Source organism: Mesorhizobium sp. WSM4898 (assembly GCF_029625845.1).
GTDB lineage: Bacteria > Pseudomonadota > Alphaproteobacteria > Rhizobiales > Rhizobiaceae > Mesorhizobium.
On record NZ_JARTVQ010000006.1, the window covers coordinates 55,001 to 167,372 of the forward strand.

The following is a 112,372-nucleotide window of genomic DNA, read 5'->3' on the forward strand; positions in this document are numbered from 1 at the left end:
CAAAGAACCGACACCGCAGACGCGATGTCCCGGCCCCTTTCGCTTGCCGCTTCGGGGCCCTTCGAGTGTCGCTCACGCGGCTCTCTTGAATTTCACAGAGGGCAGATTGAGAAGCGAACTTCTCGGCCGCCAGCGGCGCGCCGCCCTCGTTGGTGAGGCGTATATAGTCGGGGGTTACTCGAACCGTCAACACCGATTTCGAACTTTTTTGAATTTTTTGCGACAAATTTTTCGACGGCTATGTTTCGCCAGCCAACCGCCTCTGCGCCACGTCCGCAGCCGTCCGCACCAAGCCCTATTGCCGCCGCATTGAGGTCGGACACCGGACATACAAGCAAGGCGCCCGCGTACGCGTGAGCGCCTCGACCGCAGACGACAAGAGCCGCGTTTCTAAGAGACGTGTGATTGGGGATATCGGCCCCGGCTTGCCGCTTCGTTTGACTTCACTGGCTGCGACAGGCAAATGTCATGGCCGCAACGAACAACGACAAGCCGTTTCGCCCGGGGAAGAAGCAGCCTTTCTGGATGCCAGACACGGAAGATGTCATAGCCGAACTCGGCAACGAGCCGCCGCTGATCGCGGACGGCCGCAGCGGTCCGCCTGACCGCCGCGAGGTTTCGGCACGTTGGCTTTCGGGCACATTCCTGACCGGGGTGACCTCGAGCGTGCTGATGGGCGTGGCCTTGTTCGTGGCCCTTGACGGTCGCCAGCAGCTGGCGACGCCGCCTGAAATCGCCGAGCTCATCAACCTCGCCAGCGGCGGCGACGATTCCGGCGAGCAGGCCAAGACGACAAGGCTGGTCGCGCCGCGCCAGATCGCCAGGGCCAAGGACCGCCGGCGCATGGAAGTATCGATGGTCACCAAGGTCGGCGACCGCGACGTCATCCACACCATGCCGTTCGTGCAGATCAAGATGGCGCTCGCGGCCGGCCACACCACCAGCCGTCCTTACCCGCCATTCGACCCGATGCAGGTCTTTGGCGACGACGGCGACGACAACGCTCAGCCGGCTTCCGCCACGGCGGTCGCCGGCCAGATCTATGGCGCCAAGGTCGAAAGCGAGATGAGCCTGAAGACGGTCGACTTTCCGATCGAGACGGCATCTTTCGACGAAAGGAGCGACCTCTCCGCCGACGAGGTGGAAAAGGTGGTGCGCGAAGCCGGCAACGGCCTGAGCGACGGCGCCGTCCAGGTTGCGGCGCTTCATTATGTCGACCCGCAGCGCTTCGGCGACGCCTTCGCCGAGAGCATGGCGGGTTCCTACGACGTCAAGATCACGCCGGAGAACGTCTCGGTGGCGCCGCGCGCCACGCCGGACGACCAGACGCCGGCCTTCGCCGAGGAAATCATCCCTTTCACCGAGGACACCGACATCGCCGAGGCCTTCGCTGATTCGGGCTACACCGGCGATGACGCCACCGGCATGTCGGAAGCGATCGGCAAGCTCTTGAACGCGACGGCGCTCAAGGCCGGAACGGTGCTGCGCGTCGGTCTGGAGGTGCGCGGCGACGTCGCCAAGGTGGTCCGCACCAGCGTTTACGACCGCACCACGCATATCGTGACCATCGCGCTCGACGATCGCGGACAGTTCGTGCCGGCGCAGGAGCCGGAGCCTAATCCCGAATTGCTGACGGCGTTCGACGATTCGCAGCCGGTGGTGGTGCGCGGCAACCTGCCCAACGTCTATGACGGCATCTATCGAGCCGCCTATTCCTATGGCATGTCGAAATCGATGACCCAGAAGCTGATCAAGCTTCTTGCCTCGGACGTCGATTTCCAGTCGCGGCTTTCGCCGTCGGACCGTCTCGAGGTCCTGTTCTCTCAGCCCGACGATGATGACCAGACCTCCGACAATTCGGAGCTTCTCTACGTCTCAGCCACCTTCGGCGGCCAGACGCGCAATTTCTACCGCTTCCAGATGCAGGACGGCGGCACCGACTATTTCGACGAGAACGGGTCGAGCGCCGAGCAATTCCTGCTGCGCAATCCGCTGCCCGCCGGCAAGTTCCGCTCCGGTTTCGGCGCGCGCCGGCACCCGATTCTGGGATATGTGCGCATGCACACCGGCGTCGATTGGGCCGCGCCCATCGGCACGCCTATCATCGCCGCCGGCAACGGTGTTGTCGAAAAGGTCGGCTGGGCCGGCGGCTACGGCAAGCAGATCATCATCCGCCACGCCAATGGCTACGAGACCTCCTACAATCACCAGAGCGCTTTCGCCAAAGGGATCGAGCCGGGCGTGCGCGTGCGTCAGGGCCAGGTCATCGGCTATCTCGGCCAGACCGGCCTCGCCACCGGCCCGCACCTCCACTACGAGCTGATCGTCAACGGCACCAAGGTCGACCCGATGCGCGTCCGCCTGCCGGTCGGCAAGGTGCTGAAGGGCGACGATCTCGTTGCCTTCAAGCGCGAGCGCGAGCGTATCGACGACCTGCTCAAGCAGGAAGACGGAAATTCGCTGAAGGTCGCCAGCGCCAAGACCGATTCGCAGCTTCCCAACTAATCCGGCGAATCGCCCGTCTGCCGTGGCCAGGGCAGCGCCTGTCCGGGCACGGTGAGCCAGGCGAGGATCGACGATAGCAGGCAAAGCAGCGTCGTGACGGCGGCGACCGCGGCAAAGGCGGAATCGCTTGCCGCAATCCTCAACGCGTCGAGATTGGCCGCGAGCCCGGACGCCGGCGGTTCGCCGAAACCGGGCATGCCGGCAGGGCTGCCGGTCGTTCGCGCATAGACGAAAGCCGCGAGCGAGCCCATCGCCGCCACCGCGATCAGGCCGCCGACGCGCGAGACGGCATTGTTGATGCCGGATGCCGCGCCCGTGTCCTTGTCCTCGACGGAGGTCATGATCGCCGTCGACAGCGGCGACACGACGAGCGCCATGCCGAGCCCCATCACCGCCATCAGCGGAAAGGTCCCGGTCCAGAAATTGTGGATCCCGGCATGGGCGAGCAGGGCCATGCCGGCAAAGGCGATGGCGACGACCAAGCTGCCGGCGGCGATCGGCAGGCGCGGGCCGATCTTGTCGGACCACTGGCCGACCGGCCCCGACAGCAGCGCGATCAATGCCGACAGCGGCAGGAAGATGAAGCCGACCTCGGCCGAACTCAGTCCCCAGCCCGCGATCAGAACCATGGGCAGGTAGAACAGGTTCGCCGACAGCGCGAAATAGAGGAAGAAGGTCGCGAGATTGGCGCCGGCGAAGGCCCCGATGCGAAACAGGCCGAGATCGATCATCGGCTCGCGCTGCCAGCGCTCATAGAGAATGAAAATGAAAAGCAGGACGACGCCGCCGACGATCGCCGGCCCGGCCATTATCCCGCCGCCCTCGGCGTTCATCGCCGTCAGCCCATAGGCCAGCGCCCCGAAGGCGAGCGTGGCGAGCGCGGCGCCCCCGAGGTCGAGGCTGCGCTTTTCGGTCGGCTGGTCCGCCGGTATCTTGGCGAGCAGCAGATAGATCGAAACCAGTCCGAGCGGCAGGTTGACGGCAAAGATCGTGCGCCAGACGCCGTTGCCGAAAGTCGACAGCACGAAGCCGCCGAGCACCGGCCCGAGCGCCGTGGTCAGCGCCGAGGCCGCGGCCCAGATGCCGATCGCCCGGCCACGCTCCTTTTTGGGGTAGGCCTTGGCGATGATGGCGAGGCTGCCCGGCACCATGATGGCGGCGCCAATGCCCTGGATGGCGCGGAACGCGATCAGAATTGCCGGATTGGGCGCCAGCGCGCAGGCGAGCGATGCTGCGATGAAGAGCGCGATGCCGGTCACGAATGCGCGCCTGAGGCCGAATCGGTCGCCGGCGGCACCACCGGCCAGAATAAGCGCCGAAAGCGTCAGCGCATAGGCGTTGGAGATCCATTGCGCTTCCGCCAGGCTGGCGCCGAGATCGACGCGCAAGGCCGGCATGGCGATCGCCAGGATCGAACCGTCGATGAAGCCGAGCGCCGAGGCCAGGATTGCCGCGACCAGCACGAACTTGCGCTGCGTCTGCGGGCAAAAGGTGCCGTTCGCGCGCGTCGCGGTCGAAAGCGAATCGGCTGTGGCTTCACTCGAGGAAGGCATGAAAACCTGCTTAGCTCTCCGGCCTATCGGTAACAACGAGCCAGAAGATTGCAGTTCTGAAACCAGTTTGGTCTGACGGCATGGCCAGGAAGGTAGCCATCGTAAATGCAAACGAGCCGTCGCGTGGTAGGTTCCGGCCCGTCATTCCAGAAGGGGAAGAGCCAGCCTATGCCTCATCACCCGCTGCTCAGCGTGGGTTCACTGGCGATGCAGCGGATATGCAACCGCCCTGCGCGGCTCATTGCTGCGCAAAATCATCGACTGAAGACCCGCCGACGAACTCGACCGTCACGCCCGGCGACACCAGCTTGGCGAGCTCTCGCGCATCCCAGTTGGTCAGGCGCACGCAGCCGTGGCTTTCGGTCTTGCCGATCTTGGAAGGATCGGGCGTGCCGTGGATGCCGTAGGTCGGCTTGTCCAGCGCGATCCAGACCGAGCCGACCGGACCGTTCGGCCCCGGCGGGATGGTCAGGATCTTGTCGTTCTGGCCCTGCTTGAAATTGATGCTGGGATTATAGGTGTAATTGGGATCGAGCGCGATGCGCGACACGGTGTGGATGCCGGTGGGCGACGGTGTGTCGGCCGAACCGATGGTGGCCGGATAGGCCGCGACCAGCTTGCCGCCCGCGTCATAAGCGAAAACTTCCTTCTTGTCCTTATCGGCGACGATGCGGGCAACCGGCGTCGACACCAACTGGCCGAAATTGGCGACCTTGATGATGGTCCCGGGACGGTTGAAGTCGAGGCCTTTGTTGATCGACTTCAGATAGCCTTCGTCCATGTGGAAGCGCTCGGCGAGCGCCTCGGTGACCGAGGTGTAACCCATGCGGTCGAGCTTGGCCTTCTGGCTGTAATCTTCCGGGATCGAGGCGACATAGGGTCCGGCCACGTCCTCGGGCGTGATCGTGTAGGAGGCGAAGGCGTCGCCCCCCGACTGGGCGAGCGCCGCCTTAATGGCGGCCGAGTCGGTCGATTTCAGATTGCTGCCGGTGATCTGGTTGTAGGCGGCCAGGGCCTTGTCGACATTCGAGCCGAAGCGGCCGTCGATGACTCCCGGCGAGGCGCCGGCGCGGTCGAGCAGCACTTGGAGTTCGGCCACGTCCTGGCGCACGCCGAGCGAAAGCGACGGATCGACGGTCGCCTTGCCGCCCGTGTCCGGCGGCAGCGCGGCCTGGGTCTCCGGATTGAGTTGCAGCACGTCCCCCTGCCCAGGGTGCGGTTCGATCGATGCTTCGTTCAGCGGCTCGCGCTTGATGGTGTCCGACCTTGGCGCCTCCGGATAGGTTGTGGCATACCCTTCGTCGCTCGGCGCCGGCGGATAGGCCTCGACGGAATTGCCGCTGTTGGAATCGTAGTCGTCGACCGGCGGCGGGATATACCGGCCGTTCTCGTCCAGCTGCCTGCGGCGGAAGCGGGCCATGTCGTCGGGATCGTCGAGATAATAACGGTCGTCGTCCTCGACGGGCGCACGCCCGAGCTCCTGCATCCGCAGCTGACGGCGCAGCGCCCGGCGATCGAGCCGGGTCTGCGGCGGCTGGATGGCGATCACCTTTCCGGTATCGGCATCGACAAGCACCCGGTTGCCCCTGGCATCGTAGTAGATGTCGATATTGCCGTCCTGGGCGAGCAGGAGCGCGCCGTGCTGAGCGGACCGAACCGTCTTCTGCGCGCCTTCCAGACTCGGCGCTGCGAGCGCGCCGGAAGCCGCCAGCCCGGCCGCGAGTGCCGAAAGGGAAAAGATCGTGCGCAGCATGTGGGTCAGGCTCTCCGGTCGGCTCGGTCTTGCTGGGCGAACCCTTCGCCAGCAAACCAGTTACCAAAACTAAGGTTCCAATATGAACCGGGCATGAAGATGGCGGATTTCCGGCGTTTCACCATGGTCCCCAACCGAATGTCAGTGCAGCCCCAATTCGCTGCGCGCCAGTTTCGTCAGCTTCAGCACGACCAGGCGGTGGCTTTCGCGCAGGTAGTCCTTCAGCGCGGCATCATCCACGCTTTGGCTTGTCTGGCGCTGGATCCATTTCATGCCGCGCGACGCGAGATAGGGCGCGGGCCGACAGCCCGGCTGTTCCTTCAGCACGTCAAAGGCCATGTCGGAGCATTTGAAGGTAACGAAGACCTCGCCTTCCCGGTCATGGCCGCCGATCGCGAACACCTTGCCGCCGACCTTCCAGACGTGAGCCCCGCCCCATTGCACGACATGGGTCGTGGCGGGCAGCGTGGCGCAGAAGCCGTTATAGTCCTCGAGCTTCATTGGAATCGGCCTCCGGGAACCGCAATCAAGCCCGGTTCTGCAGCAGGGCGCTGTGGAAAAGCAAGAGCGCGCCGCCCCTGCCGGATGCGACGCGCTCCTCGTATCCTTGTTGCGCAATTCGGACGGAAAACCGCCAAGCGCTTTTCCTGGAATGGCTCCGGTCACATGCCCCGGCTCGACTCAGGCGGCGGCTTCAGCCGCCACCACCGTCGGCTTCGAACGGAAGTTCAGGCGATCGGAACCGGCGGTGACCTTGACGGTCGAGCCGTCGAGGATTTCGCCGAGCAGGATCTTCTCCGCCAGCGGATCCTGCAGTTCCTTCTGCATCACCCGCTTCAGCGGCCTGGCGCCATAGGCCGGATCGTAGCCCTTGCCGGCCAGCCACTCGATCGCATCGTGATCGAGCGACAGCGTGATCTTGCGATCGACAAGCAGGTTCTCCAGCCGCTTGAGCTGAATCTCGACGATGCGGTCCATATCCTGGCGGCGCAGCCGGTGGAACAGGATCACCTCGTCGACGCGGTTGAGGAACTCCGGACGGAACGAGGCTCTCACCACGCCCATCACCTCGTCGCGCACGGCATCGACGTCCTGGTCGTCGCGGAGATTGACCAGATATTCGGCGCCGAGATTCGACGTCATGATGATCAGCGTGTTGCGGAAGTCGACCGTGCGGCCCTGACCGTCGGTCAACCGGCCGTCGTCGAGCACCTGGAGCAGCACGTTGAACACGTCCGGATGCGCCTTCTCGATCTCGTCGAACAGCACGACCTGGTAGGGCCGGCGCCGCACCGCTTCGGTGAGCGCGCCGCCCTCCTCATAGCCGACATAGCCGGGAGGCGCGCCGATCAGCCGGGCGACCGAGTGCTTCTCCATGAACTCCGACATGTCGATGCGCACCATGGCGCTCTCGTCGTCAAACAGGAAGGCGGCGAGCGCCTTGGTGAGCTCCGTCTTGCCGACGCCGGTCGGACCCAGGAACATGAACGAGCCGATCGGCCGGTTCGGATCCTGCAGACCCGCACGGGCGCGCCGCACGGCCTTGGAGACCGCCTGCACCGCCTCGCCCTGGCCGACGACGCGCTTGCCGATCTCGTCCTCCATACGCAACAGCTTCTCGCGCTGTCCCTCAAGCATCTTGTCGACCGGAATGCCGGTCCAGCGTGACACGACATGGGCGACGTGGTCAGGCGTGACCACCTCTTCCACCATGCCGGCCTTACCGTCCTGGGCTTCGGCTTCCTTGAGCTTCTTCTCCAGCTCCGGGATCTTGCCGTAGGCAAGCTCGCCGGCGCGCTGGAACTCGCCCTTGCGCTGGGCAATCGCCAGCTCGTTGCGCATCTCGTCGAGCTGCTTCTTCAGGTCGGCGGCAAGGCCGAGCTTGTGCTTTTCGGCCTGCCACTTGGCGGTCAGCTCGGTCGACTGCTCCTCGAGGTCGGCCAGATCCTTCTCCAGCTTGGTCAGCCGGTCCTTAGAGGCGTCATCCTTCTCGACCTTCAGCGCCTCGCGTTCGATCTTGAGCTGCATGATGCGGCGGTCGATCTCATCCAGCGCCTCGGGCTTGGAATCGACCTGCATCCTCAACCGCGATGCGGCTTCGTCCACCAGGTCGATCGCCTTGTCCGGCAGGAAACGGTCAGCGATGTAGCGGTTGGAAAGCGTCGCGGCCGAAACCAGCGCCGAATCGGAGATGCGCACCTTGTGGTGCTGCTCGTATTTCTCCTTCAAGCCGCGCAGGATCGAGACAGTGTCCTCGACCGTCGGCTCGTCGACGAAAACGGGCTGGAAGCGGCGGGCGAGCGCCGCGTCCTTCTCGACATGCTTGCGGTATTCGTCGAGCGTAGTCGCACCGACGCAGTGCAGCTCGCCGCGCGCCAGCGCAGGCTTCAAAAGGTTCGAGGCGTCCATCGCGCCATCGGCCTTGCCGGCACCGACCAGTGTGTGCATCTCGTCGATGAACAGAATGATGCCGCCTGCGGCGGAAGTGACTTCCGACAGCACGGCCTTCAGCCGCTCCTCGAACTCGCCGCGATACTTGGCGCCGGCAATCAGCGCGCCCATGTCGAGCGCCATCAGCCGCTTGTCCTTCAGCGATTCCGGCACGTCGCCATTGACGATGCGCAGCGCCAGGCCTTCGGCGATCGCCGTCTTGCCGACGCCGGGCTCGCCGATCAGCACGGGATTGTTCTTGGTGCGGCGCGACAGCACCTGGATGGTGCGGCGGATCTCGTCGTCGCGGCCGATGACCGGGTCGAGCTTGCCCGCCCGCGCATCCGCGGTCAGGTCGCGGGCGTATTTCTTCAGCGCGTCGTAGCCCTGCTCGGCACTGGCCGAATCGGCGGTGCGGCCCTTGCGGACATCGTTGATAACCTGGTTCAGCGCCTGCGCGGTGACACCGGCCTTGGCCAGGATGTCGGCGGTCTTCGCCGACTTCTCCATGGCGAGCGCCTGCAGCAGCCGCTCCACGGTAACGAAGCTGTCGCCGGCCTTCTTGGCCAGTTCCTCTGCGGTCGAAAACACCTTGGCAAGCGGCTGGGCGAGATAGAGCTGGCCGTTGCCGCCTTCGACCTTGGGCATAGCCTCCAACGCCGCCTCGACGCCGAGCTTCACGTCGCGAATGCTGCCGCCGGCGCGCTCGATCAGAGACGCGGCAAGGCCCTCGTCATCATCGACGAGCACCTTGAGCATATGTTCGGGAGTGAATTGCTGGTGGTTGCGCGAGAGCGCCATGGTCTGCGCGGACTGGATGAAACCGCGCACGCGCTCGGAATATTTCTCCGTATTCATGTATGTCTCCTTCCATCACCGGCCCGCTTTGCGGCACCGGATCAGATTGCGGTGACGGACCCGCTCATTCGAGCCGAGTCCTGTTCAGCCGAGATATGGTGTATCAGCTCAGGTCTCTCAAGACGCCCTGATCTCGGTCAGCGCAGAATATTCTAGGGCCTGGTCGCCCGAAGCGCGCAGCGGTTTTGGGCGAATATTAGGCATTAAAACAAGGGCTTAAATGCTGCGGCTGCGTGACGCGCGACATCGACGGCTTCATGATCGTCCACCGCTCGCGCCCAGGGTGACGAGAAGCTCGTCCAGTTGCCCGAACGTCTCGCCCATCGCCTCCGCCGCACCGGTGCCGGCAGCGTCGAGAGCCTCCTTCGAGGGATAGAGCTCGTGCAGGACCAGCAGCGTCTTGCCACCTTTTTCCTCGAAGGTCACCGTCGTGACGGGTCCACCCTCACCGCCTTCCTCATTGGTCCAGACGAGGCGCGACTGCGGTGTCACTTCGATGTACCTGCCGAAGAACTCGTCAAGGTTTGAGCCATCGTGGCCGAACGCCAAACGGTACCTGCCCCCGACACGGACATCCATCTCGCAGGAACGCAGCACCATTCCCATCGACTTCGGCGCCCACCACTGCTTGAACAGCTCAGGCTTGGTCCACGCCTCGAACACGATGCGCGCCGGAGCGTTGAAGGTTCGCGTGACGACGAGCTCGCGGTCCGACGTCCGTTCCACAGTCGTGCGGTTCTGCATCGGTGTGGCCTCACTCGCTTTGCTTGCGTCCATCGACCTTCTCCTTTCGTTTCAGTTCCTCGACCACCTTGTCCAACCCGTCGAAGCGTGCGTCCCAGAGCTGGCTGTACCTCTCGATCCATGCCGCCTCTTGCTCCAGCCCGCGCAGGCCGAGCTTGCAGGTCCGCACACGCCCGACCTTTTCCGTGCTGACGAGCCCCGCTTGCTCCAAGACACCGACGTGCTTCTTCATGCCCGTAAGGGTCATGTGGAACTGCTCGGCCAGTTCCGTGATCGAAGCGTCCGCACGGCCGAGCTGCTCCAGCACGCCGCGTCGGGTCGCATCCGAGAGCGCGGCGAATGAAGCATCGAGGCGGGTCTTGATATACTGAACCATATGGTTCAGTATTAGCGCACAAATTACCGCCATGCAAGGAAACGAAAGCGCGTCGCGCTGAAACGGATTCAGGCGACGTGCTTTAGGCACGCACAACGAGAAACGGCGGAGAAACCTCTCCGCCGTTCGAATTGCCTGGAAATAGACCTGCGGTCAGCTATCTGCGTCGGCGACTGCCGGCTCGCCGGCACCGCCTGCCGGCTCACCGGCGCCGTTCTCGCTCGGCGCTGCATTTGCCTCTTTGGCGGCAGTCGCGCTGCCGCTGTCCGCGACGTTGCCGCCATCGGCGGCGCTGTCCGCCCGGCCGGCATTGCTTTCATCGCCATTGCCCTGCTCGGCGCTATGGCCCTGCTCGGCATTGCCGCGACCGCGACGTGGACGTCTCTGCCGACGCCCACCGCCATTGTCCGTGCCGGCTTCGTTGCGCTCGGCCTGGGCAGCAAGGCCCGCAGGCGAGAAGCTGTCGAACAGCGGAGCCTGCTCGGCCGCAACGCCGTCTTCGGCGGAGCCCTCCGGCTTGGCCTGCGCCTCATTGCGGCGGCTCTGATCGATCTGCTGGCCGCCATGTTCGCCGCGCTCTCGCTGACCATTGTCGCCGCGCTGACCATTCTGACCGTACTGGCCATAGCCGCCATTGCGGCGGTCGCGGTGCCTGTCGCGACCATTATTGTCGCGCCGGTTGTTGTCGCGGCCGTTTTCCTGGTTGTAGGCGAGTTCCGCCGGCGTGCCTTCGATCACCGGCTGCGGCCCGGAACCGTTCGCGGCGGCCTGCGACTCGCCGGCATTTGCGTTGCCGACCGTGTCGAACTCGTCGCGATCCTCATCGACGTCGTCATCGAAGTCGTCGCGGTTCTGCTGGGCGTTCTGGATGGGCATCTGCGCCTGCGCGGCCGCGATGATGCGATTGTAGTGCTCGGCGTGCTGGAGATAGTTCTCCGCCATCACCCGGTCGCCGGAGCTTTGCGCGTCACGGGCGAGTGCGGCATATTTTTCGGCGATCTGCTGAGCCGATCCGCGGATCTTCACGTCCGGACCGTTGCTCTCATAGTTGCGCGTCAGGGGATTGGGCCCCTTGCGGTTGTTGTTGCCACCGCCGCCATTGTTGTTGCGACCGCGCATGCGCCTGTTCTGCTGTTGTGGCCTCATTCGACTCTCTTCATGTGAATTTTCTAAAACTCGTCGCGAACGGTGGCGCTCATGCAGCCGACCGTTTCGTTTTTTCACCGGCGTTCGCCCGCATCGATTGCGTTGGCGCCACGTGCCATCCTGTTCCGGTTACATCACTTGCCGGACGATTCCCGCACGAAGCATGGGCGTCGTTTGCGCAAGGAGGCAGCTATTTCCAAGGAAAACCGAATCGCTAAGAGCACTGCCTGCTTCGTCTCATCCGGTTAAGCCGGAACCTAGCTGCATTCCCTAATATTGCCAAGCGTTTTTTCGCACTGCATCAGGGCTTTCAACGCTCAAACACCAGAACCCTGTCGTTTCCGCCAAGATCGCGTCGCGCCTCCGACAGCCTGTAGCCGGCTGCCGCGAAGATTGCGGTCACCTCGCTTTGCTGCGTATGGCCGATCTCGACCGCTACCTTGCCCTGCGCTTCCAGAAATCCTTCCGCCTCTCCGGCGATGATCCTATAGGGGATCAGCCCGTCCACACCGCCATCGAGGGCCTGGCGTGGATCGAAATCGCGGACCTCGTCCTGCAGATTTCCAATGTCTCGACTGGGTATATAGGGTGGATTCGCGGCAATTAAATGGTATCGGCCCGAAACTTTTTCGAACCAGTTGGAATGCAAGGCCTTGAAGCGCCCGCCGAGCCCCAGATCCGCGGCGTTTCGCGTAGCTGTCGCCAGCGCGCCGGGTGAAATATCGACGCCGGTCGCGGTCGCCGCCGGAATCGCGCTAAGCAGCGCCAGCGCGATTGCGCCGGTTCCGGTGCCGAGATCGAGGATACGGCACTGGCCAAGCCTTTCGGCCGTCGACTTGGCGAAGGGCAGGATCGCGTCGACCAGCGTCTCGGTATCGGGGCGCGGCTCCAGCGTGTCCGGCGACAGCGACAGCCGCAGCCCATAGAACTCGCGATAGCCGAGAATGCGATGCACCGGCTCACCTGCGACGCGACGCCTCAGGGCCGCCTCGATTGCCGCAAGAGCCGCAGAATCCACCGTTCGGCCCGGCTCCGCGATAGTCTGGGTGCGCGTGGTTTCGGAAAAATGCTCGACGATCAGCCTGGAATCGAGCGCCGGATCGGCAATGCCGGCGGCAGCGAGCCGCTCCCTCGCCGCGTGCAGCAGCGGTCGAAGTGCCGAGGGCAAAGGATCAGCCATCAATACCCATGTCGGCGAGCAGCTTCGACTGATGGTCGGCGATCAGCGCGTCGATCACCTCGTCGAGCTCGCCCATCATCACCCGGTCGAGCTTGTAAAGGGTGAGGTTGATGCGGTGGTCGGTGACGCGTCCCTGCGGGAAATTGTAGGTGCGGATGCGCTCCGAGCGATCGCCCGAGCCGACCTGCGATTTTCGCGACGACGAGCGCTCCTCGTCCGCGCGGCTGCGTTCCAGGTCATAGAGCCGCGCCCGTAAAATCTGCATGGCCCGCGCCCGGTTCTGGTGCTGCGACTTTTCCGCCTGCACCACCATGATGCCCGTCGGCAGATGCGTGATGCGCACCGCCGAATCGGTGGTGTTGACGTGCTGCCCGCCGGAGCCGGACGCGCGCATCGTGTCGATGCGGATGTCCTCTGCCCGGATATCGATATCGACCTCCTCGGCCTCGGGCAGTACGGCGACCGTCGCCGCCGAGGTATGGATCCGCCCGCCGGCCTCGGTTTCCGGCACGCGCTGCACGCGATGCACGCCGGATTCGAATTTCAGCTGCGCGAACACGCCCTTGCCCGACACCGAGGCGATGATTTCCTTGTAGCCGCCGACTTCGCCTTCGCTCGCCGAAACGACCTCGAAACGCCAGCCGCGCGAGGCGGCGTAGCGCTCATACATGCGAAACAGATCGCCGGCGAACAGGGCCGCCTCGTCGCCGCCGGTGCCGGCACGGATTTCGAGGATGGCGTTCCTGTCGTCGGCGGCATCCTTGGGCAGGAGCAGAATCTGGATATCCTTCTGCAGCACCTCGATGCGCTCCTTAACCTCCGGCAGGTCGGCCTCGGCCAGCGCCCGCATCTCGGCGTCGATGTTCTTGTCGGCGAGCATCGCTTCGAGGTCGGCCTGTTCCTGCTCGGCGGCGCGCAGCGCCCGGATCTTGCCCACCATCTCCTGGATATCGGCATATTCGGAAGCCATTTTGACGTAGGCATCGGCCGTCGGCCCTGCCGACATCTGCGCTTCGAGCATGTCGAAACGCTTGACGACTTGGTCCATGCGGTCGCGGGGCAGGTTGATCATGGGCTCGGGACTTCGATGGAATTCACGTCAGGACGAGTCGAAACTGGCGAATTTCGAGAACCGGAGCGGAATGTACATTTAGGTCCATGAGCACCGGAAGCGCAGAAAATCGACATTTGCAGACCGCCCTCACGTGAATCTAGAGCGGAATGGAGCGGTCGTCGGCAAAGGCTTGCAGCAGCGCCCGCATTGGCGTCCCTTGGACGGGGGCCATCAGATTGTCGCTGAAGAAGGCTTCCAGCTCCTGCAGCGGCAGTTCGGTCAGCATCGCCTTGACCGGGCCGATCGAGGCAGGCGACATCGAGATGGAGCGGAAGCCGACGCCGATCAGCGCCATCGCCGAGATCGGCTTGCCCGCCAACTCGCCGCACAGCGTCACCGGCGTATGGTTGCGCGCGCCGGCGTCGGCGATCTGCTTCAGCACGCGCAGGAACGGCGCCGACAGCGTGTCGAAACGGTCGGCAAGCTGCGTGTTGCCGCGGTCCACTGCCATGACGAACTGGAAGAGGTCGTTGGAACCGACCGAGACGAAGTCGACCGCCTTCATCAACTCGTCGAGCTGGAACAGCAGCGACGGCACCTCCAGCATCGCGCCGAGCTTGAGGCTCGTCGGCAAATGATGCGCAAAACGCGACAGGTGCCGGACTTCGCGGTCGATGATCTCGCGCGCCTGCGCGATTTCCGACAGTTCCGTCACCATTGGCAGCATCAGCTTCAGCTCACGCCCGCCGCAAGCCTTGAGCAGCGCGCGGATCTGTGTCCTGAGGAGGCCGGGGCGGTCGAGAGTGAGGCGGATCGCCCGCCAGCCGAGTGCCGGGTTTTCCTCCTGCACCGAGCCCTTGAAATAGGGCAGCACCTTGTCGCCGCCGATGTCGATGGTACGGAAGGTGACCGGCTTGCCGCGAGCCGCCTCCAGCACATCGCGATAGAGCCGCTCCTGCGCCTCGGCGCGCGGAAAAGTCGAGGCGACCATGAACTGCAATTCGGTGCGGAACAGGCCGATGCCGGCCGCTCCCGATTCTGAAAGCTGCGGCAGGTCGACCGCAAGGCCGGCATTCATCAGGAGATCGACCGGGACGCCGTCCTTGGTCAGCGACGGCTTCTTGCGCAGTTCGCGATAGATTTCCTGCCGCCGAGCTCGGAAGCGGACCTTTTCGGCATAGGCGGCCTCGAGGTCGGACTGCGGCCGCAGGTGAATGGTGCCTTCCTCGCCGTCGACGATGATGGCATCGCCGTTTTCCGCCATGGAGACGGCGCCCTTGACCTGGCCTGCGACCGGAATGCCCATCGCGCGCGCGACAATGACGACATGGCTGGTGGCCGCGCCGTCCTCCAGCACCAGGCCGCGCAGCTTGTCCCTGGGATAGTCGAGCAGTTCGGCCGCACCCATCGAGCGGGCGACGATGATGGCATCCTTTGGCAGCGAGGCCGCGACATCCTCCGGACCGCGCCCCATCAGCTGGCGCAAGAGCCGGTTGGCGAGATCGTCGAAATCGCTCATGCGCTCGCGCAGATAGGGGTCCGTCATGTGCAGCATGCGTGCGCGCATGTCGCTCTGCACCTTCTCGACGGCCGCTTCCGCAGTCAGGCCGTTGCGGATCGCCTCTTCCAGCCGGCGTACCCAGCCGCGGTCGTTGGCGAACATGCGATACGCCTCGAGCACCTCTCGATGCTCACCCTCGAAAGCGACGTCCCGGCGCTCGAGCATGTCGTCGATCGACAGCCTCAGCGAGCCGAGCGAGCGGTCGAGGCGACGCACCTCCTCCTCGCTGTCCTCGTTGAACAGATTGGTGACGACGATGCGCGGCTCGTGCAGCACGACATGGCCAAGCCCGACGCCTTCGTTGAAGGCAAGACCGGTGAAGCTTGCCGGACGGCGCAGGTCAAGTTCGAGGCCCGGCCGGGTGAGACGGGCAAGATCGCCGGTGGCGACCATCTCGGCGATCACCATCGCCGTCGTTTCCAGCGCCTCGACCTCGTCGTCGCGATAGTGGCGCATGGTCTTGTTCTGCACCACCAGGACGCCCAGTGTGCGCCCTGCCCGCAGCACCGGCACGCCGAGGAAGGAATTGTAGATCTCTTCGCCCGTCTCCGGCAGGTAGGCGAAGGCCGGATGCTCCTGCGCGTTGGAGAGATTGAGCGGCCGCGCGCTGGCGGCGATGGTGCCGACCAGGCCTTGCCCGAGCCTCAACTGCGCCAAATGGACGGCGGTGGGGTTCAGACCTTCGGTGGCGTAGAGCTCCAGCACCGAATCGGCGCGCAGCACATAGAGCGAGCACACCTCGGCGACCATGTTGGAGGCGATGTCGCGCACGATACGGTCGAGCCGCTCCTGCGGCTCCAGCGGCTCCTGCATGAGCTCGCGGAGCCGTCTCAGCAGAACGCGCGGGCCACCGGCCATGTCACGCATCGCGGCTTCTTCTCCAATGGGCACGTTGCCCGCCGTAGCTTCCGCCACGGCCGGCGCTCACGCAATAACGGACTCAGTTCTTGCTATTGCTTATCGAGCCCGTAGACGGAATGCAAAGTACGAACTGCAAGTTCCGTATAGGGACCGTCGATCAGTATCGAGATTTTGATCTCGGAGGTGGTGATCGCCCGGATATTGATCGCTTTATCGGCCAGCGCCTTGAAGGCGGTGGCCGCGACGCCGGCATGGCTTCGCATGCCGATACCGATGACCGAGACCTTCGACATGCCGGCTTCCGACTGCACGACGTCGTAGCCGACATCGGCCTTCAGCCGCTCGAGCACTGCCAGCGCCTTGTCGATGTCGCCCGACGGTACCGTGAAGGTCATGTCGGTGAATTTGCCGTCCTCGGAGATGTTCTGGACGATCATATCGACATTGATGTTGGCCTCGGCCAGCGGGCCGAAGATGCCGGCGGCGACGCCTGGGCGGTCGCCGACGCGGCGCAGCGAGATCTGCGCTTCGTCCTTGGCATAGGCAATTCCGGTGACGACCTGCTGTTCCACGATCTCTTCCTCGTCGCAAATAAGCGTTCCGGGCGGATTGAGCAAATCCCCCATTCCGGGCGCGTCGGGATCGTCGAAGGACGACCGCACAAAGGTACGCACCCTGTGCACCATGGCAAGCTCCACCGACCGTACCTGCAGCACCTTGGCGCCGAGCGAGGCCATTTCGAGCATTTCCTCGAACGAAATCTTGGCCAACCGCCGGGCTTTCGGCTCGATGCGCGGATCAGTCGTGTAGACGCCGTCGACATCGGTGTAGATGTCGCAACGGTCGGCCTTGACCGCGGCCGCGATCGCCACGGCGCTGGTGTCGGAGCCGCCGCGGCCGAGGGTCGAGATGCGGTTGTCCGGGCCGATGCCCTGGAAACCGGCGATGACCGCCACCTGGCTCTCGCCGAAGCGCTTGATCAGGAACGCGCCGTCGATGTCGAGGATGCGCGCGGCGCCATGGGCGTTGTCGGTCTTGATCGGGATCTGCCAGCCCTGCCAGGAACGGGCATGGACACCCGTGTTCTGCAGGGTTATCGCCAACAGGCCGGCCGTGACCTGCTCACCGGAGGCGACAACGGCGTCATATTCGCGCGCGTCGTGCATGGGCGAGGCCTCGCGCGTCCAGCCGACCAGCTCGTTGGTCTTGCCGGCCATGGCCGAAACCACCACGGCGACCTCATGGCCGGCATCGACCTCGCGTTTGACATGGCGCGCCACGTTGCGGATGCGGGCGATGTCGGCGACCGAAGTTCCGCCGAATTTCATCACGATGCGCGCCATGGAAGCGAGATGCCTTTGACTGAAGCCGGCTTGGGGCCGGAAAATGGAAAATGCGCCCGGACCAGCCGAGCCGCGGAAATGCGCGGCCTCCTTAGCTAAAACAGCAAGGCTTCGCAAGCGAGGGCGCAGGAGAAGCGGCCTTGGCCCGATTTTTGAAGCCTCCTGGCGGATTCCTGTCGCGCAATGCGATAAACTTGGAAAATCGGATGGAGGAATTCATGACCGAGACGCTGGAGATCGTGACCTTCCGCCTCAAGCCGGATACTGCGGCTGGTTTTGTTGCCCAAAATGGCTTCGTCACCGACTGGCTGGTGCGCCAGCCCGGTTTTCTCAGCCGCCATCTTGGCGAGCGAGACGACGGGAGCTGAGTCGACGTCGTGCGCTGGCAGAGCCTCGAGCAGGCCCAGGCGGCGGCACAGCGCATCATGGCCGAGATCGGCGGTTGCGAGGCCATGCGGGCGATCGAGCCAGCCAGCGTGGCCATGGGTCATGCCGCGGTCGCGCTGTCGGCCTAGGCTCGACCGTCCCTCGTGCCGCTGCGGCTGGTTGGCGGCAACGGAAAAAACCTGCCTTGACTTTCGCTGCCGGGGACCCGACTTCCTAGCGTTCCCCGACTTGCTGGCGTTCGAGGAGACCCGCCCCATGCCTGAGCCCCGCCGATCGACCATAGATGCCGGAGAAGTCGAACGCTTCTCCGCCCTTGCCGCCGAATGGTGGAACCCGAACGGCAAGTTCCGGCCGCTACACAAGTTCAACCCTGTGCGCCTTGCCTATATCCGGGACCAGGTGGCGGCGCGCTTCGGCCGCGATCCGCGCGCGGCCAGGCCATTCGAGGGTCTGCGCTTCCTCGACATCGGCTGCGGCGGCGGGCTTTTATGCGAACCGATGGCGCGGCTTGGCGCGGAAGTGGTCGGTGCCGACGCCTCGGCCACCAACATCGAGGTCGCTAAGCTGCACGCGGCCGAAGCCGGCGTAAATGTCGACTATCGCGCCACCACGGCCGAGGCGCTGGCCGACGCCGGCGAGACATTCGACGTTATCCTCAACATGGAGGTGGTCGAGCATGTCGCCGATGTCGATCTCTTCGTCGCCAAATGCAGTGAGATGGTCCGGCCCGGCGGCATCATGTTCGTCGCCACCATCAACCGCACGCTGAAGGCGCTTGGCCTTGCCATCATCGGCGCCGAGTATGTGCTGCGCTGGCTGCCGCGCGGCACGCATCAGTTCGGCAAGCTAGTGCGGCCGGAGGAGTTGGCAAAGGCGCTTGGCGCGGCGGGGCTGACCATCGTCGACCGGACCGGCGTGATCTATCATCCGTTGGCCGACCGCTGGCAGAAATCCAGGGACATGGACGTCAACTACATGGTGCTGGCCGAAAAAGCCTCGGTCTAAGCGGCCAACTGAAGCGTTTACGCCGCCTGGCTTTGCAGCTTCGGGCTTGGCTGGCTCTGCGCCTTGGTGGTGATGAGCACGCCGGCGGTGATGATGGCCGCGCCCAGCCAGGTCAGAAGCTGATAATGCTCGCCGAGGAAGATCGTGCCGGCAAAGAGCCCGACCGCCGCCGCCACATAGCCGATCTGGCTGAGATAGACCGGCCCGCCGACCGCCTGCAACCGGAAGAAGAAGGCAAACATCGCCGAAGCCGACGCCACCTGTGCGACGACCACCAGCGGCACGCCGCCGAGCGGAGCAAATGCCTGCCAGCCGAGCAGAGTCAGGATGCCGATGAGAAGCAAGGTTGCCGACGCCAGATGGCTGCCAACGGCGAGCTCGATCGGACCGGTGTCCTCGGGCCAGTCGATGGTGCGGTAGATGTTGCCGGCGGCGAGGCTGACGGGGATGAGAAGGCCGACCGCCACCCAGAAATATTCGGCCGGCTGGCCGGCCTCCCCACGCGTCAACGCGACCATCACCGCGCCGATAAAACCAACGATAATGCCGATGACGCCGAGCAGGTTCGGTCGCCGCACCCCAAGCAGGATCGAGAACACCAGCGTGATGACCGGCGACAGCGTGAACATGATGCCCGTGTAACCCGCGCCGAGATGCGGGATGGCCGAGAACATCAGCAAGTTGGGAAAGGCGTAGCAGATGGCTGCGGTGATGAAGAAATAGCGCAACTTGTGCGCCGTGAGCCGGATGCGCTGACCGAGCAGCAGAAGCGTTATCAGCAACACGCCGCCGGCACCGAACGAGATCACGAAAGCCCAGGCCATTGCCGGGACACCGGCCGCCGTTGCCAGCTTGCCGAAGGGGAGCGTCATGCCGAGCAATCCGCCGGTGACGATCAGAAGACCCAGTGCGGAGTCCCAGAGCAATTTCATCTGCGTGATCCTGTGGCTACGCGGCCAAGCTTGGCGGCCGCTCCAACTTGGGATAATATAGCGTAAAGATTCTCAATATCAAGATACTTTACGGTGAGGCACATGGACCGTGCGGCAAGAGCGATGGAGCAATGGCGCAAGGAACGGCCGGACCTCGACGTCTCGCCGATGGGAGTGATCGGGCGACTGAACGAAGCGTCCTCGCTGATCGCGCGCGACCGGCTCGCGCCGCTCTTTGCCCGTTTCGGCCTGCAGCAGGGCGAATTCGACGTGTTGGCCACGCTTCGCCGCTCCGGCGCGCCTCACGCGCTGACGCCGACCGAGCTCTACGAGGCGACGATGGTGACCTCCGGAGCAATGACCGCCCGGCTCGACCGGCTGGAAAAGGCGGGCCTGATCCAGCGCGCGCCGCATCCCAGCGATCGCCGCGGCGTTGTGGTGCAACTCACCTCGAAAGGCCTCGAACTCATCGATGAGGCCCTTACCGCCCACGTCGCGAATGAGCATGAAATCCTCGCCGGGTTGGCGCCAGAGGACCGGAAAATGCTCGCCACACTGCTGAAAAAGCTGATCGGAACTCTTAGTTCCGGTCCTCCGGAAAGCTCGGGATCGGCATGAATTCGACGCCGTCCTCGGCGAGGCTTTTCGCCTCGTCCGGCGTAGCCTCGCCATAAATGCCGCGCGGATCGGTCTCGCCGAAATGGATCTTGCGCGCTTCCTCGGCGAACTTGTCGCCGACATAGTCGGCATTCTCGCGCACCTTGTCGGCGAGCGCCTTGAGCTGTGCCAGCGCCTGTTTCTGCGCGTCGCCCATGGCCAGCGCCATCTTCTCCTGCTTGCGTGAGGTGGAGACCGCCGGCGCCATCAGCGCCTTCTCGACCTTGTGCGAGCCGCAGATCGGGCAATCGATGAAGCCGCGTTTCTTCTGCGTGCCGAAGTCGTCATTGCTGCGGAACCAGGCTTCGAATTCGTGCTCGTGTTCGCAGATGAGCGAAAAGCGGATCAAGAGGCTGCACCCCTGAGACGCGGCGCCTCGCCGGCATTGACGGTGAAATCCCGCGCGTTCTTGAGATTGGGAATCTTGCGACGCGCCGCAGCCGACTGCGCCGGGTCGATCTCGGCGACGATCACGCCGGGCTCGTCATGCGCGGCCTCGGCGATGATGCGTCCCCACGGATCGACGATCAGCGAATGGCCGTAAGTCTCGCGGCCGTCCTCGTGCAGGCCGCCCTGCGCGGCCGCGATGAGATAGGCGCCGTTCTCGATCGCGCGTGCCCTGAGCAGCACGTGCCAGTGCGCCTCGCCGGTCTGGCGGGTGAAGGCTGCAGGCACCGAAAGCACCTGAGCCCCCGCCAGCGCTTCGGCACGGAATAGCTGCGGGAAGCGCAGGTCGTAGCAGACGGCGAAGCCCAGCTTCACGCCGTTGACATCGGTGACGACGCCCTCCGTCCCCGGCTCGTAAGAGGCGGATTCGCGCCAGCTCTCGCCGTTGTCGAGGTCGACATCGAACATGTGGATCTTGTCGTAATTGGCGATCATGGCGCCGTCGGGCGCGAACAGGAACGCCCGGTTGGCGAGCTTGCCGTCGGCGCGCAGGATGGCCGTCGAGCCGACATGCAGGAAAATGCCGAGTTCCTGCGCAAGTTTCCGCGCCGTCGAAACGACGACGTCCTTGTCTTCGCTGGTGAAAGCGGCGGCACCAGCCTGTTTGTCGCGGATGAGCGCGCCGGTCATTTCCGGCGTCTGCACGTAGGTGGCGCCCTGCTGTGCGGCCTCGCGGACCAGCTTTTCCATGGCGGCCGCGTTGCGCTCCGGGCTGGTGCCCGAACGCATCTGCACCGCCGCCGCCTTGAAAACGCTCATGATCAAACCCTCGCCCCGTTGGCAAGCAACACGTCCAGCCGGCCCTCGGACTCCAATTCATGGAGGTCGTCGCAGCCGCCGACATGCGTGTCGCCGATGAAAATCTGCGGAAAAGTGGTGCGCCCATGCGCCCGCGAAATCATTTCCTGGCGCAATTCCGGCGAGAACGACGCGTCATGCTCGGTATAGGCTACACCCTTGCGCTCGAGCAACCGCTTGGCTGCGGTGCAATAGCCGCACATCATCCGGGTATAGATCGTCACATCAACCATCGATCAGCAATCCTGCCTGCGCCCATCGCCCAGCGGTTATGCGAAAGCGACATGCACCAAAACAACAACTTAAGCCCTATATAGTTGCAGACTCATCGGCCCGGAAGTCCCCCGGCAGGACGCGGGCAAAGGTCAGCACGTCGACCGCTCCGGCGCCGCCTTTCTTCAGCGCCTTGGCCACCGACCGCACGGTGGCGCCGGTGGTGAAGACGTCGTCGATGACGAGCACCCTTCGGCCGGCGATCTCGATTTCCGCCTCGGGCGGGACGCGGAAGGCGGCGCGCACATTCTCCTCGCGTTCGTGCCGCTCCAGCCCGACCTGCTGGCGGGTGAGTTTTACGCGCCTCACCGCAGCCGGCGCGAAAGGCAGGCCGCTCAGCTTCGAAACCGCCCGTGCCAGCTCCGCCGACTGGTTGAACTGCCGCCGGAAGAAGCGTCGCCAATGCAGCGGCACCGGGACCACGACATCGGCTTCAGCGATCAGTTCGGCGCCGGCGCGCATCATCCAGCGCGCCATCCAGGGCGCGAGATCGGTGCGATCCTGGTATTTCAGCCCTTGCACCATCTGGCGCGCGACCCCTGAATAGACGACCGCCGCCCGCGCCCGCTCGAAAGGCGGCGGATCGGCGATCGCTTCGGCGGAAAGAAAACCGTCGCCCATGTCATGCGTAAACGGCGTGCCCATCACTGGACACCAAGGCTTCTCCAGCAGTCGAAGCTTCGGCCAGCAGGCGCCGCACAGCACGCCAGGCTGCGAGACGTGGCGGCGGCAGCCGGCACAGACCGGCGGAAACAGCAGGCGCGCCGGCCAGCCCAGAGCCTGCCGCGTCATGTCCTTCATCGCAATGGTCTTGATCTTGCGCACCGGATCGGCCACGTGAAGCGAAACCCCGCGCCACCATAGCATCGGTCAGGCACGCACCGACAACAGGAATAACCCATTGCAGCCTTTGATCGACACGGAGCTCTGGCTTGCGCACAAACGCCGGGCGCTGATGCACCCCGTCGACGGAGCCGATTTCCTGATGCGGCGGGCAGCGGAAGACCTTGCCGACCGGCTGGGCGCCGTCGAGCGCAAATTCGGCAAGGCGGCGGCGCTGTTTTGCCAGACATCGGCCGCGACCAGGCTGCTCGCCGGCAGCGGCAAGGTGGCCGACACAGTGCGCGTGGAAACAGACGGTGCCTTCCTTGCCGGAGAAGCCGGCATCGTCGCCCCGGCGGAGACCGTGCCGTTCGAGGCCGAGAGCCTCGATCTCGTCGTCTCGCTGCTGTCGCTGCAGACGATGAACGACATCCCCGGCGTGCTGGCGCAGATCCGCCGCGCGCTGAAGCCCGACGGGCTGTTCCTCGGCGCTTTAGCCGGTGCCGGCACGCTTTCCGAGTTGCGCGAGAGCCTGCTTGCCGCCGAGACCGAGCTTTACGGTGGCGCGAGCCCTCGCGTCCTGCCGTTCACCGATGTGCGCGACGCCGGCGCGCTGCTGCAACGTGCCGGCCTGGCGCTGCCGGTCGCCGACGTGGAGACGGTCACGGTGCGCTACGATTCGCTGTTCGGACTTGCCGCCGACCTGCGCGCCATGGGCGAGACCAGCCCGCTTTTGGACCGCAGCCGGCGTCCCGCCACCCGGCGGCTGTTCGCCCGCGCCGCCGAAATTTATGCTGATCGGTTTTCCGACCCGGACGGCCGCATCCGGGCAAGCTTTTCGATTGTGTGGATGTCCGGCTGGGCGCCCGATGCCTCACAGCAGAAACCGCTGAAGCCTGGCTCGGCCAAGGTCTCGCTGAAGACGATCCTCGAGAAGCCGACGGGGCACTGACCATGCGCGCCGCGGTCTGACCGATGCGATCAGTGCTGGGCAAAGGCGTTGGCAAGCCTGCTGTTGTTGTCGGAGAACAGCCACTGGATCGCGTCGGCGGCCTTGCCGACGCCGCCGACGATTACAAGCGACAGCACGGCAACGATCAGGCCATATTCGATGGCCGTGGCGCCTGATTCATCTTCTATGAATTGCTGCAGCAGGTTTTTCATGGTCATCGATCCCTCTTGGCGGGAACCATAGCGCCTACCCGTTAAGAAAGGTTAACGGCAAAAGCTTAACGGGCGGTGAAATAGCGGTTTCTTGCTGAATTTATTAACCAATTAGCACTCGCCGTAGCGGCTGCCATCGTTGCGGATTACGCAAACGGAATTTGGCAGCGGCTGCAGCACGCTTCGCCGCAGGGTGTAGGTATCGCGGCGACCGATCGAACCGGTGCTGCTTAGGTCGAGTCCGCCGGTCAAGCTCTCGCGCGCGCCCTGCGGACGCAGCTGGCTGTCCAGGAAAGGCGTCGCGATCAGAGCCAGCGCCACCGCGGCCGACCCGAAAAGCAGGGTGATCCGCAAGATACCCATGCCGGCATCGGCGGCGCGGAAAGCGCGGTCGGGCCGGATCGAGTCCCATTCTCTGTCGAGGCTCATGGATTGGCTCCAATCAAAATCGGCATGCCGCCGCGCGGACGATTTGCCTCAATTTTCCATGTCGAGATAAATCTTCCATTAACGCTGCCTAAAGCAGACGGAGCAAACGGCAGCTTGGAGCAATTCCGGCCGCAGGTCGCCAAATCAGCATTTTGGTGGAAACGCTGAAGCGGCTGTGACGATCACAAGAGATCGATGAGGAACTGGATCAGCGGCGCGTCCGCCGGCGGCATCGGGTAGTCGCGCATCTGGCGCGGCCTGACCCATTTCAGCCCCTGCCCTTCCCTCGGCTGCGCAATGCCGCGGAAGCGCCGGCAGATGTAGAGCGGCATCAGCAGGTGGAAATGGTCATAGCTGTGGCTGGCGAAGGTGAGCGGCGCCAGGCAGGGGATCTCGGTCTCGATACCGAGCTCCTCATGCAGCTCGCGCACCAGGCATTCCTCGGGCGTCTCGCCTGGCTCGACCTTGCCGCCCGGAAACTCCCAAAGGCCGGCGAGCTGCTTGCCCTCGGGACGCTGCGCCAGAAGCACGCGTCGGTCGGCGTCCACCAGCGCGCAGGCCGCGACAAGAAGCAGGCGCTTTCCAGCTGGCGTGATCTCGTTCATGCGTCCGGCCGCCGGCGATAATGGTAGCGATAGACTTCCTCGAAGCCGAGCGACCGGTAGAGCGACAGCGCCGCAACATTGCCGGCTTCTACCTGCAGCCATGCTTCGCGCGCGCCGCGCAGCCTGGCCCATTTCAGCGCCGACAGGATGAGGTTGCGGCCGTGGCCCTTTTTGCGCGCCGATTTTTCGGTGGCGACCTCGAACACGCCGGCGAGATCGCCGTCGTGGACGCAGATCAGCGTTGCCAGCGGCTCATTGCCGTCCTCGAGCGCAAACAGCCCCGCCTCAGGCTGGATTGCGCCGATGACTTCCGAGAGGCCGGCTCGCAGCGAGGCGTCCGAGCCGTTCGTCCTGATCGCCGCGCCGATGAAGCGGCTGATGTCTTTCAGCGGAATCTGGTCCATCGCGGCGTCGAGTTGCGCCTCCTTGAGCGGCAGACGCATCACCACCGATTCGTCGAACCGGCTCCAGCCTGCATCGTCGAGATGCGTCGACAGCACCTGCCCCGAAAGCGGCGACATACGAAAGGTCAGCGGCCGGCCGTAAGCCTCGAAGCGACGGCTGGCGCGCACGATGCGTTCGGCAATGGCATGCGTGTCGCCGGGATCGAGCGGATTGACCGAATTCAGGCGCTTCGCCGGATGGCCCGCCGTCAGCCGCACCAACCATGTCCCGTCATAGTGAACGGCCGCCGCCGGCCAGGCGCGAAAGCCCGCCGCCTCGTAGCGGCGCACGATCGCGAGCACGCTTGCCGGATGCGTCGACACCGGTGCCATCAGCTCCGGTAGTCGCCATTGATGGCGACATATTCCTTGGTGAGGTCGCAGGTCCACACCGTCGCCTTGCCGCGGCCGATGCCGAGGTCGGCGCGGATGCGGATGTCGTCGCGCTTCATATAGGCCGAGGTCGCTTCTTCCGAGTAAGCCGGATCGCGCTCGCCCTCATGCGCCAGCCGGTTGTCGCCGAACCAGATCGACAGCCGGTCGCGGTCGGCCGGCTCGCCGGCCTTGCCGACGGCCATGACGACGCGGCCCCAATTGGCGTCCTCGCCGGCGACCGCAGTCTTAACCAGCGGCGAGTTGGCGATCGAAAGCGCGACGCGCTTGGCCGAGCGCGCGGATTTGGCGCCGGTGACGGTCACCTCGACCTGCTTGCGCGCGCCTTCGCCGTCGCGCACCACCTGCAGCGCCAGCGACTTCAGCACCTTGCCGAGTGCGCGGCGGAAGGCGCCGAGCCGCGCATCTTTCGGGTCACTGATCTGGGGCGCGCCGCGCGAACCAGCCTTGCCGGTGGCGAAGAAGAGCAGCGTGTCGCTGGTCGAGGTATCGCTGTCGACAGTGACCGCGTTGAAGGTCTTTGCCGTGCCGCGCGACAACAGATCCTGCAGCACCGGGGCTGCGATCGGCGCGTCGGTGGCGATGAAGGAGAGCATCGTGGCCATATCGGGCGCGATCATGCCGGCGCCCTTTGCGATGCCGTTGATGGTGACATCGGCGTCGCCGAGCTTCACCGTCTGGGACGCCACCTTCGGATAGGTGTCCGTGGTCATGATGGCCTTTGCCGCCTCGGTCCACAGGTCCGGTTTGCCGTTCTTCACCAGGCCGGCGAGCAGATGGCTGAATTTGTTGGTGTCGAGCGGCTCGCCGATAACGCCGGTCGAGGCCAGGAACACTTCGCTCTCGGAGCATCCGGCGGCCTTCGCCGCCGCCTCGCCGGTCAAAGCCGTCGAAGCGCGGCCCTTCTTGCCGGTGAAGGCGTTGGCATTGCCGGAGTTCACCACCAGCACACGCGCCTTGCCGGCGGATAGGTTCTGGCGGCAGTAGTCGACCGGCGCCGAGGGGCATTTCGACTTGGTGAAGACACCGGCGACCGCCGTTCCGGGATCGAAGACCATGGCAAGCAGATCGGTGCGATTGCGATATTTGATCCCGGCCTCGGCGGTAGCGATGCGCACGCCCTCGATGACCGGCATCTTGGGATATTTCTTCGGTGCGAGCGGCGAAATCGTTGCGGACATGGGACCCCGGAGCGGCAGAACGCAAATAGGAGGCCGGTTTGCCCGATAGCGCGCGCTGGCGCAAGAGCGTTCTGGCCGCGCTTCATGGGCTCTCTCGGGGTGCGCGGCATAGCGCGCGCCTGAAATGCGAAAGGGCGCCCGAAGGCGCCCTTAGCAGCATCTTTCAGGCTGGCCGGCTTACTTGCCGCTCTCCAGTGTGTCGACCGCCGACTTCAGCTTCGCGTCCGGGATCTCGATCTTGGCGGCGCCGCGCAATTCCTTGACCATGGCGAAATACTTGTCGCGGATGACGGCCTGCTTGGCCTGGTCCTTGACGTCGTCGAAGGCCGGCGGCTGCTTGGCGCGCTTGTCCTCGACCTTGATGACATGCCAGCCGAACTGCGACTGCACCGGCTCCTTGCTGTACTTGCCGACATCAAGCGCAAACGCGGCCTTGTCGAACTCCGGCACCATCTGTCCGGGACCGAACCAGCCGAGGTCGCCGCCATTCGACTTGCCGCTCGGGTCGCTGGTGTGCTCGTTGGCGAGCTTCTGGAAATCGGCGCCGCCGTCGAGCTGCTTGATGATCGCCTCGGCTTCTTCCTTCGTCTTCACGAGGATGTGACGGGCGTGGATCTCATTGACCGGCGGCGTGTTGGCGATTTCCTGGTCGTAGCGGGCGCGGATATCTGCATCCGTCACCTTGTCGACGACTTCCTTCTCGACGACCTCGCCGTGCAGGGCGCGCTGCTGCAGGAAGGCCATCCGACGCAGGAAATCGGCATCCTTGTCGAGGCCGCTGTCGACCGCTTTCTTGGCCATGACGCGGATTTCAATGGCCGCCGAAAGAGCAGCGGCGCGGCGCTGTTCCGGCGGCAGCTGCGCGAACTGCTGCGACAGCTCGCCTTCGGCCAGCGCGAGATCGGCCTCGGTCAGCTTCTCGCCGTTGATGGTGGCGACCACGGCGTTGGGATCCACGGGAGCGGCTGCGGGAGCCGCCGCGCCCGGCTGGGCGGGCTTGGTTTCCTGCGCCATCAGCGGCGACAGCGAAAGAGCCGAGAGCCCGAAGGCCAAGCCAAGGCTGGCGAGCGACGCGCGGCGGAACGACAGGGACATCAAGATAACTCCAATGGGGATTGCCGATAAGGATCGCTTGAACGGGAAGGTTCCAGATCAGTCCGATTGTGGCGGAATTTGGCGCTGCCCATAGGGCTAACGCGGCGTTGACATCAGTTGAGCCCCCTCTTATCTGTCCAACGACTTGGCGTCCAGAACCGTTTTCCGGGCGCTTTTTGCGTTTGTCCGCATTCACGCGGATTTGATGGGCCCGCCAGGCGCCTGTCGCAAACGGCTAAAATTGCTATCGAAAGGACCATTGGATGGTCAGTCTCGGCGCTCTCGCGCGTAAGGTTTTCGGCTCTTCCAACGACCGCCGAGTCAAGGCGACAAGGCCCCGGGTCGAGGCCATCAATGGGTTGGAAAACGAGATGCGGGCGCTCTCCGATGCCGAGCTTGCCGGCCGCACCGAGAAATTCCGCCAGGACTTCGCCAATGGCGCCTCGCTCGACGACCTGCTGATACCGGCCTTCGCAACAGTGCGAGAGGCGGCCCGCCGCGTTCTCGGCATGCGTCCCTTCGATGTCCAATTGATCGGCGGCATGGTGCTGCACAATGGCGGCATCGCCGAGATGCGCACCGGTGAGGGCAAGACGCTGGTCGCCACCTTGCCGGTCTATCTCAACGCGCTCGCCGGCAAGGGCGTCCATGTCGTCACGGTCAACGACTATCTTGCCAAGCGCGACGCCGAATGGATGGGCCGCGTCTACAAGTTCCTCGGCCTCACCGTCGGCATCATCGTACACGGCCTCTCCGACGACGAGCGCCGCGAGGCCTACGCCGCCGACGTTACCTACGCCACCAACAACGAGCTCGGCTTCGACTATCTGCGCGACAACATGAAGTATGAGCGCTCGCAGATGGTCCAGCGCGGCCATGCCTACGCCATCGTCGACGAAGTCGACTCGATCCTTGTCGACGAGGCGCGCACGCCGCTGATCATTTCCGGTCCGCTCGAGGACCGCTCGGAAATGTACAACACCATCGACGCCTTCATGCTGAAGCTCAGCCCGGCCGACTACGAGGTCGATGAAAAACAGAAAACCACGATCTTCACCGAGGACGGCACCGAGAAGCTGGAAAACATGCTGCGCGATGCCGGCCTGTTGAAGGGCGAGTCGCTCTACGACGTCGAGAACGTCGCGATCGTCCACCACGTCAACAATGCGCTGAAGGCGCACCTGCTGTTCCAGAAGGACAGGGACTACATCGTGCGCAACGGCGAGATCGTCATCATCGACGAGTTCACCGGCCGCATGATGCCCGGCCGCCGCTATTCGGAAGGCCTGCACCAGGCCCTCGAGGCCAAGGAGCATGTGCAGATTCAGCCGGAGAACCAGACGCTGGCCTCCGTCACCTTCCAGAACTATTTCCGCCTTTACAAGAAGCTCGCCGGCATGACCGGCACGGCGCTGACCGAGGCGGAGGAATTCGCCAACATCTACAATCTCGAAGTCACCGAGATCCCGACCAACCTGCCGGTCGCCCGCAGGGACGAGGACGACGAGGTCTACCGGACGGTGGAAGAGAAGTACAAGGCCATCGTCAAGGAGATCCGCGACGCCCGAGAGCGCGGTCAGCCGATCCTGGTCGGCACCACCTCGATCGAGAAATCCGAGCAGCTGGCCGAGCGCCTGCGCAAGGAAGGCGTCAAGAATTTCGAGGTGCTCAACGCCCGCCACCACGAGCGCGAGGCGGCTATCGTCGCCCAGGCCGGCAAGCCCGGCGCCATCACCATCGCCACGAACATGGCTGGACGCGGTACCGACATCCAGCTCGGCGGCAATGCCGACATGCGCATCGCCGAAGAACTGGCGGATATGCCCGCCGGCCCGGAGCGCGAGGCGCGCGAACAGCAGATCCGCGACGACGTCGCGCAGCTGAAGGAAAAGGCGCTGGCCGCCGGCGGACTCTACGTCTTGGCCACCGAGCGCCATGAATCGCGCCGCATCGACAACCAGCTGCGCGGACGTTCCGGCCGCCAGGGCGATCCTGGCCGTTCGAAATTCTTCCTGTCGCTGCAGGACGATCTGATGCGCATCTTCGGCTCCGAGCGCATGGACGGCATGCTGCAGAAGCTCGGCCTCAAGGAAGACGAGGCCATCATCCACCCGTGGATCAACAAGGCGCTGGAGAAGGCGCAGAAGAAGGTCGAGGCGCGCAACTTCGACATCCGCAAGAATCTGCTGAAATACGATGACGTCTCCAACGACCAGCGCAAGGTGGTTTTCGAGCAGCGCATCGAGTTGATGGATGGCGAAGGCCTGTCGGAGACGGTCGCCGAGATGCGCGAGGGCGTCATCGAGGAAATCGTCGCCAAGAACATCCCGGAAAACGCCTATGCCGAGCAGTGGAACGTCGCCGGCCTGAAGGAGGAAGTGGCGCAGTACCTCAATCTCGACCTGCCGATTGAGGACTGGGTCAAGGAGGAGGGCATCGCCGAGGACGACATCCGCGAGCGCATCTCGGCCGCCGCCGAGGCAGCCGCCAAGGAACGCGCCGAGCGCTTCGGCCCCGACGTCATGAGCTATGTCGAGCGTTCGGTCGTGCTGCAGACGCTCGACCATCTGTGGCGCGAGCACATCGTCAACCTCGACCATCTGCGTTCGGTCGTGGGCTTCCGCGGATATGCCCAGCGCGATCCGCTGCAGGAATACAAGGGCGAGGCCTTCGAGCTGTTCCAGGGCATGCTCGGCAATCTGCGCCAGGCCGTGACCGCGCAGCTGATGCGCGTCGAGCTGGTCCGCCAGGCGGCTGAAGCGCCGCCACCGTCGGCGCCGGATATGTTCGGCAGCCATATCGACGGCACCACCGGCGAGGACGACTTCCAGGGCGGCGAGACGGCGTTGTTGGTCCGCCAGGAATCCCATGCCATGGTGGCACCCGAAAATCGCGATCCGAAGAATCCCGCGACTTGGGGCAAGGTCGGCCGCAACGAGGCCTGCCCGTGCGGCTCCGGCAAGAAATACAAGCACTGCCACGGCGCCTTCGCCTGATCCCCTTCACTTCTTCTTCCCGGATATGACGGGGAGAAGGAAGCCCTCCACCCAACCGTTTCTTAATGTGTTTCGCATACACCGAAACCTTGGAAACAGGCGGAAAACGGAGAGTATTCGGGGTGCGCTTTTCCGCGGCGACGACTGCCGGGCGGTTCTTGCCGCAGCGCTGGGCGCTGCGCATGGGGCCGCTGCTTGGCCGCATCGACGCCGTGCTGTTCAGCGCCGACGAACGCGGCGAAGCCGGCCGCATGTCGCTGATCGCATTCACCATCCGCATCGTCAGCGCGGTCATCGCCTTCGTCAGCCAGGTGCTGATGGCACGCTGGATGGGCTCGTTCGAATACGGCATCTTCGTGCTGGTCTGGGTGACGATGGTCATCGTCGGCAACCTCGCCTGCCTCGGCTTCCACACCTCGGTCATCCGTTTCATTCCCGAATATCGCGAGCGCGGCATGCTCGCCGAGCTGCGCGGCATCGTGCTGGCGAGCCGGCTGTTCGTGCTGGTCGCCTCGACGGTGATCGCGGGGCTGGGCGCGCTCGGCGTCTGGCTCGCCTCGCCCTGGATCGAGAACTACTACGTCATTCCCTTCATCCTCGGCGTCATCTGCCTGCCGATGATCGCGATGGGCGACCTCCTGCAGGGACTGGCGCGGGCGAACTCATGGGCGCTGTTCGCGCTGTCGCCGACCTATCTGGTGCGGCCGGTGCTGATCCTGGTGTTCATGGCGCTTATGCTCGCCATGCACTACGTGCCGGACGCCAAGACCGCGATCTTCGCCTCGATCGCCGCCACCTATGCCACGACGCTCGGCCAGCTGATGGGCGTCACCTCGCGCATGGACAAGCAGATCCCGGCCGGGCCGATGACCGTGCATTTCGGCCGGTGGTTCCTGGTCTCGCTGCCGATCTTCCTGGTCGAGAGTTTTTTCTTCCTGCTCACCAATGCCGACGTGCTGATGGTCGGCGCCTATCTCGAGCCCAATGACGTCGCCGTCTATTTCGCCACCGTGAAAACGCTGGCTCTGGTGCATTTCGTCTACTTCGCCGTCAAGGCGGGCGTTGCCCAGCGCTATGCGCAATTCACCCATGGCGAGCCGGAAAGGCTCGCCGCCTTCGCCCGCGAGACCGTCTCCTGGACCTTCTGGCCCTCGCTTGCGATGGCGCTGCTGGTGCTGGCGCTCGGCGAGCCGATGCTGGTGCTGTTCGGCCCCGAATTCAGCGCCGGCTATCCGCTGCTTTTCCTGCTGGTGTTCGGCGTCGTCGCGCGCGGCGCCGTCGGCCCCTGCGAAAGCCTGCTCACCATGAGCGGCAACCAGAACATCTGCGCCGCCGTCTATGCCATGACGCTTGCGCTGAATATCGCTCTCAATGTGGTTCTGATCCCGCTCTTCGGCCTTTGGGGCGCGGCGATCGCCACCAGCCTCGCCATGGTCTTCGAGGCCGGCGCGCTGTCCTTCACCGTCTGGCGCAAGCTCGGCATCGTCATGGCGATTTTCGTGCCCGCAAACAAGGAAGTCGCCTGATGGCCGCCATTCCGCTGCTTGAAGAGACCAGCGGCGGGCCCGCCGGCGCCATGGTGTCGGGCCTTGCCGGCCTCGTCAGGGAGGCCGATCCCGCCCATATCGAGCTGTTCGCCAACAACCGGCCGGAGCGCAAGCTCGCGATCTATCCCGCCTCGGCCGGCTTCGACCTGGTCGAGGAGCTCGACTATCTTAGCGCCCGCACGATCGAGCCCAACGTCTTCTTCAACCCGCGCTTCCTGGCGCCGGCCATGCCGAGGCTCGAGGACCGCGAAGTGCGGCTGGCGGTGATCCGCGACGGCGACGAGTTCCGCAACCGGCTGCGGCTCCTTGTGCCGTTCTCGGTCGAGCGCCCCGCAATTCCGCTCGGCGTCCCGGTCATGCGCACATGGTCGAGCCCGTTCGGCCCGCTCGGCACGCCGCTGGTCGATCGTGACGATCCGGTCAGCGTCATCGAGGATTTCTTCTCGATGCTGTCCAGGCCGCATCTCAAATTGCCGAAGGTCTTCGTGCTGCCCGACATCAAGCTGGACGGCCCGGTGGCGAGCCTCCTCACCTCCTTTGCCGACAGCCGCGGCCTGACCCTGGTCGTCACCGGCAAGGCCGAGCGCCCGGTGCTGGAAAGCGATGCCGACGGCGACGACTACCTCAAGGCCTCGCTGCGCGCGCATCACTATCGTGAATTCCGCCGGCTCAAGCGGCGCCTCGCCGGCCTTGGCAAGCTGGACCATGTGGTGGCGCGCGGACCGGACGAGATCCGCCACGCCATTGAAAGCTTCCTGACACTGGAGGCGGCCGGCTGGAAGGGCCGCGAGCGCACGGCCATGGCGATCGACCGCTACCGCGCCGCCTTCGCCCGCGAGGCGGTGCACAGGCTCGCCGAGCACGACATGTGCCGCATCCACACACTGACGCTCGACGGCCGCACGATCGCTTCTGTCGTCGTCTTCGTCGAAGCGGGCGTCGCCTACACCTGGAAGACGGCCTATGACGAGACGCTCTCGGCCTATTCGCCGGGCACGCTGCTGATGATCGAGGTGACCAAGCAGCATCTCGATGATCCCAATGTCGCCATGACCGATTCCTGCGCGGTGCCCGACCATCCGGTGATGAGTCGCCTGTGGACGGAGCGCAAGCCGATGGGCACGCTGGTGGTCGGCCTGACGCCCGACGCCGACCGGCCGGCCCGCCAGGCGGCCTCGCAGCTCCATCTCTACCGCGAGACCCGCAACATGGCGCGGCTCCTGCGCAATCGCATGCGGAGCCTCTTGAAAGGCGCTAGATGAAAGGCCGCATACCGGCTATGGCATCCGGCGGCCGAGCCGCCATGCCTTCTTCACAAAGCAATCCAGATGTTCGAAACCTTCCTGCGCTTCGCCCGCCTCTGTGCGCCGCTTGTTCTGCTTGCCATGCTCCCGGCGCGAGCCTTCGCCGAGTCCTGCCCCGAGGATTGTGCCGAGCCTGCGCCCGTCGACATCTACAGCCACACCACCGCCGGCCATATGGCTCCAGCCGCGGCAGCTGCGTTGCCGCGCGTCTATGTGCCCAACCGTTCCTCGAACAGCGTTTCCGTCATCGACCCGGCGACGCTGAAGGAGGTCGACAGGTTTGCGGTCGGCAGCAAGCCGCAGCACGTCGTTCCTTCCTGGGACCTGAAGACGCTTTGGGTGGCCAATAACGGCACCGGCAAGAACGGCAGCCTGACGCCGATCGACCCGACGACAGGAAAGCCCGGCAAGCAGGTGCCGGTCGACGATCCTTACAACATGTATTTCATGCCGGACGGCAGCGCCGCCATCATCGTGGACGAGGCCCTGAGGCGGCTCGATCTGCGCGATCCGCGGACCATGGCGCTGCAAGCCGTCATCCCGACGCCGGCCTGCCCCGGCATCAACCATGCCGATTTCGCGGCCGACAATTCCTATGCGATCTTCACTTGCGAGTATGGCGACGGCGGACTGGCCAAGATCGACCTGAAGAACCGCAAGGTGCTCGGCCATCTCGACCTGTCGAAGATGGGCATGCCGCAGGACATAAGGCTCTCGCCCGACGGCAAGGTCTTCTACGTCGCCGACATGATGAATGACGGCGTCTTCCTGATCGACGGCGACAGCTTCAAGGAGATTGGCTTCATTCCAACGGGCATTGGCGCGCACGGCTTCGTCGTCAGCCGCGACGGCAAGCGGCTCTATGTCTCGAACCGCGGCTCGCACAAAATGGAACAGGGCCGTGCCGACGGGCCTGGCAGCGTGACGGTGATCGACTTCGCGACCCGCTCGGTCGTCGCCCAATGGCCGATCCCCGGCGGCGGCAGCCCCGACATGGGCAATGTCGGCGCCGACGGCAAGCAGCTCTGGCTCTCCGGCCGGTTCGACAGCGAGGTCTATATGATCGACACGACGTCGGGCGCCGTGACGAAGATCCGCGTCGGCGTCGAGCCGCACGGCCTGACGGTGTGGCCGCAGCCGGGGCGCTACTCGCAGGGGCATACGGGGAATATGCGGTAGGGTGTCGGTGACCTGCACATGCTGACGACCTCAATCCCATGGAGCCTTGGCACCATGTCCGCTGCCCTTCCGCGACGACTCCCTGCCGATGAATTCGTCTGACCATATTTCGATCATTGTCGAAATAGAGTTGACCGGCGGCGGCGGAGGGTGCAGTCTATTTCCATGAAACTCGAACAAGCCGCAAAACAGCTCGAAGCCATCGGCAACCCGACACGGCTCAAGCTCTATCGCACACTGGTCAGAGCCGGCGAAGCTGGCCGGCCGGTGGGGTACTTGCAGGACACCCTTGGCATCGCGGCCTCGACGCTGTCCCATCACCTGCATCGCCTCATTCTGACCGGCCTCGTGACGCAGGAGCGTCAGGCGACGACCCTCATCTGCCGGGCCAACTATCCTATCATGCGCGACTTGATCGGCTTCCTGGCTGACGAGTGCTGTGCTGACGCAGCTTGCGGCGCGACGGAGAGCGACGCGGCGGCATAGCCTCTTTTTTTGCATCGTATTTCGATGATCCCGGAAGGATGGAAAAAATGTCAATGAATGACCCTGACGCCCCCCCTGTCGCCGTCATCGGAGCCGGCCCGGTCGGCTTGGCGGCTGCCGTCCAGCTCATCCAAAGGGGGCTCCCGGTGAAGGTCTATGAGGCCGGCGCTGGCATCGCCACCAATCTCAAAGACTGGGGCCATGTCCGGGTGTTCACGCCTTGGCGCTACTGTGTTGATCGGGCCGCCCGAAACCGTCTTGAGGACAGCGGCTGGACGATGCCCAAGCCCGAGGCGTTCCCCACCGCTAATGAACTGATTGCCCGCTACCTTGAGCCGCTAGCAAGGCTCCCTGAACTCTCCTCGTCCATCGAAACCAGTGCGCGCGTGACTGCTGTTTCCCGCTGGGGCGCAGACAAGGTCTTGAGCAAAGATCGAAAGGCGCGACCGTTCATGCTGGTGGTCGAAACCGGGGAAGGCATCAGGCGCGACAGTGCACGGGCCGTCATTGACGCCTCAGGCACGTGGCAGACGCCAAATCCACTTGGGGCCGGTGGTGTCCCGGCGGAGGGCGAAGCGGAGTTCGCAGACAAGATCGCCTATGGCATTCCCGACATTCTCGGCCGCGACCGCACCCTTTATGCCGGCCGCGCCACGCTTGTTGTCGGTTCGGGCCATTCGGCCGCCAATGCCCTGCTCGATCTCGATAGGCTGGCTGCGGTTGAGCCGGGAACCACTTTTGTCTGGGCGACACGCGGGACCGATCTGGTTCGCATTTACAGCGGCGGAGACTTGGATCAACTGCCTGCCCGTGGCGAGCTTGGTTCTGACGTTCGCGAACTTGCGGAGAGCGGGCGCACAAAGCTCGTCACTGGGTTCGCAACGCTGGCCATCCGCAGCTCAAACGGCCGCCTGGCAGTCGAAGGTCAAACGAAGGATGGCCTACAAACTCTCGGGCCTTTCGACTGCATCATCGCGGCGACCGGCCAGCGGCCCGATCTGTCCCTTACGCGCGAGCTTAGGCTTGATCTTGACCCATGGCTTGAGGGCGTAAAGGCGCTGGGGCCTCTGATCGACCCCAACGAGCACTCCTGCGGCGATGTTCCCCCGCACGGTTATCGCGAACTGAGCCACCCCGAGCCCGACTTCTACACTGTCGGCGTTAAGAGCTACGGCCGCGCCCCGACCTTCTTGCTGCTGACCGGGTATGAACAGGTGCGATCGGTCGCGGCAGCCCTCGCTGGCGACATGGCGGCTGCGGATGCGGTGCAACTGGTGCTACCCGAAACCGGCGTCTGCACGGTTCCCCAGTCGACCATACGCGCGACCGCTGGCGGATGCTGTGGTGGTCCCGCTTCTTCAGAGGCTGCCGCCTGTTGTGTCGCCGATGCTGAAGCGAAGGCCGCTGGCAAGGGTGGCTGCGGGTGCGGGGTGGCAGCCTAATCGCACCACGCCCGATGGAACGCAGTCGCCGAACGATCATCACCGTCCTCGGCCTGACCCAAATCATGGCCTGGGGGTCCACCTATTACCTGCCGGCGGTGATTGCACCAAAGGTCGCCGCCGACACCGGCTGGCCGCTGCCTTGGGTCGTGGGTGGATTGTCGCTTGGCCTGCTCGTCGCCGGACTGATCTCACCTCGCGTCGGCTCGTCCATTGAGCGCCACGGCGGCCGGAACGTTCTTGCGTTCAGCGCCGGCTGCATCGGCATCGGCCAGATCGGGCTCGCTGCCTCGCCGAACCTTGCCGCCTACATCGCAGCGTGGCTCGTTGTTGGGCTTGGAATGGGGGCGGGCTTGTACGATGCCGCTTTCGCGACCCTCGGCCGGCTCTACGGGCATAGCGCGCGCTCGGCCATCACAACCCTTTCGCTGTTCGGCGGCTTCGCCAGCACGTTCTGTTGGCCGATCTCGGCCTTCCTGATGGGCGAGACGGGCTGGCGCGGCACATGCCTCGTCTATGCTTCGGTCCAGTTGTTCTTCGCCCTGCCTCTGTATCTCGGAATGTTGCCGCGTGGGATACCGCTGCCGAGCGTCACAGATCGGCCGGGAAAGGAGCAGGTTGGCACCCCAGTTCAGCCGGCCTCAGTTCCGATCATGGTCGTCCTGGCTGCCACGCTGACCTTGGCGGCGGTCATTTCGTCGACTGTGTCGGTTCATCTCCTCACCATCTTGCAGGCCAGCGGCATGGCCCTCGCCGCTGCCGTTGGGCTCGGGGCACTGGTCGGCCCCGCTCAGGTGTCGGCGCGTGCCGTCGAGATGATCATCGCCCGCTACCATCATCCCATCTGGACCAAGTTCGCGTCGGTGAGCTTCGTCGCCATCGGCATTGGTGCGCTCTGTGCCGGGGTTCCGGTGGTGCCTGTGGCGCTGGCGTTCTACGGTGCAGGCATCGGCCTCGAAACGATAGCGCGAGGCACGCTGCCGCTCGCTCTGTTCGGTCCGTCGGGATACGCGAGACTGATGGGGCGACTTGCCATGCCCAGCTTGATCGCTCAAGCAGCAGCGCCGTCTGTCGGAGCGCTATTGTTGGAGCATGTGGGCGCTCACGGCACTCTAGCAGCTCTCGCTGGCTTGGCGCTGCTGAACGTCGGACTGGCGTGTAGCCTTGGCTGGCTGATCTTCCGTCGTCGAACCTTAGAGGTACAGGCGCAGTGATGCTTTGTAACCGGCCGGTAGCCCTGTGAAGTGGTTGGCCAGCCTATGAAGCTCCGTCACTTCGGCAACTGCCTGGTTGAAGATCAAAGAGACCAATTGGTGCCCCTAGCCGGGATCGAACCAGCACTCCTTGCGGAACTCGATTTTGAGTCGAGCGCGTCTACCAATTCCGCCATAGGGGCTCAGGCCGGGCAGCCTGGATGGGCGCGGACTATACGGGCGGACAGGCTTTCGTCAACTGGCCTGTTGCCGATTTGCAGGCGCTCTGCACCCGGCCATGCCTTTCAGTCTCGTGAAGGTGCCGCCATTGTGCGGCGCGGAAAATCTTTCTAGACAGGGGATGCGTTGAAGCGCCTCGGATCCCAAAGGGTGGATGCGGCGCTTTGGGACCTTGTCTTCCTGCCACCCGGTGTCCAAAACCACTGCGCGCTTTTCAGGAGAGCCGATGCTTCGCGGACTTTACGACTGGACCATGTCCCTGGCGGCAAGGAAATCGGCCGAATGGTGGCTGGCCTTCATCGCCTTCGTCGAAAGCTCCGTCTTTCTGGTGCCGGCCGACGTGCTCTATCTGCCCATGGCGCTGTCCAAGCCGGAGCGCGCCTATCGCTACGCGCTGGTGGCAACGGTGGCCTCGGTGCTCGGCGGCGTCGCCGGCTGGTTCATCGGCCACTACGCCTACGAGGCAGTCGCCAAGCCGATTCTGGAATTCTACGGCAAGTATGACGAGTTCGAGCAGCTGCGCACCTCATCCGGCGTCGGCTTCATCGTCCTGATGCTGATCACCTCGGGCGCGGCGCATTTGCCGCCGATCAAGGTCGTGACGATCCTGTCGGGCGTCATCGGCGTCAACCTCCTGCTGTTCATCGTGCTGGCGATCGTTGCGCGCGGCGCCCGTTTTCTGCTGCTTGCCTGGCTGCTGCGCCGCTACGGCGAGTCGATCAGAGAGTTCATCGAGAAACGGCTGGGCATGATCGTCAGCGCCGGCGCCGCTGCCCTTATTTTGCTCTATATCGCGGTCAGATACGCCCACGGATAATGCATGTCGCCCAAAAGTGCGCAGCGGTTTTGGAGAACGACATGCATCGAAACAAGACTCAAGCGCGGCGCCTGAATTCATTTCTGCGCGGCGCTTTAGGCGCCAAGCGAACGGATCACGACCGATGACAGCGACCATGACCGCCGACACTGGACGCCAGCGGGCGCGTGCCGCGCTGTTCCTGGCCGTCGCCATGGCAGCGACCGTCGGCTCGGCACTCGCCTTCCAGTATATCGGCGGCTACATCCCCTGCCATCTCTGCCTGGAGCAGCGCACGCCCTACTACATCGGCGCGCCGCTGATGCTGGTGGCGGCCGCTGCCTCAATGCTGCGCGCGCCGGCCTGGTTGACGCGCAGCCTGCTGGCGATCGGTGGCCTGTTGATGCTCTATGGCCTCTATCTCGGCGTCTACCACGCGGGCGTCGAGTGGGCGTGGTGGCCTGGCCCCGCCGACTGCACGGCCAGCGCCGGTCCGGTCGACACCGGCGGCAAGGGCGTGCTCGATGCGCTGGACAAGTTCGTGCCGCCCTCCTGCGACAAGGCCGCGCTTCGCATTCTCGGCCTGTCGCTCGCCGGCTGGAACGCCATCGCCAGCCTCATCCTGGCCGCCGTCGCCTTACGCTGCGCGCTCGCGCGCGACTGAGCTACACAGCCGTAGTGACGGGGAGAAAAGAGGCCGTCATCAATGGCTTCGCCAATGATCGACGTGCAGAATGGGTGACGTCGCGGCGGACAGTTCCTTCTCCCCAAACTAAACGGAGAGAAGGTGGCGCCAGCCGGATGAGGGCAACGCCGAAGATCGGCAGTTTGTCGTTGCATGGCCGGTCGATTGTGCCGAACTCTACGGCTCCAATTCGACGTCCCAGTAGAGATAATCCATCCAGCTTTCATGCAGATGGTTGGGCGGGAACAGGCGGCCGTTATTGTGCAGATCGTGCACGGTCGGCTGATAGGGTTTTTGCAGCGGCCACATCTTGGCCTGCGCCGGCATCATGCCGCCTTTCCTGAGATTGCAGGGCGAGCAGGCGGCCACGACGTTCTCCCAGGTCGTCGCCCCGCCGCGATGGCGCGGGATGACATGGTCGAAGGTGAGATCGTCGGTCGTGCCGCAATACTGGCACTGGAAGCGGTCGCGCAGAAAGACGTTGAAGCGGGTGAAGGCGGGATGCCGCGACGGCCTCACATAGGCCTTCAGACTGACCACGCTCGGCAGCTTCATCGAGAAGGTCGGCGAGGAGACGGCGTGTTCGTATTCGGCGACGATATTGACCCGGTCGAGGAAGACAGCCTTGATGGCGTCCTGCCACGACCAGAGCGACAGGGGGTAATAGCTGAGCGGACGGTAATCCGCATTCAGCACCAGCGCGGGAAGCCCATCCGGAGATACGGCAACCGTCACGTAGTTGGCCTCCTTCGTTCCAAACCGAACGCCACGGATACTGTAAGCCCGACATGACAGGGATGTGAAGCGGATTGTCGTTCGGCGAAACGTTCAAAAACGCATGATTTTCATGCTTTTTCGGCCATCTCGACAGGTGGCGCCGCGTCCCTGCCCTTCAATTCCCGATAGTAGGCCCAGAAAAGCCGCGACGCGACCCCTCGCCACGGGCTCCATGATTCGGCCAGTCGAATCAGAGTTTTCTCCGGCGGGCGAGGGTCGATGCCCAGGGCATGGCCGACCGCCGTCTGCAGCGCGACGTCGCGCGCGGGAAACACATCGGGGTGGCCGGCGGCGAACAGCAGGTAGCACTCCGCCGTCCACGGTCCGATGCCCGGCACCGCCGTCATCGCCGCGATCGCCTCGTCGGCGTCAAGCGAGCAGAGATGGTGGAGGTCAAGCCCGCCGGCCACGGCTTGCGCGATGGCGATCAGCCCGCGCTGCTTCGGCCGCGACAGGCCGGCCTCGCGGAAAATATCCTCGCCAGCGCAAAGGATGCCTTCCGGCGTCAGCGGATCGACCAGCCTGATCAGCCGGCCGAAGATGGCATCGGCGCTAGCGCGGGACACCTGCTGCGAGACGATGATCGACGCGAGGCTGCCGAATCCGGGCTCGGAGAGCCTCAGCGGCACCTCGCCGGCCATGCCGCGTACCTTCTCCAGCCGTGGATCGAGCAGGCAGAGCGCGTCGAGTCCTGCCGCAATGTCGTCGAGCGAGGCGATGCGTTGCACGTTTGCTTGTTCCCAGGGCGCTCATGAAGTGGCAATTGATGCTAACTATCAACCGGCGGAAGCGCCTTTCAACCCGAATGCCGTCCGAGACATGACGCTCCTGACATTCCGCTTCGCGCCGAGCCCCAATGGCGAGCTGCATCTCGGCCACGCCTATTCGGCCCTGCTGAACCGGCAAATGGCGGCGCGGGCGGGAGGACGGCTGTTGCTGCGCATCGAGGACATCGATGTCATCCGCTGCACGCCGGAATTCGAGGCCGGCATATTGCGCGACCTGGAATGGCTGGCGTTCGAATGGGAAGAGCCCGTGCGGCGCCAGTCCGAACATTTTTCCGAATACAGGGCCGTGCTCGACCGGCTGATCGCCGAGGAACTCGTCTATCCCGCCTTCATGAGCCGCGGCGAGATCCGCGCCTTCATTGCCGAGACCGAGAAACGCGGCCGCGATTGGCCGCGCGACCCCGACGGCGTGCCGCTTTATCCGCCGCTCGACAAGGCACTTCCGTCTAAGGAGCGCAGGCGGCGCATTGCCGAGAACACGCCTTTTGCCTGGCGGCTCGACATCGAGGCAGCCATGGCGCGCATGCCGGGCGCCTTGTCATGGGTCGAGTTCACCGACGAGGCCATGGCCGCGACGCAAACGGTCGACGCATCGCCGCAGGCCTGGGGCGACGTCGTCGTGGCGCGCCGCGATATCCCGACCAGCTACCATCTCGCGGTCGTCGTCGACGACGCGCTGCAGGGCGTCAGCCATGTCGTGCGTGGTCAGGACCTTTACGCGGCGACCAGCGTGCAGCGCTTGTTGCAGGACCTGCTTGGCCTCCCCGCGCCGCGCTACTTCCACCATCGGCTGATCCTCGGCTCGGACGGGCGGAAGCTGTCCAAGAGTTTCAAGGACACCGGTCTTGCCGCACTCAGGCAGGCAGGCGTGTCGCCGCAGGATGTCATGCAGCTCGTTGGGCTTTGACTACAAGCGAGCCAGTCCGGCCTTGATCAGCGCCATCACGCTGATGAAGACGAAGGCGCCGCTCAATCCCCATGCCACAGCTAGCTTGATATCCCGGAAGGTGATGCCGTGCTCATTGGCGATCATCACCGCGACGAAGAAGCCCAGCGTGAAGAGCAGCGTGTTGCCGGTCGAGCCGAAGCCGTCGTCCTTCATGATGGCATCGAGCGCGGTGCCGAAGAAGAATCCGAAGACCGCGACGGTGGCGACCGCGAACAGCAGCCATGTCGTCCCGAGATGCAAAAGCATGCCTGCTCATGGCGTGCCTTAACGCCATGCCCCTCTTGGCACCGTTTGTTGAATTCGGATGAGCTTATGGATCAACCGTTTCGTTTTGCTTGCCGAATTGATCGGCATTAGAGCAATTGCCGACGTCAACTTTTCACGCGCAGCCAGAGCCCTCCTTCCAATGCACAGCATCAAGCGGTTCATCCCCGCCTCTTTCGTCGTTCTGTGGGCGACCGGCTTCATCGGCGCGCGCTATGCAATGCCATGGGCGGAGCCGTTCACCTTCCTTGCCATCCGCTTCGTGCTGGCGGCGATCCTGTTTGCGGGACTGACCGTCCTTATCGGCTCGCGACGGGCCACCCGCGAGGAGGCGCTTCATGCGACGGTGGCCGGCGTCCTAATGCACGGCGTCTATCTGGGCGGCGTCTTCTGGGCGATCCACAGAGGCATGCCGGCCGGGCTTTCGGCGCTGATCGTCGGCCTGCAGCCGCTGATCACGGCGGTGCTCGCCGGCAAATTTCTCGGCGAGGCGATCCTGCCGCGCCATTGGGCGGGCCTTGCCGTCGGGCTTCTGGGCGTCGTCATCGTGCTCTGGCCAAAGCTCGGCATGATTGGCGGCGGTGTTACCGCGGCAACGCTGACGGCCTCGCTGGTCTCGGTGCTCGGCATGGCCGCTGGTACGATCTGGCAAAAGCGCTTCGCCTCCGGCGGCGACCTCGTCTCGGCGACCATGTGGCAGTATGTCGGAGGCTCGGTCGTCACGATCCTGGGGTCGCTCGCCTTCGAGACGCGCACCATCACCGTCAACGGCGAGCTCATCTTTGCCATGGCATGGCTGGTCCTGGTGCTGTCTCTCGGCGCCATCTTCCTGTTGATGGTGATGATCAGGGACGGCGAGATGTCGAAGGTCGCATCGCTGTTCTATCTTGTGCCCGCCGTAACCGCCGTCATCGCGTGGGCTCTGTTCGGCGAAGCGCTCACTCTGCTGCAGATCGCCGGCATGGCGATCGCCACTTTGGGCGTCGGGCTCGCGACCGCCCGTCAGGACAGAGCTCAACCCACGCGGGCGCGGGCCTCGAGATAGCGGCTGATCGCGGCATTGAGCTCGCCGCCAAGGATGAAAATGGCCGAGATGATGTAGAGGAACACCACCGCGATCATGATCGAGGCCAACCCCGCATAGGTCGTCACATAGGACGAGAAATGGTCGAGATAGGTGGCGAAGATGGTCGAGCCGGCCAGCCACGCGACCAGCGTGAAGACGATGCCCGGAACGATGGAAACGAAGCGGCGCTTGCCGGCCGGCAGCCAGATATGCACCGCGAACAGGCCGATGACGATGACCGTCGAGGCGATCACGTAACGCCATATGGTGATCGTGCCCATATAGGGCTTGATCCATTCCAGATGCGCCTCGGCCAGCCGCGCGAGCAGGGGCGCGAGCACCAGAAGCACGCTGACGGCGAGAAAGCAGGCCGTCGCGATCAGCACGAAGACGATGCTCTGCACCCGGCGGTGGATGATGCCGCGCGTCTCGGTAACGCGATAGGCGCGGTTGAGCGAGGTCCTTAGCGCCTCGATGCCGTTCGAGGCGAAGTAGGCGGCTAAGAGCACGCCGTAGGTCAGGAGGTCGCTGCGCCGCACGGTAAGCACATTTTGCACCTCGCGCGCGATCGGCTTGGCAATCTGCTCCGGCCAGGTGTCGAAGACCAGATGCACGGCCGTGTCGGCGAAGGCGCGCGCGCCGAGAAAGCTGGCCAGCGTCGTTGCGAAGATCAGGAACGGAAACAGCGCCATCAGAGAGGTGATCGCCAGATGGCTGGCCATTGCCCATCCGTCGTCGGTGGTGAAATGGCCGATCGCATCGTAGAGCACGCGCTTGACCGCGACGATATTCCTGAGCAAGGACCCGCGCTCCGCTCGATTGTGTCGACGCCGCGAATATGGGAAGGGATTGCGGCAAATGGCAACCCCAGGTCCCACAACGTTGCCCACCGCTGAACAGTTGCGCAGCATCATCGTCACCGGCACCTCCTCCGGCATAGGCGCCTATTGCGCGCGGGCATTGAAGGCGGAAGGCTGGCGCGTGTTCGCCACGGCTCGCGCACCGGCCGACATCGCCGCGCTCGAGGCGGAGGGCATCGAAGCCTTCTATCTCGACTATCGCGAGCCCGAGTCCATCGCCGCCCTGGCCGAGGCCGTGCTGGAGCGCACGGGCGGCACGCTCGACGCGCTGTTCAACAATGGCGCCTACGCGCAACCCGGTGCCGTCGAGGACCTGCCGGTCGAAGCGCTGCGCGAGCAGTTCGAAGCCAATTTCTTCGGCTGGCACGACCTGACCCGCCGCGTCGTGCCGGTCATGCGCCGCCAGGGGCACGGTCGCCTCGTCCACTGCTCCTCGATCCTGGGGCTCGCCCCGGTCCGTTTTCGCGGCGCCTATTCGGCGTCGAAACATGCCGTCGAAGGCCTGATGCTTTGCCTGCGCCAGGAGCTCGAAGGCAGCGGCATTCATGTCTCGTTGATCGAGCCGGGGCCGGTGACCTCGAAGATCGCCAGCAACGGCCTGGTATGGTTCTTGAAGAACATCGACGTCGAGAACTCCGTTCACCGCGCCGACTACCAGGCGCAGCTCGCGCGGCTCAAGGCCGGCGGCAGCGTCTCGCGTCTGAAGCCCGGACCTGAGGTGGTCCATGCCGCCTTGCGCCACGCGCTTCTGTCACAGCGCCCGCACCCGCATTATGTGGTAACGGTGCCGGCCAGAATCGGCGTGGCGCTCAAGCGCATCCTGCCGGCCTCGATGCTCTACCGCGTGCTCGCCAGGCGGGCCTGACCGAAACCCAACTGGAGCCAGCACCATGGCAACCGTCTTCAACATCCTCGCCATTGTCGTCATGGCTGCCGTCGTGGTCGTGCTGATCCGCGGCCTCGTCAACATGATGCGCGGCGGCTCAGGCTTCACCTCCAACAAGCTGATGCAGGCCCGCGTACTGCTGCAGTTCATAGCTCTGGTGCTGATCATGCTGACCGTCTACTTCACCCGCAAGTAACGGGCCGGGGAGGAGAACGTGGTCAAGCTCAACAAGATCTATACCCGTACCGGCGACGACGGCACTACCGGTCTGGGCAGCGGCGAGCGGCGCCTGAAGTCAGATCTGCGCGTCGAAGCCTACGGCACGGTGGACGAAGCAAATGCCTGCGTCGGCATGGCGCGCGTCCACACCGCAACCGATCATCCGGCGCTCGACGCCATGCTCTCCCGCATCCAGAACGATCTTTTCGACCTCGGCGCCGACCTTGCGGTCCCGGACGACGGCAAACCGCTCGGCTACGAGCCGCTGCGCATCGTCGCCGCGCAGACCGGGCGCGTCGAAAAGGACATCGATGCTCTCAACAAGGACCTGCAGCCGCTGAAATCCTTCGTGCTGAACGGCGGCACGCCTGCCGCGGCAGCCCTGCATCTTGCGCGCACCGTAACACGGCGCGCCGAACGCCTCATGGTGGCGCTGGCGCAGGACCCGGCCGAGCACGTCAACCGCGAAGCGCTGAAATACATCAACCGCGTCTCCGACTTCCTGTTCGTCGCCGCCCGGGCGGTCAATGACAACGGAAATGCCGACGTGCTATGGGTTCCCGGCAAGAACCGCTGACAACCGGGTATGGCGGGAGGGTCCGATGTTCATCCCGCTCTACGATACCAACAGGCTCCGCCACATCCGCCTACAATATGTGACGATCGGCCTGATCGCCGCGAATGCCTTGGTCTATCTCGCGACCACGCTTGGCGGCGAGAGCTTCACCAATGCCGCAGTGCTTGGCCTCGGCTTCATCCCCTCTGTCGTCCATGACAAGGTGGAGCTGTCGCCCGAATTCGTCGTCATTCCCGAAAGCCTCAGCTATCTCACCTATTCCTTCCTGCATGCCGACATCTTCCATCTCGGCGGCAACATGCTGTTCCTGTGGGTGTTCGGCGACAATGTCGAGGACGCGCTCGGCCATATCCGCTACCTGATCTTCTACCTCGCCTGCGCGGCGGCGGGCGCTTTCTTTCAAGGCTTGGTCGGCTGGGATTCCCAGGTGCCGCTGATCGGCGCTTCCGGCGCCATCGCCGGCGTGGTTGCGGCCTATCTGATCCTCTATCCGAAGGTTAAGGTGTGGGTATTGGTCTTTGCGCGCATTCCTCTGCGCATCCCCGCCTTCATCCCGCTCGTCCTTTGGATCCTGTTCCAGATCGTGATGTTTGCCGCCGGCGGAGAGGATCAGATTTCCTGGGCCTGCCACATCGGCGGCATCATTGCCGGCGCCGTTCTCGTCCTGGTGCTGCGCAGCCGCGGCGTGCCGCTGCTTGCCGGCGCAGACGGCGAGCCGGACCCGACGCCGAAGGTCCAGAACGTCCCTCTCCCGATCGAGCCCGGACCAGCGCCCGAGGCGCCGGCACAGCCGGCGCCTCGATGGGGCCGCGGCGCGGCGTCGCCGCCAGACTGAACCGATTTGAGTGCGACGTGCATATTGACGCGCCGGATTGCCGCCACTACGGAACGCCACCACAGAGCATGATCCCGAAAAGTGGGAACCGCTTTTCGGAACGATCATGCTCAACCGAAACATCGGGGTGGAACTGCTTCTTGGCCGTTGGAGACCAGAATTCCGCCCGGAATGTCGGCTTTCGACAACTCTGACAAGGCGCACACTGCTATAGCGCGCCCGACTATCTCAGGAGAGGTGACAGGAAAATGAAGATCCTTGTGCCCGTGAAGCGGGTTGTGGACGCGAACGTCAAGGTCCGCGTTAAGGCCGACGGACTGGGCGTCGAGCTTGCCAACGTCAAGATGGCGATGAACCCGTTCGACGAGATCGCGGTCGAGGAAGCGATCCGGATCAAGGAAGCCGGCAAGGCCGAGGAGATCATCGTCGTCTCGATCGGCCCGCAGCAGGCGCAGGAGACGCTGCGCACCGCGCTCGCCATGGGCGCCGATCGCGCCATCCTGGTCAAGACCGACGAGCAGACCGAGCCGCTGGGTGTCGCCAAGGTGTTGAAGGGCGTCGTCGAGGCCGAGAAGCCCGGCCTCGTCATCCTCGGCAAGCAGGCGATCGACGACGACAGCAATCAGACCGGCCAGATGCTGGCGGCGCTGCTCGGCTGGGCGCAAGGCACCTTCGCCTCCAGGATCGAGCTCGCCGGCGATCATGCCAAGGTGACGCGCGAGGTCGACGGCGGCCTGCAGACGGTTGAGCTGAAAATGCCGGCGATCGTGACCGCCGACCTTCGCTTGAACCAGCCGCGCTATGCATCGCTGCCCAACATCATGAAGGCCAAGAAGAAGCCGCTCGACGAGAAGAGCCCGGCCGACTACGGCGCCGACGTCAAGCCGCGCCTGAAGGTGATCAAGACCGAGGAGCCCGGCGGCCGCAAGGCGGGCGTCAAGGTCAACAGCGTCGCCGAGCTGGTCGAGAAGCTCAAGAACGAAGCCGGCGTGCTCTAAAGCGGTCAGGAAAGGAACAGGAAAATGGCAATTCTCCTCATCGCCGAACACGACAACGCAAGCCTTTCCGACCAGACCGCCAAGGCGCTCGCGGCGGCCCTGCAGATCGGCTCGGATGTCGATGTGCTGGTCGCCGGCAAAGGCGCCAAGGCGGCAAGCGACGCGGCCGCCAAGCTGAAGGGTGTTCGCAAAGTCCTGCTGGCCGAGGCCGACGAGCTCTCCGAACGCCTGGCGGAGCCGCTGGCCGCACTCGTCGTCTCGCTCGCCGGCTCCTATGACGCGATCGTCGCCCCCGCGACCTCAGCGGGCAAGAACGTCGCGCCGCGCGTGGCGGCCCTGCTCGACGTCGCGCAGGTCTCCGAGATCATCGAGGTGGTCACGCCCGACACCTTCAAGCGGCCGATCTATGCCGGCAACGCCATCCAGACCGTGCAGTCGACCGACGCCAAGAAGGTGATCACGGTGCGCACCGCCTCCTTCCAAGGGGCGCCCGAGGGCGGCTCGGCCCCGGTCGAGACGGTGAACGCCGCCGCCAATCCCGGCCTCTCCTCCTTCGTCGAGAACAAGCTCTCCGAAAACGACCGTCCCGAGTTGACCTCGGCCAAGATCATCATTTCGGGTGGCCGTGCTCTCGGCTCGTCGGAGAAGTTCCAGGAAGTCATCCTGCCGGTCGCCGACAAGCTCGGCGCCGCTGTCGGTGCCTCTCGCGCAGCGGTCGATGCGGGCTATGCCCCCAATGACTGGCAGGTCGGCCAGACCGGCAAGGTGGTCGCCCCCGATCTCTACATTGCCGTCGGCATCTCGGGCGCCATCCAGCATCTTGCCGGCATGAAGGATTCCAAGGTCATCGTCGCCATCAACAAGGACGAGGAAGCGCCGATCTTCCAGGTTGCCGACTACGGTCTCGTCGGCGATCTCTTCGTCATCCTGCCGGAGCTGCAAAAGGCGCTTTGACGCTTTCTGCTCTGGCATATTAAAATCGGAAGGGTGGGGTAGACGAAGTCGCCCCGCCCTTTTAGTTTGCACTGCACAAAAAGCAGGCCGGTAAAGGCTTGCGCAATTCCAGGAAAAGTCCGTACGGTTTTCCCTCCGGAATTGCGATAAACAAAAAAGGCAATTCCAGGAAAGTGCCGAGCCACTTTGCGTCCGGAATTGCGGGAAACAAAGAGAAGGGAGCGCTTCCGTGCCTCGCAGAAGCGGAAATGCTCCAGACGGGATTGGGGTAATGAGCAAGATCGAGACGATCGGCATTGTCGGCGCAGGTCAAATGGGGGGCGGTATCGCCCACGTCTCGGCGCTGGCCGGCTACAAGGTCCTGATCCACGACATCTCGCCCGACCGGGTCGAGAAGGGCATCGCCACGATCAGCGGCAACATGGCCCGTCAGGTCGGTTCGGGAAAGCTCGAGGAGAAGGCGCGCAACGAGGCGATGGCCCGCATCTCATCGGCGTCCGCCATGGCCGATCTTGCCGCCGCCGACCTCGTCATCGAGGCGGCGACCGAGGATGAGACGGTCAAGCGCAAGATCTACGCCCAACTCTGCCCGCAGCTCAATCCGGAGGCGATTCTCGCGACCAACACCTCCTCGATCTCGATCACCCGGCTTGCCGCGCAGACCGACCGGCCTGAGCGCTTCATCGGCATACATTTCATGAACCCGGTGCCGGTGATGAAGCTGGTCGAGCTGGTGCGCGGCATCGCCACCGAGGACCAGACGTTCGAGGCCGCCAAGACCTTCGTGAACAGGCTCGACAAGACGATCACCGTTTCGGAGGATTTCCCGGCCTTCATCGTCAACCGCATCCTGTTGCCCATGATCAACGAGGCGATCTACACGCTCTATGAGGGCGTCGGCACGGTGGACGCCATCGACACCGCCATGCGGCTCGGCGCCAACCATCCGATGGGGCCGCTACAACTGGCCGACTTCATCGGTCTCGACACCTGCCTGTCGATCATGCAGGTGCTGCATGAGGGCCTGTCGGACTCCAAGTATCGCCCCTGCCCGCTGCTGGTGAAATATGTCGAGGCCGGCTGGCTCGGCCGCAAGACCGGCCGCGGCTTCTACGACTATCGCGGCGACCATCCGGTGCCGACGCGCTGAGCCCCGCGACTGAACGCTCACTGCGCGGCGTTCAGGATGCCGCGGCAAGCGGCAGGGGCTCTGCCTCGTCCTTCGAAACTTCATCGGGTGCTGCCGAAACGCAGCCGCGGCCGGCCGCCTTGGCGGCATAGCAGGCGGCATCGGCGCGGGCGATGATCTCATCCACCTCGCCGCAGCCGGCGCGGATCGGCGCAAGCCCGATGCTGGCGGCGATCGAATGCGGACGGCCGTCCCAGCTGAAGCCCAGGTTGCGGATGGCTTCGATGATGCAACGCGCCGCGACCGTCGCTCGCGCCGGCGCGCCCGATTTCAGTATGACCGCGAACTCGTCGCCGCCGAGACGGGCGACGATATCTTCCGGACCGAGCACGTTGCGGATGGCGTCGGCGACGCGCTTCAGCAGCGCATCGCCCGCCGCGTGGCCGCCAGTGTCGTTGACCGCCTTGAAGTGGTCGAGGTCGACGAACATGAACTGATGCTCGCCGCCATTCAACCGGCACCGATCGACCAGCTCCTCCATCGTGCGGATGAAGCTTGGGCGGTTGGCGAGCCCGGTCAGCGCGTCATGGGCCGCGGCATAAGCGAGCTGGCGCTGCAGGGCGCGCGCGTCGGTGAAATCCTGGAAGACGATGACCAACCCGCAGAACTCGTCGTGGTCGTTCATGATCGGCGACACCATTTGGCGGATGCTGCAGCGCGTGTCGTCGCGCCTGATGAGCACGGCGCGGGCGTTCTGATCGCAATGATGGCGGCCGGCGGCCGAAGGTCGCGTCAGGCCGATCCTCTGCCCGGTTTCCTCGTCGACCGCCCAGTAGACATCGCCGAGCACCTTGCCAAGCGCCTCGCCGCTGGCAATGCCGGTCAGCTTTTCGGCGACCGGATTCATGAAGGTGACGCGGTTCGCGGCATCGGTGCAGATCACCGCGTCGCCGATCGACTGCAGCGTCACCCTGAGCCGCTCCTTTTCGTCGGCGAGCATCGCCGCCGAGACCTTGCGCCGTTCTTCGGCCTCCTTGCGCTCCGTGATATCGGTCAAGCTGCCGATCGCCCGGATCAGCCGGCCCTCGCCGTCGCGTTCGATCGCCTTGCCGCGGTCGAGGATCCAGACCCAATGGCCGTCCTTGTGGCGCATCCGGAACTCGGCCTCGAAGAAGGCCGTCTCGCCGTCAAGATGCGCCCGGTCCGCCTCGGCGACGATTTGGCGGTCGTCCGGGTGGATCATCGTCAGCCAGCGGTCGGGGTCGCCGTCCAGCTCGCCATCGTCATAGCCCAGCATTCTGACCCAGGTTTCGGAGTAAGTCGTGCCGCCCTTGCGCATGTCGAGGCTCCAGACGCCTTGTCCGGCGCTGGTCAGCGCGAAATTCCAACGCGTCTCGGCTTCGGCGATGCGCGCTTCGGCCTGCTTGCGCGCATCGATGTCCTCGATCTGCGACACAAGATAGAGCGGCTTGCCGGTCTCGTCTTCGCGAATGACCGAGCCCGCGAGCTGCGCCCAGACCGGAGTGCCGTCCTTCTTGAGGTAGCGCTTCTCGAAATGAAAGGAATCGATCTTTCCCTCTTTCAGCGCGATCATCGTCTCACGGCCGATCTGCAGATCGTCGGGATGCGTGATCTGGAAGAAGGTCAGCGCCTCGATTTCCGCCCGGCTGTAGCCGAGCATCGCCGCGAAGGCGGGATTGGTCTGAAGGATGCGGCCGTCGAGGCCGACGATGGCGACGCCGATCGCCGAATCTTCCATCGCGCGGCGAAAGCGCTGCTCGCTCTCGGCAATCTGCCGGCGGTCGTCGATGATCCTGCGGATGAACAGCGCCGAGACAAAGAGCGTCACGGCGGTGACGGCGACCGATATCTGTAGGCAGAACTTCAGCGCGTCCGCACCGAGCTCCAGCGCCGGCAACAGGACCGATGCCATCAGGGTGATAAGCCCTGCCGCCATCAAGGCGAGCACAGCGCGCTTGCCGGCCCGCGGACCTTTCCAACTCAACCACGCCACAATGCGATCCCACCCCATGCGCAACTGCCACAACCCTGGCGGATCGATTTTAAGGAATGGTTGTAAGCTGCGGCGGCCACGCCGCTAACCGGCAAAGCAATGCCGGCATGATTAAGGATCAGTGTGTAATCCTACCAGCGGACGAAAAACCGTCCGCCAAGCGCGCCGAGCGCGGTGAGGAACGCGATCGCGATCGTGTACCAGGTGGCGACGAACAGCGGCGAATCGTCGAAGCAATGCGCGGCATAGAAGGTCGCCGCCAAGCCGCCCGCGAGCAGGCCCGCGACCGCGCCGGCCAGCACCGGCCGCGTCGGCGCGCCATAGCGCAGCATGCCGAGGAAGATAGCCAGGGGACCGATGCCGATCAACGGGATAAAGCTCATGCAGATCATCATGTTGGAACCCACGAGCCGCCTGCCCCAGTCCGCCTCCGGCACGACGAAAAGCTCCAGGATGACCGCGATCACGACGAGCGCAGGCGCGGCGAGCGTCCATAGTTTCGCTCGCCTGCTCGCCGCACCGGGCGTCGACAGGGCTCGGATCAGAGCGAATGCGCTGGTCGTGAGCGCCAAGGTGAAGACGAACTTCGACATGAAGCGCATCGTATGCATGGCCGGCATGATGTCCGGGCGCGGACCGATGGTCATGAAAAAGACCACCGCCGCGACCACAACCGCCACGCCGACGGCCAGCCACCAGGCGAGGCCAAGCGGCATCGCCTTGTTGCGGGCATCGGCGTCGAGCGCCTTTATGAGGTCCTCGGTTCTCATGTCACCGTCGTCCGAACCTTTTGGCGATCGCGGCAAGGCCGCGATGCAGCGACACGCGCACCGCCGTCTCGCTGATGCCGAGCTTGACCGCCGTTTCGCCGATCGAATGGCCGTCGACCGAGATCGAGGAAACCACGGAACGCTGCGAGGGCGGCAAGCCGTCCAGGGCCCGGTTTATGTCGCGCTCGCTCACCGTCTCCGCTTCCGGCTCGGCGAACGTCTCTGCGATCTCGTCGATCTCGACCTCGATGCGACGGCCGCGCCTGCGGAATGCATCGATCAGCTTGAAGCGGGCGATCGCATAGACCCATGGCAGCACCGGCGCGCCTTCTCGCCACGTGTGCCTTTTGACGTGAATGGCCAGCAAGGTTTCCTGCACGACATCCTCGGGGTCGACCCCGCCCTGGACGATCTTGCGCCGGACGAAGCCACGAACGAGAGCGGCTATCCGGTGAAGAAAGTCGGCGTAAGCCCTTTCGTCTCCCGCGATCGCGGCCCTGAGCAGCCGGGAAAGCTCGGCCTCGTCCTTGCCGGTCACAAGAGTTTACCCCCGATGTTCGCGTCTCGGCCCTGGTTTGTTACGTGTCCGGCGAAATAATGTCCAAGCCAAAGTACCGGAAAATCACGAAAGTTTGCGGCACGGCGACCGATTGAAGCAGGGTCGGAATGTTGACTATCCTAATCAGGTATTGATAGGTGCGTCTGAGCCCGAACCCCTGTCTCCAGATTTGAGGACGATGCCCATGAAAACTGCCTTTTCCACTCTTGCCGGCGCCGCCGCGCTGGCGCTCGGCCTGATCGCCGGACCGGCCATGGCGGAGGATGCGGGCATCGTCGTCTACAATGCCCAGCATGAGAGCCTGGCCAAGGAATGGGCGAAAGGCTTCACCAAGGAAACCGGCATCAAGGTCACGCTGCGCAACGGCGGCGACAGCGATTTCTCCAACCAGATCGTCGCCGAGGGTGCTGCCTCGCCGGCCGACGTGTTCCTGACAGAGAATTCGCCTGCAATGGCGCTGGTCGAGGCGGCCGGCCTGTTCGCGCCGGTGGATGCCGACACCCTCGCTCAGGTTCCGCAGGAATACCAGCCTTCGAGCGGCAAATGGGTGGGCGTCGCCGCGCGCAGCACCGTCTTTGCCTACAACAAGGACAAGCTCAAGGAAGGCCAGCTGCCCAAGTCGCTGCTCGACCTTGCCGATCCGAGCTGGAAGGGCCGGTGGGCCGCCTCGCCGTCCGGCGCCGATTTCCAGGCCATCGTCAGCGCGATGCTCGAGCTCAAAGGTGAAGCCGCGACTTCCGACTGGCTGAAGGCCATGAAGGAGAACTTCACCGTCTACAAGGGCAACAATACGGTGATGAAGGCGGTCAATGCCGGGGAGATCGATGGCGGCGTGATCTACCACTACTACTATTTCGGCGACCAGGCGAAGACCGGCGAGAACAGCAAGAATGTCGGCCTGCATTATTTCAAGAACCAGGACCCGGGCGCGTTCGTGTCGATCTCTGGCGGCGGCGTGCTGGCCTCGAGCAAGCATCCGAAGGAAGCCCAGGCTTTCTTGAAGTGGGTCACCGGCAAGGCCGGCCAGGAGGTTTTGAAAACCGGGACCTCTTATGAATACGCGGTCGGCAAGGATGCCATGTCGAACCCGAAGCTCGTGCCGCTGGCCGATCTGCAGGCGCCCAAGATCGATCCGACGCACCTGAACTCGAAGAAGGTCATCGACCTGATGACGCAAGCCGGCTTGCTTTAGTCCGCGTTCGTCCTAAAAGGACAACCGACCGTGCTCCCGCCGGAATTCGCTTTCCGCGGGAGCGCTTTTGTTTTGGAGATGGCCTCGTCGATGACGATCATCTGCGTTTCCGACCGCGTTCGCGGTTCATCAGATCGTCTCCAGGCGGTGCATTCCGGCTGATGTCCGCGATCGACCTCACGCATTCGGGGCCGCCGGCTGCCGCAAGGCAGAGCCGGCGGTCCACGTCGTGGATTACGCTTGCGGCCGCCATCGTCTCGCTGATCGCTCTCCTGCCGCTTGCCTTCATTGTCTGGGTGGGCATCCAGACGGGATGGGACACGGTGGTGGCGCTGATCTTTCGGCCTCGCGTCGGCGCGCTCCTGGTCAACACCATCCTGCTTGTCGTCCTGGCCGTCCCGATCGCCATCGCGCTGTCGGTGGCGCTTGCCTGGCTGACCGAGCGCAGCGACCTTCCCGGCAACCGTTGGTGGTCGTGGCTGTCGGTGGCGCCCTTGGCAATTCCCGCCTTCGTCCACAGTTACGCCTGGATCAGCCTGATCCCCGGCCTGCACGGGCTCTGGGCCGGCGTGCTCGTCTCGGTCATCGCCTATTTCCCGTTTCTCTATCTGCCGATCGCAGCGGCGCTGCGCCGGCTTGACCCGGCGCTGGAAGATGCCGCCGCAGCGCTGGGCCTCGGACCCTGGCGCGTCTTCGCGCGTGTCGTGCTGCCGCAGTTGAGGCTGGCCATCTGTGGCGGTTCGCTGCTGGTTGGCCTGCACCTGCTTGCCGAATACGGGCTTTATGTCTTCATCCGCTTCGATACCTTCACCACCGCGATCGTCGACCAGTTCCAGTCGACCTTCAACGGCGCGGCGGCGAACATGCTCGCCGCCGTGCTGGTCGCCTGCTGCTTCGTGCTGCTTGGCGTGGAGGTGATCGTGCGTGGTGAGGAGCGTTATGCCCGCGTCGGCTCCGGGGCGGCGCGCCAGCAGCAGCGTGTCGCCCTCGGCCGCGCCACGCTGCCTTGCTTCCTGCTGCCCGCCAGCACTGCGCTGCTCACGCTCGGCGTGCCCTTTGTGACCGTCGGCCGCTGGCTGCTTGCCGGTGGCGCCGACGTCTGGCGTTGGGACGAGATCAGCCTGGCGCTCGGCCAGACGCTGGTCCTCGCCGTCGCCGGCGCGCTGCTTGCCACGGTCGCCGCGATGCCCATGGCCTGGATCTCGATCCGTGCGCCCGGCCGCTTGCAGCGCCTGCTCGAGAGCTGCAACTACATCGTCGGCTCGCTGCCGGGTGTGGTCGTCGCGCTGGCGCTGGTGACCATCACCGTACGCGTCGCCTTGCCGCTCTATCAGACGCTCTTCACCATCCTTTTCGGCTATGCGCTGATGTTCCTGCCGCGCGCGCTGGTCAGCCTGCGCGCCTCGATCGCCCAGGCGCCGGTGGAACTCGAACGCGCGGCTTCGAGCCTCGGCCGCCCGCCGCTCAGGGCGCTATGGTCGACCACGATCCGGCTGTCGGCGCCGGGCGCGGCGGCCGGGATGGCGATGGTGGCACTCGGCATCACCAATGAATTGACCGCCACGCAGATGCTGGCGCCGAACGGCACCCGCACCCTTGCGATGGCGTTCTGGTCCTACAGCGGCGAGATCGACTACGCCTCGGCCGCCCCTTACGCCTTGATCATGGTGGCGATGTCGCTCCCCATGACCTGGGTGCTCTACATCCAGTCAAAGCGGATGGCCGGCCGATGAGCTTCCTCGAGCTCCGCAACGTAGCAAAACATTATGGCCCGGTGGCAGCACTTGCCGGCGTCGACCTCACCGTCGAAAGCGGCAGCCGCACCGCGATCGTCGGACCCTCCGGCTGCGGCAAGACCACTTTGCTGAGGCTGATCGCCGGCTTCGAGGCGCCAGACCGCGGCCGCATCGCGCTCGACGGCAAGCTGCTCGCCAATGGCGGGGCGGCGGTGCCGGCGCATCGCCGCGGCATCGGCGTGGTGGCGCAGGACGGCGCCCTCTTCCCGCATCTCACCATCGCCGACAATATCGGCTTCGGCATGCCCCGAAGCGCCGGGAAGCGCGCCGAGCACATTGTCGAGCTCGCCTATATCGTCGGGCTTGACAAGGCGATCCTGAAGCGCCGTCCGCACGAGCTTTCCGGCGGCCAGCAGCAGCGTGTCGCGCTTGCCCGTGCCATGGCGATGAAACCCCGGCTGATGCTGCTCGACGAGCCGTTCTCGGCGCTCGACACCGGCCTCCGGGCCTCGATGCGCAAGGCTGTGGCCGAGCTTCTGGAGGATGCGGGCATCACCACCATCCTGGTCACCCACGATCAGGCCGAGGCGCTGTCCTTCGCCAGCCAGGTGGCCGTCATGCGCGACGGCTTGTTCTCGCAAGTCGGCACGCCGCGCGAGCTCTACTTCCAGCCCAGGGACAGGATGGTTGCCGAGTTCCTCGGCGACGCCATCATCGTGCCGGCCAAGATCGCCGACGGCTTTGCCATATCGCCGCTCGGCCGCATCGCGGTCGACATCACCGAGCGGCGCGACGTCGCCCGTATCATGCTCAGGCCCGAGCAGGTGGTGCTTAAACGAACCTCCCGCGAAGGCATGTCGGGGACGCCGGACATGCTGTTCGGCGAGGTGACGGACTCCGAATTCGCCGGCTCGGTCTGCACCATCGCCGTGCGGCTGCTCAATAGCCCGGATCCGCCGGATGCGGCCGCGATCGGCAACACACCGCTCGTCCTGCGCAAGACCGGCATGGACGTGCCGGAGGTCGGCGAGATCGTGCGCCTCACGGTGACCGGCAAGGCGCATGTGTTTGCCTGAAGCTGAGTCAAGAGGAGGGGCTTACGCTGCCGAGGCGCCTGCCGCCCCGATCGAACCAGTGCAACTTCTCGGCTGTGGCGGTGATGCGCAACTTGTCGCCGGGCTTTGCCGCCGTGCGGCCGCCGACCCGTACCACGATATTATTGCCGGCAGCCGAGCAGTGCAGGAAGGTTTCCGCGCCGACCGGCTCCACGGCCTCGACCGTTGCGGGCAGCATCAGCGCCCCGGATCGGTCCTCGGCATCGGCGACGAGTTCGGCGTCCTCGGGCCTGAAGCCTAGCATTGCCGCCTGCCCGCCGGGCGGGGCAAGAACAAGCAACTTTCCTTCCAGCTCAGTTGCAGAACTTTCTGTGCTCAGTGAGAGCAGGTTCATCGGCGGCGCGCCAATGAAGGACGCGACGAATGTCGAGGCCGGCTTCTCGTAAATGTCGAGAGGAGCGCCGATCTGCTCGACCAGCCCCGCATTCATGACGACAAGCATGTCGGCTAGCGTCATCGCCTCGAGCTGGTCGTGGGTGACATAGACCGAAGTGACGCCGAGCCTGCGCTGCAGGCTCTTGATCTCGACCCGCATCTGGCCGCGCAGCTTGGCGTCGAGGTTGGAGAGCGGTTCGTCGAACAGGAAGACTTTCGGATTGCGCACGATCGCCCGGCCCATGGCGACGCGCTGTCGCTGGCCGCCGGAAAGCTCGCGAGGGCGCCGGTCGAGCAGTCCCGACAATTCCAGCACCTTGGCAGTTGAACGCACTCTGCTGTCGATCTCGGCTTTCGGCGTGCCGCGATTGCGCAGGCCATAGGCCATGTTGTCGTAGACCTTCATATGCGGGTAGAGCGCGTAATTCTGGAAGACCATGGCAATGTCGCGTTCGGTCGGACCGACGGCATTGACGATCTTGCCGTCGATCGCAACCGTTCCGGACGAGATGGTCTCGAGTCCGGCGATCATCCTGAGCAACGTCGATTTGCCGCAGCCGGAGGGACCGACCAGCACGCAAAGCTGCTTGTCCGGAATGGCGATGGAAACGCCTTTCACGGCCTCGACGCCGCCGGCATAGAGCTTCCTCACATCATTGAGATCAACCGTCGCCATCGCCCCTCACTTCTCGGATTCGACCAGGCCGCGCACGAACCAGCGCTGCATCAGCACCACGACAAGGATCGGCGGCACGATGGCCAGCATCGCGGTGACCATCACAAGGTGCCACTGGGTATCGGCATCGGCGAAGGAAACCATCTTTTTCAGCGCAATGACGATGGTGTTCATGTCGTTGCTGTTGGTGACCAGCAGCGGCCACAGATATTGCGTCCAGCCATGGATGAAGAGGATGACGAACAGCGCCGCGATGTTGGTGCGCGACAGCGGCAGGAGGATATCGAAGAAGAAGCGCCACGGCCCGGCGCCATCGACGCGCGCCGCCTCGACGAGCTCGCCCGGGATGGTCATGAAGAACTGTCTGAACAATAGCGTGGCCGTGGCCGAGGCGATCAGCGGAATGATCAGACCGGCATAGGTGTCGATCATGCCGAGATCGACCATCACCTTGTAGGTTGGCAGGATGCGGACCTCGACGGGCAGCATCAGAGTGATGAAGATCAGCCAGAAGAAGGTCATGCGCAGCGGGAAACGAAAGAACACGATGGCATAGGCCGACAGGATCGAGATGAAGATCTTCCCCACCGCGACGCCGAGCGCCATGACCGTCGTGTTGAGAAGCAGCCTGCCGACGCTGACGCCGCCGATGCGCCCGACACCGCCGAACAGGGCCTCGCTGTAATTGTTCCAGAGCTGGTCACCGGGCAGCAGCGGCAGGGGCGGCTTGAGGATCGTCTGCAGCGTCTGTGTCGAGGCCACGAATGTGTAGTAGATGGGAAATGCAACGATCAAAATGCCGAGAATGAGAGCGGCATGGGCGATCAGGACACGCAACGGGGACTGGCCGATCATCGCTTGCCTCAGCCGTAGTGGACCTTGCGTTCCACATAGCGGAACTGGATGGCGGTGAGCGCGATGACGATGACCATCAGGATCACCGACTGCGCCGCCGAGTCGCCGAGGATCAGGTTGACGAAGCCGTCATTGTAGACCTTGTAGACCAACGTCTCGGTGGTCTTGCCCGGTCCGCCGCCGGTGACGGCATGGACGATGCCGAACGTGTCGAACAGGGCATAGACGGTGTTGACGACCAGCAGGAAGAAGGTCGTCGGCGCGAGCAGCGGGAAGATGATGGTCCAGAAACGCTTGGTCTCGCGAGCGCCGTCGATCGCCGCCGCCTCGATCAGCGTCTTCGGCACCGCCTGCAGCCCGGCGACGAAGAACAGGAAATTGTAGCTGATCTGCTTCCATGCTGCGGCGGAAACCAAAAGGATCATGGCGTGACTGCCGTTGAGCAACGGGTCCCAGGCTATGCCGAGACTTCTCAGCACGTAGGATAGCGAGCCGATCGAAGGGTTGAACAGGAACAGCCACAACATGCCGGCGATCGCCGGCGCCACCGCATAGGGCCAGATCATCAGCGTGCGGTAGAGCGCTTTCCCGCGCACCACTTTTTCCGCCATTACGGCAAGCAGCAACGCCGCGGCCATGGCCACGATTGCGGTGGCAAGCGAAAATACCACCGTTACCTTGATCGAGTTGAGATAGGCCGGGTCGGCAAGCACTTTGCGGAAATTGGCAAACCAGACGAACTTGCTCTTCAGCCCGAATGGATCCTGCCTGAGCATGGACTGGTAGAGCGCCTGCCCGGCCGGCCAGTAGAAGAAAACCAGTGTTATGGCGAGTTGCGGCGCCACAAGCAGGTAAGGCAGAACTTTGTGGGGGAAAACGACGCGCGGGGTCAGCTTGGTTTCCTCGTCAAGCAAGGATCGCCCGCGCCGATCCGCGCGGGCGACGTTTCATCTCGGCCAGGTCTAGTTGCCCAACGCGTCCTTGATCGCCGCGTTGCCGCGCGAGACGGCATTGTCGAGCGCCTGCTGGGCCGTTTCCTGGCCGGCCAGCATCTTCTCGAACTCCTCGTTCTGGATATCGCGCACCTGCGGCAGGTTGGGCAGGCGCACACCCTTCGAATTTTCGGTCGGCGCCTTGCCGGTCATCTGCAGGATCGGTGTCTCGCGGCCCGGGTTCTTGTCGTAGAAGCCGGACTTCTTGGTCGCCTCATAGGCTGCCAGCGTCACCGGCAAGTAGCCCGACTTCTGGTGCAGATATTCCTGCACCTCGGTCTTGGAGAGATAGGCGAAGAAGGCCGCGACGCCCTTGTACTCCGCATCGGATTTGCCGCTGAAAACCCAGAGGCTTGCGCCGCCGGGGGTCGTGTTCTGCGGCGCACCCTTGGCATCGCTGTCATACGGCAGTTGGCCGATGCCGTAGTTCATACCCGACTTGACGATATCGCCGAGCCCGCCCGACGACTCGGTAAAGATGCCGCATTCTCCGGCGAGGAAGATCTGCTTGGCTTCGGAGGTTCGCCCGCCATATTTGAAAGTGCCATCCTTGGCGAGGTCAGCCAGCGCCTGAAAGTGGTTGACGAAAATCGGCGCATTGATCTTGAGCTCGACGTCGCCGCCGGCCAGTCCGTTCTGCTGGGTCGCCCAGGAAACATTATTCCAGGCGGCAAAATTTTCCAGATGGATCCAGGTCAGCCAGGTCGAGGTGTAGCCGCAAGGGGCCGCGCCGCTCGCCTTGATCTTCTTCGCCGCTTCCCAGACCTCGTTCCAGGTCTTAGGCGGGTTGTTCACGTCGAGGCCGGCCTTCTGAAAGATGTCCTTGTTGTAGTAGAGGATCGGCGAGGAGGAATTGTAAGGGAAAGACAACATGGTGCCGTCCGGCTTCGAATAGTAGCCGACAATGCCGGGCAGATACTGGCTCTTATCGAACGTCATCCCCGCGCCCGTCAAAACTTCGGCCACGGGTTTGATCGCGCTCTCGGCCGCCATCATGACGCCGGTGCCGACATCGAACACCTGGATGATGTCCGGCGCCTGGCCGGCGCGGAACGCGGCGATGCCTGCATTCAGCGTCTCGGGATAGGTGCCCTTGAAGACCGGAACGATCTGGTAGTCGCTTTGGCTGGCGTTGAAGTCCTTCGAGATCTTGTCGACGACTTCCGCATTGGCGCCCGTCATCGCATGCCACCAGCTGATCTGCGTGACAGCGAAAGCGGACGTGGTGGAAAGCAGGGTCAAGGTAGCGGCAACACCTGCCGCGAAGCCGAAGAGCTTCATGTTTTCATCTCCCGTTGTGATTGGCGAAAGGGGGGCTTCCGCAGAACCAGTATGTGTTGCGCATGACAATCGGACAACGGTTTTGTTATGCGTCGATGAACATCATCTGATCCTAAATTAACGTGCATCGGTCACGGCCGGGCAGATTGCTTGCCGGCTTAGGATTTGAGCGACTCCAACCATCGTATTGCGACAGCCGGCCCAACCTTATCCGTCCTTTACAACCTGAGGCACACGCGTCGGTTGCAGGTCCACTAATCGATTCTTCAGCCGTCGGGCCTTAAGCAATCTTAACTTGATTGATGCGGGAAGATCAGGTGGGGCCAAATGTTGACCGTCTATAATTGCATCGTGCACGAGCACGATCTGAGGTTGGTCGCACTTGCGGCGCTCATCTGCGGAATTTCCTCTTTCTCGGCGGTCAATCTTCTTCGCCATGTCGAGCAATCGACCAGTCGAAATCGCTACGCATGGCTGTTGATTGCAGCCACGGCGACCGGATTCGGTATCTGGGCGACGCATTTCGTCGCCATGATCGCCTTCACGCCGGGAATACCCAACGCCTATAACGCGGAGCTTTCCGCGCTTTCGCTGGCCGCCTCCGTAGTTCTGACAGCGGCCGGAATGTGGATCGCCACCATCCGCGGCGGCATTGATCACTATCTTGTCGGCGGCGCCGTGCTCGGCGTCGGCATCGCCGTGATGCACTATACCGGCATGGCGGCGTTCGAGGTCCAGGGCAGGATCGTCTGGAACGAGCTGCTCGTCGCTCTTTCGCTGGCGGCGGGCGTCACGCTTGCCGCGCTTTCGCTGCTCGTCGTGCTTTGCCGCCCGTCGACGCTTACGACGATCGCTGCCGCCGTCTTGCTCACACTGGCCATCTGCACACTGCATTTTATCGCCATGGCGGCGGTCTCGATCTATCCGGACTCCTCGATAGAGATCTCAAAATTCACCATCGCGCCGATGTCGCAAGCCTTTGCCGCTGCGGCGGCAAGCCTGGTCATTCTGGTGCTCTCGGCCGCGGCGCTCCGCATCGACCTGCGGTTCCGCCGGCATCAGGCGGAAGCGCAGCGCATGCACGGCCTGGCCAACGCGGCGGTCGAGGGGCTGATCGTTTGCGACGGCAGCCGCATCGTCAGCACCAACGACAGCATCGCGGCGCTGAGCGGCATCGCGCCCGGCACGCTGAACGTGATGACGCTCAGCGACCTCTTCGGCGAACGCGTTGCCTCAGCCATCGCCGGCGGCAGCGGTCAGGCGCAGGAAGCCGAGCTGCGCAGCCAGGACGGCACCCGCATTCCGGTCGAGCTGATCGCCCGCAGCATCGACTATTGCGGCAAGCCTCACGACGTCGTCGCCGTCCGCGACATGCGCGAGCGCAAGAAGGCCGAGCAGGAGATCCTTCGCCTGGCGCATTTCGATCCGCTGACCGGGCTTGCCAATCGCCGCAGCTTCACCAGCCGGCTCGAGGCCGAGATCGCCACGGCGAGCGGCAAGGACGGGCAGCTCGCGCTGATGCTTCTCGATCTCGACCGCTTCAAGGAGGTCAACGACCTCTTCGGTCATGCGGCCGGCGATGCAGTGCTGCAGAGGGTGGCGCAATGCGCTTCGGGCGTGCTCCGCCATGGGCAGATGCTCGCCCGCCTCGGCGGCGACGAATTCGCCATCATCGCGCCGAACCTTCCCGACCCGCAGGCCGCCGGCCGTATCGCCGAGGCGGTGCTTTCCAAGCTACGCCAGGAAAGCCAACTGTCGCCCGGCGGCGAGCTGGTGTCGGCAAGCATCGGCATTGCTCTTTACCCGCTGGATGCCGACGACCAGGCGGCGCTCGTCAGCCATGCCGACACTGCGCTCTACCGCGCCAAGGCCGAGGGCAAGGACACTTATCGCTATTTCGAGGCTTCGATGGGTGCCGAGACGCGCGACAGGCGCGCCATGGAGCACGATCTGCGCCAGGCGGTTGCGCGCGGCGAGTTCCGGCTGGTCTATCAGCCGCAAAAGGAGATCAGCAGCGGCAAGATGATCGGCTTCGAAGCCTTGATCCGCTGGCATCATCCGGAGCGCGGCAACATCCCGCCGTCGGTCTTCATCCCGGTCGCCGAAGACAGCGGCGCCATCGCCCAGATCGGCGAATGGGTGCTGGCGACGGCCTGCGAGGAAGCCGTGCGCTGGAAAACTCCGCTGACCATCGCCGTCAATGTCTCCGCGGTGCAACTCCACAACCCGAATTTCAGCCGCAAAGTGCACGAGATCCTGCTGCGTTCGGGACTTCCAGCCGGACGGCTGGAGCTTGAAGTGACCGAGACGGCCCTTATCAAGGATATGCCCCGGGCGCTGGCGACCCTGCGGCAGGTCAAGGCGCTTGGTATTCGCGTCGCGATGGACGATTTTGGAACCGGCTATTCATCGCTTTCCAATCTCCGCGCTTTCCCTTTCGACAAGATCAAGATCGACGGCTCCTTCATCAAGTCGGTCGACAGGAATGGTCAGGTCGCGGCCATCGTGCGCGCCGTGCTGGGGCTGGGGCGCGGCCTGGGCCTGCCTGTTCTGGCCGAAGGCGTCGAAACGCTGGACGAATTGCGCTTCCTCGATGCCGAGGACTGCGAGATCGGCCAAGGATACTATCTCGGCAGGCCAGGCCCGATCGAAACCTTCAGCGAGCTGACCGGCGTGCCGGCGGCGATGGATGCTGTCGAGGCCCGCGGCGGCCGCATCCTCATGCTCGAGCCCGCCGCCGCGCGCTCAGCTTGACGGACCGAGCGCGGCTTCCACCAGTCGCTTGGCGTCGGGACTCGACCATTCCGCCGGTCCGTTCATATGTGCGATCAGGCAGCCTTCGCCGTCGATCAGCATCGTCACCGGCAGGCCAAGCGCCAGCCCGCGCGTCTTGGCCTCGTTGAACAGGCCCATTGTCGCATCCCGGTAGTAGCCGAGCGTCTCGATGCCGATCTCCTTCAGGAACTTTTTCGGCTTGGCGTCATCGCCGGTGTCGACATTGACCGCGACGACCTCGAAGGCGTTGCCGCCCTTTTCCTTCTGCAGCGCGTCGAGCGCCGGCATTTCGGCGCGGCAGGGCGCGCACCATGTCGCCCACAGATTGAGCAGCACCGTCTTGCCGGCATGGCCGGCGATCGTCGTCGGCTTGCCGTCGGGTCCGTTGAAGGCGAGTCCCTTCAGCGATTGCGGCGGATCCGCCGGCTGCAGTGCCGCGACCTGACCGACGGCCTTTGCCGCAACCTGCTTGGCCCGTTCGGCCTTCGCCTTGCAAGCGACGTCGTCCTTGCTGCTGCCGGCGGCGGCAACCTGATCCGGCGCGTTGTTGCCAGAACCGCTCTCGCTGACATATACCGCGACCGCGCCGGCCAGCACGCCCGCTACAAGCGCGGCGAGGATGAGGCGCGGGGCCGGGAAGAATTTATTGCCGTCTGCCATTTTCTTAAAAACTGCTCCGGAGCACGGGTTATAGCGATGAGCGACAAGAAGGCCAGCAACCAGATGTGGGGCGGACGTTTTGCCTCGGGTCCGGCCGCGATCATGGAAGCGATCAACGCATCGATCGCCTTCGACCGCAAACTCTACGCGCAGGACATCCGCGGCTCGATCGCCCACAGCGAGATGTTGGCTGAAACGGGCATTATTTCGGCCGCCGATCAAGAAAAAATCGCTCACGGCCTGAACACGATCCTGAAAGAGATCGAGGCCGGGAAATTCGAATTCTCGACCAAGCTCGAAGACATCCATATGAATGTCGAGGCGCGTCTGGCCGATCTGATCGGGTCGGCTGCCGGCCGCCTGCATACCGCCCGCTCGCGCAACGATCAGGTGGCGGTCGATCTGAAACTCTGGGTCAAGGAGGAATGCCAGCGCGTCGCCCAGGCGCTGAAGGACCTCATCGGCGCCTTTCTCGAGCGCGCCGAGGAGCACGCCGCGACGGTAATGCCCGGCTTCACCCATATGCAGGCCGCGCAGCCGGTGACCTTCGGTCATCATTGCATGGCTTATGTCGAGATGTTCGGCCGCGATCTGTCACGTGTCCGCGACGCCATCGAGCGCATGGACGAAAGCCCGCTGGGCGCCGCCGCGCTGGCCGGCACGAGCTTTTCCATCGACCGCCATATGTCGGCGAAGGCGCTCGGCTTCCGCGAGCCGATGCGCAATTCGTTGGACAGCGTGTCGGACCGCGACTTCGCGCTCGAATTTCTGTCGATCGCCGCGATCTGCGGCACGCATTTGTCGCGGCTCGCCGAGGAGATCATCATCTGGTCGACGCCGCAATTCGGGTTCATCCGGCTGTCGGATTCCTTCTCCACCGGCTCCTCGATCATGCCACAGAAGAAGAACCCCGACGCCGCGGAGCTGGTACGCGGCAAGACCGGCCGCATCAACGGCCATCTGGTCGGCCTGCTGACGGTCATGAAGGGCATGCCGCTGACCTACGGCAAGGACATGCAGGAGGACAAGGAATCGGTCTTTGACGCCGCCGAGACGCTCGACCTGATGCTGGCGGCGACCACCGGCATGGTGCGCGACATGACCGTGAACACGGCCGCCATGAAGAAGGCCGCCGGCGCCGGTCACGCCACCGCCACCGACCTCGCCGACTGGCTGGTGCGCAATCTCGGCCTGCCCTTCCGCGAGGCCCATCACGTCACCGGCCGCGCCGTCGCCCTTGCCGAGGAGAAGAAGGTCGGGCTGGAAAAGCTCTCGTTGGAGGACCTGCGCTCGATCCATCCCGGCATCACCGACGACATCTTCTCGGTGCTCGCCGTGCAGAATTCGGTGAAGAGCCGCGTAAGCTTCGGCGGCACCGCTCCGTCGGAAGTGAGGAAGCAAATCCGCTACTGGAAAAAGCGCTTGGCCAAGGCGTGAAAGGCTGATTGATGCAAACTGACAAGATTTTAGAACGCTACAGCCACCAGAAATCCAACCTGAGCCTGGCTCTTCTTTCCGACGAGGACGGTGGGGATCCAACGATCCTCATACAAGGTTCAAAGCGAGCGCTGCACCTTCTCGCAGAACTTCTCCTTGCAGTCGCTGATGAGAAAGCCAACGACGGCTTCGGGATGGGACCAAGAAGCGCCGGAAGTTTCCATTTTTCCGCCACGTCCGAGTTTGGCGTTTATGTCCGTCGGCTGGACGAATAACGAATTCTTGGGGCTTGATTTTGCCGGGATGCAATGCGCCGAAAACTCGGCTAAAAGCGCGGCTGGACAAAACAGTTTCGAACGGATGGATCGATGACCCGAGGCAGGATTTTGGTGACGCTCGCGCTGCTGGCGGCGGTTGTCACCGTCACGGCCTGCGGCAGGAGAGGCGGCCTCGATACGCCTTACGAGGCTGCAGTGCAGGCGCGCAAGGATGCGGAGCGAGCCAAACAGCCGCTGCCGCCCGAGCCTGAGAAACCGGTCAAGGACAAGAAGTTCATTCTCGACCCCTTGCTCTAAAGCCGAGGAGATCATCCGATCTCATCGCGCTCCAATTTTCGGACCTCTCCCCGTGAACCATTTCGACTACCGCGACGGCGTTCTCTACGCCGAGGATGTGGCAATCCCCGATATCGCCGCCAGCGTCGGCACGCCGTTTTACTGCTATTCGACCGCGACCCTGACCAGGCATTTCCGCGTCTTCAAGGAAGCTTTTGCCGGTCTCGACGCGCTGGTCTGCTACGCCATGAAGGCGAATTCCAACCAGGCCGTGCTGAAGACCTTGGCAAGACAAGGCGCCGGCGCCGACGTGGTGTCGGAAGGTGAACTGCGGCGCGCCTTGGCCGCCGGCATCCCCGCGAGCAAGATCCTGTTTTCCGGCGTCGGCAAGACCGCGCGGGAAATGGACTTCGCTCTCAATGCCGGCATCCTCTGCTTCAACGTCGAGTCCGAACCCGAACTCGAACTGCTGTCGGCGCGCGCCACAGCGCTCGGCAAGGTGGCACCCGTCTCGCTGCGCATCAACCCGGACGTCGACGCCAGGACCCACAAGAAGATCTCCACCGGCAAGGCCGAGAACAAGTTCGGCATCCCGTGGCAGCGGGCGCGCCAGGTCTATGCCCGCGCGGCGGAGCTGCCGGGCATCAAGGTCACCGGCATCGACACCCATATCGGCAGCCAGATCACCGAGCTGCAGCCTTTCGACGACGCTTTCGCGCTGCTGGTGGAACTGGTCGGCGTGCTGCGCGCCGACGGGCATTCAATCGAGCATGTCGATCTCGGCGGCGGCCTCGGCATTCCGTACCGCGTCGACAACAGCCCGCCGCCCTTGCCCGACGCCTATGCCGAGATCGTCAGGAAGCATGTCACCCGGCTCGGCCTGAAGGTGATGTTCGAGCCTGGCCGGCTGATCGTCGGCAATGCCGGCATCCTGGTCTCGGAAGTGATCTATGTGAAGGAAGGCGACGCCAAGAACTTCCTCGTCGTCGACGCCGCCATGAACGACCTGATCCGGCCGACGCTCTACGACGCCTTCCATGATATCAAGCCGGTGGTGCAGCCGCCGGCCGCCACGCCGCGCATGACGGTCGATATCGTCGGGCCGGTCTGCGAGACAGGCGATTTCCTCGGCCTCGACCGCGACCTCCCCAGGCTGAATCCTGGCGACCTCATCGCCGTCGCCACCGCTGGAGCTTACGGCGCCGTGCAGGCCGGCACCTACAACACAAGGCTGCTGGTGCCGGAAGTGCTGGTCGACGGCGACCGTTTTCACGTCGTGCGGCCGCGCCCGACCCATGAGGAGTTGATCGGGCTGGATTCATTGCCCGAGTGGCTGAAATAGAAGCACGAGGGTCCCGCGCTCAAAGGAGCAAGCCATGCTGGAGACTGGAGCTATCACGCGCGGACGCATCGCCGCGGTGGAACCGCACATCCGCCCTTTCGTCCGCCACACGCCGGTGCTGCGCGTCGACATGGCTGACTTCGGCCGGCCGGCCTTTCCGGTCGATCTGAAGCTCGAATGTCTGCAGCATTCCGGCTCGTTTAAGGCGCGCGGCGCCTTCACCAACCTGCTCGAGCGGCAGGTGCCCGCAGCGGGTGTGGTCGCCGCCTCCGGCGGCAATCATGGCGCCGCCGTCGCCTATGCCGCCATGAAGCTCGGGCACAGGGCCACCATCTTCGTGCCCGAGGTCAGCCCGCCGGCAAAGCTCGAGCGCATCCGCGGCTACGGCGCCGAGCTGGTGGTCGGCGGTGCGCGCTATGCCGAGGCGCTGGCCGCCAGCGAGGATTTTGCCGAACGAACCGGCGCCCTGCAGATCCACGCGTTCAACCAGGAAGAGACGCTCATCGGCCAAGGCACTCTCGGGCTTGAGATCGAAGCCGATCTGCCGGAGATCGACACACTGCTTGTCGCGGTCGGCGGCGGCGGCCTGATCGGCGGCATCGCCGCCTGGTTCGCTGGCCGCATCCGCATCATCGCCATCGAGCCCGAGGGCGCGCCGACGCTTCACCGCGCCTTCGAAGCCGGCAAGCCGGTCGATGCACCGGCGGAGGGCATCGCCGCCGATTCGCTGGCGCCGAAGCGCGTCGGCGAAGTGATGTTCCCGATCGCGAAAGCTTTCGTCGAGCGCTCGATCCTGGTCAGCGACGACGACATCGTGGCGGCGCAGAAAGCGCTCTGGGACCGGGCGCGAATCATCGCCGAGCCGGGCGGAGCCGCTGCCTTTGCCGCGATGCTTTCCGGCCGCTACGTGCCGGCTCCCGGCGAGCGCGTGGCTGTCCTGGTCTGCGGATCCAACACGAATCCCGCGAATTTCTGATCGTAAAGGCGGCGAACCCGTCACAGATTTTGGAACCCGCCTCGCCTTCGCCGTGTTTGGTGTTATCCTCTGCTCATGAGGTCCGGGCGATCCTGCCCGGGCAGGAAGGGCCGATGACGGAACGACCCATTTCCAGCGGCGAACGCGGTCTGGCCGGGCGCCTTGCCTTGAGCCGGCTGGCGACGCGGGCCTCGATGATGTTCGAGCGCGGCTGGCCGTTGCTGTTGCCGCTGGCGGTGGTCGCCGGCCTGTTCCTCAGTGTCTCGTGGCTGGGCTTGTTCCAGCGCCTGCCGGATCTGGTGCGGATCGGCCTCCTGATCCTCTTCTCCATCTCGGCGCTCGCCGCGCTCTTTGCGCTGCGCTTCTTCCGCATTCCGTCCGCCGCCGAGGTCGACCGGCGCATCGAGGCAGCGAACGAGCTGCTGCACAGCCCCGTGCAGGTGCAGACCGACCGGCCGAGCGGCGCGGAGAGCCTCTTCTCGCAGGCGCTGTGGCGCGAGCACCAGAAGCGCATGGCCGAGCGGCTCTCCGACCTGGGCGGCGACAGGCCGCGCACAAGCGTGCCGGATTACGACCGCTGGGGCCTGCGGGCTGTGGTGGGGCTGCTGTTCGTCACCGCTTTTGCCTTCTCGTTCGGACCTTTCGGCGGCAGGATCAGTGACGGCTTCGTCGCCAGCGCCGCGCGCGATAGCGTGCCGCCCCGCATCGATGCCTGGGTGACGCCGCCTTCCTATACCGGCAAGCCGCCGCTGTTCTTGACCGCCGACGTCAACCAGGCCGCGCAGGTCTTCAGCGTCCCTGAGGGCAGCGACGTCTCGCTGCGCGTCACTGGCGGAACCGGCGAAGAAACGCTGAGCTATGCCGACGCGAACGGCAATGATCGCGCCATCGAACCGGTTGCGCCGAAGGGCGCCACGCCAGCCGCGGCACAGCCGGGGTCGCCAGCCGGGCTCAAAGTGCGCCAGTTCTCCGGCAAGCTGAACACCAACGGCACGCTGCGGCTCAAGTCCGGCGAGGACGATCTCGGCCACTGGGCCTTCGCCATCATCCCGGACAAACCGCCGACGATCCGTTTCGTCGGCGAGCCCAAGCGTGCCGTCAATGGCGCCGTCGAGCTCAACTACCAGATCGACGACGACTATGGAGCGGCCTCCGCCAAGGCCGTCTTGGAGCTGTCTGAGCCGCCGCCCGCCAATGCGCATCCGCTCTATGGCCCGCCCGACATGCCGCTGACGCTGCCGCGCCGCGGCGGCAAGGCGAACGCCGCCAAGACGACCAAGGATCTGACCGAGCATGTCTGGGCCGGCAGCACCATCAAGCTGACGCTCACCGCCACCGACGATGCCGGCCATACCGCCACCAGTGAGACCAAGACGCTGGCGATGCCGGAGCGGCCCTTCTCCAATCCCCTGGCCCGCGCGGTGATCGAGCAGCGCCGCCTGCTGGCGCTCGACGCCAACGCCAAGCCGCGCGTGCTCGACCTGATGGACGCGATCACCCTGCGCCCGGAGGATACTTTCGACAACATGTCGCATTACCTCGCGATCATGAGCGCCAGGAGCCGGCTGAAGCTTGCCGAGAACGACGACCAGCTGCGCAACGAGGTGGCTTATCTGTGGGAGATCGCGCTCGGCATCGAGGAAGGCAATCTGTCGGCCGCCGAGCGTCGGCTGCGCCAGGCGCAGCAGGCGCTACAGGACGCCATCAAAAACGGCGCCAGCGACGAAGAGCTCGAAAAGGCGATGAAGGAACTTCGCGAGGCGATGAACCAGTTCCTGCAGGAATTCGCCCAGCGCGCCCAGCAGAACCCGAACGCGCCGCAGATGCAGCAGAACGGTCGGGAACTGCGCCAGAGCGACATCAACCGGATGATGGACGAGATCGAGAATCTCGCCAAATCCGGCGACCGAGACCGGGCCCAGCAGTTGTTGTCGGAACTGCAGGACATGATGAACAACCTGCAGGCCGGGCGCCAGCAGCAGGCCGGCGAGCAGGACAGCGAGATGCGCCAGCAGATGGACAAGCTGGGCGAGATCATGCGGCGCCAGCAGGAGATGATGAACGATACCTTCCGCCTCGATCAGATGCAGCGCGGCGATCGCCAGCGCGGTGCAAATCGCGACGAGCAGCTGGGCGAGGATGGCGAGCAGTCGCAGGACGGGCAGAAGCCCGGCGATGACCGCGACCCGCTCGGCCGGCCGAAGCAGATGACGCCGCAGGAATTCGCGGATGCGCTGAAGCAGCTGCAGGAGGGTCAGGGCCAACTGCAGAGCGAGCTCGACAAGCTGAAGAAGGGCCTCGAAGGCATGGGCATGCAGCCCAATGAGGGCTTTGGCGAGGCCGGCAAATCCATGGGCGATGCCGAGCAGGCGCTGGGCGAAGGCGAAGGCGACCAGGCGGTCGGCCACCAGGGCCGCGCGCTGGAGGCGCTGCGCCGCGGCGCCAAGGAGATGATGAAGCAGATGCAGGCCATGCAGGGCGACCAGGGCGGCAGCGAACAGGGCGGACGTCAGCATGACGCCGACCGCGACCCGCTTGGCCGGCCGCGCGCCACGAAGGGCCCCGACGACGGCAACTCCGTCAAGGTGCCCGACGAGATCGACGTGCAGCGCGCCCGCCAGATCCTCGAAGCGATCCGCAAGCGCCTCGGCAACGCGCTCAGCCCGGACATCGAGCGCAGCTACCTCGAACGCCTGCTCGAACTGAAATAGCGCCCACACCGGTCACCGCCGACATGCCGAAGCTTGGAACCGTCACGCCGATCCTGCGCATGTTCGATACCGTCAAGGCGCGAGAGTTCTATCTCAACTTCCTCGGTTTCGAGGTCCGCTTCGAGCATCGCTTCGACGACAACGCGCCGCTCTATATGGGCGTCGCCCGCGACGGCTGCGAGCTGCATTTGAGCGAGCATCATGGCGACGGCTCGCCCGGTGCCAATATACGCATCGAAGCGACCGGCATCGCTGACCTGCATCGCGAGTTCAAGGCCAAGAACTACCGCTTCAACAGGCCGGGCCTTGAGACGACGCCTTGGCAGACGAAGGAGGTCACGGTGATCGATCCGTTCGGCAATCGCCTGACCTTTTTCGAAAGAGACTGAGCCAGCGGGCAGCCGCAGGTCGCTCTCGCCACACGCATTGCAGGGCGCGCTGCCTGCCGGTATCGTCATCGTCAAGGGAGAATGGCGATGATCGATTTCTGGTTCTCCATCGGCAGCACCTACACCTATCTTTCGGTGATGCGTCTCGCCGAGGTTGCGGCTGAGGCCGGCATCGAGTTCCGCTGGCGACCCTTCAATGTGCGCGCCATCATGATTGAGATGGACAACATTCCCTTTGCCAAGAAGCCGGCGAAGGCGGCTTATATGTGGCGCGACATCGAGCGCAGAGCGGCGATGTACAGGATGGTGCCGAAACTGCCGGCCACCTACCCGCTGGCCGAGCTCGAACGCGCCAATCGCGTGGCTCTCATCGCGGCGCGCGAGGGCTGGTGCGAAGCCTATGCCCGGGAAAGCTACCGGCGCTGGTTCGAAATGGGTGAGCCGGCGGGTAGCGAGCCAAACATTTCGGCTAGCATCGAGAAGGCCGGACAGAAAGCGGAGCCGGTTCTTCGGCGGGCCGACAGCGATGACGCCAAGGCCGAGCTCGCGGCCGCGACGGAGCAGGCCAAGGCGCTCGGCATCTTCGGCTCGCCGAGCTTCGTCGTCGACGGCGAATTGTTCTGGGGCGACGATCGCCTTGAGGATGCCATGCGATGGCTCAAGCAGATGGAGAGCGGACCGCCGGATTGAGCGGACCGTTTCGTACGTCAAAGACTGGCTGTTGCCTGTGCTTGCCTGGTCAGCATGAAAGCCTCACGGATCGCGTTTTCCATCCCGTCGATCGCTTCGCCCGTCGCCAGTGGATTGCGGTGCAGCACCACATTCGAGGAATCGATGTCGCCGAAGCCGTCGGCGGCGGTCAGCTCGCGGCAATCGGGCGGGATGTTGCTGCGCGAGATCGGTGCGATCGCCAGGCCAGAAGTGACCGCCAGCGTCAGGCCGCCGTTGGTGTCGCTGGTGTAGGCGACGCGGTAGTCGAGGCCGCGCTGCTGCAGCGACTTGATCGCGAAGTCCCGACACCAGCCATTGCGGCTGTAAAGCGCGATCGGCACCGGCCGTTCCTCATGCATGTGATGCAGCGTTGACGTCACCCATACCGTGGGATCGTGCATCAGCACATCGCCGCCGGAAAAACCTTCCCACTCGAACACCACCGCAAGGTCGAGTTCGCCGGCCGCAAGCGCCCTCACCTGCGAGTCGGAATGCGCGTAACGCACCGTGACCTCCACGCGCGGGTGGCGTTTGGCGAATTCGCCAAGTGCCCGCGACAAGATCGACCGCCCGTATTCGGCAGGAATGCCGATGCGCACCAGCCCGCCGAGCGGCGGCGCGACCAGCGATGCCGCCGTCTCGTCGAGCAGCGAGACGATGCGGCGGGCGTTGGTGATGAGCTCGCCGCCGCGGCGTGTCAGCGCCACCCCGCGAGAGCCGCGCTCGAACAGGCTGTCGCCCACCATGTCCTCCAGCTTTTTCATCTGCATGGACACCGCCGACTGGGTGCGTCCGGCCTTTTCCGCCGCCTTGGTGAAATTGCCGGTCTCGGCCACCGCCACGAAGGTGCGCAGGAGGTCGCTGTCGAGGGTGGGTTTCATCGATGCCGCCATAAGAAATTTTGATTGCTGGTATCATTCCAATTCGTTTGCAACATGTCAAACGTCGCAGGATAGTTGCTCTACCCATTGGATATGCGGCCGTGAGATTCGGCAGCGGACCAATTCGAAGAGTCCTCACTCGTGCCCGCTGCCCGAAACGGTGGCGGGCTCTTTTTCACTGGAACGAACATGCAGAACCGGATGGTGCTTGGCATTTTGAGCCTCTGCCTCGGCGTTCTTGTCTTTTCGTTGCAGGACCCGCTGGTGAAGGCGGTTTCGGGCAGCTATCCGGTGACGGAAGTGATGGCGATCCGCGCCCTCGTGGCGCTGCCGATCCTGGTCGTTATCGTCCAGGCCGATGTCGGCCTGACAGCCGTGCTGTCGAAACGAGCGGGCATGCTGACGCTGCGCGGCTTCATCCAATTCAGCTCCTACACCGTCTACTATCTGGCGATTGCCGCCCTCTCGCTGGCCGACGCGATAGCGCTCTATTTCATGGCGCCGCTCTTTATCATGTTGCTTGCCGGGCCTTATCTCGGCGAGCACGTCTCCGGGCGGACGCTGACGACGGTGCTGATCGGCCTCGTGGGCGTGGTCGTGATGTTGCGTCCGGGCGCCGGATTATTCGACTGGGCGGCACTGCTGTCGCTCGGCTCGGCATTCCTCTACGGGTTCTCGCAGCTGATGGCGCGCCGGATCGGCGAGACCGAATCCTCGACGGTGATGGCCTTCTACCAGAACGGCGCCTATCTCACCGGCGCTGTGGCGGTCGCCGCGGTGTTTCATCTTGCCGGCATCACCCATGCGGGCCACCCGAGCCTCGACTTCCTGGTGCGGCCCTGGGTCTGGCCGGCGCTGCCGGACTTCCTGAAGATGGCGGCCTGCGGCTTCGTTGCCTCCGCCGGCATGATCTTGCTGTCGCAGGCCTACCGGATGGCGCCCGCCAACCGGGTCGCAACCTTCGAATACACGGGCATCCTCTGGTCGCCGCTGTGGGGCTTCCTGTTCTTCGCCGAGGTCCCGCGGTCAACGACGGTGCTGGGCGCGGCGCTGATCATCGGCGCCGGTCTGGTTGCACTGAACGGTGAGCGCCGACGCGGCGCAGCACCTGCAATCGCAGCGACCGGCGATGCCGTCTGAACGATCAAGCGAAGCAGCTTAATGCCCGTCCGACGCGGGCGCGTATTTCGGCAAGCGTGAACGGCTTCTGCACGACGTCGAGGATGATGCCGTTCAATTCCTCGGCGCGCTCGCGCTGGTCGGCATAGCCGGTCATCAGCATGATCTTCATGGCCGGAAACTGTTTTGCCGCCGCGGTCGCCATCTCGATGCCGTCCATCTCCGGCATGCGGATATCGGATACCACGAGATCGTAGCTGCCGCGCTGCTGGCGGATCAGGGTGAGCCCCTGCGCGCCATCGGCGGCGATGGTGACACTGTGCCCATCACGCTCCAGCGCGCGGGCAGCGAGGGTGCGGACGGATTCATCGTCCTCGACGATCAAAAGCTTTGCCATGCCGAGATAGATGCCGCCGAAACGTTGACGTTTTCTGAAAATTTGAAACGTCCATGCGGCCTTTTCGGCGCGACCTTACTTGTCCTCTTTCACGACCCCGACAAACGGCAATTCCCGGAAAGCATGCGCGACGTCCATGCCGTAGCCGACGACGAAATAATCGGGGCAGTCGAAGCCGACATAATCGGCGTTGAGCGTGGTCTGGCGGCGCATGCGCTTGTCGAGCAGCACCGCGATGGCGCAGCTCCTGGCGCCGCGCGACAGCATCAGGTCGCGGGTGAAGGAAAGCGTCTTGCCGGATTCGAGGATGTCGTCGATCAAAAGAACGTCGCGGCCGGCGACCTCGTTGTCGATGTCGCGCAGCACCTTGACCTCGCCGCTTGTGGTGCCGGCGCCGTAGCTGGAGATGAAGATGAATTCGACCTCGGGCGACAGGCCGACATCGTGCATGGCGCGGATAAGATCGGCGGCAAAGACGAACGAGCCTTTCAGGATCGATATCACAAGCAGGTCGTGATAGTCGCGCCCGGCGATTTCCTTGGCGAGCTCGAGATTGCGCCGGGCGATCGCCGACGCCGAAAACAGGACCTCGATGTCCTTGCCGCGTACAACTGGCATAGCTTTTTCCTTCAGAATCGCCTGCAACGCCGGAAGGGCTAGGTTCATCAATATTCAGGTCAGGCCGAACCCAAAATAGCGGGTTCCGAGAACCGGTGCAGAGCGTACTCAAGCACGTGAGCACCTAAGCGCAGGAAACCACTAATTGCAGGCCGGCATCACCTGAATATCGATGCACCTACCCGGCGAAGGTGACCGATACGGCCTTCACGCCGTTTCTAGGGACATCGAGCCGGCTGGAAAAGCCGAATCTTTCGCCGGGCGCCAGCGAGCGGTTGGATGTCCCCAACCTGTAGCGGATGACATTGCTGGCATTGTCGGTGACGCGGATCTCGAGCGGCGGCAGCGACTCCGCCCGTACGCCGTCATTGGCGGCCTCGCCGTCGATGAACAGGATGGGCTTCAGCCCCGAGGCATCGATTCGCGACGTCACACCGGAAATGCTGAGCGCGCTTGCCGGCTGCGCAGCCGCCCAGAAGGGGCTCTGACGCACCAGGGCATGTCCGCCCGACACCCAGAAAGCCACGAGTGCGGCGCCCACTCCGGCGGCCCAGAAGATTGGACCGCCACGCGAGGCCGGCCGCGCCGGCGCAGCCTCCGGTTTGCGCAGCATGCCCATGCCAGCGATGGATGGCGTCGAGGGCGCTTGCGGCGGCAACGGCGCCGCAATCGGTTCCGAACGGGCGGCGAATCGCGGCAGCACCACATAGTCGGCATCGACGACATCGGTGTCGAGGATGACGCGCTCCGGCGCGGCCTTTGTCGCCGTGCCGGTCATGATTTCGCCGGAAACAGAGCGCGCGGTTCTATCCTCAGCCATTACGGCCCCAGTGCAATCTTCGTTGCTTTTGGGTAAACGCAAATGGTTAACGCTTCCCCACCGGAACTGCTGTGAAACGTCGAAAGCGCGCAGAAATTAACCAACGATTAACCATGCCGGCCGATGGTCTTGGCAGAGAACAGGCTGGCGGGATGCCGCCTAAGGTTTCAGGTCGCCGAACGTGATCCGCTTCGAAAATGTCGGCCTCCGCTATGGCATGGGTCCGGAGATCCTCCGCGACATTTCCCTGCACATTCCGGAGCGCTCCTTTCAGTTCCTGAGCGGCCCCTCGGGCGCCGGCAAGACCACCTTGCTGCGCCTGCTTTTCATGTCGCTGAAGCCGACGCGCGGCCTGATCACCATTTTCGGCAAGGATCGTTCGCGCATCTCGCGCGGCGAGTTGCCGCTGCTCAGGCGCCGCATCGGCGTGGTGTTCCAGGATTTCCGCCTGCTTGACCACATGACCACTTACGAGAACGTGGCGCTGCCGTTGCGCGTGCGCGGGCGCGAGGAGGCGAGCTATCGCACCGACGTCACCGAGCTCCTGAAATGGGTTGGCCTCGGGGAGCGCATGCATGTGCTGCCGCCGGTGCTGTCGGGCGGCGAGAAGCAGCGTGCTGCGATCGCTCGCGCGCTGATCGAGCAGCCGGAGATCCTGCTTGCCGACGAGCCGACCGGCAACGTCGATCCGCCGCTGGCGCGCCGGCTGCTGAGGCTCTTTATCGAGCTCAACCGGCTCGGCACCGCCGTGGTGATCGCAACCCACGACCTCGGCCTGATGGAGCAGGTCGATGCGCGGCGCATGATTCTGGCCGGCGGAAGGCTGGACGTCTATGACTGAACTTCCGGCCGATCACCTGCACGAGGAAGCCGCCGAGACGCCGGCTGCCGTTCGCCGTATCCAGCGCAAGATGGCGCCGATCGTGCCGGCGCACAACATCGCCGGCCGGGCGCTGGTGCTGGTCATCGCCATCATGACCTTCCTGTCCTGCCTGACCTTCGGCGCCGTGACGCTGGTGCGCGACACCGCCTCGGTGTGGGAGAACCAGATCTCGCGCGAGGCGACGATCCAGATCAAGCCCGTCGAGGGCCTCGACATGGAAGCAGCCCTCGCGCAGGCCTCTGAGATCGCCAGCGAGTTCCGGGGTGTGAAGGGTACGAGGATCGTCGACCGCGATGCGACGGCGCGCCTTTTGGAGCCGTGGCTGGGCACCGGCCTCAACATTGATGAACTGCCGGTGCCGCGCCTCATCGTCGTCACCATCGACGAGGCCAATCCGCCCGACTTCGCGGCCATGCGCGCCGCGATCACGCCCAAGCTGCCGAGCGCCGCGCTCGACGACCATCGCACCTGGGTCGACCGGCTGGTCGCCATGGCGCATACGACAGTGACGATCGGCTTTGCCGTTTTGGCGCTGATATTATCGGCGACGGTGCTGACGGTGGTGTTCGCCACGCGCGGCGCCATGGCCGGCAACGGCCACATCATCGAGGTCCTGCATTTTGTCGGCGCCGAGGCCAGCTTTATCGCGCGCGAATTCCGTTGGCATTTCCTGGTCACCGGCATGAAAGGCGCCGCCGCCGGAGGTGCCGCCGCTATCATGGTCTTCATCGTCTTTTCCTGGTGGTCGTCGCGCAACATGGCGACGCCTGAGGCCGACCAGGCGACCGCGCTGTTCGGCAATTTCGCGATCGGCTCGACCGGCTATCTCGGCGTCGCCCTGATGGTGCTGGTGATCGGCGCGCTGACCGCGGCGACCTCGCATGCCACGGTCGTCGCCTATCTCAGCGAGATCGACATCCGGCAGCCGGAGGCAAGCTGATCATGACGCGAAACCAAGGGTGGCGCGAATGCAAGAGTTGGCAAGTTGGGTTTCCAATGCGATCCGGACTCCACAAGTGCATGATCACGCAAGGGAAACTGCCGTAACGCAATGTGCGCCGTGCTATCTATGAAAGGCGACGTTTCAGAGTTAACCATTGGATGTTTTCAGGATTAACCTGGGGATGATGGACGCGCGGGACTCGATCGGAACGGCTGGACGGATGCCAGCGGCGCTTACGCGCGGCGCTGCGTCTGAAAGAACCGGTCGTCTCAGATTTGCGCTTCGTCTCTGCGGTTTCTTCGTGCTTGCCCTGCTGGCGCTTTTCGCCGGCGGCTTCGGATGGTTTGCCGACAAGGTCAGCAACATGACGACGCCGGTCAATCCGGCCAGGGCCGACGCAATCATCGTGCTCACCGGTGGTCAGTCGAGGCTCGACGCCGCCATGGATCTGCTGGCATCAGGCAAGGGCGAGCGGCTCTTGATAAGCGGTGTTCACCCCACGGCGAGCCGCCGCCAATTGCAAGCGGCAATGGGCGGCGACAAGCAGTTGTTCTCATGCTGCGTCGACATCGACCGCGCCGCGCTCGACACGATCGGCAATGCCGAGGAGAGCGCCAAATGGGTGGAAAGCCACGCCTATGGCAGCATCATCGTCGTCACCAACAACTACCACATGCCGCGCAGCCTGCTCGAGATGGGCCGGCTGCTGCATGGCGCGCGGCTTGAGCCCTATCCGGTGGTCAACAACAAGCTGGGCAATGGCAGCTGGCTGACCAAGCCGGAAGCGCTGCGCGTGCTGCTCACCGAATACAGCAAATATGTGTTGGCGCTGGCGCGCGGCATCGTCCCGCTTCGGCCGACCACCGAGGGCGTCACGCTCGCCGAAGCCTCTACGGTGAGCAAGAACTAAGCTTCGCCAGACGCGCTGTTGCGCAGGCGTGCGATCTCCTGCTCCAGACCGGCAATGCGTCTATCCCGCTCGGCAAGCGCCGCGGCCACATCCGCCGCCTCGAAGCGCTGCGGAATATGCTGCGGGCAATTTGCATCCCAGGCCGTGACGCTGAACAGGATCGCCTGCTCCGGCCGCGCCTTGTAGTTGGCCGGCATCAGCCTCGCCGTCAGCTCCGCATCGTCCTCGACGACGCGCGCTGTGCCCCAGATCTTGATGCGCTGCCGAAGCATGTAGTCGATCAGGAACAGGAAGGCCTGGGCATTGTCCGCAAGATTGCCCTGGGTGATGAATTGCCGGTTCCCCGAGAAATCGGCAAAGCCGATCGTGTGCCCGTCCAGCACCTTCAGGAAGCCGGCTGGCCCGCCGCGATGCTGAACATAGGGTTGACCTCCGCCATTGGCTGTCGCCAGGAACACACTGGTCTGCGCCTCGACGAAGGCGGCGAGGTCGGGCGTGATCGTCGCCCGCCAGCCGCCGCGCTCCTCGACCCGCGCATAAGATGCGCGCGAGCCCTTGCGGGACTGGATGGCCTTGACCGTAGGGGTAAAGGCGACGTCGCTGGTGAAGGCGTCCATGGCGGCTGTCCTCTGCCAAAGTGGAACGACATGTAGCCCCTTCCGAAATCCGGAGGTAGAAGGCATAGTTGCAATCCATCCTTCCACATTTCGGAAGAATAAATGGACCGCCTCGACGCCATGTCCTTGTTCGTAGCCACGGTGGAGGCCGGCAGCCTTTCCGCCGTCGCGCGACACGCCGGCGTACCGCTCGCCACCGTCAGCCGCAAGCTCTCCGAACTGGAGAGGCACCTCAAGACGCGTCTGCTCAACCGGTCGACGCGGCGCCTCACCTTGACGGACGCTGGTCGTTCCTATCTCGCCGCCTGCCGCCGTATCCTCGATGAGGTGGGCGAAGCCGAACGAGCCGCCGCTGGCGAATATTTGAGCCCGACCGGCGAGCTGGTGATCACTGCGCCGGTCGTCTTCGGCCGCCTGCATGTGCTGCCGGTCGTCACAGATTTTCTGGCCGCCTATCCCGACGTCGACATCCGCCTGACGCTGTCCGATCGGATCACGCAACTGATCGAGGAGCATATCGATCTTGCCGTGCGCATCGGCGAGCTGCCGGATTCGGCCATGGTCGCAGCGCCCGTCGGCCAGATCCGCCGCATCGTCTGCGCCAGCCCGGCATATCTTGCGAAGCATGGCACGCCGTTCGAACCGCGCGACCTTTCAGGCCACAACTGCATCACCTTCGAAGGGCTTGCCTCTCCCGCGACGTGGAGCTTCGGCACCGGCAAGAGCGAAACCGTGGTTCCGGTCCGCTCGCGGCTGCAGCTCAACACCGCCGAGGCAGCAATCGATGCGGCGATCGCCGGCCTCGGCCTGACGAGGGTGCTCTCCTATCAGGCGGACGCCGCGGTGCGCGCCGGCGCGCTTCATGTCGTGCTCGAGCCGTTCGAGCCGCCGCCATGGCCGGTCAATCTCGTGCATGCCGGTCAGGGCCTGCTGCCGGTGAAGCTGCGCGCCTTCCTCGATTTCGCGGCGCCCCGCCTGAAGGAGCGGCTGGCGCGCTCGCTGTGATGCGCCCCACCGTCGCGCCGTTTCCTTTTTGCCCGCGCTTGGTGTAACCAACGCTCACTTCCACACCGGGCCCTTTCCCGCATGCTCATTATCCGCTCGCTGGCGTTCAACCTAGCCTTCTATCTCAGCCTGGTCGTTCAGATGATCTTCTGGACGCCCTTCTATTTCCTGTCGCCCCGCCACCGCGCCTGGTTCGTGCCGAAATTCTGGTCGCGCACCTCGATGTGGCTTTACGACAAGATCGCCGGCACCAGGAGCGAAATCACGGGCGCCGAGAACCTGCCTGAGGGGTCCTTCATCCTGGCGCCGAAGCATCAGTCCTTCTGGGACGCGATCGCCTTTTTTCCTTATCTCGACGACGCCTTGTATATCCTGAAGCGGGAACTGACCTGGATCCCCTTCTTCGGCTGGTACATCATGAAGATGCGCATGATCCCGGTCGACCGCGGCAGCCGCTCCAAGGCGCTGAAAGCGGTCGTTGCCGCGACAAGGCAGGAGATGGCGCGCAACCCGCGTCAGCTTATCATCTACCCGGAAGGCACTCGTCGCCCACCGGGCGCCGAGCCGTCCTACAAATACGGCATCGTCGAGCTCTATACCCAGCTTGGCGTTCCCGTGGTGCCGGTCGCCCATGTCGCCGGCCTCTACTGGCCGCGCCGCAAGTTCATGCGTTATCCGGGCACCATAAAGGCCCGTTTCCTGCCGCCGATTCCTCCGGGGCTCGACAAGGAGGAGTTCATGCAGCGGCTGATCGGCGAGACCGAGACCGCCTGCGACGAGCTGCTGGTCGAGGCCTCGCGCGCGCCGAACCCGCCGCCGATGCCGCCGACGGCGGTGAAGCGGCTGGCGGAGCTCGGCGCTGCGGCGAAGGCCTGAGCTCCCCTTACGGCAGCCCCGCCAGTGCAGTCGTCAGCACCAGCGTCGCCGCGAAGACGAGATTGATGATCCGCGACGCCAATGGATCGCGCAGCAGCCCCGCGAAAATCGTCCCAGCGAGAAGCCAGAGCACATGAATGGCGACGATCATCGCTGCCAGCACCAAAAGTTTGGCCGAAATCCCGAGCCCGTCGACCGTCGATGAAGCTCCCGCGAAGACCGCGCCGATCGCCACATAGGCTTTCGGGTTGGCGACGGCGAGCATGAAGCCGCCGGAGAAGGTGGGACGCGCCGCCGCATTGCCGCCTTGGGCAAGCGGCGGCGCTGTCGCAATCCTGAAGGCAAGGTAGAGGATATAGAGGGCCGAAGCGACCGTCAGCAACGGTGCCAGCCCCGGCACCGAGGCGAGCATGCCGAATATCCCGGCGGCCACAACCAGGAGCACGGCCGTCGTTCCAAGCACGATGCCGGACGTATAACCCAGCGAAGGCCGCAGCCCGAAAGCGGCGCCGACGGCGGTGACGCTGATCGTCGCCGGACCTGGGCTACCCATGACAACGGTCGCCGCCATGACCAGCGCCAGCACCTGCTGCCAGGGCTGCGCTTCGGACAAAACGTCTCCGACCATGCCGAACCTCAATTCCTGCCGCGATCGGGTAGGAATTATCGCGAGGCTATCTGCAAGGTCTTGGACGATCGTGCGGGGGACCTGCTGCACTAACGCATGTTGGATCCAGGTCAGGCCGGCATCGGCCTGAATATCGACACGCCTTAAGCGCTGGCCCGATCGAGCGCTGCGATGTCGTCGGCGGAAAGCTTGAGCGATGCGGCGCGGATCAGGCTTTCCATCTGTGCGGGCGTCGTGGCGCTGGCAATCGGCGCGGTGATGCCCGGCCGCGCCATGATCCAGGCGAGCGCCACTTCGGCCTGCTTGGCCGAATGGCGCCCGGCCGCGGCATCGAGCGCGGAGAGAATGCGCATGCCGCGTTCGTTGAGATACTTGGCCACGTCTTCGCCACGCTCGCTCCGGCCAAGGTCGGCCTTGCTGCGGTATTTCCCGCTGAGGAACCCCTTGGCCAGGCCGAAATAGGTGATGACGCCGAGGCTTTCCGCCTTGCACAGGTCGAGCAGCGGGCCGTCCAGCGAAGAGCGATCGTACAGATTGTATTCGGGCTGCAGAACCTCGTAACGCGGCAGGCCCCGCAGGCTGGCGACATCCAGGGCCGCGCGCAATTGCCCCGCATCGAGATTGGAGCAGCCCGGATAGCGGATCTTGCCCTTCTCGAGCAGGCGCTGATAGGCGCCGAGCGTTTCCTCGTAAGGCGTGGCCGGGTCCGGCCAGTGCGACAGATAGAGGTCGATGACGTCGGTCTGCAGCCGCTTGAGCGATTGGTCCACCGCCTTTTCGATATAGGCTGCGGAGAGGTCCCGCCTGCCCTGTCCCATGTCGGAGCCGACCTTGGTGATGACGACGATGCTGTCCCGGTTGCCGCGGCTCTTCATCCAGTTGCCGATGATGGTTTCGGATTCGCCGCCTTTGTTGCCCGGCGCCCAGCGCGAATAGGCGTCCGCCGTGTCGACTGCGTTGAAGCCGGCCTCGGCAAAGCGGTCGAGCAGGTCGAACGAGGTCTTCTCGTCGGCGGTCCAGCCGAAGACGTTGCCTCCAAGGACCAGCGGCGCGATGAAAAGGTCGGTGCGACCGAGACGGCGTTTCTGCAAGACTGATCTCCGTGATGCTGGGAAGGGCCTGGGTGCCCAGAGGATGGATTGCGGCTAAGCTAGGTCGTGCCTTGCCCAGGTCAAAGGCATGGTTTTGCTTTTTGATCGGGCCAGATCTTCACGAAGGCGCGACCTGCCGCCCCACCTCTTCCAGCCAGTGGTCGCGGATGCCGAGCGCCCTCAGATGCTCCACTGTGCTCAGGACATAGTCTTCGTTCCTGCCCGATTGGCCCACGGCGCCGCGCACGACTTTTGCCGCATGGCCGGCGTCGAGCCCGCCGGCATATTGCTCATGCGCGCGGTCGACGATGTAGGCGACCGCTTCGACCGTTCCGCCTTGTCCCGCCCCATCCAGCCGGACATCGAGAGTGCGTTCGAGATAGACGCTGGTCACCAGCTCGCGCTCGCGCAGATAGGAAAGCACTTCGTCACGCAAATCGCCGGGCACGCGGAAGGCGAGCCCGACGCAGGAGCCGCCGCGGTCGAGGCCGAGCACCAGGCCCGGCCGCTCACGCGTACCGCGATGGACGAAGGAATAGACGCAGAGCGACCGGCGGAAGCCGTAAAGACGGGCGCGCCGCGTCTCGACATGTGCGAAACCGGGCCGCCAGATCAGCGACCCGTAGCCAAAAACCCAAAAATCGCCCATATCGCCAAGCCTGATTGCATTCGAGTGACGACACCACACCGGTAAGGTGCTTCTTCTGTCCCCGCTTGTCGTGCGTAAGAACAACCACCCGCTCGCCGCATGAGGGGTTAACGAGAGCCGCAGCATGACGTCAAGTGACGAGCGATCGCGCAAACCTCGCCGCCGGCTGTTCTGGCTTGCGGCGTTCATCTTGGTGCTGTTCGCGCTCTACAGCGGCGGATGGTTCTATCTCGCCGGCAAGGTCAAGACCGAGGCCGAGCGGGCCGTGGCCGAGCTTGGAGGCAAGGGCATCAAGGCCGACTGCGCCAATCTCACGGTCAGCGGTTATCCACTGGACTTCACGGTCGCCTGCGACAGCCTGGCCTATCAGGACGATGCCAGGAATGTAGCGGCCTCGACCGGCGATATGAACGTCGTCGCTCGCATCACCCAGCCTCTGTCGCCCGTGGCGAACCTGCGCGGACCGTTGCGGACTGTGGCGCCGGGCATGCCGCCGCTTTGGCTCGACTGGGACAAGCTGCACGCCACGGTCAAGCTGTCATGGCCGCTTCCGCGCCGCATTTCGCTTCAGGCGGAAGGCTTGTCTGGACAGACCGATCCGGCCGACGACACCGATCCCGTGCAGCTGTTCAGCGCCGGCCAGGCGGCCGGCCAGCTGCAGCCGAACGGCCAGGACCTCGTCTATACCGGCAGCTTTGGCGACCTGAAGATCGACGCGGAAGCTGTCGGCGGACGCGTGCTGCCGGAACTCGACGGCGCCGGCGAAGCGACAGTGAAGAACGGCGTCGCGCTGATTAAGGCGCCGCCGAAAAGCCTGCGCGGCCAGTCGGTCGACATCGCAAGCCTCGACGTGTCATCGGGCACGGCGCGCGTAACCGTATCCGGGCCGATCTCGATCGACGCCGACGGCCTGATCGATGCAAATCTGTCGATCAAGCTAAAGGACCCAAAGGCCGTAGCGGCGATCCTCGCCGGCGCCATTCCCGAGCACAAGAGCGAGATCGAGCAGGGTTTTGCCGGCATTGCCATGCTCGGCAACCAACCGTCCATGCCGCTCAAGATCGTGAAGGGCAAGGCTTCGCTTGGCTTCATCCCGCTCGGCAAGATCAAGCCGGTCGATTGAGACTGCGATGGCCGGACCGATCAAACTGCTCAGTGTCGGCGCGTTCACCCTCGACACGATCCTGCGTCTCGAGACGCTGCCCGCGCATCAGGGCAAGTTCATCGCCAGCGACGGTGTCCAGATCGCCTCCGGCATGGCGACGAGTGCGGCGTGCGCCGCGCATCGCCTCGGCGCCGATGTGTCGCTTTGGGCGAGCGCGGGAGACGATGCGGTCGGCGACCGGCTGATCGCCGAGATCGAGGCGGAAGGCGTCGATTGCAGCCTGGTCCGCCGCGTCGCCGGCGCGCGCTCGGCGCTGGCCGCGATCCTAGTGGATGCCCATGGCGAGCGCATCATCGTGCCCTTCTGTGACAGCAGGGCGCAAGCCGATCCCGACACGCTGCCGCTTGCCGAACTTTCCGCCTTCGACGCCGTGCTGGTGGACGTCCGCTGGCCGGGCGCCGCTGCACTTGCCTTGGCGGCCACGCGGGACGCCGGCCGTCCGGCGATCCTCGACGCCGACACCGCGCCGGTCGACGTGCTCGAGCGGCTTTTGCCGTTGGCCTCGCACATCGTCGCCTCGGAGCCGGCGGCGCGGATCATCTGCGGCCATGCGCTCGATCCGGAAAGCGCATGCGCCGATCTCGCCTCGCGCACCGACGCCTTCGTCGCGGTGACGGGCGGCGCTGCCGGAACCTGGTGGCATGATCGGGGAACCGGTCGCGTCCGGCATGTCGAGGCGCCGAAGGTCAAGGCGGTCGACACGCTCGCCGCCGGCGACGTCTTCCACGGCGCCTTCGCCGTCGGCCTTGCCGAAGCCATGCCGCCCGAGCAGGCGCTGCGCTTTGCCAGCGCCGCCGCCGCGCTTAAATGCCTGCGCTTCGGCGGCCGGCTCGGCGCTCCGGACAGAGCCGAGACAATGGCCATGATGGCGGCGCACTGGCCCGCATCGGGACAGATCGAGCAGAAGGCCTAGGGCTTGGCCCCCGGGTGCTCCACGGCCTGACGGCCGAAATCCGGCACATCGATATCCTGGCCGGCCTCAATGATCGAGCGGCGGATGGCGCGCGTGCGGGTGAACAGGTCGAACAGCTTTTCGCCGTCGCCCCAGCGGATCGCTCGCTGCAACGAGGCCAGATCCTCCGAGAAGCGCGCCAGCATTTCCAGGATCGCGTCCTTGTTGTGCAGGCACACGTCCCGCCACATGGTCGGGTCGGAAGCGGCCAGTCGGGTAAAGTCGCGAAAACCGGAAGCGGAGTATTTGATGACTTCCGTCTTGGTCACCGATTCCAGGTCGTCGGCGGTGCCGACGATGTTGTAGGCGATGATATGCGGCAGATGCGAGACGATGGCCAAGGTCATGTCGTGATGCTGCGGGTCCATCGTGTCGATGTTGGAGCCGCAGCGCCGCCAGAATTCGGAGAGCTTTTCCAGCGCCTCCGGATCCGTGCCCGGCAGCGGCGTGAAGATGCACCAGCGGTTGTCGAAGAGATCGGCGAAGCCGGCATCCGGCCCGGACTTTTCCGTGCCCGCCAGCGGGTGACCGGGGATGAAATGCACACCCTCCGGCACATGCGGCTGCATTTGCGCGATCACCGAAGCTTTGGTCGAGCCGACATCGGTGAGGATCGCGCCTTTCTTCAGCGCCGGCGCGATCTCGGCCGCGACCTCGCCGGACGAGCCGACCGGAACCGAGACGATGACGAGATCCGCGTCGCGCACCGCGTCTTCGGCCTCGGCCGTGTAGGAATCGCCGAGACCCAGTTCCTCGGCGCGCTTGAGCGTCGATTGGCTGCGCGTCGCGATAGCGATATGGCGCGCCAGGCCTTCACGGCGGATGACGCGGGCGAGCGACGAACCAATCAGGCCGATGCCGACCAGCGCTATTCTTCCGAACATCGTTGCTGTCATGGTGCTTCAGCTTTTCAGAAATGTCTTGAGCGCCTCGACGACGCCGCGATTGGCCTCCTCGATGCCGATGCTCATGCGCAGCGCGTTGGGAAAGCCGTAGCCGGTGACGCGCCGCAGGATGTAGCCGCGCGCGCTGAGATAGTCGTCCGCGGCCGCTGCCGAATGCTTTTTGTTGTCGGGGAAGTGGATCAGCACGAAATTGCCGACGCTGGGCGTCACGCGCAGCCCGAGCCCGGTCAGCTCCTCGCTGACCCAGGCAAGCCACTTCTCGTTATGCGCCACGCTGCGCTCGACATGGGCGCGGTCGCGGATGGCCGCGATGCCGGCCTCGATCGCGGTCGCATTGACGTTGAAGGGCCCGCGCACCCGGTTGATGGCATCGACGATATGCGCCGGTCCGTACATCCAGCCGATGCGTGCGCCGCCGAGGCCGAGCTTGGAGAAGGTGCGGGTCATGACCACGTTCTCCGAGCTCCCGGCCAGCTCGATGCCGGCTTCATAGTCGTTGCGCCGCACATATTCGGCATAGGCCGCGTCGAGCACCAGGAGCACGCTCTTGGGCAGTCCGGCATGCAGCCGGCGCACCTCCTGGAACGGCACGTAAGTGCCGGTCGGATTGTTGGGGTTGGCGAGGAACACGATCCGGGTCGCCGGCGTCACCGCAGCGAGGATCGCGTCGATGTCGGCGCGCTCGTCCGTCTCCTTGACCGCCACCGGCTTGGCGCCGGCGGCTTGAATATAGATCTTGTAAACCATGAAGGCGTGCTCGGTGAACACGGCCTCGTCTCCCGGCGCGAGATAGGTCTGCGCCAGCAGCCCCAGGATCTCGTCGGAGCCATTGGAGCAGACGATGTTTGCCGGATTGAGGCCGTGCACATCGGCGATCGCCTCGCGCAGCCGGCGGGCGGAGCCGTCGGGATAAACGTCCAGTTTGGCAGCCACCTCCCGGGCGGCCTCGATCGCCTTCGGCGAGGGCCCGAGCGGATTCTCATTGGACGACAGCTTGTAGACCTTCGTCACGCCGGCCGGCGCGGTACTTTTTCCCGGCACATAGGCCTCGATGTCCATGATGCCCGCGCGGGGCGTCGGACGTGGCTGATCCTGCTTCATGTCACAAATCCGTCGAGAGGCCCTGGTTCGAGGCCGCAGCGGAAATACAGGCGGTGGCCCCGAATGTCGAGGGGCCGGCGCGCTCGCGCGTAGGCAGACCGTTGACGAAGCGCGGCGCTGGCCCTAGAAGAACAGCCGGATCTCCCGTGGTGATTTGGCCGGTCGGCTTGCAGCCACGTTAAACAATTCGCTAAAGGGCCGTTTGCAACCTGTAACCGGCTTTGCGAAGGCAGGCCGGTTTTTTGTTGTCCGTTGCCGGCCGGACGCCGTATCGCGAGATCGATGCGACTGGATGGGGAATGCAATGGCCGCTCAGCGCGCTCCAAGGACCAACCACGAGGCCGACCAACCGTCGAGCCCGGTGATGCAGTTCGGTCCCGACAAGCCGCTAAAACTCGATGCGGGCACCGTGCTGTCGCCGTTCCAGGTCGCTTACCAGACCTACGGCGCCCTCAACGACGCCCGCTCCAACGCCATCCTCGTCTGCCACGCGCTGACCGGCGACCAGCATGTCGCCAGCACCAATCCCGTGACCGGCAAGCCGGGCTGGTGGGAGGTGCTGATCGGCCCCGGCAGGATCATCGACACCAGCCGCTTTTTTGTCATTTGCGCCAACGTCATCGGCGGCTGCCTCGGCTCCACCGGCCCGGCCTCGACCGATCCGGCGACAGGCAGGCCCTATGGGCTCGACCTGCCGATCATCACCATCCGCGACATGGTGCGGGCGCAGCTGATGCTGGTCGATCATTTCGGCATCGAGAAGCTGTTCTGCGTGCTCGGCGGCTCGATGGGCGGCATGCAGGTGCTGCAATGGGCCGCAAGCTACCCGGAACGCGTCTTCTCCGCGTTGCCAATCGCCACCGGCGCCCGCCATTCCTCGCAGAACATCGCCTTCCACGAGGTCGGGCGGCAGGCTGTCATGGCCGATCCGGACTGGCACGGCGGCAAATATCTCGATTTCGGCAGGCGGCCGGAAAAGGGGCTCGCCGTGGCGCGCATGGCCGCGCACATCACTTACCTCTCGGAAGCAGCGCTGCACCGCAAGTTCGGCCGCAACCTGCAGGATCGCGAGGCGCTGACCTTCGGCTTCGACGCCGATTTCCAGATCGAAAGCTATCTGCGCCATCAGGGCATGACCTTCGTCGACCGTTTCGACGCCAACTCCTACCTCTATCTGACCCGCGCTATGGACTATTTCGACCTCGCCGCCGACCACGGCGGACGGCTGGCCGATGCCTTCGCGGGCACTAAGACACGCTTCTGTCTCGTGTCGTTCACAAGCGACTGGCTGTTTCCGACCGAGGAAAGCCGCTCGATCGTGCATGCATTGAACGCCGCCGGCGCGTCCGTCTCCTTCGTCGAGATCGAGACCGACCGCGGCCACGACGCTTTCCTGCTCGACGAACCGGAATTGTTCGCGGCCATCAACGGCTTCATAGCCTCGGCGGCGCGCGCAAGGGGGCTCAGCCTATGAGTGGCGCGCGATCTCTGTGTCCTGGCCGCATTTCTGAGGCGCCGAGATTCCGACTGGCTGGAAATGCTCAAAGGCCGGAGGTGTGCCCATGAGCGTCAATCGCGCCCAGCGTGTCGACCTCGAAGTCGTCACCGATCTCATCCCGCCGCATTCGCGCGTGCTCGATGTCGGCTCCGGCGACGGCGTGCTTCTGGAGGTTCTGCAGGCGACCAAGCAGGTCGATGGCCGCGGCCTGGAGCTGTCGCAGCGCGGCGTCAACGAATGCGTGGCGCGCGGCCTTTCCGTCGTCCAGGGCGATGCCGACAAGGACCTCGAATTCTACCCCGACAAAGGTTTTGATTTCGTCGTCCTGTCGCAAACGCTGCAGGCGACCCGCAACCCGAAACTTGTGCTCGACGAGCTGCTTCGGATCGGCAACCGCGCGATCGTCTCCTTCCCCAATTTCGGCCATTGGCGCGTGCGCTTCTCGCTGCTGATCAAGGGCAGGATGCCGGTCACCAAGGACCTGCCCTATTCCTGGTACGACACGCCGAACATCCACTTCTGCACCATTCGCGACTTCGTCAATCTGTGCGAAGAGCTGGGCGCGACGGTCGAGAAGGCGACCGCGCTCGACGCCAACGGCCAGAAGATCGGCCTGTCGATGCCCTGGTGGTTCTGGAACTTCTTCGGCCAGCAGGCGGTGTTCTTGCTGAAACGATGATCTCGCTCGATCTCTTTCGACGTCGGCCGGCCGTGGTTCAAATCCCGTCGGAAATTCTGTCGGAGATAAGCACAGGGATTCTTGTGTGCACTTCGCCGCGTACCGGCAGCAATCATCTTGCAGGACTGATGGCTTCCGCCGGGCTGGGCAATCCACTGGAGTGGTTTGGCGGGCGCCGGCTGCTCGAACAGCCAGGCTATCCGCGCGATGCCAGAGGGCAGCTTCTGAGGGCGCTGACGGAAGGACGGTCCTCTTCCGGAATCTACGCGATCAAGCTTTTTGCGAATCAATTCGCTCAAGTTGCCAAGAAGGTGAACCTCCCCGCCAGTCTTCCCAACCTTCACTATGTGCGCCTGACGCGCAGCGATTTGCTGGGTCAGGCGATCTCATGGGCGCGTGCGCGCCAAACCCGCAGATTCCGCTCTAGCGAGGTCAATCGCGCATCCCCACGCTATGACGGCGAGGCTATCGCCGAATCGCTCGAAAAGATTCTGATGGAAAATCTGGCCTGGGACGGGTGGTTCGCGAAAAACGGGCTGTCCTTTCTTGCGCTAACTTACGAGCAGGTCCAGCAAAACCCGAGAGGAAGCCTCGAGAAAATTGCCCAGTTGGCCGGGGTCGAGCCTGTCTGGGGAACGAATCTCGGATCAGGTCTCGAAATCCAGCGCGACGCGACCAATGACGAATGGAGAAAACGTTTCCTGTCTGAATATGCCGACCCGTCGAGCTTCCCGCACAGAAAAAAGCGCGGGTTCCTGAAGATCTAGAAAGAATCATGCGATTGAAGCGCAAACTTGCAAATAGAATGGCACCGAGAATCGTTTGACGGCATACCCCGCAGGGCTATAGCGACTGTACCGGCAAAACTGGTGGTGATTATCTATGGCTGAACACCCGATCTATTCGATCGTCATGGAGATGGAGAACGCCAAATCCATCGACTGGAACGAGATCGGCCTGGGGCTGAAGTCACTGGCGCGCGAAATCGCGGCTGTTTCCGCTACGGGTTTTGCAAGGCCAAAAGTTGTCGTGTCGCATGGCGGGCCCGATTCGGACGGCAGCTTGCTGCAAGCGAGCATTGAAGCTGAAGCGCCTGAATTGATGCAGGTTGCCGACCTGACAATCACAGCTTGCCCCGACGGTCGGTATTACGAACTCAAGAACAACGGCGTGCTTTTGACCGAAGGAGACATCGTTGTTTTCCTGGATTCGGACACGGTCCCTCAGCCAGGTTGGCTTTCAAATCTGCTGCAGCCGTTTCAACAGCCGCAAACCGTCTGCGTGAACGGCCATACCTATCTGTCCTATGACGACTTCTTCTCGAGAACCTTCGCCTTGATCTGGTTCTTCCCGATGGCCCGCGGAGATGAAAGATTCGCCTCGAAGCGGGCGATCAATGCCAACAATGTCGCCTTCCGGCGCCATTGGATCGTCAACCACCCTTTCCCGGCACATAACGGCTTCAAGGTGTCCTGCACGCTGCTGATGCACCAGCTTCGGCGCGAGGGCCACAAGATCGTCAACGTCGATGCGCGCGTTTACCACTACTCTCCGCGTGGCTGGCGGTTCTTCTATTGGCGCGCGTTGGTGACCGGCAGGGACGCCGACCGCAAGTTCGTCGCGCTTCATGCCCCCAGTCGCAGCCAGCGGATCGTCAAGTCGTTCAGTCGCTGGTGGACCATGTCGTGGCGCACGACGCGACGCGTGCTCAGCCACGCGCCGCAAACGGGTATGCCTCTTTGGCAGATCCCGTTTTCACTGGTGGTAGGCCTGGCTTTTTATACCCTGGCATTTCTTGGTCATTTCAGCCTCGCTGCCGGTCTCGTAAGCGACGAAATCGAAACCGTGCCTGACTATGTCGGGCATAGTTGAAGGATAAACCGCCGCGAAGTGTTGCTTTCAAACCGCATGACTTTGAGGAAACATGCTCTGAACTTGACCCCGATGCGACACCTCAGGTGACATAGGCGGCTCTTTTCTGTAGCGTTTGCCGAATCCATCCGGTGGCGGACATGGAGGCAGGTTGTGCCAGTATCTTACGGTCATCGTTTATCTGCCCATAACGAAAGTTAGATGCCGACTGCCTCCGACCCAGCTCCGCTGATCACCGTGATCACGCCGACGCACAACCGGCGAAGCCAGGTCGTGCGCGCGGTGGAAAGTGTTCTTGCCCAGACACTTACCCGCTTCGAGCACATTGTTGTCGACGACGGTTCGACCGACGGAACGGCCTTGGCGCTGGCCGAGATTCGCGATCCCAGACTGATCTATGTCGGCGCGAAATGGCGCGGCGCCAATGCCGCGCGCAACGCGGGCATCGAGCGCGCGCGGGCGCCGATCGTGACCTTTCTTGATTCGGACGATGTCTATCTGCCGGACCGCCTCGACCGGACGCTGTCGCACTTCGACAGGAACCCCTCGCTCGAAGTGCTGATCAGTTCCTTCATCTCGGTCAAGGGCGGCCGCAGCACCAAGTGCATCAATCGTCAGGCCTTGCTCGACAAGAGCAGGCTGCAGCGCGCCCTGGTCTCGCAGACGATCTTCATCGCTGGCTCGGCGATCACCGCCCGGCACGAATCGCTGCTTGCGATCGGCGGCTTTGACAGCGATATCACGCGCATGCAGGACCGCGAATTGCTGCTGCGTTTTGCCAACCGCAGCGGCGCCTTGCTGTCGGATGATATCGACTGGAAGAAATACAATTCGGAAAATTCGATCTCCGGCCGGCGCGACGGCTATGTCGAGGCCTACGCCAACCTGATCGGCAAACATCCTTATCTTGCCGACCGCTATCCCGACGTGCCGCCCTATATGATCGCGCGGCAGATCATCGCCGACATATTGAAGGGGAGGCTGCCACAGGCCTTTTCGGGCTATCTCGCCAATCGGTCGTCAAAGGCGCTCGGCTACTCGCCGACCGAACTGCTGCGCGGCTATGTCGTCAGCCGGCGCTGGCGCCGCGATTGCTATGACGAGTTCCGCGCCAAATACGGCGCCAGAGCGGCCTGAGGCACAGCGCGGCGCTCTGGCCGAAACAGTGCAAATTGGGACCTCACCGATCCAGCTCCGGAAAATACGGATCGGAAAACCGCTGCCGCAGCCGTTCGCCAAGCAGGCAGTCGGTCGGCGCCTCCGCGTCGACGCGGATGCTTCCGGCGTCGCCGATCCCGCTCACCTCCTGGATCAGCTTGCGGCGGATAGCCGTCGAGAATTCCGACGCCGCATAGATCGGCAACACGAACGAACCGGGGCCGCCGGTGACGCAATCGGCATAGTAGCGGTCGAGACGAATGACGCTCGGCGACGGACTGATCAGGATCGGCAGGCCGTTGACCACGATGCCTTTGGCCAAAGCCGCATCACGGATCATCGCGACGGGCAGCCCGGCATTGTTGGGCCCGTCCCCCGATATGTCGATGACCCGGCGCGGCGCCGAGTAGCTGTTTTTCTCCAGAAGTCCGGCGCCGAATCCGAGAGCGCCTGAAATCGACGTGCCGCGAAAGCTCCGGAACGGACGACCCGCGATGGTGTCGGCGAAGGCGTTGGCGCTGTCCGCGCCGTCGATCACTTGCCAGCCGATCACGCCGTCGTCGCGCACGACGCCCGCCCATTCGAAATAGGCGAGCGCGATGCGGCCCCTCGGGCCCGAGCGCGCGGCGCTGATGAAGTCGGGATGGCGCAGCGCCTCGACATAGCCGGCGCGCTGCAGGGCGAACTCTTCTTCGTCCATCGATTGCGAGATGTCGACGGCCAGCACGAGTTCCACATCGACGGCAGTGCCTCCGATGGCAGGCATTGGCGCTGCCTCGGCGCAGGCAAGGCATGCAAGCAGGCTGAACAGCTTGAGCATGGCAGGCTCCACCACGCCGGGATTCTTCCCGGCGATCGCGGCGAAATAAAGCTATTTCTTGGCGCGCGCGGCAACAGGCGGGGGTTCGATCGCCCCGGCGCGGAGACGGGCCGGCTTCAGCGCCGATCCGCTGCTGTCCTTGACGATGGTGAGCGCGCGCGGGAAGAACTGGTTGTTGTGCAGACCGCGCCCGATATTGAGGATAGCGGCGTGCGGCAGTCTGGCCTGCAGCATTGCCAGCACGCGCCGAAGCGTGGCGCCGTCGAACGTATCCAGCGCTTCGTCGATGATCACCCATTTCGGCTTCCTCAGCGCCAGCCGGGCGAAGGCGAGTAGCCGCTGCTCATCGTCGGCCAGCTCATGCTCCCAGCGCGCCGAGCGGTCGAGCTGGAACGAGAGGCGCTCGAGGCCGACTTCACCGAGCACGGCGGAAATCTCGTCGTCGTCGATCTTGGTGCCTTCGGCATGGTTGAGCACGTCGCGCAGCGTGCCGAGCGGGAAATAGGGGGTGCGCGGCACGAAGAACGGTGTCTCTCCGGCCGGCATGCCAATGCGGCCGCCGCCCCATGGCCAGAGGCCGGCGATCGCGCGGAAGAACAGCGTCTTGCCGGCGCGCGGATCGCCGGTGATCATGACGCGCTCGCCGGCCTTTATCTCGACCTCCGTCTCCGCAAGCCTGGTGCAGCCGTCGGGCGAGGCGACTTCGAGCTTGTCGAATGTCAGTGTGCCATTTGCGTTTTCGCCGAACGCGATGCGCTTTTCCTTGGCATGCAGGATGTCCGTTTCGCCGAGCGCGATGCGAAAGTCGGCAACGCGCATCAGCGTTGCCCGCCAATCGGCGATGGCGCCGATGTTGTTGATGAACCAGCGCAGCGAGGAATTCACCTGGTTGAAAGCGCCGACGGCCATCATCAAACCACCGAAGCTGATGTCGCCCGCGAAATAGACCGGTGCGGCGACCAGAATCGGCGCCACCACGGTGATCCAGCCATAGGCGTCGGTAACCCAGGACAGGTTGATCTGGGCGCTGTAGATGCGCCGCATGGCGTCGAGCACGCCGCCGAGGTCGAGCTCGAGCTGCCGCCTGGCGTCCGCCTCGCCATGGGCGAGCGCGATGGCGTCGACATTCTCGTTGACGCGGACCACGGAGGAGCGCAGCACGGCCTCGCGCGTGTAGCGATCGCTGTTGAAGCGGATCAGCGGCCGGCCTACCAGCCAGCTCAGCCAGGATGCGATGCCGGCATAAAGGATCGCCGCCCAGACCATGTAGCCCGGTATTTCCAGCGAATGGCCGCCGACATGGAAGACGAAGCCGGAAGAGAGCTCCCACAGCACGCCGATGAAGGATACAAGCAGGATGAAGGATTGCAGCAGGCCGACGCCGAGATCGGTCGACAGGTCGGAGAGATGCCCCGCGTCCTGCTGCATGCGCTGATCGGGATTGACGCCGATCGCACCCGCATGGGTGAGCCGGAACGCACGCGCCGGCCGCATCCATTCATCGATCAGGTCGAGCGTCAGCGCCTCGCGCAACTTCAGCCGGATCGTCTGGTTGAGCCAGGTCTGGCCGACATTGAGCACCAGGAGGCTGCCGGCAATTGCGGCAAATACCATCAGCTGATGCAGGAAGCCCGGCAGGTCGCGCCGCGCCAGGGCATCATAGAAAGGCTGGTTCCAGCGATTGAGCAGCACTTGCCCGATCGAGGTCGCGACGATGACGCCGACAATGCCGATCGAGGCCCACAGGAGCCGCCTGCGGACCGGCGATGTCTTCAGCGCCAGCCTGATCGCCGCCAGCTGGTCTGAGAGGCGGCTCGTCTCGACTGAGAACGCGGCCTGTTCGATACTGGGCGTGTGGTCCATATGCGAGATCCCTGCTGCCAGGAACGGTCATTGGCGGCGATGCCGCACCCCGAACCCGCCTCTGAGATAGGGTGACGATTGCCGTATGACGCAAGGCTTGGCCCCGATCACGAACGCGTCATCCGCCCGCCCGCGGCACCGGGTCGTCGGCCCGACGTCCGAGCGTCGTTGCGCCCTGCGGCGAGAACACCGGCACGAAGACGCGGCGCGACGCGCGCTGCGCGACAGGCACGCCCTGGTAGAGCCGCTTCTGCGCCTCGACGACGATGACCCCGGAAAAGATCGGCCAGAGCCGCCGGCCGGCTCGCTCCAGCACGTTGTGGAACTGCATCATGGAGCGCCGCGGCGATGGCGGGAAGAACAGCGCGTCTGACCATGCGGCCGGCGTGAAATTGGCCTCGCGTAGCAATTCGGTGAGCTGGCCGCGCGAGAACGGCCGGCCGTTGCCGAAGGGCGTGTGCTCGAAACGCGCCCAGACGCCGCGCCGGTTGGGCACGACGATGACGACCCTGCCCGCCGGCGACAGCACGCGCCAGATCTCGTTCAGCGTCTCGCGCGGATTTTCGACATGTTCGAGCGAGTGGACGAGCAGCATGCGGTCGATGCAGGAATCGACCAGCGGCAGCTCCTCGTCGAAGACCAGCGCCGTCGCCGTCGGCCCCGTCGCCGGCCAGACCACCGCCCCTTGCGTCGCCGGCATGAAGGCAAAGACGCGCTCGGCATCGGCGCCGAACCGCTCCAGCCACGGCAGCGTGTAGCCGAGACCGACCAGGCGCTCGTTCGGAACGGGCGCCCATATCGACGACAGCGACATGGTGATCGCGCGCTCGGCGAGGCGCCCGAGCGTGGTCGAATAGAAGGACCGGAGATCGACGATATCGGAATGCATGCGCCGGACGGTAGCCGCGATATCCGGCGAGTTCAACAAAGGCGGATGACATCCGCGGCCGGGCGCCCTATGTCTGCGGCCATAACGGAGAGCGACGAGATGCCGGTCGAAATCGAACAGTTCATGTGCCGTACCGACAATTTCGGCGTTCTGGTGCATGACGCCAGAAGCGGGCAGACGGCGATCATCGACGCCCCGGAAGAAGCGCCGATCCTGGCTGCGATCAAGCGCACCGGCTGGACCCCGACGATGATCCTGACCACGCATCATCATGGCGACCATGTCGAGGCCAACCTGGCCCTGAAGGAGCGCTTCAAGCTCACCATCGTCGGACCGGAAGCGGAACAGGCGAAGATCCCCGGCATCGACGAGACGGTCAGCCAGGGTTCCGTCATCCGCCTCGGCGAGGAAAAGATCGAGGTCATCGAGACGCCCGGCCATACCGCCGGCCATGTCTCTTACCATTTGCCGGCCTCGAAAGTGGCCTTCACCGCCGACACGCTGTTTGCGCTGGGCTGCGGTCGGCTCTTCGAATGCAAGCCGCCGGTTATGCACGATTCGCTGAAGAAACTTGCCGCCCTTCCGGCCGAGACCGTCATCTATTGCGGCCACGAATACACATTGGCCAACGCGCGCTTCGCCCTGACCGTCGACCCCAGCAATTCAGCATTGAAAGAGCGCGCCGCCAGGATCGAGAAGCTGCGCGCCGACAATAAGCCGACCCTGCCGACGACGATCGGCGAGGAACTGTCGACCAATCCGTTCCTGCGCTGGCACGACCCGGCGATCCGCAGACATCTCGGCATGGAGAGGGCGAGCGATACGGACGTGTTCGCCGAGATCCGCAAGCGCAAGGATAACTTCTGAGCGCTCCTTTATGACCAGCGCCGCCGAAATCATCGCCGCGCTCGGCCTCGAGCCGCACCCCGAGGGCGGCTGGTATGCCGAGACGTTTCGCGACGCGGAGGGTGGCACGCGCGGCCATTCGACCGCGATCTATTTCCTTTTGGAGCAAGGCCAGCGTTCGGCCTGGCACCGGGTCAAGGACGCGGCCGAGGTCTGGCATTTCTATGCCGGCGCGCCGCTGGCTCTCGCCACGCACGAAGAAGGCTCCGGCACCGTCGTCGAACATCTATTGGGCGCGGCACTTTCCGCCGGCGAGCGGCCGCAGATCGTGGTCCCGGCCGGCTGTTGGCAGTCGGCGCGCAGCCTCGGCGGATGGACGCTGGTCGGCTGCACGGTGGCACCGGGCTTCGATTTCGCAGCCTTCGAGCTGGCCGAGCCGGACTGGCAGCCGAAAACAGCCTAGGCCAGCAGGAAACCAAGCGTGATCGCCAACTGGGCCGCATAATAGAGCACCCAGACCGCGTAGCGCATCCAGACGCGATGCGGCGAGCTCGCGGCCAGCAGGAAGCGCTCTGCCGCCAGCAGCCCGTCCGATATGATGAACAGCACGGCTCCGGCGATGACCCAGGGATGAAAGGTCGTGAGCGCCGAAACACCCATGGCGAGGATCGCCCCGGCATAGACGGCGACCGGAACGCGCAGGGCAGCTCCGACGCGCCGCCAAAGCGCGGCGAGCATCGTGATAACGAAAACCGCCAGCGCCAGCGCAATGGCGCCGCGCCAGGACTCGGCGGTGAGCAGGCCGATTCCGCCACCGGCGTTCAGGAACAAGGCGACATAGGCGACATGTGCGGCAAGAAAGCTCGCCAGCCCTGCAAGAAAGGCTTTTTCACCGTCTTGGGAGAGGAACGCGTCGCCGGCGGCGCTGAGCGCCAGCGCTGCGACGAGCAGCGGCGGACTGCCCTGCATGACGGCGAGCGCCGCCAACAAGGCCACGGCCAGCGTCTTGGCGGCGGAACGGGCGAGGCGTGGCGGCAGCTCGAGCGCAAGGACGTAAATCGCGGCGGCGGCGATCGAGAACAAAAGCGTCGCATTGGGATTGGCGTCGATGCCGCCCGGAAACGGCATCATGCGCGCGCTCCGCCGGTCGCCGGCTTGCGCAGCCCCGAGGCTTTGGTGAGCAGTGCAAACAGCGCCCACAGGGCGTCCGCCGAGAAACCGATCAGTGTTGCGCGCCCCATGCCCCATCCCCGGCGGCGCGCCGTGGCGCCTAACTATTCGGCTGCTTCGAACCGTCTTGCGCTGATGGTCAGCGGGCCGATCTGGGTCCCGACCGTGGCGCGGATCGGCGCATATACGCCGGATTGGCCGACGGGTGCAAATGTCACCATCATGCGGCTTTTGTTCTTCAGGAAGTCCAGCGCCTTGCGGCCCTTGCGATAGCCCGCCACCGGCTCGAAGCCCATCTTGCAGGTCACGGTGTCGCCCTTGTAGCCCGGCACCGAGATCGAGCCTTTCGAGGCATAGGTCAGCGACAGGTTGGCGCGCATCTCGCCATCGTAGAATTTGACGGTCCGCCCGCAGACCTTGTCCAGGCTGTCGGCATGGACGACGGTCGCGGCCATCGGATCGACCACCGATTTCAGGTCGCCGGAGCCGACCGGCACCCAATTCTTGGGATCGCGCTTGCCGGGCTCCGGAACGACCTTCGTCGAGGAGACGTCGCCATCGGCGAAGCGTATGTCGACCACCGATGCCTTCTTGCCGGAAGTATAGTCGGCCCGGAAGGCCCGCGGCCGCATCTGCTGGCCCGAAATCGTACCCTTCGACGAGATCGTGCCTTTCGTATCGTCGAACAGCTTGGCGATGCCGGCGGCCGAGACGGTGCCATTGATGGCATAGGTGTCGCCGTCGTAACGGCTGGAAAACGTTGCCCTGGCGACCGAAAGGCCCAGGAACGACACGGTGTATTCGCCCTTGAAGGACTGCGGCGAGGCAGCAGCGAAGGCGGTTGTAGGCACAGCGACGGCGAGCAGCGCGGCAAGGGCTTGGGAGGGGCGAAGCATGGCGGCGGCAGGTCCTTGATACTGGCGGAAACGCAACGGTTCCAGCCTGGCAATCCCTTCGCGCAGGGCTTATACGACGAATTCCGGCCTTTATATGGAGCGAGCTTGGCCGCCGCGTAGGTGCCGGAGCTTGACGTGGTGGCGAAATGCAACTATGGAACGCCAACTTTTCCAAAGGCCGCCTGACCGAGACCGCGCGCCGCCTGGCGCGGGCAGAATGGTTTGGCAGGTTTAGAACTGAAGGTTAGACAAGATGTCCCGCACCTGCGAGCTCACTGCCAAGGCAGTCCAGACCGGCCACAATGTGAGCCATGCCAACAACAAGACCAAGCGTCGCTTCCTGCCCAACCTGGTCAATGTGACGCTGATTTCCGAAGTGCTGAACCAGAACGTTCGCCTGCGCATTTCGGCCAACGCGCTGCGTTCGGTCGAGCATCGCGGCGGCCTCGACGCGTTCCTGGCCAAGGCCGACGCCAAGGAGCTGTCGCAGCGCGCTCGCCTGCTGAAGAAGCAGATCGCGAAAAAGCTCGCCGAGCAGTCGGCCGCCTAAAGCTCTCTTTTCATGCGGGGGACGACCGCCTCGAGCACCGGCTCCAAACTGGTGCTCGGACAGTGAGCGCCGTCATGACGCTCGGCTGGTTCCATTACCCAGGATAAAAAAATGAACTTCCTTTCACGATACCTGCCTTTCGTGGCCGCCATGGCGCTTGTCGTCGTGGCGTCCAACATCCTTGTCCAGTTCCCGATGCAGGGCCAGATCGGCGGCCTGTCGCTGGCCGACCTGCTCACCTGGGGCGCCTTCACCTATCCTTTCTCCTTCCTGGTCACCGATCTTGCCAATCGTCGCTACGGCCCCGCTGTGGCGCGCAAAGTGGTCTTCGTCGGCTTCATGACGGCGGTCGTCTGCTCGATCCTCGTTCCGCCCTTCCTGTTCCGCCACGGTCTGATCGCGTTCGAGACCGCCGCTGACCGGCTGGTGCGAATCGCGGCCGCGTCCGGCGCCGCCTTCCTCGCCGCACAACTGCTCGACGTGACCGTGTTCAATCGTCTGCGCCGGCAAAGCTGGTGGCGCGCGCCGATCGTCGGCACGCTGGTCGGCTCTGTCTTCGACACGGTGGTGTTCTTCGGCGTCGGCTTCTCCGCCGCCTTCGCCTTTGTCGGGCCGAACGACGGCTTCGCGCTGGAGACGGCACCGCTGATGGGCGTGATGCCTGTCGAAACCATGCGCTGGGTGTCCTGGGCGCTTGGCGATCTCTCGGTCAAACTGATCATCGCGGTGGTGGCGCTGATCCCCTACCGGCTGCTTGCCGCCCGCTGGAGCCAGCCGGCCATCGCCTGACCCTTGAAGCGGCCCTTCGCGGCTTTACGCTTTGTTACGGCCATTGGTGCAGGATCGCCAAAACGATCCAGGACATTGCCATCAGCATGACCATCCAGGGCACCGGTTGGAAACATGACCTTCTGCTTGCGCTCTGCGCGACGCTGCTCGTGCTGGGGATCAATGCGATCTCCGGCTTCCCAACGATCGCGGACCTTGGCGCCGACAATGACAGCATGCTGAGGCTGGTCGAAGTTCGCGACCTCTTGGGTGGACAGGGCTGGTTCGATCTTCATCAATACAGGATGGGCCTGACCGGCGGCTTCGTCATGCACTGGTCGCGGCTGGTCGACACCCCGATCGCGCTGATCATCTTCACCTTCCGGGCCCTAGGCGCCAGCACGGCTGCCGCTGAAAAGGCAGCGCAGATCATCTGGCCGCTTTCCCTATATGGGCTCACCATATTCGTCATCCTGCGCGCTTCCCGGCGTTTCGCCGGTACGGACGTGGCGATGCCTGCGCTGGTGCTGTCCACTGCGGCGCTGTTCTTTATCGGCATTTTCCACCCTGGCACCCTTGACCACCACAACGTCCAGCTCCTGCTCACGGCAGCCAGTCTCTGGCTTATGACGGAGGCTCCCTTCCGGCGGTCAGCCGCTCTTCTGTCCGGCCTGTGTGCAGGCCTCACCCTTGCCGTCGGGATGGAGACGGCGCCTTATGTGGCCACACTTGGCGCCTGCGCCGCCGTGCTCTTCATCGTTGATGAAAGGGAGCGCCAGACCGCGCGCGGCTTCGGCATCGGATTTGCCGCGATAGCTTTGGTGGTTCTCGTTGCCACCATACCGCCGTCGGCCTGGGGCGTGGCCGAGTGCGACGCCTTCTCGGCTTTCCAGTTCGTCATCGCGGCGCTGTCGGGCTTTGGACTGGCGGCGATTGCGGGTCTACCCGGACAGTCGACGGCTAAGAGGCGGTTCCTCTCAATGTCCGCGTTGGCCGTTGCAATTGCGGCCGTTGCGTTCCTGTTCTTCCCGCAATGCCTGGCATCGCCCTATGCCGGCATGGATGAGCGCATTCGCACCTATTGGCTGAACGACGTCGTTGAGGCGCAGCCCTTCCTCAGCGTGGCCGTCAACGAGCCGAAGCTGATGGCGGCGCGTTATGTGACGCCCTTCATCGCAGTCCTGTTGATTGGCCTTCAGCTGCGCAGCCGCCGCCTGCGCCGCGAGGAAGCCCTTACCGCCGTGCTGCTGATCGTCGCTTTCGCCGTCAGCCTATGGCAGGTGCGCGGCTCGACCTTCTCGGTTGCCTTCGCGGTGCTGCCGCTCTCGACCTGGATCGCCGGGGTTCGCCTGCAGGCAACCGCCGCGCAGTCGTGGCGCGTCTCCACCCGCATCGCGGCGGCATGGCTGGTGTCGCTCAATGCGACCTGGGCCGGCGTCGCCGTCGCCGCGCAGTCCGTGGTCCAAAAGGCACCCGCAAAGATCAATTCCGATGCCGATCATGCGCTGACCTGCGGCAAGGCCTCGGACTTCAGCGACCTGGCCGGCATGCCGGCAACGGCGGTGCTTGCGTCCTCCAATCTCGGCTCCCCCATCCTGATGTTTACCGGCCATAGGGCGTTGGCCGGCCCCTATCATCGCAATGTCGGCGGCAATCTCGCCATGCTCGACGCCTTCATGGGAACGCCGGATGCCGCCCGCGCCATCATTGAGCGCGAGCATGTCGGGCTGGTCGCCATATGCCGCGGCAATTCGGAAGAGCTTTCGCTCGCCGCCCAAGCTCCCAAGGGCCTGGCCGCGAGGCTGCTGAAGCGGGACGTTCCCGATTGGCTGGAACTGGACGACGCGACGGCGAGCAAGCCGGTCGAGATCTATAAAGTCCGCTGAGGTGGGCAACTTCGGGACAAATGCGCAGCGGATTTCCGTTGCGAATTGAACGAAACCAAGCGCCGCTCAGTCCTGGTGCAGGATGAATTCCAGGTAGAGGTTCCGCTGCAGGATCGATTGATTGTCGTCCGACACCAGCGACACCATCAGCGCGCCGTCGTCGCGGGTCCAGACGTCGAGCCCTTCCATATTGTCGATCTGATAACCCATATCGGCGTCGATCAGCACCGGGCCGTCGGCGACCGCGCCCTTCTCGATGCTCTCGCCATAGATACGCCTCAGCCGCATCTTCACCCCGCGCGCCATCGAGAAGCTGCGTTCGAGTAGCAGCAGGTCGCCATCGGGCAGGAAGGCGCCGTCGGTGATGTCGAAATTGCCGTTGCGCTTGACGGTGAAGACGCCCTTCCTCGGTCCTTCGATGATGGCGGCATAGATGTTGCCGGCCTTGTCGAGGCTCTTTTCCGACACCACGACCAGGCCGCCCTCGTGCTGGCCGTAAGGGTTGGCGTGTGTGACCGTCTCGAAGCCGCGGTTCTGGCGCAGCTCCCGCGCCGGGACCAGATAGTCGAGCGTCTTGAACGGCGCCTTCATATTGTCCGGCTCGACCTTGAACTGGACGACGCGCTGGTCGCGCTCGAAACCGACGGTGGCGATACCGTCCTTGACCGCGAGGCCTTCGGCGTCGACCTCCCATTTCTTCTCGATCGGCTGGCCCGAGGCGTCGACCATCTGCTGCATGCGGAAATTCGACACGCCCGACGGGCGCTTGTCGGCATCGTGGGTGATGGTGCCGAAGAACCACAAGCCGGTATCGGTGACGCTGATGAAATCGCTGCCTGATTTGAGGAAGCGGAAAGCCGAAAGTGCGCCGAAATCGCGCGACGGCGAGGTCATCTCCAGCCCGCCGACGAACTCGAGCGACCCGAACTGTTTCCGGTCGCGGCCGATATGGAACTCGGTGATCGGCCGCGCTGAAACTTCGATCGTCTCGACCGCAGCGCCTCCCTCGGCGAAGACCGGAGAGGCGGCCGAACAGACCAGCGCGCAAACAAAAGCCGTCCGCCGGAATCCGCCCCGCGAAAGGATCATCCGGCGCGCCTCAAACCACCGCGCCGCGTGTCGCGCGCGCTCTCCTCGCCGAACAGCGAGGCCAATTGCTCCGTCATGGCGCCGGCCAGCTCTTCGGCATCGACGATGGTGACGGCGCGGCGATAGTAGCGCGTGACGTCGTGGCCGATGCCGATGGCTAAAAGCTCCACCGGCGAGCGCGTCTCGATGAGATCGATCACCGCGCGCAAATGGCGCTCCAGATAGTTGCCGGGGTTGACCGAGAGCGTGGAATCGTCGACCGGCGCGCCGTCCGAGATCATCATCAGGATCTTGCGCTGTTCCGGCCGGCCGATCAGCCGGTTGTGCGCCCAAAGCAGCGCCTCACCGTCGATGTTTTCCTTGAGCAGGCCCTCGCGCATCATCAGGCCGAGATTGCGGCGCGCGCGCCGCCACGGATGGTCGGCGGACTTGTAGATGATGTGGCGCAGATCGTTGAGCCGGCCCGGATTCGACGGCTTGCCGTCCTTCAGCCACTTCTCGCGCGCCTGCCCGCCTTTCCACGCACGTGTGGTGAAGCCGAGGATTTCCACCGAAACCCCGCAGCGCTCCAGAGTGCGCGCCAGGATGTCGGCGCAAGTCGCGGCAACCGTAATCGGCCGCCCGCGCATCGAGCCCGAATTGTCGAGCACCAGCGACACCACCGTGTCGCGGAACTTGGTGTCGCGCTCCTGCTTGAAGGACAACGGCTGCATCGGATCGATAACGACGCGCACCAGCCTGGATGGATCGAGATAACCCTCCTCCAGATCGAAATCCCAGGAGCGGTTCTGCTGCGCCATCAGCCGCCGCTGCAGCCGGTTTGCCAGGCGGCCGACGACGCCGGAGAGATTGGCGAGCTGCTTGTCGAGGAAGGCGCGCAGCCGGTCGAGCTCCTCTTCCTCGCAAAGGTCCTCGGCCCCGACCGTCTCGTCGAAGGCGGTGGTGAAGACCTTGTAGTCGATTTCCTTAGGCAGGTTGAGGAAGGGATTTTCGTTGCGGCGCGCCTCGCCTGGCGTCTCGGCGTCGGAATCATCCTCGTCGGAAAGATCGTCCGATGTGGCGTCGGTCGCCTCCGTTTCGGCCGACTCTTCCTCGTCGGCCGAAGCCTCCGCGTCCTCGGACTGCGACTGTTCGGAGCCGGAATCGTCCTCGCCGCCTTCCTCGCTCTGCTCCTCGCCCTGCTGCTCGTTTTCCTCGTTGTCCTCCGAGTCTTCCGTCTCCTGGTTGTCGCCGAGTTCCTCGGCCATCTCCATGGAGACGAGCATGTCGCGCACGATGCGGGCGAAGGCTTGCTGGTCATCGAGCCTGGACGACAGGCCGTCGAGGTCGCTGCTGGCCTTTTCCTCGACCCAGGGCCGCCACAAATCGACCAGTCGCTCGCCGCTCTTCGGCACGGTGCGGCCGGTAAGCTTTTCGCGCACCATCAGCGCCACCGCCTCCTCGAGCGGGGCGTCGGCCTTGTCCTTGACGTCGACGAGGTTTGCCCTGGCGTATTTGTCCTCGAGCATCGAGCCGATATTGTCGGCCACGCCCTGCATGGCGCGGCTGCCGATCGCCTCGACGCGGGCCTGCTCGACGGCATCGAAAATAGCCCGCGCGAGCTTGCCTTCCGGCGCCAGCTTGCTGTGGATACGCTGATCGTGGCAGGCGCGCTTCAGCGCCATGGAATCGCCGATGCCGCGGGTGATCGCGATGTCGGTGCGGGAGGCCTTCTTCGGCAGCTCGGGCAGCCTGGCGCGGTTGCCGGCCAGCGCCGGCCGGTCCTTGGCGAAGCCGACCTCGAGATCCTTGTCGCCGGCGACGGCGCGCATGCAGACGGTGACGGCGCGCTTGAAGCTGTCCGCTTCAGACCCGTTCTTCGCCTTGTTGCGCGTGTTGTCGCCCGGACCCGCCATCGATCATTCCCTGCGCGTTGTGGTCCGAAAGGCCAAGCCTTCCGGCACGCGCCTTACCCCAGCACCACGTTGGCGGCGCTCTCCGGCAGATCCTCGCCGAAGGCGCGCTGGTAGAATTCGGCGACCACCGAACGCTCCAGCTCGTCGCATTTGTTGAGGAAGGTGAGCCGGAACGCCATGCCGATGTCGCCGAAGATCTCGGCGTTCTCGGCCCAGGTGATGACCGTGCGCGGGCTCATCACCGTCGACAGGTCGCCATTGATGAAGGCCGAGCGCGTCATGTCGGCTACGCGCACCATCTTGTTGACAATCTCTTTGCCCTTGCTGTCGCGATAGTGCTTGGCCTTGGCCAGCACGATCGACACCTCGTTGTCGTGCGGCAGGTAGTTGAGCGTTGTGACGATCGACCAGCGGTCCATCTGCGCCTGGTTGATCTGCTGCGTGCCGTGATAGAGGCCGGTGGTGTCGCCGAGACCCACCGTGTTGGCGGTGGCGAACAGCCGGAAGGCCGGATGCGGGCGTATGACGCGGCTCTGGTCGAGCAGCGTCAGCCGGCCCGACGATTCCAGCACGCGCTGGATGACGAACATCACGTCCGGGCGTCCGGCATCGTACTCGTCGAAGCAGAGCGCGACGTTGTGCTGATAGGCCCAGGGCAGGATGCCGTCGCGAAATTCCGTGACCTGCAGGCCTTCCTTGACGACGATGGCGTCCTTGCCGACGAGATCGATGCGGCTGACATGGCTGTCGAGATTGACGCGCACGCAGGGCCAGTTCAGGCGCGCGGCGACCTGCTCGATATGGGTGGACTTGCCGGTGCCGTGATAGCCAGACACCATGACGCGGCGGTTGTAGGCGAAGCCGGCGAGGATCGCCAAGGTCGTTGCCTTGTCGAACAGATAGTCTGGGTCGATGTCGGGCACGTGCTCGGTCGCCGCCGAATAGGCCGGAACCACCATCTTGGAGTCGAAGCCGAATTTCTCCTTCACCGGCACCGTCGTATCGGGCAGGTTGGCGATGTCGCGATCGACCTTGTTCATCTCTATCAACGTCTCCACGGGCGAAACGCCGCGTTTCGCCGGCAATCGTTTTGTTCGGGGGCGGTCTTAGAGCCTTTTCCAACCTTATGAAAGTTGGAAAACGACATGGACCGTAGGGTCGCTCAGCACAATCCTGCTTGCTTGAGCACGCGATAGGCCTGCAGCACATCGCGGAACCGGTCTTCCGAACCTCTGTCGCCGCCATTCGCATCCGGATGGTGGCGCTTTACGAGTTCCTTATAGCGTGCCTTGATATCCTTGCCAGTCGCCTTTGTATCAAGGCCAAGCGTTTCCAGCGCCTTGGCCTCAAGCGGCTTTGCCTTGCGCTCGCGCACTTCGCGCGTTCCGCCGCCGAACAGATTGAAGGGATCGCGCATGCGGTTGTAGTAGCCTGCACGCCCGGAGCGCTGCTGCGCGAAGTCTGGCGCCGAACGCATGCCGCCGCCATTGGCGCCCATGCGCCAGGTTGGCCGGTGTCCGGTCAGCGCCTCTTTCTGGAAGCGGGCGATCTCGCTGTCCGACACGCCCGAGAAGTAGTTGAAGCTCTTGTTGTATTCGCGCACATGCTCAAAGCAGAAGCGGAAATACTCGCCCTCCTTCAGGCGCCCGACCGGCGCGCGATGCGTACCGGCCTCGCTGCAACCGTCCCACTGGCAGATCGGCGCGCGCGACTTCAGCTCCGCGTCCTTTTCCGGCCGGATGCGAATTTTCTCGAAATATTTGGGATACGGTTTCATCCTTACCCATTTATGGGCTGTTCGCTACCGCGAAACAAGAATTGACATTTCGCCGATGATCGCCCTAACCGCTGAATCGCGGCCTAAAGCGGTCGAAAGCACAGATTTTGCGGCGGTACCGCAGATGTGGTGAAGGGAAGCCCCGATGTCCATACAGTCGACGATGGAAAACAAGCTGAAGGCGGCATTTTCGCCGGAAAGGCTCACCGTCATCAACGAAAGCCATCTTCACGCCGGCCATCACCACGTCGAGCACGGCCACGAGGCCGTCTTCGACGGCACCGGCGAGACCCATTTCCGCGTCCGTATCGTCTCGCAGAATTTTGCCGGGATGAACCGCGTCGAGCGCCACCGCGCCATCAATCGCCTCCTTGCCGACGAATTGAAGGCCGGCGTGCACGCGCTGGCGATTGAGCCTGCAGCACCTGGTGAGAAGACACGCTGGTAAGCTCGGCGGGCCGGGGGCCGCTCAGATCACCGCTTCGATGAGGAACGGCCCCGGACGCGACAGCGCGCTGTCGAGCAGCGCGTCGAAGCGCTCGCATGTGTCAGCGCGGGCTGCTTCCACCCCCATGCCGGCTGCCAGCGAAACCCAGTCCAGAGCCGGCTGATCAAGGTCGAGCATTCGCCTGGCATTCTCGCCGATCGCGTTCACCCCGACATTGCGCATCTCGCCGTGCAGGATGGCGTAGGTCCGGTTGGAAAAGACGATCGTCACCACGTCGAGCTTTTCCCGCGACTGGGTCCATAATCCCTGCACCGTGTACATGCCGCTGCCGTCCGCCTCCAGATTCAGCACCTTGCGGCCAGGACAGGCGATGGCCGCGCCAGTCGCCATTGGAATGCCGCCGCCGATCGATCCGCCTGTGCCCATCATGTAATCGTGCGGGGCGGCAAAGGCCGAGAGCGCAGAATAGCGCCGCGCCGAGGTGACGGCCTCGTCGCAGACGATCGCATTCTCCGGCAGCTTCCGGGCTACCGAAAGTGCAACCGCGTCGTCCGTCAGCTTGCCGCGCGGGGCCGGCTCATTGGGAAAGGCCGTGGCGACGGGCACCGGCTGCGACGGTTTGATGCCCAGTTCGTCGCGAAGCGCAGCGAGTGCCGCCTTCAAATTCTCGCCATGCTCGGCCAACGACATCACTTCACAGTCTTCGCTCACAAGCCGGCCCGGCTTTCCGGGATAGGCAAAGAACGCCACCGGTTCACTGGCTCCGACGAGGATCAGGAGATCGATGTCGGCAAGGAGGGTGCGCGCGGAGTCGATCGGATATGGAACGCGGGTAGGCGCAACGCGGCCCCGGCCGCGCTGCATCCGGGCGATCAGAACGTCGCTGAACAGCCGGACATCCGAAACCGCCGATATCTGTCCGGCGATTTCCAAGGCATCCTCACGCGCGGCCGGCCCACGCAGGATCATGCCGACGCGACCGGGCGCGACGCGAATGGCTCCGGCAATCTTGCGCACGATAGCTGCGTCGACCGAAGGCGGCGCCGCAAGCTCCACCTTGGCCGACAGGAGCGGACTGGCCTCTCCCCACGCCGCGTCCGCCGGCAGGATCAGCGTAGCGATGCCGGGAGGCGTCAGCGAAGCGCGAAAAGCCGCCTGCGCGGCCGGCGCGACGTCGGCCGGACCGGCGATGCGGCGGACCCAGTTCGACATCGGCGCGGCGAGACCTTCAATGTCGCTGGTGAGCGGCGCGTCGAGCGGCAGGTGATAGGAGGCATGGTCGCCGACGATGTTGATCATCGGCACGCGGGCGCGCCGGGCATTGTGGATGTTGGCCAGGCCATTGGCCAATCCGGGGCCGGTGTGGAGCAGCGTCGCGGCCGGCCGGTCGGTCATCCTGGCGTAGCCGTCGGCGGCACCCGTCACCACGCCCTCGGCAAGACCGAGCACGCAGCGCATCTCCGGCTTGCGGTCGAGCGCGGCGACGAAGTGCATTTCCGAGGTACCGGGATTGGCAAAGCAGACATTCACGCCGTTCGCCAGCAGCACATCGCAAAGCACATCGGCGCCATTCATCGCGTTCCCTCTCGTCCGATTGCCTCCGGATAATTGAGCCGACAAGTCTTCATGCCGCAATGTCCGGTCAACGACTTTGAGGTGATCCAGTTTCAGGAGTGCTGGCGCGTTCAGGCGACCGTCGCCTTCAGGAAAGCCATGACGGCGGCAGTCAGCGCATCGCCGTCCTCCCCGAAGCGGTGGTTGAATCGCCATATGCCAATAGGCGCCGCCGTCGAATAGGGCGACTTTGGTTCCCCTGCCCGTAGCCGGGCCGCGCGATCGTGGGCCGCGGTTGCATGGGCCGGCGCGCTCCGCCGCCCGGGGAAGCACCATGGAACATTTGCCTGATCTGGCGGTTTGATGCAGGCCCGGCCCTGGCCTCGTCCATGCTGGGCGGATTGCTAGTCGGACCGAAGGACCGATGCCCTCGGCCGACGCTTCCGAACGGTGACCACCAATGAGGAAGACGTATCGACCTCCATCCGCGCCGCCCAATCGGCGCACAAGCCGTTCGGAACCTCTGCGCCTGTTTCCGGCAATTGCGCTGGCGCTATTCCTTTCGGCTCCGGCGGCTGCCCATCAGGCGCCCACGGGCTGGCAGTATGACAGCTCATGCTGCTCGGGAATGGACTGCTACCAAGCACCCGCGGCCGACGTGAAGGAAACGAAATATGGGTACCAGCTCTCCACCGGAGAGCTCATTCCCTACTCCGATCGTCGGATCAGGCGTTCGCGTGACGAGTTCTTTCACGAGTGTAAGCCCGGAGGCGACGCGAATTCTCAGCATTCCTTCTGCCTCTACGTTCCCGACCACGACATGTGAGTGGAAAACCTAAGATTTTCCTTGAAGCTCTCCCGGCCATCACCACCTAATCATCATGGGTGAGCATTCCGTCCGCATCGGGTGCTGTGAGTCGTCAATGCCCGATTGCAGGCGCTCTCTCTCATATGAGGGAACCACAATGCTTTCCGGCAGTTGAATACGAGACGAGCCGACTGGCCGACTGGCAACCAGAGCGGCTCTGAGGGCAGAATATCATGCGAGAGAACCAATCCGACGTCTTCGATCTGTTTTCGGAGATATATTCCAACGCGGCCCAGGAAGAGATGAGCCTCCAGCAGTATCTGCTTGGGTGCCGCGAAGACAAATCCATGTATGCCTCGGCGCCCGAACGAATGGTCGAGGCCATCGGCGAGCCCAATCTGGTCGACACCAGCAAGGATGAGCGGCTCGGGCGCATCTTCTCGAACCGGACCATCAAGGTGTACCCCTCCTTCTCCGATTTCTACGGAATGGAGGATACGATCGAGCGCATCGCCGGATATTTCCGTTATGCCTCGCAGGGTCTCGAGGAGCGCAAGCAGATCCTTTACCTGCTCGGGCCGGTCGGCGGCGGCAAGTCCTCGCTTGCCGAACGGCTGAAGAAGCTTATGGAACAGCGCCCGATCTACACGCTGAAGGTCGGCAACCAGATCAGCCCTATATTCGAATCGCCGCTTGGCCTTTTCCATCCCGATCGGATGGGCGATCTGCTGGAAGACAAATACGGGATAGCCCGCCGCCGCCTGAATGGGCTCATCTCGCCTTGGGCGGCCAAACGGCTTGACGAACTGTCCGGCGACATTTCCAAATTCAGCGTGGTCAAGCTGTCGCCATCGCGTCTGCGTCAGATCGCCATCGCCAAGACTGAGCCCGGCGACGAGAACAACCAGGATGTCTCGGCTCTGGTCGGCAAGGTCGACATCAGGCAGTTGGAACATTTCAGCCAATCCGATCCGGATGCCTACTCCTACAGCGGCGGCTTGAACCGGACGACGCAGGGCCTGCTCGAGTTCGTCGAGATGTTCAAGGCGCCCATCAAGGTC

At 64.3% G+C, this 112,372-nt stretch carries 110 protein-coding genes, 1 tRNA gene and 1 riboswitch (1 of these 112 only partly in view); of the genes, 56 read left to right on the forward strand and 55 right to left on the reverse strand.

Annotated elements, in window-relative coordinates; genetic code table 11:
* The first annotated feature begins 525 nt into the window (after positions 1–525).
* Positions 526–2,505 carry a M23 family metallopeptidase gene (locus P9228_RS23210; protein ID WP_278056001.1) on the forward strand — a complete coding sequence of 660 codons (1,980 nt, stop codon included), beginning with the start codon at positions 526–528 and terminating at the stop codon, positions 2,503–2,505.
* On the opposite strand, the gene P9228_RS23215 is transcribed toward P9228_RS23210, so the two are convergent.
* The 11 genes from P9228_RS23215 to P9228_RS23265 all read right to left on the reverse strand — a co-directional run bounded on the left by P9228_RS23215 (position 2,502) and on the right by P9228_RS23265 (position 17,364).
* Positions 2,502–4,058: an MFS transporter gene (locus tag P9228_RS23215; RefSeq protein ID WP_278055894.1), complete on the reverse strand. Its 1,557-nt coding sequence runs from the start codon at positions 4,056–4,058 to the stop codon at positions 2,502–2,504. The genes P9228_RS23210 and P9228_RS23215 overlap by 4 nt on opposite strands.
* Positions 4,059–4,296: 238 nt before the next feature.
* Entirely contained in the window at positions 4,297–5,811 is a 1,515-nt protein-coding gene (locus P9228_RS23220) for a L,D-transpeptidase family protein (protein WP_278055896.1), read from the reverse strand.
* 141 nt (positions 5,812–5,952) lie between these two features.
* The gene (locus P9228_RS23225; protein WP_066990072.1) at positions 5,953–6,312 is read right to left on the reverse strand and encodes an MmcQ/YjbR family DNA-binding protein; all 360 of its coding nucleotides are present in this window, start codon (positions 6,310–6,312) and stop codon (positions 5,953–5,955) included.
* Positions 6,313–6,492: 180 nt separating this feature from the next.
* Complete coding sequence (gene clpB / locus P9228_RS23230) at positions 6,493–9,099, reverse strand: ATP-dependent chaperone ClpB (RefSeq protein WP_067319047.1); 2,607 nt, start codon at positions 9,097–9,099, stop codon at positions 6,493–6,495.
* A 255-nt stretch (positions 9,100–9,354) separates the two neighbouring features.
* A complete protein-coding gene (locus P9228_RS23235) occupies positions 9,355–9,876 on the reverse strand; it encodes an SRPBCC family protein (RefSeq protein WP_245307350.1) in 522 nt (173 codons plus the stop codon).
* On the reverse strand, positions 9,854–10,219 hold the full coding sequence (locus P9228_RS23240) for a metalloregulator ArsR/SmtB family transcription factor (RefSeq protein ID WP_067319638.1): 366 nt from the start codon (positions 10,217–10,219) through the stop codon (positions 9,854–9,856). Before P9228_RS23240 ends, P9228_RS23235 begins: the two co-directional genes overlap by 23 nt.
* Positions 10,220–10,372: 153 nt before the next feature.
* Positions 10,373–11,338: a DUF4167 domain-containing protein gene (locus P9228_RS23245; RefSeq protein ID WP_278055898.1), complete on the reverse strand. Its 966-nt coding sequence runs from the start codon at positions 11,336–11,338 to the stop codon at positions 10,373–10,375.
* Between the two features lie 337 nt (positions 11,339–11,675).
* Positions 11,676–12,545, reverse strand: coding sequence for a peptide chain release factor N(5)-glutamine methyltransferase (prmC, locus tag P9228_RS23250; protein WP_278055899.1), 870 nt, complete (start codon positions 12,543–12,545; stop codon positions 11,676–11,678).
* On the reverse strand, positions 12,538–13,617 hold the full coding sequence (prfA, locus tag P9228_RS23255) for a peptide chain release factor 1 (RefSeq protein WP_127216785.1): 1,080 nt from the start codon (positions 13,615–13,617) through the stop codon (positions 12,538–12,540). Before prfA ends, prmC begins: the two co-directional genes overlap by 8 nt.
* A gap of 139 nt (positions 13,618–13,756) precedes the next feature.
* Positions 13,757–16,027 (reverse strand): phosphoenolpyruvate--protein phosphotransferase, encoded by a 2,271-nt coding sequence (gene ptsP / locus P9228_RS23260; RefSeq protein WP_127325525.1) that lies wholly within the window; start codon positions 16,025–16,027, stop codon positions 13,757–13,759.
* An 83-nt stretch (positions 16,028–16,110) separates the two neighbouring features.
* Positions 16,111–17,364: an aspartate kinase gene (locus tag P9228_RS23265; protein ID WP_278055902.1), complete on the reverse strand. Its 1,254-nt coding sequence runs from the start codon at positions 17,362–17,364 to the stop codon at positions 16,111–16,113.
* A gap of 218 nt (positions 17,365–17,582) precedes the next feature.
* On the opposite strand from P9228_RS23265, the gene P9228_RS23270 reads away from it, so the two are divergent.
* The 3 genes from P9228_RS23270 (at position 17,583) to ubiG (ending at position 18,756) form a co-directional block, all read left to right on the forward strand.
* Complete coding sequence (locus tag P9228_RS23270; RefSeq protein ID WP_278055903.1) at positions 17,583–17,732, forward strand: hypothetical protein; 150 nt, start codon at positions 17,583–17,585, stop codon at positions 17,730–17,732.
* A 9-nt stretch (positions 17,733–17,741) separates the two neighbouring features.
* Positions 17,742–17,879, forward strand: coding sequence for a hypothetical protein (locus tag P9228_RS23275; protein ID WP_278055904.1), 138 nt, complete (start codon positions 17,742–17,744; stop codon positions 17,877–17,879).
* A 127-nt stretch (positions 17,880–18,006) separates the two neighbouring features.
* The gene (ubiG, locus tag P9228_RS23280; RefSeq protein WP_095824176.1) at positions 18,007–18,756 is read left to right on the forward strand and encodes a bifunctional 2-polyprenyl-6-hydroxyphenol methylase/3-demethylubiquinol 3-O-methyltransferase UbiG; all 750 of its coding nucleotides are present in this window, start codon (positions 18,007–18,009) and stop codon (positions 18,754–18,756) included.
* Positions 18,757–18,773: 17 nt separating this feature from the next.
* Here ubiG and P9228_RS23285 read toward each other — a convergent pair whose 3' ends face one another.
* Positions 18,774–19,688, reverse strand: a complete 915-nt coding sequence (locus P9228_RS23285) for a DMT family transporter (RefSeq protein ID WP_278055905.1) — start codon at positions 19,686–19,688, stop codon at positions 18,774–18,776.
* A gap of 102 nt (positions 19,689–19,790) precedes the next feature.
* On the opposite strand from P9228_RS23285, the gene P9228_RS23290 reads away from it, so the two are divergent.
* Positions 19,791–20,306 (forward strand): MarR family transcriptional regulator, encoded by a 516-nt coding sequence (locus P9228_RS23290; RefSeq protein ID WP_095828469.1) that lies wholly within the window; start codon positions 19,791–19,793, stop codon positions 20,304–20,306.
* Here the strand turns inward: P9228_RS23290 and P9228_RS23295 are convergent.
* The 4 genes from P9228_RS23295 to P9228_RS23310 form a co-directional block, all read right to left on the reverse strand.
* Positions 20,269–20,694, reverse strand: a complete 426-nt coding sequence (locus P9228_RS23295) for a DUF1178 family protein (RefSeq protein ID WP_067319064.1) — start codon at positions 20,692–20,694, stop codon at positions 20,269–20,271. The two genes, P9228_RS23290 and P9228_RS23295, sit on opposite strands and share 38 nt — an antisense overlap.
* Positions 20,691–21,551: a carbon-nitrogen hydrolase family protein gene (locus P9228_RS23300; RefSeq protein WP_278055906.1), complete on the reverse strand. Its 861-nt coding sequence runs from the start codon at positions 21,549–21,551 to the stop codon at positions 20,691–20,693. Before P9228_RS23300 ends, P9228_RS23295 begins: the two co-directional genes overlap by 4 nt.
* Positions 21,552–21,553: 2 nt before the next feature.
* Complete coding sequence (grxC, locus tag P9228_RS23305; RefSeq protein WP_066990112.1) at positions 21,554–21,823, reverse strand: glutaredoxin 3; 270 nt, start codon at positions 21,821–21,823, stop codon at positions 21,554–21,556.
* A gap of 76 nt (positions 21,824–21,899) precedes the next feature.
* Positions 21,900–22,700: a ComF family protein gene (locus P9228_RS23310; protein ID WP_095799986.1), complete on the reverse strand. Its 801-nt coding sequence runs from the start codon at positions 22,698–22,700 to the stop codon at positions 21,900–21,902.
* 64 nt (positions 22,701–22,764) lie between these two features.
* Between P9228_RS23310 and P9228_RS23315 the strand changes: the two genes are divergently transcribed.
* The gene (locus P9228_RS23315) at positions 22,765–23,637 is read left to right on the forward strand and encodes a methyltransferase domain-containing protein (RefSeq protein ID WP_127241826.1); all 873 of its coding nucleotides are present in this window, start codon (positions 22,765–22,767) and stop codon (positions 23,635–23,637) included.
* Positions 23,638–23,666: 29 nt separating this feature from the next.
* On the opposite strand, the gene P9228_RS23320 is transcribed toward P9228_RS23315, so the two are convergent.
* The 6 genes from P9228_RS23320 to P9228_RS23345 all read right to left on the reverse strand — a co-directional run bounded on the left by P9228_RS23320 (position 23,667) and on the right by P9228_RS23345 (position 27,995).
* Positions 23,667–23,855: a Flp family type IVb pilin gene (locus tag P9228_RS23320; RefSeq protein ID WP_082953632.1), complete on the reverse strand. Its 189-nt coding sequence runs from the start codon at positions 23,853–23,855 to the stop codon at positions 23,667–23,669.
* A gap of 105 nt (positions 23,856–23,960) precedes the next feature.
* Positions 23,961–24,278 carry a hypothetical protein gene (locus P9228_RS23325; RefSeq protein ID WP_278055908.1) on the reverse strand — a complete coding sequence of 106 codons (318 nt, stop codon included), beginning with the start codon at positions 24,276–24,278 and terminating at the stop codon, positions 23,961–23,963.
* 182 nt (positions 24,279–24,460) lie between these two features.
* Positions 24,461–24,883: a (deoxy)nucleoside triphosphate pyrophosphohydrolase gene (locus tag P9228_RS23330; RefSeq protein WP_278055909.1), complete on the reverse strand. Its 423-nt coding sequence runs from the start codon at positions 24,881–24,883 to the stop codon at positions 24,461–24,463.
* On the reverse strand, positions 24,880–25,659 hold the full coding sequence (locus P9228_RS23335) for a GNAT family N-acetyltransferase (protein ID WP_197507428.1): 780 nt from the start codon (positions 25,657–25,659) through the stop codon (positions 24,880–24,882). The genes P9228_RS23330 and P9228_RS23335 overlap by 4 nt, the downstream gene beginning before the upstream one ends.
* Complete coding sequence (gene argJ / locus P9228_RS23340; RefSeq protein WP_095799925.1) at positions 25,659–26,900, reverse strand: bifunctional glutamate N-acetyltransferase/amino-acid acetyltransferase ArgJ; 1,242 nt, start codon at positions 26,898–26,900, stop codon at positions 25,659–25,661. Before argJ ends, P9228_RS23335 begins: the two co-directional genes overlap by 1 nt.
* Positions 26,901–27,077: 177 nt before the next feature.
* Complete coding sequence (locus tag P9228_RS23345; RefSeq protein WP_095823957.1) at positions 27,078–27,995, reverse strand: peptidylprolyl isomerase; 918 nt, start codon at positions 27,993–27,995, stop codon at positions 27,078–27,080.
* A 263-nt stretch (positions 27,996–28,258) separates the two neighbouring features.
* On the opposite strand from P9228_RS23345, the gene secA reads away from it, so the two are divergent.
* The 7 genes from secA (at position 28,259) to P9228_RS23380 (ending at position 38,163) form a co-directional block, all read left to right on the forward strand.
* Positions 28,259–30,991 (forward strand): preprotein translocase subunit SecA, encoded by a 2,733-nt coding sequence (gene secA / locus P9228_RS23350; RefSeq protein WP_278055912.1) that lies wholly within the window; start codon positions 28,259–28,261, stop codon positions 30,989–30,991.
* Positions 30,992–31,113: 122 nt separating this feature from the next.
* Entirely contained in the window at positions 31,114–32,517 is a 1,404-nt protein-coding gene (locus tag P9228_RS23355) for a lipopolysaccharide biosynthesis protein (RefSeq protein WP_278055913.1), read from the forward strand.
* Positions 32,517–33,800, forward strand: a complete 1,284-nt coding sequence (locus P9228_RS23360; RefSeq protein ID WP_278055915.1) for a GNAT family N-acetyltransferase — start codon at positions 32,517–32,519, stop codon at positions 33,798–33,800. The genes P9228_RS23355 and P9228_RS23360 overlap by 1 nt, the downstream gene beginning before the upstream one ends.
* Positions 33,801–33,866: 66 nt before the next feature.
* Entirely contained in the window at positions 33,867–35,021 is a 1,155-nt protein-coding gene (locus P9228_RS23365) for a YncE family protein (RefSeq protein ID WP_278055918.1), read from the forward strand.
* A 165-nt stretch (positions 35,022–35,186) separates the two neighbouring features.
* Entirely contained in the window at positions 35,187–35,507 is a 321-nt protein-coding gene (locus P9228_RS23370; RefSeq protein WP_066990141.1) for a metalloregulator ArsR/SmtB family transcription factor, read from the forward strand.
* A 53-nt stretch (positions 35,508–35,560) separates the two neighbouring features.
* A complete protein-coding gene (locus tag P9228_RS23375; protein WP_278055919.1) occupies positions 35,561–36,949 on the forward strand; it encodes an NAD(P)-binding protein in 1,389 nt (462 codons plus the stop codon).
* Between the two features lie 14 nt (positions 36,950–36,963).
* Entirely contained in the window at positions 36,964–38,163 is a 1,200-nt protein-coding gene (locus tag P9228_RS23380) for an MFS transporter (protein WP_278056003.1), read from the forward strand.
* A gap of 97 nt (positions 38,164–38,260) precedes the next feature.
* Here the strand turns inward: P9228_RS23380 and P9228_RS23385 are convergent.
* Positions 38,261–38,345 (reverse strand) — tRNA-Leu (locus P9228_RS23385).
* A 263-nt stretch (positions 38,346–38,608) separates the two neighbouring features.
* Here P9228_RS23385 and P9228_RS23390 point away from each other — a divergent pair.
* Positions 38,609–39,199 carry a YqaA family protein gene (locus tag P9228_RS23390; protein ID WP_095831101.1) on the forward strand — a complete coding sequence of 197 codons (591 nt, stop codon included), beginning with the start codon at positions 38,609–38,611 and terminating at the stop codon, positions 39,197–39,199.
* Positions 39,200–39,323: 124 nt separating this feature from the next.
* Positions 39,324–39,842 carry a disulfide bond formation protein B gene (locus P9228_RS23395; protein WP_278055920.1) on the forward strand — a complete coding sequence of 173 codons (519 nt, stop codon included), beginning with the start codon at positions 39,324–39,326 and terminating at the stop codon, positions 39,840–39,842.
* Positions 39,843–40,040: 198 nt separating this feature from the next.
* On the opposite strand, the gene P9228_RS23400 is transcribed toward P9228_RS23395, so the two are convergent.
* Positions 40,041–40,598, reverse strand: a complete 558-nt coding sequence (locus tag P9228_RS23400; RefSeq protein ID WP_066990153.1) for an HNH endonuclease — start codon at positions 40,596–40,598, stop codon at positions 40,041–40,043.
* Positions 40,599–40,708: 110 nt separating this feature from the next.
* Positions 40,709–41,368, reverse strand: coding sequence for a DNA-3-methyladenine glycosylase (locus P9228_RS23405; protein ID WP_095799919.1), 660 nt, complete (start codon positions 41,366–41,368; stop codon positions 40,709–40,711).
* Positions 41,369–41,459: 91 nt separating this feature from the next.
* Between P9228_RS23405 and gluQRS the strand changes: the two genes are divergently transcribed.
* A complete protein-coding gene (gluQRS, locus tag P9228_RS23410) occupies positions 41,460–42,335 on the forward strand; it encodes a tRNA glutamyl-Q(34) synthetase GluQRS (RefSeq protein WP_127247101.1) in 876 nt (291 codons plus the stop codon).
* On the opposite strand, the gene P9228_RS23415 is transcribed toward gluQRS, so the two are convergent.
* The gene (locus P9228_RS23415) at positions 42,336–42,623 is read right to left on the reverse strand and encodes a hypothetical protein (RefSeq protein WP_066990158.1); all 288 of its coding nucleotides are present in this window, start codon (positions 42,621–42,623) and stop codon (positions 42,336–42,338) included.
* Between the two features lie 160 nt (positions 42,624–42,783).
* Between P9228_RS23415 and P9228_RS23420 the strand changes: the two genes are divergently transcribed.
* The gene (locus P9228_RS23420; RefSeq protein ID WP_278053266.1) at positions 42,784–43,686 is read left to right on the forward strand and encodes a DMT family transporter; all 903 of its coding nucleotides are present in this window, start codon (positions 42,784–42,786) and stop codon (positions 43,684–43,686) included.
* On the opposite strand, the gene P9228_RS23425 is transcribed toward P9228_RS23420, so the two are convergent.
* Complete coding sequence (locus P9228_RS23425; protein ID WP_066990164.1) at positions 43,656–44,507, reverse strand: YihY/virulence factor BrkB family protein; 852 nt, start codon at positions 44,505–44,507, stop codon at positions 43,656–43,658. The genes P9228_RS23420 and P9228_RS23425 overlap by 31 nt on opposite strands.
* A 58-nt stretch (positions 44,508–44,565) precedes the next feature.
* On the opposite strand from P9228_RS23425, the gene P9228_RS23430 reads away from it, so the two are divergent.
* The 7 genes from P9228_RS23430 (at position 44,566) to P9228_RS23460 (ending at position 50,186) form a co-directional block, all read left to right on the forward strand.
* Positions 44,566–45,432: an SDR family oxidoreductase gene (locus P9228_RS23430; RefSeq protein ID WP_095779364.1), complete on the forward strand. Its 867-nt coding sequence runs from the start codon at positions 44,566–44,568 to the stop codon at positions 45,430–45,432.
* Positions 45,433–45,457: 25 nt separating this feature from the next.
* A complete protein-coding gene (locus P9228_RS23435) occupies positions 45,458–45,649 on the forward strand; it encodes a twin transmembrane helix small protein (RefSeq protein WP_066990167.1) in 192 nt (63 codons plus the stop codon).
* A gap of 18 nt (positions 45,650–45,667) precedes the next feature.
* Positions 45,668–46,249: a cob(I)yrinic acid a,c-diamide adenosyltransferase gene (locus tag P9228_RS23440; RefSeq protein ID WP_095782417.1), complete on the forward strand. Its 582-nt coding sequence runs from the start codon at positions 45,668–45,670 to the stop codon at positions 46,247–46,249.
* A 25-nt stretch (positions 46,250–46,274) separates the two neighbouring features.
* Positions 46,275–47,084 carry a rhomboid family intramembrane serine protease gene (locus P9228_RS23445; RefSeq protein WP_095823963.1) on the forward strand — a complete coding sequence of 270 codons (810 nt, stop codon included), beginning with the start codon at positions 46,275–46,277 and terminating at the stop codon, positions 47,082–47,084.
* Positions 47,085–47,332: 248 nt separating this feature from the next.
* Positions 47,333–48,082: an electron transfer flavoprotein subunit beta/FixA family protein gene (locus P9228_RS23450; protein ID WP_127216820.1), complete on the forward strand. Its 750-nt coding sequence runs from the start codon at positions 47,333–47,335 to the stop codon at positions 48,080–48,082.
* Between the two features lie 24 nt (positions 48,083–48,106).
* Positions 48,107–49,036: an electron transfer flavoprotein subunit alpha/FixB family protein gene (locus P9228_RS23455; protein ID WP_095799913.1), complete on the forward strand. Its 930-nt coding sequence runs from the start codon at positions 48,107–48,109 to the stop codon at positions 49,034–49,036.
* 271 nt (positions 49,037–49,307) lie between these two features.
* The gene (locus P9228_RS23460; protein WP_066990182.1) at positions 49,308–50,186 is read left to right on the forward strand and encodes a 3-hydroxybutyryl-CoA dehydrogenase; all 879 of its coding nucleotides are present in this window, start codon (positions 49,308–49,310) and stop codon (positions 50,184–50,186) included.
* Between the two features lie 31 nt (positions 50,187–50,217).
* On the opposite strand, the gene P9228_RS23465 is transcribed toward P9228_RS23460, so the two are convergent.
* The 3 genes from P9228_RS23465 to P9228_RS23475 form a co-directional block, all read right to left on the reverse strand.
* The gene (locus P9228_RS23465) at positions 50,218–52,179 is read right to left on the reverse strand and encodes a PAS domain S-box protein (RefSeq protein WP_278055924.1); all 1,962 of its coding nucleotides are present in this window, start codon (positions 52,177–52,179) and stop codon (positions 50,218–50,220) included.
* A gap of 131 nt (positions 52,180–52,310) precedes the next feature.
* On the reverse strand, positions 52,311–52,949 hold the full coding sequence (locus P9228_RS23470) for an NrsF family protein (RefSeq protein WP_066990189.1): 639 nt from the start codon (positions 52,947–52,949) through the stop codon (positions 52,311–52,313).
* A gap of 1 nt (position 52,950) precedes the next feature.
* A complete protein-coding gene (locus tag P9228_RS23475; protein WP_278055925.1) occupies positions 52,951–53,487 on the reverse strand; it encodes a sigma-70 family RNA polymerase sigma factor in 537 nt (178 codons plus the stop codon).
* Positions 53,488–53,692: 205 nt separating this feature from the next.
* On the opposite strand from P9228_RS23475, the gene P9228_RS23480 reads away from it, so the two are divergent.
* The 3 genes from P9228_RS23480 (at position 53,693) to P9228_RS23490 (ending at position 57,512) form a co-directional block, all read left to right on the forward strand.
* Positions 53,693–54,700, forward strand: a complete 1,008-nt coding sequence (locus tag P9228_RS23480) for an iron ABC transporter substrate-binding protein (protein ID WP_278055926.1) — start codon at positions 53,693–53,695, stop codon at positions 54,698–54,700.
* Between the two features lie 161 nt (positions 54,701–54,861).
* Complete coding sequence (locus tag P9228_RS23485; RefSeq protein WP_278055928.1) at positions 54,862–56,433, forward strand: iron ABC transporter permease; 1,572 nt, start codon at positions 54,862–54,864, stop codon at positions 56,431–56,433.
* Complete coding sequence (locus P9228_RS23490; protein WP_278055929.1) at positions 56,430–57,512, forward strand: ABC transporter ATP-binding protein; 1,083 nt, start codon at positions 56,430–56,432, stop codon at positions 57,510–57,512. Before P9228_RS23485 ends, P9228_RS23490 begins: the two co-directional genes overlap by 4 nt.
* A 7-nt stretch (positions 57,513–57,519) precedes the next feature.
* Here the strand turns inward: P9228_RS23490 and P9228_RS23495 are convergent, their stop codons facing one another.
* From P9228_RS23495 to ugpB, 4 genes are all read right to left on the reverse strand, one after another.
* Positions 57,520–58,602, reverse strand: a complete 1,083-nt coding sequence (locus P9228_RS23495; RefSeq protein ID WP_278055930.1) for a sn-glycerol-3-phosphate import ATP-binding protein UgpC — start codon at positions 58,600–58,602, stop codon at positions 57,520–57,522.
* 6 nt (positions 58,603–58,608) lie between these two features.
* Positions 58,609–59,457, reverse strand: a complete 849-nt coding sequence (gene ugpE, locus P9228_RS23500) for a sn-glycerol-3-phosphate ABC transporter permease UgpE (protein WP_278055931.1) — start codon at positions 59,455–59,457, stop codon at positions 58,609–58,611.
* A gap of 8 nt (positions 59,458–59,465) precedes the next feature.
* Entirely contained in the window at positions 59,466–60,350 is an 885-nt protein-coding gene (ugpA, locus tag P9228_RS23505; RefSeq protein WP_278056005.1) for a sn-glycerol-3-phosphate ABC transporter permease UgpA, read from the reverse strand.
* Positions 60,351–60,419: 69 nt separating this feature from the next.
* Positions 60,420–61,730: a sn-glycerol-3-phosphate ABC transporter substrate-binding protein UgpB gene (gene ugpB / locus P9228_RS23510; RefSeq protein ID WP_066990210.1), complete on the reverse strand. Its 1,311-nt coding sequence runs from the start codon at positions 61,728–61,730 to the stop codon at positions 60,420–60,422.
* A gap of 327 nt (positions 61,731–62,057) precedes the next feature.
* Between ugpB and P9228_RS23515 the strand changes: the two genes are divergently transcribed.
* Positions 62,058–64,484, forward strand: coding sequence for an EAL domain-containing protein (locus tag P9228_RS23515; protein ID WP_278055932.1), 2,427 nt, complete (start codon positions 62,058–62,060; stop codon positions 64,482–64,484).
* Here the strand turns inward: P9228_RS23515 and P9228_RS23520 are convergent.
* Positions 64,476–65,165, reverse strand: a complete 690-nt coding sequence (locus P9228_RS23520) for a TlpA disulfide reductase family protein (protein ID WP_278055933.1) — start codon at positions 65,163–65,165, stop codon at positions 64,476–64,478. The two genes, P9228_RS23515 and P9228_RS23520, sit on opposite strands and share 9 nt — an antisense overlap.
* 36 nt (positions 65,166–65,201) lie before the next feature.
* Here P9228_RS23520 and argH point away from each other — a divergent pair, with 36 nt between their 5' ends.
* From argH to P9228_RS23560, 8 genes are all read left to right on the forward strand, one after another.
* Complete coding sequence (gene argH / locus P9228_RS23525; protein ID WP_127240085.1) at positions 65,202–66,602, forward strand: argininosuccinate lyase; 1,401 nt, start codon at positions 65,202–65,204, stop codon at positions 66,600–66,602.
* An 11-nt stretch (positions 66,603–66,613) separates the two neighbouring features.
* On the forward strand, positions 66,614–66,877 hold the full coding sequence (locus P9228_RS23530) for a hypothetical protein (protein WP_127240086.1): 264 nt from the start codon (positions 66,614–66,616) through the stop codon (positions 66,875–66,877).
* A gap of 93 nt (positions 66,878–66,970) precedes the next feature.
* Positions 66,971–67,177: a lipoprotein gene (locus tag P9228_RS23535; protein ID WP_066990222.1), complete on the forward strand. Its 207-nt coding sequence runs from the start codon at positions 66,971–66,973 to the stop codon at positions 67,175–67,177.
* 52 nt (positions 67,178–67,229) lie between these two features.
* The gene (gene lysA / locus P9228_RS23540; protein ID WP_095823973.1) at positions 67,230–68,498 is read left to right on the forward strand and encodes a diaminopimelate decarboxylase; all 1,269 of its coding nucleotides are present in this window, start codon (positions 67,230–67,232) and stop codon (positions 68,496–68,498) included.
* 34 nt (positions 68,499–68,532) lie between these two features.
* Positions 68,533–69,474 (forward strand): threonine/serine dehydratase, encoded by a 942-nt coding sequence (locus P9228_RS23545; RefSeq protein WP_278055935.1) that lies wholly within the window; start codon positions 68,533–68,535, stop codon positions 69,472–69,474.
* Between the two features lie 113 nt (positions 69,475–69,587).
* The gene (locus P9228_RS23550; protein WP_278055937.1) at positions 69,588–72,185 is read left to right on the forward strand and encodes a TIGR02302 family protein; all 2,598 of its coding nucleotides are present in this window, start codon (positions 69,588–69,590) and stop codon (positions 72,183–72,185) included.
* Between the two features lie 23 nt (positions 72,186–72,208).
* Positions 72,209–72,574 carry a glyoxalase superfamily protein gene (locus tag P9228_RS23555; RefSeq protein ID WP_278055939.1) on the forward strand — a complete coding sequence of 122 codons (366 nt, stop codon included), beginning with the start codon at positions 72,209–72,211 and terminating at the stop codon, positions 72,572–72,574.
* Positions 72,575–72,661: 87 nt separating this feature from the next.
* The gene (locus P9228_RS23560) at positions 72,662–73,264 is read left to right on the forward strand and encodes a 2-hydroxychromene-2-carboxylate isomerase (protein ID WP_278055940.1); all 603 of its coding nucleotides are present in this window, start codon (positions 72,662–72,664) and stop codon (positions 73,262–73,264) included.
* A gap of 17 nt (positions 73,265–73,281) precedes the next feature.
* On the opposite strand, the gene P9228_RS23565 is transcribed toward P9228_RS23560, so the two are convergent.
* Complete coding sequence (locus P9228_RS23565; protein WP_127215624.1) at positions 73,282–74,166, reverse strand: LysR substrate-binding domain-containing protein; 885 nt, start codon at positions 74,164–74,166, stop codon at positions 73,282–73,284.
* Positions 74,167–74,355: 189 nt separating this feature from the next.
* Between P9228_RS23565 and P9228_RS23570 the strand changes: the two genes are divergently transcribed.
* Positions 74,356–75,306 carry a DMT family transporter gene (locus P9228_RS23570; RefSeq protein WP_278055941.1) on the forward strand — a complete coding sequence of 317 codons (951 nt, stop codon included), beginning with the start codon at positions 74,356–74,358 and terminating at the stop codon, positions 75,304–75,306.
* 4 nt (positions 75,307–75,310) lie between these two features.
* Here P9228_RS23570 and P9228_RS23575 read toward each other — a convergent pair whose 3' ends face one another.
* The 3 genes from P9228_RS23575 to P9228_RS23585 form a co-directional block, all read right to left on the reverse strand.
* Positions 75,311–75,682 (reverse strand): response regulator, encoded by a 372-nt coding sequence (locus P9228_RS23575; RefSeq protein WP_067319126.1) that lies wholly within the window; start codon positions 75,680–75,682, stop codon positions 75,311–75,313.
* Positions 75,683–75,757: 75 nt separating this feature from the next.
* Positions 75,758–76,300 carry a hypoxanthine phosphoribosyltransferase gene (gene hpt, locus P9228_RS23580; RefSeq protein WP_095782435.1) on the reverse strand — a complete coding sequence of 181 codons (543 nt, stop codon included), beginning with the start codon at positions 76,298–76,300 and terminating at the stop codon, positions 75,758–75,760.
* Between the two features lie 178 nt (positions 76,301–76,478).
* Entirely contained in the window at positions 76,479–77,120 is a 642-nt protein-coding gene (locus P9228_RS23585; protein ID WP_066990242.1) for a hypothetical protein, read from the reverse strand.
* A gap of 181 nt (positions 77,121–77,301) precedes the next feature.
* Between P9228_RS23585 and ftsE the strand changes: the two genes are divergently transcribed.
* The 3 genes from ftsE (at position 77,302) to P9228_RS23600 (ending at position 79,856) form a co-directional block, all read left to right on the forward strand.
* Positions 77,302–77,961 carry a cell division ATP-binding protein FtsE gene (gene ftsE, locus P9228_RS23590; protein WP_066990245.1) on the forward strand — a complete coding sequence of 220 codons (660 nt, stop codon included), beginning with the start codon at positions 77,302–77,304 and terminating at the stop codon, positions 77,959–77,961.
* The gene (locus P9228_RS23595) at positions 77,954–78,943 is read left to right on the forward strand and encodes an ABC transporter permease (protein WP_278055943.1); all 990 of its coding nucleotides are present in this window, start codon (positions 77,954–77,956) and stop codon (positions 78,941–78,943) included. Before ftsE ends, P9228_RS23595 begins: the two co-directional genes overlap by 8 nt.
* 184 nt (positions 78,944–79,127) lie before the next feature.
* A complete protein-coding gene (locus P9228_RS23600; RefSeq protein WP_278055945.1) occupies positions 79,128–79,856 on the forward strand; it encodes a YdcF family protein in 729 nt (242 codons plus the stop codon).
* Here P9228_RS23600 and P9228_RS23605 read toward each other — a convergent pair.
* The gene (locus tag P9228_RS23605; RefSeq protein ID WP_278055947.1) at positions 79,853–80,473 is read right to left on the reverse strand and encodes a pyridoxamine 5'-phosphate oxidase family protein; all 621 of its coding nucleotides are present in this window, start codon (positions 80,471–80,473) and stop codon (positions 79,853–79,855) included. The two genes, P9228_RS23600 and P9228_RS23605, sit on opposite strands and share 4 nt — an antisense overlap.
* Before the next feature lie 102 nt (positions 80,474–80,575).
* On the opposite strand from P9228_RS23605, the gene P9228_RS23610 reads away from it, so the two are divergent.
* The gene (locus tag P9228_RS23610) at positions 80,576–81,478 is read left to right on the forward strand and encodes a LysR family transcriptional regulator (RefSeq protein ID WP_278055949.1); all 903 of its coding nucleotides are present in this window, start codon (positions 80,576–80,578) and stop codon (positions 81,476–81,478) included.
* An 81-nt stretch (positions 81,479–81,559) separates the two neighbouring features.
* Positions 81,560–82,354, forward strand: coding sequence for a 1-acyl-sn-glycerol-3-phosphate acyltransferase (locus P9228_RS23615; RefSeq protein ID WP_095779346.1), 795 nt, complete (start codon positions 81,560–81,562; stop codon positions 82,352–82,354).
* 7 nt (positions 82,355–82,361) lie between these two features.
* Here the strand turns inward: P9228_RS23615 and P9228_RS23620 are convergent, their stop codons facing one another.
* The 3 genes from P9228_RS23620 to P9228_RS23630 form a co-directional block, all read right to left on the reverse strand.
* Positions 82,362–82,982 carry a LysE family transporter gene (locus P9228_RS23620; protein ID WP_278055951.1) on the reverse strand — a complete coding sequence of 207 codons (621 nt, stop codon included), beginning with the start codon at positions 82,980–82,982 and terminating at the stop codon, positions 82,362–82,364.
* Positions 82,983–83,125: 143 nt separating this feature from the next.
* Positions 83,126–84,073, reverse strand: coding sequence for an aldo/keto reductase (locus P9228_RS23625; protein ID WP_278055952.1), 948 nt, complete (start codon positions 84,071–84,073; stop codon positions 83,126–83,128).
* Between the two features lie 118 nt (positions 84,074–84,191).
* Positions 84,192–84,722, reverse strand: a complete 531-nt coding sequence (locus P9228_RS23630) for a gamma-glutamylcyclotransferase (protein ID WP_095823986.1) — start codon at positions 84,720–84,722, stop codon at positions 84,192–84,194.
* Between the two features lie 124 nt (positions 84,723–84,846).
* Between P9228_RS23630 and P9228_RS23635 the strand changes: the two genes are divergently transcribed.
* Positions 84,847–85,845 carry a DUF2125 domain-containing protein gene (locus P9228_RS23635; RefSeq protein ID WP_067319146.1) on the forward strand — a complete coding sequence of 333 codons (999 nt, stop codon included), beginning with the start codon at positions 84,847–84,849 and terminating at the stop codon, positions 85,843–85,845.
* A gap of 7 nt (positions 85,846–85,852) precedes the next feature.
* On the forward strand, positions 85,853–86,800 hold the full coding sequence (locus P9228_RS23640; protein WP_278055953.1) for a sugar kinase: 948 nt from the start codon (positions 85,853–85,855) through the stop codon (positions 86,798–86,800).
* On the opposite strand, the gene P9228_RS23645 is transcribed toward P9228_RS23640, so the two are convergent.
* Together P9228_RS23645 and hisC are read right to left on the reverse strand one after the other, a co-directional pair.
* The gene (locus tag P9228_RS23645; RefSeq protein ID WP_278055954.1) at positions 86,797–87,735 is read right to left on the reverse strand and encodes a prephenate/arogenate dehydrogenase family protein; all 939 of its coding nucleotides are present in this window, start codon (positions 87,733–87,735) and stop codon (positions 86,797–86,799) included. The two genes, P9228_RS23640 and P9228_RS23645, sit on opposite strands and share 4 nt — an antisense overlap.
* Before the next feature lie 6 nt (positions 87,736–87,741).
* Positions 87,742–88,845 (reverse strand): histidinol-phosphate transaminase, encoded by a 1,104-nt coding sequence (hisC, locus tag P9228_RS23650; RefSeq protein WP_067319152.1) that lies wholly within the window; start codon positions 88,843–88,845, stop codon positions 87,742–87,744.
* A 136-nt stretch (positions 88,846–88,981) separates the two neighbouring features.
* Positions 88,982–89,059: riboswitch (SAM riboswitch) on the forward strand.
* A gap of 90 nt (positions 89,060–89,149) precedes the next feature.
* Here hisC and P9228_RS23655 point away from each other — a divergent pair.
* The 5 genes from P9228_RS23655 (at position 89,150) to P9228_RS23675 (ending at position 94,031) form a co-directional block, all read left to right on the forward strand.
* Positions 89,150–90,319, forward strand: coding sequence for a homoserine O-acetyltransferase (locus P9228_RS23655; RefSeq protein WP_067319154.1), 1,170 nt, complete (start codon positions 89,150–89,152; stop codon positions 90,317–90,319).
* An 88-nt stretch (positions 90,320–90,407) separates the two neighbouring features.
* A complete protein-coding gene (gene metW, locus P9228_RS23660; protein ID WP_066990286.1) occupies positions 90,408–91,022 on the forward strand; it encodes a methionine biosynthesis protein MetW in 615 nt (204 codons plus the stop codon).
* Complete coding sequence (locus P9228_RS23665; RefSeq protein ID WP_278055957.1) at positions 90,971–91,789, forward strand: Stf0 family sulfotransferase; 819 nt, start codon at positions 90,971–90,973, stop codon at positions 91,787–91,789. Before metW ends, P9228_RS23665 begins: the two co-directional genes overlap by 52 nt.
* 115 nt (positions 91,790–91,904) lie before the next feature.
* Positions 91,905–92,894: a glycosyltransferase gene (locus P9228_RS23670; RefSeq protein WP_278055959.1), complete on the forward strand. Its 990-nt coding sequence runs from the start codon at positions 91,905–91,907 to the stop codon at positions 92,892–92,894.
* A gap of 201 nt (positions 92,895–93,095) precedes the next feature.
* Entirely contained in the window at positions 93,096–94,031 is a 936-nt protein-coding gene (locus P9228_RS23675) for a glycosyltransferase family A protein (protein ID WP_278055960.1), read from the forward strand.
* Positions 94,032–94,074: 43 nt separating this feature from the next.
* Here P9228_RS23675 and P9228_RS23680 read toward each other — a convergent pair whose 3' ends face one another.
* The 3 genes from P9228_RS23680 to P9228_RS23690 all read right to left on the reverse strand — a co-directional run bounded on the left by P9228_RS23680 (position 94,075) and on the right by P9228_RS23690 (position 97,624).
* The gene (locus tag P9228_RS23680) at positions 94,075–94,872 is read right to left on the reverse strand and encodes a DUF1194 domain-containing protein (protein ID WP_127247127.1); all 798 of its coding nucleotides are present in this window, start codon (positions 94,870–94,872) and stop codon (positions 94,075–94,077) included.
* A 51-nt stretch (positions 94,873–94,923) separates the two neighbouring features.
* Positions 94,924–96,735 carry an ABC transporter ATP-binding protein/permease gene (locus P9228_RS23685; RefSeq protein ID WP_278055962.1) on the reverse strand — a complete coding sequence of 604 codons (1,812 nt, stop codon included), beginning with the start codon at positions 96,733–96,735 and terminating at the stop codon, positions 94,924–94,926.
* 118 nt (positions 96,736–96,853) lie between these two features.
* The gene (locus P9228_RS23690; RefSeq protein ID WP_095824183.1) at positions 96,854–97,624 is read right to left on the reverse strand and encodes a methyltransferase domain-containing protein; all 771 of its coding nucleotides are present in this window, start codon (positions 97,622–97,624) and stop codon (positions 96,854–96,856) included.
* 99 nt (positions 97,625–97,723) lie between these two features.
* Here P9228_RS23690 and gloB point away from each other — a divergent pair, with 99 nt between their 5' ends.
* Both gloB and P9228_RS23700 read left to right on the forward strand, forming a co-directional pair.
* Entirely contained in the window at positions 97,724–98,491 is a 768-nt protein-coding gene (gene gloB, locus P9228_RS23695) for a hydroxyacylglutathione hydrolase (RefSeq protein WP_095799983.1), read from the forward strand.
* A 10-nt stretch (positions 98,492–98,501) separates the two neighbouring features.
* Positions 98,502–98,933, forward strand: a complete 432-nt coding sequence (locus P9228_RS23700) for a cupin domain-containing protein (RefSeq protein WP_067319166.1) — start codon at positions 98,502–98,504, stop codon at positions 98,931–98,933.
* Here P9228_RS23700 and P9228_RS23705 read toward each other — a convergent pair.
* Complete coding sequence (locus P9228_RS23705) at positions 98,930–99,601, reverse strand: lysoplasmalogenase (RefSeq protein WP_095799884.1); 672 nt, start codon at positions 99,599–99,601, stop codon at positions 98,930–98,932. The two genes, P9228_RS23700 and P9228_RS23705, sit on opposite strands and share 4 nt — an antisense overlap.
* 143 nt (positions 99,602–99,744) lie before the next feature.
* On the reverse strand, positions 99,745–100,536 hold the full coding sequence (locus P9228_RS23710; protein ID WP_067319170.1) for a DUF3108 domain-containing protein: 792 nt from the start codon (positions 100,534–100,536) through the stop codon (positions 99,745–99,747).
* Positions 100,537–100,789: 253 nt separating this feature from the next.
* On the opposite strand from P9228_RS23710, the gene rpmB reads away from it, so the two are divergent.
* The 3 genes from rpmB (at position 100,790) to P9228_RS23725 (ending at position 103,740) form a co-directional block, all read left to right on the forward strand.
* Positions 100,790–101,086: a 50S ribosomal protein L28 gene (gene rpmB / locus P9228_RS23715; RefSeq protein WP_066990317.1), complete on the forward strand. Its 297-nt coding sequence runs from the start codon at positions 100,790–100,792 to the stop codon at positions 101,084–101,086.
* 111 nt (positions 101,087–101,197) lie between these two features.
* Complete coding sequence (locus P9228_RS23720) at positions 101,198–101,875, forward strand: queuosine precursor transporter (RefSeq protein WP_095782450.1); 678 nt, start codon at positions 101,198–101,200, stop codon at positions 101,873–101,875.
* Positions 101,876–101,961: 86 nt separating this feature from the next.
* On the forward strand, positions 101,962–103,740 hold the full coding sequence (locus tag P9228_RS23725) for a GtrA family protein (protein ID WP_278055966.1): 1,779 nt from the start codon (positions 101,962–101,964) through the stop codon (positions 103,738–103,740).
* Between the two features lie 66 nt (positions 103,741–103,806).
* On the opposite strand, the gene P9228_RS23730 is transcribed toward P9228_RS23725, so the two are convergent.
* From P9228_RS23730 to P9228_RS23745, 4 genes are all read right to left on the reverse strand, one after another.
* The gene (locus P9228_RS23730) at positions 103,807–104,829 is read right to left on the reverse strand and encodes an esterase-like activity of phytase family protein (RefSeq protein ID WP_278055968.1); all 1,023 of its coding nucleotides are present in this window, start codon (positions 104,827–104,829) and stop codon (positions 103,807–103,809) included.
* Positions 104,826–106,724: a cobaltochelatase subunit CobT gene (gene cobT / locus P9228_RS23735; RefSeq protein WP_278055970.1), complete on the reverse strand. Its 1,899-nt coding sequence runs from the start codon at positions 106,722–106,724 to the stop codon at positions 104,826–104,828. The genes P9228_RS23730 and cobT overlap by 4 nt, the downstream gene beginning before the upstream one ends.
* Positions 106,725–106,777: 53 nt before the next feature.
* Positions 106,778–107,764, reverse strand: a complete 987-nt coding sequence (gene cobS, locus P9228_RS23740) for a cobaltochelatase subunit CobS (protein ID WP_066990333.1) — start codon at positions 107,762–107,764, stop codon at positions 106,778–106,780.
* Between the two features lie 122 nt (positions 107,765–107,886).
* The gene (locus tag P9228_RS23745) at positions 107,887–108,501 is read right to left on the reverse strand and encodes a J domain-containing protein (protein WP_066990335.1); all 615 of its coding nucleotides are present in this window, start codon (positions 108,499–108,501) and stop codon (positions 107,887–107,889) included.
* Between the two features lie 145 nt (positions 108,502–108,646).
* On the opposite strand from P9228_RS23745, the gene P9228_RS23750 reads away from it, so the two are divergent.
* Positions 108,647–108,949: a BolA family protein gene (locus tag P9228_RS23750; RefSeq protein WP_278055971.1), complete on the forward strand. Its 303-nt coding sequence runs from the start codon at positions 108,647–108,649 to the stop codon at positions 108,947–108,949.
* Between the two features lie 21 nt (positions 108,950–108,970).
* Here P9228_RS23750 and P9228_RS23755 read toward each other — a convergent pair whose 3' ends face one another.
* Positions 108,971–110,524, reverse strand: a complete 1,554-nt coding sequence (locus tag P9228_RS23755) for an acetolactate synthase large subunit (protein WP_278055974.1) — start codon at positions 110,522–110,524, stop codon at positions 108,971–108,973.
* 1,020 nt (positions 110,525–111,544) lie between these two features.
* On the opposite strand from P9228_RS23755, the gene P9228_RS23760 reads away from it, so the two are divergent.
* Positions 111,545–112,372: the start of a PrkA family serine protein kinase gene (locus P9228_RS23760; RefSeq protein WP_066990342.1), read on the forward strand. The gene runs 1,122 nt beyond the window's last position; the window shows 828 of its 1,950 coding nt (coding positions 1–828); the start codon lies at positions 111,545–111,547; its stop codon lies beyond the right edge, outside the window.

Bases quoted from the DNA above. Each gene is read 5' to 3' on its own strand.
- P9228_RS23215 (WP_278055894.1), bottom strand. From the start codon at position 4,058: ATGCCTTCCTCGAGTGAAGCCACAGCCGATTCGCTTTCGACCGCGACG.
- P9228_RS23480 (WP_278055926.1), top strand. From the start codon at position 53,693: ATGAAAACTGCCTTTTCCACTCTTGCCGGCGCCGCCGCGCTGGCGCTC.
- prfA (WP_127216785.1), bottom strand. From the start codon at position 13,617: ATGATCAACCTGCCCCGCGACCGCATGGACCAAGTCGTCAAGCGTTTC.
- P9228_RS23535 (WP_066990222.1), top strand. From the start codon at position 66,971: ATGACCCGAGGCAGGATTTTGGTGACGCTCGCGCTGCTGGCGGCGGTT.
- cobT (WP_278055970.1), bottom strand. From the start codon at position 106,724: ATGGCGGGTCCGGGCGACAACACGCGCAACAAGGCGAAGAACGGGTCT.
- P9228_RS23605 (WP_278055947.1), bottom strand. From the start codon at position 80,473: ATGGACGCCTTCACCAGCGACGTCGCCTTTACCCCTACGGTCAAGGCC.
- P9228_RS23360 (WP_278055915.1), top strand. From the start codon at position 32,517: ATGGCCGCCATTCCGCTGCTTGAAGAGACCAGCGGCGGGCCCGCCGGC.
- P9228_RS23710 (WP_067319170.1), bottom strand. From the start codon at position 100,536: ATGCTTCGCCCCTCCCAAGCCCTTGCCGCGCTGCTCGCCGTCGCTGTG.
- hpt (WP_095782435.1), bottom strand. From the start codon at position 76,300: ATGCCAGTTGTACGCGGCAAGGACATCGAGGTCCTGTTTTCGGCGTCG.
- P9228_RS23335 (WP_197507428.1), bottom strand. From the start codon at position 25,659: ATGGCACCGGTGTCGACGCATCCGGCAAGCGTGCTCGCGATCGTGCGC.
- P9228_RS23750 (WP_278055971.1), top strand. From the start codon at position 108,647: ATGTCCATACAGTCGACGATGGAAAACAAGCTGAAGGCGGCATTTTCG.
- P9228_RS23685 (WP_278055962.1), bottom strand. From the start codon at position 96,735: ATGGACCACACGCCCAGTATCGAACAGGCCGCGTTCTCAGTCGAGACG.
- P9228_RS23690 (WP_095824183.1), bottom strand. From the start codon at position 97,624: ATGCATTCCGATATCGTCGATCTCCGGTCCTTCTATTCGACCACGCTC.
- argH (WP_127240085.1), top strand. From the start codon at position 65,202: ATGAGCGACAAGAAGGCCAGCAACCAGATGTGGGGCGGACGTTTTGCC.
- P9228_RS23300 (WP_278055906.1), bottom strand. From the start codon at position 21,551: ATGAGCGTTTTCAAGGCGGCGGCGGTGCAGATGCGTTCGGGCACCAGC.
- P9228_RS23515 (WP_278055932.1), top strand. From the start codon at position 62,058: ATGTTGACCGTCTATAATTGCATCGTGCACGAGCACGATCTGAGGTTG.
- metW (WP_066990286.1), top strand. From the start codon at position 90,408: ATGAGCGTCAATCGCGCCCAGCGTGTCGACCTCGAAGTCGTCACCGAT.
- P9228_RS23460 (WP_066990182.1), top strand. From the start codon at position 49,308: ATGAGCAAGATCGAGACGATCGGCATTGTCGGCGCAGGTCAAATGGGG.
- P9228_RS23380 (WP_278056003.1), top strand. From the start codon at position 36,964: ATGGAACGCAGTCGCCGAACGATCATCACCGTCCTCGGCCTGACCCAA.
- ubiG (WP_095824176.1), top strand. From the start codon at position 18,007: ATGCCTGAGCCCCGCCGATCGACCATAGATGCCGGAGAAGTCGAACGC.
- P9228_RS23430 (WP_095779364.1), top strand. From the start codon at position 44,566: ATGGCAACCCCAGGTCCCACAACGTTGCCCACCGCTGAACAGTTGCGC.
- P9228_RS23455 (WP_095799913.1), top strand. From the start codon at position 48,107: ATGGCAATTCTCCTCATCGCCGAACACGACAACGCAAGCCTTTCCGAC.
- cobS (WP_066990333.1), bottom strand. From the start codon at position 107,764: ATGAACAAGGTCGATCGCGACATCGCCAACCTGCCCGATACGACGGTG.
- P9228_RS23575 (WP_067319126.1), bottom strand. From the start codon at position 75,682: ATGGCAAAGCTTTTGATCGTCGAGGACGATGAATCCGTCCGCACCCTC.
- P9228_RS23485 (WP_278055928.1), top strand. From the start codon at position 54,862: ATGTCCGCGATCGACCTCACGCATTCGGGGCCGCCGGCTGCCGCAAGG.
- P9228_RS23560 (WP_278055940.1), top strand. From the start codon at position 72,662: ATGATCGATTTCTGGTTCTCCATCGGCAGCACCTACACCTATCTTTCG.
- P9228_RS23630 (WP_095823986.1), bottom strand. From the start codon at position 84,722: ATGGGCGATTTTTGGGTTTTTGGCTACGGGTCGCTGATCTGGCGGCCC.
- P9228_RS23730 (WP_278055968.1), bottom strand. From the start codon at position 104,829: ATGATCCTTTCGCGGGGCGGATTCCGGCGGACGGCTTTTGTTTGCGCG.
- P9228_RS23745 (WP_066990335.1), bottom strand. From the start codon at position 108,501: ATGAAACCGTATCCCAAATATTTCGAGAAAATTCGCATCCGGCCGGAA.
- P9228_RS23270 (WP_278055903.1), top strand. From the start codon at position 17,583: ATGACCGAGACGCTGGAGATCGTGACCTTCCGCCTCAAGCCGGATACT.
- P9228_RS23585 (WP_066990242.1), bottom strand. From the start codon at position 77,120: ATGGCTGAGGATAGAACCGCGCGCTCTGTTTCCGGCGAAATCATGACC.
- P9228_RS23655 (WP_067319154.1), top strand. From the start codon at position 89,150: ATGGCCGCTCAGCGCGCTCCAAGGACCAACCACGAGGCCGACCAACCG.
- hisC (WP_067319152.1), bottom strand. From the start codon at position 88,845: ATGAAGCAGGATCAGCCACGTCCGACGCCCCGCGCGGGCATCATGGAC.
- P9228_RS23645 (WP_278055954.1), bottom strand. From the start codon at position 87,735: ATGACAGCAACGATGTTCGGAAGAATAGCGCTGGTCGGCATCGGCCTG.
- P9228_RS23415 (WP_066990158.1), bottom strand. From the start codon at position 42,623: ATGCTTTTGCATCTCGGGACGACATGGCTGCTGTTCGCGGTCGCCACC.
- P9228_RS23640 (WP_278055953.1), top strand. From the start codon at position 85,853: ATGGCCGGACCGATCAAACTGCTCAGTGTCGGCGCGTTCACCCTCGAC.
- P9228_RS23450 (WP_127216820.1), top strand. From the start codon at position 47,333: ATGAAGATCCTTGTGCCCGTGAAGCGGGTTGTGGACGCGAACGTCAAG.
- P9228_RS23670 (WP_278055959.1), top strand. From the start codon at position 91,905: ATGGCTGAACACCCGATCTATTCGATCGTCATGGAGATGGAGAACGCC.
- ugpB (WP_066990210.1), bottom strand. From the start codon at position 61,730: ATGAAGCTCTTCGGCTTCGCGGCAGGTGTTGCCGCTACCTTGACCCTG.
- P9228_RS23420 (WP_278053266.1), top strand. From the start codon at position 42,784: ATGCACAGCATCAAGCGGTTCATCCCCGCCTCTTTCGTCGTTCTGTGG.
- P9228_RS23325 (WP_278055908.1), bottom strand. From the start codon at position 24,278: ATGAGCCTCGACAGAGAATGGGACTCGATCCGGCCCGACCGCGCTTTC.
- P9228_RS23490 (WP_278055929.1), top strand. From the start codon at position 56,430: ATGAGCTTCCTCGAGCTCCGCAACGTAGCAAAACATTATGGCCCGGTG.
- P9228_RS23725 (WP_278055966.1), top strand. From the start codon at position 101,962: ATGACCATCCAGGGCACCGGTTGGAAACATGACCTTCTGCTTGCGCTC.
- P9228_RS23755 (WP_278055974.1), bottom strand. From the start codon at position 110,524: ATGAATGGCGCCGATGTGCTTTGCGATGTGCTGCTGGCGAACGGCGTG.
- P9228_RS23595 (WP_278055943.1), top strand. From the start codon at position 77,954: ATGACTGAACTTCCGGCCGATCACCTGCACGAGGAAGCCGCCGAGACG.
- P9228_RS23365 (WP_278055918.1), top strand. From the start codon at position 33,867: ATGTTCGAAACCTTCCTGCGCTTCGCCCGCCTCTGTGCGCCGCTTGTT.
- P9228_RS23530 (WP_127240086.1), top strand. From the start codon at position 66,614: ATGCAAACTGACAAGATTTTAGAACGCTACAGCCACCAGAAATCCAAC.
- P9228_RS23220 (WP_278055896.1), bottom strand. From the start codon at position 5,811: ATGCTGCGCACGATCTTTTCCCTTTCGGCACTCGCGGCCGGGCTGGCG.
- P9228_RS23470 (WP_066990189.1), bottom strand. From the start codon at position 52,949: ATGAGAACCGAGGACCTCATAAAGGCGCTCGACGCCGATGCCCGCAAC.
- ugpE (WP_278055931.1), bottom strand. From the start codon at position 59,457: ATGATCGGCCAGTCCCCGTTGCGTGTCCTGATCGCCCATGCCGCTCTC.
- P9228_RS23675 (WP_278055960.1), top strand. From the start codon at position 93,096: ATGCCGACTGCCTCCGACCCAGCTCCGCTGATCACCGTGATCACGCCG.
- P9228_RS23550 (WP_278055937.1), top strand. From the start codon at position 69,588: ATGACGGAACGACCCATTTCCAGCGGCGAACGCGGTCTGGCCGGGCGC.
- P9228_RS23225 (WP_066990072.1), bottom strand. From the start codon at position 6,312: ATGAAGCTCGAGGACTATAACGGCTTCTGCGCCACGCTGCCCGCCACG.
- P9228_RS23285 (WP_278055905.1), bottom strand. From the start codon at position 19,688: ATGAAATTGCTCTGGGACTCCGCACTGGGTCTTCTGATCGTCACCGGC.
- P9228_RS23345 (WP_095823957.1), bottom strand. From the start codon at position 27,995: ATGTCCCTGTCGTTCCGCCGCGCGTCGCTCGCCAGCCTTGGCTTGGCC.
- grxC (WP_066990112.1), bottom strand. From the start codon at position 21,823: ATGGTTGATGTGACGATCTATACCCGGATGATGTGCGGCTATTGCACC.
- rpmB (WP_066990317.1), top strand. From the start codon at position 100,790: ATGTCCCGCACCTGCGAGCTCACTGCCAAGGCAGTCCAGACCGGCCAC.
- P9228_RS23570 (WP_278055941.1), top strand. From the start codon at position 74,356: ATGCAGAACCGGATGGTGCTTGGCATTTTGAGCCTCTGCCTCGGCGTT.
- P9228_RS23680 (WP_127247127.1), bottom strand. From the start codon at position 94,872: ATGCTCAAGCTGTTCAGCCTGCTTGCATGCCTTGCCTGCGCCGAGGCA.
- P9228_RS23390 (WP_095831101.1), top strand. From the start codon at position 38,609: ATGCTTCGCGGACTTTACGACTGGACCATGTCCCTGGCGGCAAGGAAA.
- P9228_RS23245 (WP_278055898.1), bottom strand. From the start codon at position 11,338: ATGCGCGGTCGCAACAACAATGGCGGCGGTGGCAACAACAACCGCAAG.
- P9228_RS23600 (WP_278055945.1), top strand. From the start codon at position 79,128: ATGATGGACGCGCGGGACTCGATCGGAACGGCTGGACGGATGCCAGCG.
- clpB (WP_067319047.1), bottom strand. From the start codon at position 9,099: ATGAATACGGAGAAATATTCCGAGCGCGTGCGCGGTTTCATCCAGTCC.
- gloB (WP_095799983.1), top strand. From the start codon at position 97,724: ATGCCGGTCGAAATCGAACAGTTCATGTGCCGTACCGACAATTTCGGC.
- P9228_RS23610 (WP_278055949.1), top strand. From the start codon at position 80,576: ATGGACCGCCTCGACGCCATGTCCTTGTTCGTAGCCACGGTGGAGGCC.
- gluQRS (WP_127247101.1), top strand. From the start codon at position 41,460: ATGACGCTCCTGACATTCCGCTTCGCGCCGAGCCCCAATGGCGAGCTG.
- P9228_RS23720 (WP_095782450.1), top strand. From the start codon at position 101,198: ATGAACTTCCTTTCACGATACCTGCCTTTCGTGGCCGCCATGGCGCTT.
- P9228_RS23240 (WP_067319638.1), bottom strand. From the start codon at position 10,219: ATGGTTCAGTATATCAAGACCCGCCTCGATGCTTCATTCGCCGCGCTC.
- P9228_RS23565 (WP_127215624.1), bottom strand. From the start codon at position 74,166: ATGAAACCCACCCTCGACAGCGACCTCCTGCGCACCTTCGTGGCGGTG.
- P9228_RS23235 (WP_245307350.1), bottom strand. From the start codon at position 9,876: ATGGACGCAAGCAAAGCGAGTGAGGCCACACCGATGCAGAACCGCACG.
- prmC (WP_278055899.1), bottom strand. From the start codon at position 12,545: ATGGCTGATCCTTTGCCCTCGGCACTTCGACCGCTGCTGCACGCGGCG.
- argJ (WP_095799925.1), bottom strand. From the start codon at position 26,900: ATGTCCGCAACGATTTCGCCGCTCGCACCGAAGAAATATCCCAAGATG.
- P9228_RS23330 (WP_278055909.1), bottom strand. From the start codon at position 24,883: ATGAACGAGATCACGCCAGCTGGAAAGCGCCTGCTTCTTGTCGCGGCC.
- P9228_RS23395 (WP_278055920.1), top strand. From the start codon at position 39,324: ATGACAGCGACCATGACCGCCGACACTGGACGCCAGCGGGCGCGTGCC.
- P9228_RS23555 (WP_278055939.1), top strand. From the start codon at position 72,209: ATGCCGAAGCTTGGAACCGTCACGCCGATCCTGCGCATGTTCGATACC.
- P9228_RS23375 (WP_278055919.1), top strand. From the start codon at position 35,561: ATGAATGACCCTGACGCCCCCCCTGTCGCCGTCATCGGAGCCGGCCCG.
- P9228_RS23265 (WP_278055902.1), bottom strand. From the start codon at position 17,364: ATGGCGCGCATCGTGATGAAATTCGGCGGAACTTCGGTCGCCGACATC.
- P9228_RS23615 (WP_095779346.1), top strand. From the start codon at position 81,560: ATGCTCATTATCCGCTCGCTGGCGTTCAACCTAGCCTTCTATCTCAGC.
- P9228_RS23635 (WP_067319146.1), top strand. From the start codon at position 84,847: ATGACGTCAAGTGACGAGCGATCGCGCAAACCTCGCCGCCGGCTGTTC.
- P9228_RS23445 (WP_095823963.1), top strand. From the start codon at position 46,275: ATGTTCATCCCGCTCTACGATACCAACAGGCTCCGCCACATCCGCCTA.
- P9228_RS23435 (WP_066990167.1), top strand. From the start codon at position 45,458: ATGGCAACCGTCTTCAACATCCTCGCCATTGTCGTCATGGCTGCCGTC.
- P9228_RS23545 (WP_278055935.1), top strand. From the start codon at position 68,533: ATGCTGGAGACTGGAGCTATCACGCGCGGACGCATCGCCGCGGTGGAA.
- P9228_RS23290 (WP_095828469.1), top strand. From the start codon at position 19,791: ATGGACCGTGCGGCAAGAGCGATGGAGCAATGGCGCAAGGAACGGCCG.
- P9228_RS23705 (WP_095799884.1), bottom strand. From the start codon at position 99,601: ATGATGCCGTTTCCGGGCGGCATCGACGCCAATCCCAATGCGACGCTT.
- P9228_RS23370 (WP_066990141.1), top strand. From the start codon at position 35,187: ATGAAACTCGAACAAGCCGCAAAACAGCTCGAAGCCATCGGCAACCCG.
- P9228_RS23495 (WP_278055930.1), bottom strand. From the start codon at position 58,602: ATGGCGACGGTTGATCTCAATGATGTGAGGAAGCTCTATGCCGGCGGC.
- P9228_RS23620 (WP_278055951.1), bottom strand. From the start codon at position 82,982: ATGGTCGGAGACGTTTTGTCCGAAGCGCAGCCCTGGCAGCAGGTGCTG.
- P9228_RS23520 (WP_278055933.1), bottom strand. From the start codon at position 65,165: ATGGCAGACGGCAATAAATTCTTCCCGGCCCCGCGCCTCATCCTCGCC.
- secA (WP_278055912.1), top strand. From the start codon at position 28,259: ATGGTCAGTCTCGGCGCTCTCGCGCGTAAGGTTTTCGGCTCTTCCAAC.
- P9228_RS23210 (WP_278056001.1), top strand. From the start codon at position 526: ATGCCAGACACGGAAGATGTCATAGCCGAACTCGGCAACGAGCCGCCG.
- P9228_RS23320 (WP_082953632.1), bottom strand. From the start codon at position 23,855: ATGACCATGAAAAACCTGCTGCAGCAATTCATAGAAGATGAATCAGGC.
- P9228_RS23700 (WP_067319166.1), top strand. From the start codon at position 98,502: ATGACCAGCGCCGCCGAAATCATCGCCGCGCTCGGCCTCGAGCCGCAC.
- ptsP (WP_127325525.1), bottom strand. From the start codon at position 16,027: ATGCGTGACATGGCCGGTGGCCCGCGCGTTCTGCTGAGACGGCTCCGC.